We start from the raw sequence: 91,474 nt of genomic DNA, 5'->3' as shown, positions 1-91,474 counted from the left end.
CCGCACGGTCGTTACGGACCATCCGACGAACTCTCCCGCTTCTTCAAAGCGGGAACCGTCCGCTACCTGTTGCCAGAACCCCTGAACAACCTCAGAAACCAAACGACTCGAGAACTTCACCACGGCAATCGACACCCTTCAATAATCAGGTGTTGCGATCACCGCATGATTCGAAGGCCTCAGAACAACCGCTACTGCCAGTCAGTTTGGCCGTTACGATAAACAAACGTCTTCAATGCCGGTACACGCGTGAGAGCCCAGACGAAGATCGGGATGGCAAGAAAGACAATCGCACCGGGTTTCATGTGAATGCCAAACTTCCCATTGAGGCGGAATCCTTCCAAAAGAGGGAGGCCGAATAATGATTGGGCGAACACTTGATTTCCGGTTGCCTCCCGTGCATCGGTGGAAGCCGCAACGAAGGCAAACCCAAGAACAAACAAGCAAGTAACGGTGACGACTGTCGTCACGATGATGGATGCTGCCTTCCAGCGAGGGCGTGAAGACTTCAAAGTTATTCCTTTGGTCTGGGTCTGTGAGACGTCCACTGAGAATCAGCGCCCGTCAACCTTCTGTGACCCACACCCCTATTTCGTGACGCCGTGAAAGACGGCTAACCAACCCAAGTAGGGGACAGCTCCTGCTCCACTGAGTGCTCAGTAGGACGTGTGCTGTCCCCCGGTTGGGTGTGCGGGGCGTTAGAGGGCGTAGATGCTCCACGACGCCGTGTGGCTGGCGCCGGGTTCCAGCCGGACGAGGTCCGTTCCGCTGTTGAAGGCATCGGGTGGGCAGGTCATCGGTTCCACTGCCAGACCGATCCGGCTCGGGATGGGTGCCGGCTTGTCTGCCGTGTGGATCTGCAGCCAGGTGCAGCTTTCGTCCCAGGACATTCCGACGCCGGTGCACGCCGGGTCGCGCACCGACAGCCGCGCCATCCCGCCGTCGAACGCCACGTCCGTGAAGGCGTGGTCGATTTCGGTGGCGCCGATCGCGCGCGGTGAGCGGAAGTCGAACTCGTGTCCTTCAACAGGCGCCAACCGAACGGGAAGAAGCCGGTCCGGAGTGACTTCGAGGAACGTCGCGACGGGAGCGTCAAGGATCCACTCATCCAGGGGCGAGGGTCCGGCCACAAGATACGGATGCGGACACACGCCGTAGGGCGCGGGGACGTCGGCCGCGTTCACGGCCGTGACGAAGGCATGCAGCCCGGCGTCATCCAACACGTACCGAGCCGAGACTTCCAGCACGAACGGGTAGCCCTCCGTAGGCCCCACTGCGCACGTCAAGGTGACCGAACCGGCGTCGTGCTCCTTCATGGTCCAGTCGAGGGGGAAGGCGAGCCCGTGCAGGGCCGTAGTCCGCTCCGGTTCGTTGATGGGCAACTGGTGCTGCACGTCGTCGAACGTGTATTTGCCGTCCGCTATCCGGTTGGGCCACGGCGCCGCGATGATGCCTCGGTAGTCCGGGATGGGGCCGCCTTCGGCGAACGGCACCACGAGATCGCGCCCCTCGAACTGCAGGACACGCAGCGCGGCGGCGTGGGCGGTGACAACAGCCACGTACCCACCCGCTGTCAGCGTGAATTCAGCACTCACAGCCCGCCCGCAAGTTTGTAGTAGGCGGCGTTCCAGGCGAGTTCTTTCTTGAACGTTTTGATGGTGGTGCCTTCGTCGATGGTGAGCAGTTCGGTGCGGGCGATCTCGGCGAAGTCCTCGAACACGTCCAGGCCCACCTGCGTGGACAATACCGTGTGGTGTGCCGCACCGGCGGTGAGCCACGCGGCGGCGGAAGTCGCGAAGTCGGGCTTTGGCTCCCAGAGCGCGCGTGCAACGGGCAGGTTCGGGAGCGGTTGGTCGAGGTCGACGACGTCAACGACGTTCGCGACCAAACGGAACCGGTCGCGCATATCGGACAGCGCGACGACGACCCCCGGGCCGGCGTCGGTATCGAACACCATGCGGACGGGGTCTTCCTTGCCGCCGATGCCCAGCGGGTGGATTTCGACGCGCGGCTTCCTGGCGGTAAGTGACGGGCAGACCTCGAGCATGTGGGCGCCCAGGATCTTCTCGCTCCCGGGTTCCAGGTGATAGGTGTAGTCCTCCATGAGTGACGCCCCGCCGGCCAGTCCGGAGCCCATGACCTTGGCCGCGCGGACCAGGATGGCGGTCTTCCAGTCGCCCTCGGCGCCGAAGCCGTAGCCGTCGGCCATGAGACGCTGCACGGCCATGCCGGGCAGTTGGCGGAGTTCGCCCAGGTCCTCGAAGGACGTGGTGAACGCTGCCGAGCCGTTCGCTTCCAAAAAGCTCCTCAGGCCCAGTTCGATCCTTGCGCTGTAGCGGAGGGATTCGTGGCGGGCACCGCCTGCTTTCAGCTCGTCAACCACCTCGTAAAGGCGTTCGTACTCGGCAACCAAGGCGTCGACGTCGGACTCTTCCGCCCCGTGGACCGCGTCGGCGAGTTCGTTGACGGACCAGGTGTTCACCGAGACGCCGAAGCGGAGCTCGGCCTCGGTCTTGTCGCCCTCGGTGACGGCGACGTTGCGCATGTTGTCACCAAATCGCGTCAACTTCAGCGTCCGGACCGCGGACCACCCCGCTGAGGCACGCTGCCACGCGGCCACCTGGCGGGCGACCTCCGGGTTGGAGACATGCCCGACGACGGTCTTCCGCGGCACGCCGAGGCGGGACTGGATGTACCCGAATTCCCGGTCGCCGTGCGCTGCCTGGTTCAGGTTCATGAAATCGAAGTCGATGTCAGCCCAGGGAAGGTCGCGGTTGGCCTGTGTGTGCAGGTGAAGGAGCGGCTTGCGGAGCGCGTCCAAACCCTGGATCCACATCTTGGCCGGGCTGAACGTGTGCATCCACGCGGTCACGCCGATCACGGAATCGTTCGAGTTGGCTTCCAACGCGGTGCGGCGGATGGCCTCCGAATCGGTGAGGACGGGCTTCCAGACGAGCTTGACCGGAACGCTGGCGTTGAGGGTTTCGGCGATTTCCTGCGATTGTGCGGCGACCTGCTTGAGGACGTCCTCGCCGTAGAGGTGCTGGCTGCCGGTGAGGAACCAGACCTCGTAGTGGTCAAGGGACGTGGTGTTGGCGGAAGGCATGTCGGGCTCCTGAAGTTTGGGGTGTGGCCGTGCTGGGTCCGCGTTCAGCGGCCGTAGACGTTCTGGTAGCGGTCGAAGAGGGACGCGATCTTGGCGTCGTCGATCGGCAAGGGCTCGCCGAGTTGGCGGGACACGTGGACCGTTTTGGCCACTTCCTCGCACATCACCGCGGCCTTGACTGCGGCGCGGGCGTCCTTGCCGATGGTGAACGGACCGTGGCTCTGCATGAGCACCGCGGGGGAGTGGGAGTTCTTGAGCGTCTCCACGATCCCGTGGCCGATCGAGTCGTCACCGATCAACGCGAACGGCCCCACCGGGATGGGCCCGCCGAACTCGTCGCCCATCATGGTCAGCACGCACGGGATTTCCTCGCCGCGGGCCGCCCACGCGGTGGCATACGTAGAGTGCGTGTGGACCACTCCGCCTACTTCGGGCATGTGCCGGTACACGTAGGCGTGGGCCGCGGTGTCCGAGGAGGGGGAGAGATTGGGGTTCTCCCACTGGACTGTTTCGCCGACCTCCGTGGTGATGCTGCTGACAGGGACTCCGTAAAGGTCGGTCACCACCATGAGGTCAGGCGTCAGCTCGTCATAGGAGACACCGGAGGGCTTGATGACCATCAACTCATGGCCGGGGATCCGCCCAGAAACGTTGCCGGCGGTCCACACCACCAGACCGTAGCGGGTCAGTTCCGAATGCAGTTCGCAGACGTCCTTGCGAACCTGCGCGATGGTTTCCAGCAGGGCGCTCATGCCGTGGCTCCTTCCATGGTGTGGGTCGCCGGGGCGTTTGAGGCTTGTGGTGCAGCGTCCGACGGCGTTGCTGCCGCCGCCAGCTGCTTGTCCCTTGCCGCCCGCTGGAGTGACTTGAGGCGGTGCATGACCTCGTTGGCGCCACGGCCGAAGTAGTCGTGCAGGGTCTTGTATTCCTGGAAGAGCGCCTCGTAGGCTGCGACGTTTTCGGGAATGGGGGTGTAGACGGCACCGGGGGCGGCGGCCATGGCAGCTGAGGCTTCCCGAATGTCCTTATATACTCCGGCGGCGACTGCGGCGTGGATTGCCGAGCCGAGGGCTGGGCCCTGTTCGGAGCCGATCGTGGAAAGCTGCAGCCCGGTCGCGTCGGCGTAGATCTGCATCATGAGCTTGTTCTTCAGCAGGCCACCGGCAACGATGAATTCCTTCACCGGAACACCCGAATCGCGGAAGGCGTCCACGATGGTCCGGGTGCCAAAGGCCGTGGCTTCAAGCAGCGCCCGGTAGATGTCCTCCGGCTTGGTGGCCAACGTCTGGCCCACAACCACTCCGGACAGTTCGTGGTCCACCAGCACCGAGCGGTTGCCCGAATGCCAATCCAAGGCGATCAGCCCGTGCTCACCGATTTCCTGCTGTGAGGCGAGCTCGGTCAGGTACTCGTGGACTGTCACGCCTTTTTCGGAGGCGGCCTGGTGGTACTCCGGGGGAACGCCGTTCTTGGTGAACCAGCCGAAGATGTCGCCCACGCCTGACTGTCCGGCTTCGTAACCCCATAGCCCGTCCACGATGCCGCCGTCCACCACACCGCACATGCCCGGGACTTCGCGTAGGACATCGCCGTTCATCACATGGCAGGTGGAGGTGCCCATGATCGCCACGAGCTGGCCGGGCTCCACGGCGTTAGCCGCAGGGGCGGTGACATGCGCATCCACGTTGCCAACAGCCACCGCGATGCCGGCGGGGAGTCCCGTCCATTCGGCCGCTTCTTCGGTAAGGTACCCGGCGGCGTCGCCTAGACGACCGATGGTGTGCTCCAGCTTTTCCGTTACGAAACTCTTGAAATCAGGGTTCAGTGCTTCCAGGAAATCCTCGGACGGGTATTTGCCGTCCTGGAAGATGCCCTTGTAGCCGGCCGTGCACGCGTTCCGCACGTACGTACCGCAAAGCTGCCACACGATCCAGTCCGCCGCTTCTAGCCAGTGATCCATCGCAGCGTAGACCTCGGGGTCTTCCTCGAGCAGCTGCAGGCCCTTGGCAAATTCCCATTCGGAGGAGATCAGGCCACCGTAGCGGGGAAGCCAGGCCTCGCCGCGTTCTTCGGCGAGCTGGTTGATGCGGTCGGCCTGCGGCTGCGCGGCATGGTGGCGCCAGAGCTTCACGAAGGCGTGGGGCCGGTCCGCGAAGCGTTCCAGTTCGTTCAGGGGCGTGCCGTCCGCCGTCGTCGGGACCATGGTGCACGCGGTGAAATCGGTAGCGATACCCACCACGTTCTTTGGGTCTATACCGGCGTGCGCGACGGCGTCTGGTACGGCGTTGCGCAGGACGTCGCGGTAGTCGTTGGGTACCTGCAGGGCCCAGTCCGCCGGCAGCCGTTGGCCGGTGCCGGGAAGGCTTTCCGAGACAACCGCATGCGGGTACTCGAACACGCCGCTGCCAAGTTCCTTGCCGTCCGAAACACGCACGACGACGGCGCGGCCGGACAGAGTGCCGTAGTCCACGCCTATGACGAATTGCTGGTCCAGTGGACGGTTCTCTGAGGTGTTCATTTGCGGTCTCCATCCGGCTGGCCAAGGCCTCATTGCCGGGGTCGGGTGAAGGGGCGGATCAAGCTGCTGATGCAATTGTTAGCGCTAACAAAATGAATGTCAAGACACCAGCCCCCAACTGGGGCGCAGCAGATGCCGTTTTGAAGGCTTCAAACGGCTTCTGCTGCGACTTACATGGGTGGGGCGGCCGTGGTGTCGCGGATGACCATGCGGGGTTTGACCGTAACCGGCGCGCCGGGTTCGCCCGTTTCAAGGCGGTCCAAGAGTAGTCCGATGCAGCGCTGCCCCAATTCCTCGAAGTCCTGGGCCACGGTGGTCAGCGGCGGGATGAAGTAGGCCGACTCCGGTTGATCGTCGAAGCCCACAATGCTGATGTCTTCGGGAACCTGCACCCCCGCCTCATGAAAGGCCCGAAGAACGCCCAGGGCCATTTGGTCGTTGGCCACAAACAACGCCGTCACGGATCGCTCGGCTGCGATCTTCAAACCCTCGCGATAGCCGCATTCAGCGCTCCAATCGCCCTCGATTAACACCGAGGCGTCCAAACCCGCCTCGGCAACAGCGTCCCGCCAACCGTCGATGCGTGCTGCCGCGTCGATCCAGTCGGCGGGTCCGGACAAATGCCCTATGCGTTCATGGCCAAGTTTGGTGAGGTGCTCCACCACCAGTCGGGATCCTTCTTGCTGGTCCACGGTTGCGCCGCTCAGCTGTTTGTCTCCGATGGCCCCGACGGCCACCAGCGGTATGTGGGTGGTGATGTCCTTGAGGACCTCGAAGGTTCCGGGGTGCGGTACCGTCACCACGATGCCGTCCACGCCCTGGTCCATGAAGTGCGCAATGGCGTCCTTAATCGTCTCCGGCGTGACGTCCCGCAGTCCTGCGACGCTGACAAAGTAGCCGGCATCACGGGCAGCCTGCTGGAGACCCAGGAGCGTATGCGATGGGCCGTACTGGGCCAATTCACTGCCGAGCACACCAATGGTCTGGGACCTGCGGGTCACCAGGCTTCGGGCCGCGGTGTTGCGCCGATACCCGAGTTCGGTGATCGCCTGCTCCACGCGCTCCCGGGTTTTCGCGCTCACGTTGGGGTGGTTGTTCAGTACGCGTGAAACGGTCTGGTGGGACACGCCTGCCACGCGCGCAACGTCTTCCATGACGGGCGGACGGTTGGGGGCGGAATGTTCGGTGCTCACCCTGTCACGATAGAGCACCGGTGCCGGAGATCAGCCGATGGCTGCTTTTGCGGCGTAGCGGCGATATCTGGCCAAGAACTCCGGAACCGCTCCTCCAGCGGGGGTGGCCAGGTTGCTTCCTTCAAGGCGCCACTCGGGCAGGGAGCCGGTGAGTACGCCTGCTGCCTGGCGTGCCGCGCCGTCCGCTACGTACTCTCCGGGTTCGGGGACGAACACCGGCACGCCAAACGCGGCTGCGGCCACCCGTTGCACTGCTTCCGATTGGGCGCCGCCGCCCACCAGAATGATCCGGCGGGCCTCCACGCCTTGCGCCTGCAGGGCCGCCAAGCCGTCGGCCAGGGAACAAACCACGCCCTCGACGGCGGCGCGTGCTACGTTTGCGGGGGTGTAGTTGGAGACCGTGATCCCGTGGAGCGAACCCGTGGCGTCGGGAAGGTTGGGTGTCCGTTCGCCTTCGAAGTAGGGGACAAGGGTCAGGCCCTCGGCTCCCTCGGGTGCGCTGATTGCCAAGGAACCCAGCTCGGTGAGGTTCACGCCGAGAAGGGCAGCCGTGGTGTCAAAGATCCGTGTGGCGTTGAGGGTGCAAGCCAGTGGCAGATAGTGTCCGGTGGCGTCAGCGAACCCGGCAACGAGTCCGCTCGCATCCTTTGCCGGAGTCGCTGAGACTGCGAAGACGGTTCCCGACGTGCCGATCGATACAACTACATCCCCGACGGCGGCGCTGACGCCCAGTCCCGCCGCGGCATTGTCGCCGGCTCCGGGTCCAATGAGGGCTCCCGAGGGAGTCTTGCCCGCCACTTCCAATGGACCCACCACGATGGGCAGGACGGGTACGTGGCCGAGGGTGCTGTTGAGTACCTCCGGCAGGTACGTGTCCTGTTCCGCCGCGTAGTATCCGGTGCCCGAGGCATCGGAGCGGTCGGTGCGCAGCTGCTCCAGAGAAGCTGGGCCCGTCCCGGGGCCGTGGCCTGCCAGCCGCCAGGACAACCAGTCGTGTGGCAGGCAGACAGCCGCAACGCGACGGGCGTTTGCGGGCTCGTTCCGGGCGAGCCAGCGAAGCTTGGTGGCCGTGAGCGAAGCCACGGGCACCGTGCCCGTGAGCGAGGCCCAGTGTGCCGCGCCCCCCGAGGAATCTCCGTTGCCGGCCTCAGTGATCAGTTCCTCGGCATCACGCGCCGAACGTGTGTCGTTCCACAACAGGGCCGGCCGCACCACGTCCCCGGACTCGTCGAGGCACACCATGCCGTGCTGCTGTCCGCCAACAGCCAGGGCCTCGACGTCGTCCAATCCGCCCGCCTCGGCGATGGCCTCCTGCAGTGCTGTCCACCAATGGTCCGGATGCACCTCCGTACCCTGGGGGTGGGAGGCGCGTCCCTGGCGTACCAGGGCGCCGGTTTCGGAGTCACGGATGACTACCTTGCAGGACTGGGTGGAGCTGTCGATCCCGGCGACGAGGGGCATGGAACTCTTCCTTCGGGGTGCAGTCGCCGGGTCCGGCGAATAAATGTCCGGACCCGGCGGCGGGCTGTTGTGGTGTTGGTTTAGCGGGCGCCGAGGAGGTGCTCGATGGCCAGCTGGTTCAGCCGAACGAAGGCGAAGGAGCGTTCGGCGGCCTTATCGGCGTCGAAGCTCTCGAACGCGCTGGAGTCGGCAAGCAGGTCCGCAGTGGTTTCACCCGCTGCCAGGGTGGTCTCGCCGAGCTCGAACACGCCCGAGGTGGCCAGCGCTTCCTGGACTTCGGGATCGGCGCGGAACGCGAGGGCGCGTTCCTTCAGGAGCAGGTACATTGCCATGTTCGCCTTGGCGGATTCCCAGACGCCGTCGTAGCCATCGGTGCGCGAGGGCTTGTAGTCGAAGTGGCGGGGGCCATCGTACTTGGGTCCGCCGTTCGGGAAGCCGTTCTCCAGGAGGTCCACGGTGAAGAAAGCGCTGGTGAGGTCGCCATGGCCGAACACCAGGTCTTGGTCGTACTTGATGCCGCGCTGGCCGTTGAGGTCGATGTGGAACAGCTTTCCCGCCCACAGCGCCTGGGCGATGCCATGGGTGAAGTTCAAACCGGCCATCTGCTCGTGGCCCGTCTCCGGGTTCAAGCCAACGATGTCGCCATGCTCCAGTTGGGCAATGAACGCGAGGCCGTGGCCGACGGTGGGAAGGAAGATGTCACCACGGGGTTCGTTCGGCTTGGGCTCCAAGGCGATGCGCAGGCCGTAGCCCTTCTCCTTGATGTAGCCGGCGGCGGTGTCAACGCCCTCCTTCATGCGGTCCAGCGCCGCGGAGAGGTCCTTGGAACCGTCGTACTCGCTGCCTTCCCGGCCGCCCCACATGACGAACGTTTCGGCGCCAAGCTCGGCCGCCAGGTCGATGTTCCGGAGCACCTTGCTCAGGGCGAAGCGGCGGATGGAGCGGTCGTTGGAGGTGAAGCCGCCGTCCTTGAAAACGGGGTGGCTGAACAGGTTGGTGGTGACCATGGGGACCTTGAGTCCTGTTTCGGCAAGTGCTGCCTTGAAGTTCTTCAGGATCAGGTCCCGCTCTGAAGCGGAGGCGTCGAAGGGAACCAGGTCATTGTCGTGGAAGGTGATGCCGTAGGCGCCGAGCTCACTCAACTTGTGCACGGCTTCCACTGGGTCAAGGGCGGCGCGGGTCGCAACGCCGAAGGGATCCGCGCCGGTCCATCCGACGGTCCAGAGGCCAAAGGTGAAACGGTCCTGGGGGGTGGGCTGCGGGGTCATTGTTGCTCCTTTGCAAAGTGCGTCCTGAGGCGCGGAAGGGAAGCACCTCAATTAGTTTTCAATCTGAACTATATGGGCCATAATGGATCATGGTCAATGGAAAGCAGCAAGAAAATCTTCCAAGCCGCGAGGATGGTCCATGTCAGTGAATGAGCAAGCCGCGCCGGGCCGCGTTGGCGACGTCCGCCGTCGTAATCTGTCGCTTGTCCTCGACTCGATCGCCAAGACCGGGGACTCCAAGCCCAGCAGGGCGCAATTGGCTGCAGGTACGGGACTCACCAAAGCCGCAGTTTCCAGCCTCGTTGCGGACCTTGTGTATTCGGGCCTGGTTTCCGAGGTGGGCCTGTACCGCGATGGAGAGCGGGGCCGTCCCGGCCAGGGCCTGGAGCTGAACACCCGCCGCGGCGTGGTCGGCATGGAAATCAACGTGGATTATCTGGCTGTTGGCCTGGTAGACCTCGGCGGAGCGCTGCGATTCACCTCAGCGATCGAATCGCATAACAGGGGACTCGCGCCGGACGCTGTCATGGCCCGGCTGAGTGCGCTCGCGGCGGAAGCCGCGGCAGCTGCGAGCAAAGAGGGCATCGACATCCTGGGCGGGGGGCTGGCGGTCCCTGGGCTGGTTGACGAGCGCCACAACCTGGTCATTTCTGCTCCCAACCTCCATTGGGAGCAGGAATTCCTGGACCCGGGCGCTCTGTTGGAGGGTGCACCGCTGGGAGTCCGGCTCTCCAATGAGGCCAACAGTGCCGCGCTGGGGGAGCTCTGGTACGGCGGCGGTGGGCAGGCCGACTTCCTGTACGTCTCGGGCGAAGTTGGTGTGGGTGGTGGCGTGATCATCGGCTCGGAACTGTTCATGGGGCCGGGTGGATCTGCCGGGGAGCTGGGTCATGTGGTGGTGCATCCCGATGGCCCGCCGTGTTCGTGTGGTGGCGCGGGGTGCCTGGAGACCTTCGCCGGACAGGAAGCCATCTTCCAGGCGGCGCGGATTCCGGAGGGGTCCTTGTCGGAGCGGATGGCGGGACTGGTGGCAGCGCTGGAGTCCAAGGAGCCCGGGGCATGCAAAGCGGTTCACGACGCCGGGCGTTACTTGGGTGTAGCGCTCGCCTCGTCGGCCAGGCTGATGGACCTTGAAGCTGTTGTCCTGGGCGGTCATTTCGCGGAGTTGGGCGACTGGCTCAAGCCGGCCGTGCTGGAGGGGCTGAACCGGCATGCCCCGGGGTTGCTGCAGTCGGATGACCTTCGCGTTTCGGGTTTGAAGCACTCCGGGACCCTCCTGGGTGCGGCGGGCCAGGTGATCCGTTCGGTCATCGAATCGCCCTTTGAATTGATCCTTGCGGGAAAGTTGGCCACGTGAGGCTTCCCGAATAATCATCAGTATGCTTAGTATTGATGGGTCAGTTGTTCGCGTTTTCGATCCCCACGAACAGGTGCCTCATGAGTACGAACAAATCAGCACACACCAGCACCGCCAAGGCCGCCACGGCTCCTGCCCCCGATGATTCCCGCAAGCCCGATAGCCCCGATGACCTGGTCAAACCCACGTGGATGTACATCCTCAAACGTACTTTGCGCGAGTTCAACAAGGACCAGTGTCCGGATGCCGCCGCCGGGCTGACCTATTACGCCGTCCTGTCCCTCTTCCCGGCCCTGCTCGCATTGGTATCGCTCCTGGGTATCTTCGGGGACGCGGGCAAGACCACTTCCGCCCTCCTGGATATTGTCCAGAAGTTTGCCCCCGGACCCGGTGTGGACGCGATGCGGCAGCCAATCGAAGATCTGACTAGGTCCAACTCGGCAGGTTTGGTCCTGGTCTTCGGCATCGTCGTGGGCTTGTGGTCCGCTTCGGGGTACACCACGGCTTTTGGAAGAGCAATGAACCGGGTCTACGAAGTAGATGAAGGACGCGGCTTCATTAAGCTGCGGGGAACCATGCTCGCCGTCACGGTCGTGGCAGTGCTGGGTGCTGGCCTGGCCGCTGCGATGTTGGTCCTGAGCGGCCCTGTAGCAGAGGCTGTGGGCGGTGCCATCGGCATGTCCGGGGCCTTCCTCACGGTATGGAACATCGCAAAGTGGCCAGTGCTGATCGCACTGGTTGTGGTGATCATCGCCGTGCTCTACTACTTCACCCCCAATGTGAAGCAGCCCAAATTCCGCTGGATGAGCCTGGGTTCCTTGATCGCCTTGGTGATCTTCGCCCTCGCGTCCCTTGGCTTCGGCTTCTATGTGGCCAACTTCAGCAACTACAACAAGACCTACGGGGCACTGGCCGGCGTCATCATCATGCTGCTCTGGCTCTGGATCCTCAACATGTCCCTGCTGTTCGGTGCCGAGTTCGACGCCGAAATGGAAAGGGGCCGCCAACTGCAGGCGGGCATCGAAGCCGAAAAGAGCTTGCAATTGCCTCCCCGCGACACGAAACGCAGTGACAAGGCACAGAAACAGGAGGAAGAAGATATCCAGCGCGGCATCGAACTCCGCGAGAGCCAAGGTGATGACAAGAATGAGCGGAAAGTATAAGAAGCTGAAGTCGGTCAAGAACGGTGATTCAGTGGAGATTCGCGGCGAGGTGTTCAGCGTGACATCCGCAGCGCGGGACCAGGATTCGCTCAGCATCCGGCTGGACCTTCAGGATCACGACGGCGGCACGGTCACCTTGATCGGCGTTCCCGGCGCCCAGATCCGCCTCCCGTCGCAACCCGCCTAGCAGTTTCTTCCAGGCTCACGCGTCGCCCGGGAAGCCCTGATCGGCGTCGTGCCACCAGCCTTCCCAGGCGCTGGAGGACAGTCGCTCGTTGGTGAAGTTGTTGGCAGCTTTGTGTTCGTCGCAGGGCCCACCGGTCGGGCCGCCGGGGACCGCGTCGAGGAAAAAGTTGAGGGTCTTCAAAAGCAACATTGTGGTGTCCTTTCAATGGATTCCGGACCTCGTTGTCCGCGTGAAACCAGCGTAGAAGGCGAATGTTTCCGCACATCGACGCAATGTTTCGGCCGTGTACCACTTCCCTCACCTGCCCGGTGGACGACTCATCCGGGACACAAGACGTGCCGTCACCACCTTCTTTGCAACCCGAAGCCGCCGCGACACTCGCAAAATGCGGCATGTCACCGATGGCTGAAGCCAATGTGGGTGGTGGCCGCACCCCCCAGCTGCCAGCCACGCCACAAAGCACGACGACGGCACTCACCCTAGGGGCGGCGCCGGGCCTGTTCGCGGCCCCTCGCCCGGCCGGCCATGGCCTCAAGCGCGGACGAAAAAGCGGGTCCCTGCCGTGACCTTGGCAGGGACCCGCTGTTTTGGATGTGATCCGTCCGGGATTCCCAGCCGGACGGATCACAAGTTTCAGGCGTACGGAAGGACGAGCTCCGCGTAGCGCTGCTTCATGGTTTCCAGGACCGAGTCGCCGTCGGCGTCCCAGATGTCCTGGTTGAAGATTTCAACCTCGATGTCGCCCGTGTATCCGGCATCCCGCACCCAGGTGCCGATGGTCTCGAAGTCGATGACGCCGTCGCCCATCATGCCGCGGGAGAGCAGCGCGTCCGCAGCGATCGGCAGGTTGAAATCGCAGACCTGGTAGGAAGCGATGCGGCTCTCGCGGCCGGCGCGTTCGATCTGCGCCTTCAGTTCCGGATCCCACCACACGTGGAAGGTGTCGACGGCGACGCCGACGGCCTTCGCGTCGTACGGAGCGGCGAGATCGAGTGCCTGGCCAAGCGTTGAGATCAGCGCACGGTCTGCCGCATACATCGGGTGCAGCGGCTCGAGGACCAAGCGGACACCGTTCTCCGAAGCGAACGGGACCAGTTCCTCGAGGCGGTCGGCCACGCGCTGTCGTGCAGCCACCACGTCCTTTTCGCCCGGAGCAAGCCCGCCCACCACCAGGAACAGCTCCTGGGTGTCCAAGGCGACAGCCTCACGGACGGCCTCGAAGTTGTCGGCCAACGCCGCGGCTTGTCCCTCGGCGTCAGCTGCCGTCAGGAACCCGCCACGGCACAAGGAGGAGACGCGGAGTCCGGCGTCCTTGATCAGCTTGGCGGCTTTGTCCAACCCGGCCTCGGCCACGCGGTCGCGCCACGGGCCGATGGCAGGGATGCCGGCGCGGGCGCAACCATCCACGGCTTCGGCCAGCGTCCATTTCTTGGTGGTGGCACTGTTCAATGACAGCCTTGAAAAGTCCGACAGGCGCGAGAAGTCCGCGCTCATGCGCCCACCCCGTTGATGCGCAGGTAGTCGGACATCCGGAAGGCCGCCAGCGACGGATCCTTCAGCAGGCCCGCCTGGTCGGCCAGCTCGAATGTCTTGGCCAGGTGCAGCACGGAACGGCCGGAGTGCAGGCCGCCCACCATCTGGAAGCCGGGCTGCTTGCCGTTGAGCCAGGACATGAACGCAATGCCGGTCTTGTAGTAGAACGTCGGTGCACTGAAGATGTGCTTGCCCAGCTCGCGGGTGGAATCCAGGATGGCGCGCCCTTCGGCGCCGTGGCCGGCGTCGTACTTCTGCAAGGCGACAGAAGCGGCAGGGTAGATGGCCGCGAAGATGCCCAGGAGAGCGTCCGAGTGGTGCGTCTCGTCGCCGTCGATCAATTCCGGGTAGTTGAAGTCATCGCCGGTGTAGAGGCGGACGCCTTCCGGGAGATTGGCGCGCAGGGCGACCTCATGTGAGGCATCCAGCAGCGAAACCTTGACGCCGTCCACCTTGTCCGCGTGTTCGCGGATCAGGCTGAGGAAGGTCTCGGTGGCCACCGAAACATCGTCCGAGCCCCAGTAGCCGGCCAGTGCGGGATCGAACATGGTGCCAAGCCAGTGCAGGATGACGGGCTGGTCCACTTCCTGCAGGAGGGTGGAGTAGACGTGCAGGTAGTCGTCGGCTCCGGAAGCCACCTTGGCGAGTGCGCGGGAGGCCATCAGGATCACCTTGGGGCCGGCTTCGCTGACGACGGCGATTTGCTCGCGGTAGGCGTCGATCACGGCCTGGATGCCAGCTGCGCCGTCAGGGAGGGCGGCGATGTCCAACTGGTCTGTTCCGGCGCCGCAGGACACCAGGTCCTGGACGGACTTACCGGCGATGGCCGCGTTGCCTGCAGCCACGACGGAAGCAGCCTCGGCACCCGTACGCTTGATGAGCTGCTGGGTCGCTGCCCAGTCCAGGCCCATGCCGCGCTGGGCGGTGTCCATGGCGTCGGCAACGCCCAAGCCGTAGGACCAGAGCTCGTGGCGGTAGGCCAAGGTGGCGTCCCAGTCCAGCTGTGCCGGTGCGCCGGGAGTGTTGTCCGCAGCGACTTCCGGGATGACGTGGGCGGCGGCGTAGGCGCGGCGGGCCGTCAACGGAGCCGATGGCTTGGCCCACGAGGTGGCGGGCTTGAGGCGGTACTCGCGGGTGCCGCCGTCGTCGGTGGGAAGGATGAGTGACGTCATTAGAGCGTGATCTCCGGGATATCGATGGTGCGGCGCTCGGCCGAGGACTGGAGGCCGAGCTCGGCCAGCTGGACGCCGCGGGCTGCGGAGAGCAGGCCGAAGCGGTGTTCGCGGCCGGCGACGACGTCGCGCAGGAATTCTTCCCACTGGAGCTTGAAGCCGTTGTCCAGCTCTGCGTTGGCGGGCACTTCCTGCCACTGGCTGCGGAAGGATTCGGTGACGGGCAGGTCCGGGTTCCAAACCGGCTTGGGGGTGTGGGCGCGCTGCTGCGCAACGCACTTGTTCAAACCGGCGACGGCGGAACCGTGCGTGCCGTCGATCTGGAACTCAACCAGTTCGTCGCGGTAGACACGGACGGCCCAGGAGGAGTTGATCTGACCGATGACGTCGTCGCCGCCCGGGGTTTCGAGTTCGAAAATGCCGTAGGAGGCGTCGTCAGCCGTGGCCTTGTATTCCTTGCCGGCCTCGTCCCAGCGCGCCGGGATGTGGGTTGCGGTCTTGGCATTGACGCTCTTGACCTTTCCGATGATGCCCTCGAGCACGTAGTTCCAGTGGCAGAACATGTCCGTGGTCATTCCCCCGCCGTCTTCCTTGCGGTAGTTCCAAGACGGACGCTGGGCAGCCTGGACGTCGCCTTCGAAGACCCAGTAGCCGAATTCGCCGCGGATGGAGAGGATGCGGCCGAAGAAGCCTTCATCCACGAGGCGGCGGAGCTTGACCAGGCCGGGGAGGTACAGCTTGTCATGCACAACGCCTGCGGTAACGCCGGCTTCCTTGCCGATCTGGGCCAGCTCGATGGCTTCTTCCAGGGTTTCGGCCGTGGGCTTCTCGGTGAAGATGTGCTTGCCGGCGCGCATGGCCTTCTTGAGGGTGGCTGCGCGGAGGCTGGTCATCGAGGCGTCGAAGACGATATCGACCGTGGGGTCGTTGATCACGGCGTCCAGGTCAGTGGTCCATTCGGAGACCTTGTGGAGCTCGGCGAGTTCGCGGATTTTGGCTTCGTTGCGGCCCACCAGGATGGGTTCAACCTGGACTTTGGTGCCGTCCTCAAGGGTGAAGCCGCCTGCGTCACGGATGGGCAGGATGGAGCGCAGCAAGTGCTGGCGGTAGCCCATCCGGCCGGTAATGCCGTTCATGGCGATGCGGATCGTCTTTGTTTCGAAGCCCATGTTTTCTCCAGTGCCTTGGTGTGCTGTCCGCGGCGGTGCGGGCAGCTGGTGCGAATAATGTGTGGGAAAGCGCATTCCCATTGCTTCGATGATGCACCACGATTCCGCCACTTGGCAAGCGCTTTCCCAAAACTGGATGAATCCTGACATAATTTCCGTAGCGCCAGCCCCGACGCTTGCAGAAAAGGAGGGCCCTGTGGCCGCCAGCACTCTCAGTGAAGTAGCCCGTTTGGCAGGGGTTTCCCTTGCCACGGCATCAAGGGTCCTCAACGGTTCCTCCAGGAAGCCCGCTGAAGGCATCGCGGAGCGCGTCCGTGAAGCAGCGGACAAGCTCGGCTACGTTCCCAACGCCCAGGCGCAGGCCCTCGCGAAATCCAGCTCCGGCCTGATTGGCTTGATTGTGCACGACATCGCCGATCCCTACTTTTCGGCCATTGCCCGCGGAGTCCAGGAAGCCGCGCGTGAGCAGAACCGCATGGTCCTGCTTGCCAGTACATCCGGCTCGCCGTCCGATGAACGGGAAGCAGTGGCAGCATTCGCCGCACGCCGGGCCGACTCCATCGTCATCGCCGGTTCGCGCTCAGCCCGCCCGGAAGACCAGCAGGGCAACGCTGAACTGGCAGCGGAACTCGACCGCTATTGCCGCAACGGCGGGCACGTGGGAGTAGTGGGGCATTCGATCGTCGGTGCCACCACCGCGGAGGGTTACCACGTGGTGGCGGTCCCCAACGTGGAACTCGCCGCAGGCCTCGCCCGCGAGTTGGCCGATGCCCACGACGGTCCATTCTTGATCGTGGCGGGTCCTGAAGGACTCTTCACTTCCGACGATCGTGTGCGTGGTTTCCAGCGCGGCCTCGCCGATTCCGGCCGGACCGCCGCCGAAGTCATCCGCAGCGGGTTCAACCGTGCGGGCGGCTACGATGCCGGTTTGGCCCTCGCCGAACGGATCAGGGCTTCCAAGGACCGACTGTGCATTTTCGCGGTGAATGACGTCATGGCCATCGGCGTCACCGCGGCGCTGCGCTCGGAGGGCGTCTGGATCCCTCGCGATGCGACGATCGCCGGTTTTGACGACATCGAGACCCTGCGCGACTTCCGTCCCGCACTGTCCACCGTCTACTTGCCATTGGAGGAGATGGGCCGACTCGCTGCCGGCGCTCAAGAAGGCGGCTCGGTGACTGGTTCCGTCAAGCTTCGCCGGAGCACCGAAGTGCCGGCCGACAACCCCGCGTAGCCGTCCATGGACCAAGCAATTCACGACGGCGCCGGGTCGGCTTCCTCTGACGCCCCACCACCGCGAAAGGCGCCTTCCGCACTGACGGTGGTTCCCGCCGTCGGGCATCGCGCGGGACTGGCGCCTGCGGTACTGGTGCTGCCGGGTGGAGGGTATGCCCGGCAAGCCGACCATGAGGCCGAACCCGTGGCGGAGTGGCTCGCCTCGTTGGGCATCCACGCCTTTGTGCTGCGGTACAAGGTGGCGCCGCATCGTCATCCCGAACCCCTGGCGCATGCGAAGGAAGCAATGCTCTGGATCCGCCGTGGAACCCACGGATTGGCGGTGGATCCTTCCCGCGTAGGCGTTCTGGGCTTTTCCGCGGGTGGGCACCTGGCGGGGTCGTTGTCCGTGGGGCTTTGCGCCGGCGATCCGAGGCTGGACCAACCTGACGCCAGGCCGGACTTCAGTATCCTCTGTTATCCCGTGGTCTCGTTCGTGGATTCGGTGCACCAGGGCTCGGTGGACAACTTGGCCGGGGAAGGCGCGGCGCCCGAAATCCTGGATGAGTTGTCGCTGGAACGGCAGGTGGACGGTTCCACGCCGCCCGCTTTCCTGTGGCATACCGCAGACGACGAAGCGGTCCCGGTCAGCCACAGCCTCGCCTACGCAGACGCGCTCGCGGGTGCCGGGATTCCGGTTGAGCTGCACGTCTTCCCACACGGTGTGCATGGCATCGGGCTGGCGCAAGGGACGCCCGGAGCAGACCAGTGGCCGGGGCTATGCGCCGCGTGGCTGTCCAGGATGTGGGCTTAGTCCTCGCCCAGTGTGATGCCGTGCAGGAACTCGGCGTCGCTGAGGACGTTCCCGGGGAGGTCGTCCGCAACGAACTCCATCATGATGTCCAGGTCTTTGCCGTTGCCGCGTAGCACATCGGACACCGTCTGCCACAGCAGCTTCCGCGCGCGCAACGGATGGCGTTCGGCTTCCGGCCCCCACGAGAAGCAATGGACGCCCACGATGTGCGGAAGCACTTGGTGGAGGGAGTCCAGGGCTTGCTGATCGGAAAGCCCGACGGCGGGCTGCCAGTAGGTGCCGACGTTGCCATGCCCGACGCGCTCAAGGAGACGCAGCGTTGTGGCGGGGGAGTCGGTGAGCGTGTTGCCGTGGTACTCGAACGCCAAGGCGATGCCCCGTTCGTCTGCCATCTCCGCGACGCGGCGCGTGTCGCGGACGACTGCGTCCCAATGGTCCTCATTGGCTTCGGCTGAGCCGAGTTGGCCGGCCCAGATCCGGATGCGGGGTGCGCCCAATGCGGAAGCCAGGTCCAGATCCCGTGCAAAGTCTCCAAAGGATCCCGCCCGGTAGTACGAACCCAAGGACAGGACCACGAGGCCCGCTTCTTCGGTGGCCTCCCTGGCATGCGCGGCAGAGGCAGCATCGCTGACATGCACATCAGTGCCCCACTCGATCCCGGCAAGTCCGGCCTCCGAAGCGATACTGACCACCTCATCGATGCCCTTGGCCCGGAGGGTGACAGAACAAATACCGGGCGTGAGGTCCGCCAGCAGGGTGAGGTCGATCATTGGTTCAGGATACCGGGAATGCGCTTACCCGAACAGTCTTGGGGGCCATTCGCACGCATTCGAACGCTACGTGGACTTGTTCAGCGTCCTTCCCATGATCGCCTGCGTCAGGGCATCGATGACTTCGGCGTTGGCCAGCGGGTTTCGAATCAAGGTGAAATCAACATCCCCAACCGGCGGCAGGTCGAAACGCTGCGTGATCACCTTGAGGTCCTCCGGCACCAAGGACGCGGGCATCACGGCCACGCCGATGCCCGCGCGTACCGCTGCCAGGACGCCACTGATCTGCTTGGTGCTGCAGGTGATCCGCCAAGTACGGCCGGCGGCTTCCAACGCGTCGATGGCCAGTTTCCGGCTGAGGCTGGGTGCGGGGTAGGCGATAAGCGGCACGGGTGCGCCCGGCTCGAGGACGGTCTGTTCCAGGCCAACCCAAGCGAAGTTGTCGTGCCGGACTACGGTGCCGTCCTTGGCTCCGGCCACCCACTTCACGAACACCAGGTCCAGCTGACCTGCGTTGAGCCGCTTGTACAACTGGTCGCTTTGGCTCACGGTCAGTTCCAGGTTGATCTGGGGGTACAACTGCCGGAATTCGCGCAGGATCCGGGGGAGGCCCGTAATGGCGAGATCGTCCGCTGTGCCGAAGCGAAGACGTCCGCGCATGGCTGAGCCCGAAAAGTAGCGGGCCGCGGAATCATGGGCCGCGAGGATGCTCCGTGCGAACCCGGCCATGGCGTCCCCGTTGTCAGTGAGCCGGACCTCGCGGGTGTCCCTGGCCACAAGGATCCGCTTCGCAGCGGTCTCGAGCTTGCGGACGTGCTGGCTCACGGTGGGTTGGGCAAGGCCCAGGCGCTCGGCGGCCTTGGTGAAGCTCAGCGTCTCTGCCACGGCCAAAAAGGAGCGGAGCTGGACTGGTTCAAACAACGGAACTCCTCAGGCATTGGGTGGAATTTCGGCGTCGCGTAGAAGGCATTATTGCATTCCGCAATCCTAGTTATCATCCCGATACGCTTCCACAATTGCTGCTGGCAACCATAGCGTTAAGTCCATCCCACCGAAACTCTCGATCCGAGGACTACTTTTGGCACCCCCACCGCCTTCAGCGGCAAACGTCAGCCAGCCCGTCATCGATTCCCTGTCCGCTGGTCCTTCACCGGAGATCAACCAGCCGGACACCGTCACCCAGCCACTCGCCGTCGTGAGCGAAAAGCTGCCCTGGCGGCACACCTTCATCTCATTGAAGGTCCCGAACTTCAGGATCTTCGCAATCGGCCACTTCATTGCCGTGATCGCCATCTGGATGCAGCGCATCGCGCAGGACTGGATGGTGCTCCAACTGTCCGGTTCTGTCACGGCGGTCGGAATTACCGTGGCCCTGCAGTTCATGCCTTCCCTTTTCCTAGGCCCTTGGGGCGGCATGATGGCCGACCGCTTCGCCAAGCGGAAAATCCTCATCATCTGCCAGTCGGCCGCAGCGGTCCTGGCCGCAGCCCTGGCGGCGCTGTCCCTCACTCACACGGTCCAGGTATGGCATGTCTACGTGATCGCGCTGGTGCTGGGCTTCGTCACCGTGCTTGACCAGCCTGCACGCCAGGTCTTCGTTAACGAACTCGTCGGCCCCAAGTACCTGCGCAACGCCATCAGCGTGAACTCCACTACCTTCCAGTTGGGCGGACTCATTGGCCCTGCGCTGGCCGGCTGGCTGCTTACTGCCGTGGGTGCGGGCTGGGCCTTCGCCGCGAACGCAGTAGCCTGCTGCTCCACTGTGACCATGCTGATGATCCTGCGCAAGGACCAACTGCACCTCAGCCAGCCGACGCCGCGGAAGAAGGGTATGCTCCGCGAAGGCCTGCAGTATGCGCTCGGCAAGCCCACCATTTACTGGCCGTGGTTGATGGCCGGATTCGTGGCGGTTTTCGCCATGAGCCTCCCAGTGCTGCTGGCCGCCTTCGCGGACCACGTGTACGACGCCGGTGCCGGAGGCTACGGCCTGCTGAACGCCATGGTTGCGCTCGGTGCGCTGACAGGGGCTGTGGCGTCCACCCGCCGCAGGGAACTGCGGTTGCGCTCGGTGGTGATGTCCGCCGGGCTGTACGGCCTGATGCTGGTGCTTTCCTCGGCCATGCCCTCGATGGTCTGGTTCAGCGTGGCGATGGTCCTGGCGGGATTCTGGTGCCTCATGTTCCTCACCGCTGCCAACCAGATGGTCCAAACGAGTTCCAACATGAGCATCCGGGGACGCGTGATGAGCCTGTACCTGGTGGTCCTCATCGGCGGTCAGGCGATCGGCGGCCCGGTGATGGGCTGGCTTGCCGAACACCTCGGACCCCAGATCGGCATCCTGATCGCGGGAGGCGTGCCGACAGCGGCGGCTGCGGTAGTCGCCGTCGTACTGGCCCGGAAGTCATCGCTGCAACTCAAAGTTGACCTACGGGATCGGCGCCGGGTGCTGCGGATCGTCGCACGGACCCGCACGGCCTGACGCCAGGCCGTGCTGCCCCGTCCAAGCGGTGTTACTGCGAAGCCGCCTGGACGGGAGCCTCCTGGGGACGTCCGTGGGTGACCCGGTGGCTGACGCGGTCTGCTGTGTCATCGGTGCGGACCAAATGTTCCACGGGCTCCATGTAGAAGCGAGCGTTGTTGATGGCGCCCTCCTCCACGCCGAAGATGACCACTCCGGTCAGCTCATGCGGTGTGCCGTCCCGCCAGGAACCCTGCATGTGCAGTTCGGTCCACACCTGTCCCGTGGTCACGCTGTGGGACACCATGCGTACCTTGATGTCCGGGACGCCGGTGAAGAGCTGCTCCCAATTGGTGCGGATGGTCTCCCGGCCAGTGAACCCCCGGGTGGGGTGGGCCGGAGTTTCATTGACGTAACCCGGCGAGAAGCACTCCGCCAGGGTTTCAAGATCGTGCTTGTTCGTGGCTTCCAGCAGGCGGTGGATGACGGCGAGCGGACCCGCCCCAGCATCGTCGGTGAGAGTCATTGGAGGACCTCCCGGATAGGTGATGTACCTACGATTTTAGGCTCGGGGCTCCACAAGAAAAGACCCTTGGCCGTGCGAAGTGGTTCGCATGGCCAAGGGTCTCGCTGGAGCGGGCGACGGGAATCGAACCCGCGTATCGAGCTTGGGAAGCTAGCGCTCTACCATTGAGCTACGCCCGCGTTGCTTCCGCATGAGCCGAAGCGAATCCCAGCTTAGCGCAGTTCCAGGGTTGTCCAGGACAAGGCGCGCTGCTACTTGAAAAGCTTCAGGCTGTTCCAGCCGGAGCCCACTTGGGAGTACGTGGTCCACTGGCCGCGGCCCAGGCCGTAGTTGTAGAGGTTGCCCTCCATGGTCTGGGCGGTTATTCCCCGAGTGCCCGCGCCGGTCAGGCCGAAGCTGGGGAGCAGGTTCCGCATGTACTGCCAGCCCGTTCCCATCGTCGTTGCCGGTCCGTAGAAGCCCGCCCAGCCATCGCCGCGGTAGTTGATGAGCTTGCCGGAACCGGTCCGGGCCAGGATGTCGTTGGCGCCGTCGCCTTCCCAATCAGCCATGGTCAGCTCCATGCCGTTCCAGCCCTTGCCGATGATCTGGGGACCGCTGAGTGCCCCGCCGAAGGTATTGGGGTAATAGCGCAGCACGCCGTCCGGGAAGTACCCAACCACGCTGGGCCGCGGGTGCGCGTGGGACCATTTGCCCACTGTGATGGTCATCTGGTCCCAACCACCGTTGCCCACCACGACCTGCCCGGCGAAGCCCCCACCAGGAAGTCCGCGGTAGACGCCAAGGACGCCGTTGTTCCATTGGGCGAGGATGTCGTAGACGCCATCGATGTCCCAGTCCACCACGAAGCCCTGTTTCAGGCCGGTCCAGCCGGAACCGATCTGGACAGGTGCCGCGTAGTTGCCCACCGCCGTCGCCGGGTAGCGCAGGAGCCTTCCGGCGGAGTCGGCGGCAACCAGGTCCGCACCGGACTTGATGCTCGCGCCGGCCGCCGTGTTGCCGGCGAAGTACTGCTCCATGGTGGGGTAGCCGCGCCGGTTCATATCCGTGGCCAACGCGACGCCAACGTACCGGAGGTGCCACGGCTCGTAACTGTAGCCCGTGGTGCCTGTGTAGCCGTTGGGGTACCGGACAATGAAGCCGTATTTGTGGGCGTTCGCGGCCACCCACTTGCCCGCGGCCGTGTCACCGAAGCAGGTGCTCAGCCCGCAGGAACCGTTCTGGTTGCCCACGTCCACGGCCAAGCCGGTCTGGTGCTCGCTGTAGCCGGGCCGGGCGGAGATGGTGTCTGCGTATGCCTGTCCGTAAATGCTGACGTAGTACGAGTACACCTGCTGCTGCTGGGCGTAGGATCGGTAGCCGCTCACGATCGAAAGGCCGCCCGTACCGGCATCCGCGGCGCCCTGGAAGAGGCCGTTGAGCCACGCAGCGGCTTCAGCGCGCAGGAACTGTCCCGAGCCGCGGGCGTTGATGAGGTCTCCGGGCGCATAGCTGGCCGGGTTCAGTGGCCTGGACTTGTTCACCAGCACCGAGAAGCTGGCGGGATCGCCCACCGGGTCCACACTGGGGAGCGGGTTGACCGTTGTGGGGACGGCGGCTAGGGCGGATAACGACGCCGGAGCGGACTGCGCTGCGACGGCCGCCTTCGCCGGCGCGGACTGCGCTGCGACGGCCGCCTTCGCCGGCGCGGCGACGGCAACACTGCCGGCCACGGCGATGGCGAGGAAAGCCGCCCCGGCAGCCAACCGCCGTCGTACTTTTCCTGCGAAAGTTTGTTGGTCTAAAGCCTGCATTACGCCCCCAAAGTGATTAATAGCAGCCGCAGGAACTCTACCCGGCCTGCGTGCGGCTGTCAGGTAACCATTCGGTCAAGGCTCGTGTGGCCGTGTGTCGCGGGCCAGCGCGGCTGACTATTCTGAAGGTGTTAGCTGCAGTGTATGGGGAACCGGGCTACGACCATTCGACCGTACGCCGAAAGAGGTTTTCCATGGCATTTGCAGCCCATGAAGTGGTGATCAGCAGGGACGCCATGACCGTGTTCGAGTTCCTCATGGACGGCATGAACAACTCTCTGTGGCGTACCGGAATCCGCAGCATCGAACTCCGTTCAGGCGTGCGCGGCGAGAAGGGCGCTGTGTACCAGCAGACCCTCGCCGGACCCGGAGGACGTCCCATCGCCGCCGATTTCGAGATCACCGAAGCCCGGCCGGGCGCGGAAGTGCGCTTCGAAGTGGTGGCCGGACCAGCCAGGCCCCATGGGGGCTACTACCTCAGCACCGAGGGAAAGACCACACGCCTCAGGTTCGCCCTGGAATACCACCCCAAGGGCTTGCAGAAGCTGATGAACGGAATGATCCAGAAGACCATGGAAGCTGAGGTTGCCCAGCTGGAGCAGCTCAAGACCGTGATCGAGTCGGATCCGGCAGCCTGACTGATCCCCCAGCCTGACGGATATCGCAGCCTGGTGGTTGCCGGGACAGATTGAGCCTTACTGGGCCAGTTTGAAACCACTCCAGCCGCCGCCCACGGTGACCGGCGTGGTGAGCCTTCCCGAGGTGAGGTCCCAGTACTCGAGGACGCCGTTGGTACCCAAACCGGCAACACCCGTGGTCCCCGGGCCGCCGACGCCCTGCAGCGCGCGGATGCCGCTGTAGTCAGTCCACGCCGCACCGACGATCGGACGCGCTTCCTGCCGCGGAGTGGCGAGCCCGCTGCCACGGTACAGGCGGAGATTGCCGTTCGCCTCCACCGTGAGCAGGTCCTGGAAGCCGTCCGCGTTGTAATCCACCATGCTCAGGCGCACAGCCGGGTTACCCGTGCCAATGGCTGACTGGCTCCGGATGTAGGACAGCCCCGAGTTCTTGTAGAGCCACAGACCGCCCGAACCATCCATGGCAACAATTTGGGGGAGCCGGTTGTTGGCGCACCACTGGCCCACGGAAATGGTGAGCGACTGCCACCCTTGGCCCAGGACACCCGGCGACCCAAAGCCACCGGAGGCCTTGCCCGGGTACACCAGCAGCTGCCCGTCGTTTCGTTGTGCGATCAAGTCGAAGACGCCGTCACGGTCCCAGTCGGAGACGAACAACTCCTTGAGCCCCGTGAAGCCTGCTGCGATCTTCCGGGCTGCGCCGTATTTCGCGTTGCCCAGGGACTGGTACGAGTACACCGAACCGTCCCCGCCCACCGATACGAGGTCGGCGGCGCTGCGGATGGAAGCGGATTTCAGATCCACCGTGGGTGGCTGGTGCTTGTCGCCCGGTTCGCAGGCACCCACCGGGTCCGTGGGAGGGGTAACCGTTCCACCAGGGCGGGTGGTGGTCCCGGCCGGCAACGTGGTGTAGCCGAAGAAGTTGACCACGCCCCACAAGGTGTAGCGGTTGGGGGTGGTCTGCCAATTGCCGTCCGTGTACGTGATGCCGATGCCCATCACGTTGAAACGCGGATCCCTGAGCAGCGCATCGTGGCCGGGCGAACCCTTCCACCACTCCACGAGTTGCGCGGCATCCCGGTCCCAGCGGACCGCGATGACCTCGCCTGCCCCGTTGTTGGGATTCATGGCGCGCGGGTCCGTCCAGAAATTGGCCCTGTGCTGGATCACTTCACGGCTGGCGATGTTGTTGGACCACTCCTGCGCCAGGTTGGCCACGGTTGCGTGGTACTTCACCGGAGCCAGGCCAAGGGAGGCCCGGTAGCTGTTGATGGCGTTGAAGACTGTGAGGATGGCGGCCGAGTTGTTGTCCGGCAGCAAAGCCAAGGCACCATCGCCCGTGGTGGGATCGCTGCTGGGCGCCTTGCCGGGGAAGGGGGTCTGGCTTGGAACCTGGCTGGGGCTTGGGGCCTGGGTGGCGCTTGGGCCCTGACTGGCGCTTGGGGTCGGCGCGGGAACCGGGCCGGTGGGCGTTGGGGTAGCCGTGGGCGCTGTTGCCGGTGCTGTTGCCGTTGGGGTCGGGGTTGGGGTGGCCGTCAGGGCGGGCGGTGCTGTGGTGCCCGGGCCAGGCGTCGCGCTTGCAGAGGCCGACGGCGTCACCTCCGGCGAGGGTCCAGCGGCCGGGGCGGAGGGCGTCGGGACAGGTGACGGCTCTGGATCAGAGGGTTCCGGGCCTGCGTCTTCGGCGCCGGGTACCTCGGAGGCGGTGGTCTCTGACGACGGGCCGTCCGGACCCCAGGACGGGCCGATGTTCGGAACGGGCGGGGGAGACTCGATGGTCGGTTCGACGGCGACCGGCCGGGTGGGCGCGGAGCCGGGCACCGTTGCAGGACCCGGTTCCACGGTGGGGCCGCTTGGCTCCCCACCGGGGGCGGCGGGTTCAGCCGAAGGTGAGTCGACCGCCGTCGTGCTTGGTTCGGGAGCCTTCAGGCCTGAAGGTGCGCTGCCGGACGGAGTTGTGCCGCCGCCCGGAACCGCCTCTGTTGCCGGCAGGAGTTGGCTGGAACCGGCTACTACCAGTGCCAGTACTCCGGCCACCACAATTGCCGCAGGCGCTGCCAATTTCCCCACAATTACCCCGCGAATGCTCGATGCCCCCAAAGTCCGGGCGCGGCTTAACCTGTCCGGGAACTATAGTCGCACGGGACGGCGAGGACAATGCATGCGGTATTTTTGATGCTGTGCTGATCTCTGACCGCGATATTCGTGCCGAAATTGACTCCCAACGGATTGTCCTTGAACCGTACGACCCCGCGATGGTTCAGCCGTCTTCCGTGGACGTACGGATCGACAGGTTTTTCCGGCTCTTCGACAACCACAAGTACGCCCACATTGACCCTTCAGAGGAGCAGCCTGAGCTGACGCGGCTGGTGGAGGTGGAGGGTGACGAGCCGTTCATCCTGCACCCGGGCGAATTCGTGCTCGGCTCCACGTACGAGACCGTGAGCCTGCCCGACGACATCGCTGCCCGCCTTGAGGGCAAGTCTTCGCTGGGCCGCCTTGGCTTGCTGACGCACTCGACCGCCGGCTTCATTGACCCCGGTTTCTCCGGCCACGTGACCCTGGAGTTGTCCAACGTGGCCACGTTGCCCATCAAGCTGTGGCCCGGCATGAAGATCGGCCAGTTGTGCTTCTTCCGCCTGACATCCTCCGCGGAGCACCCGTACGGCTCCGGTGAATACGGCAACCGCTACCAGGGCCAGCGTGGTCCGACGGCCAGCCGGAGCCACCAGAACTTCCACCGGACGGCTATCTAGGTCTCTGCACCGAGGGGTTGGCTCTCCCGGCTTTGGAACGTCCTTGGAGCCGGGAACTGACTCCTCGTTGGATCCCCGCCAGCACAACTCTCCCTCCACACTGCACGGCGGGGGTTAGGCCGGGGTGCGCTCGGGTGTGCGGGGCGGGGCTTTGGGAGTCTTGCGGAATGCCTTGACCACGGGCTCAACGAACCGGGCGGCCAGCGGGCCCATGACGGCCATGATGAGGACGTAGGCCGTGGCGAGGGCCGCGAGGTCATGCGGCACGGCCCCGGAAGCGACGGCCAGGCCGGCGATGACGATCGAGAACTCGCCGCGTGCGATCAAGGCTGCGCCGGCGCGGAAACGTCCGGGCACTGCGATCCCTGCGCGCTTGGCTGCCCAGAACCCCGTCAGGATCTTGGTGGCCGCGGTGAGGACGGCCAGCAGCAGTGCTACGCCGAGGACTGGCGGAATGGACCGCGGATCCGTGTTGAGGCCGAAGACCACGAAAAAAATCGCTGCGAACAAGTCACGCAGCGGTTCGAGGATTCTGGTGGCGTTGTGGGCCGTGGCACCGGAAATGGCGATGCCCAACATGAACGCACCAACAGCGGCGGAAACCTGCAGCGCCGAGGCGATGCCGGCAACCAACAGCGCAAGGCCCAGGACGTTGAGCAGGAACACCTCGGAGTTCTCGCTGTGGATGGCCTGGGAAACGCGGTGGCCGTGCTTCAACGCGATGACCAGGATGACCGTCACGACGGCGAGTGCGATCCCTACGGTTTGCAGCCCGCCGAGGAAACCAACGCCGGCCAGGATCGCGGTGAGGATGGGCAGGTAGATGGCCATGGCGAGGTCTTCGAAGACCAGGATGGAGAGGATTACCGGCGTTTCGCGGTTACCGATCCGGCCGAGGTCCGTAATCACCTTGGCCGCGATCCCGGACGAGGAAATGTACGTCACGCCGCCCATGACGATCGCTCCCACCAGGCCCCAACCGAGGAGCACGGCAATGCCCGCACCGGGGATGAAGTTCATGATGAAGTCCAGGACGCCGGCTTGCCAGGAACGCCGCAGCCCGGTGACAAGTTCGGATGCCGTGTATTCCAGGCCAAGCATCAACAGCAGCAGGATCACGCCGATTTCGCCGGAAAGGTGCGCGAATTCGTGCATGCCGTCCAGTTTCACCAGCCCGCCGGCGCCGAACGCCAGGCCGCCCACCAGGTAAAGCGGAATGGGTGACATGCCGATCCGGCCAGCCAAACGGGCCAGCAGCCCCAGGCAGAAGACGACGGCGCCCAGTTCCACCAGGGCTAGCGCGAGCGGATCCACGGGTCAGCCGTTGCGGAGGATGCCGGCGGCCGAGTCAAGACCTTCCTGCGTGCCGACAGCTACCAGCAGGTCGCCAAGGTGAAGAACGACGTCGGGTGCCGGCGACGGGACCACCTCGCCTTCGCGCATGATCGCCACGATGGAAACCCCACTGCGGGTGCGGATCTGCGCTTTGCCCATGGGTTGGTTGACGAACGGGGAGTCGGCTGTGATGGAGAACTGGCGGGTCACGATGCCGGGGATTTCCCGGTGTGCCTCGGCCAAGCGCATGGCAACGTGCTGGCCGCTCAGGAGGTTGCCCAGGCAGGACGCTTCGTCCGCGGTCAGCGGAATGGAGGCCTGGCATGTATCGGGATCGTCCCACGTCGAGACGAAAAGCTCGGTTTCGCCCTCGCGGTGCTCAACTACGCCAATACGACGGCCAGAAGCCGTGACGAAATCCTTGCGGACACCAAGGCCCGGGAGTTCGGTCTCTTCCACGTTCATATGTACACCTTAACTCTCTTGCAACCGCCGGGAAGCGGCGTTCGCGCTCAGCTGTAGCCGGGCGTTCAGTTGTCCGGGACCACGGCGATCCTGGTCTTGCTGGGCGGCTTGACCGGCAGGATCACCAGCAGCCCCGCCAACAGGACCACCATGATCCCGAGGATGCCCCATCGTTGGGCTCCACCTTCTTCAACAATCGGAGCAGCAATTGTGATGCACAGCGTGAAGAGACTGGGCGCCAGGAAGCTTACGGCGCGTCCGGTGGTGGCGTAAAGGCCAAAGAGTTCGCCGGATTCTCCGCTGGGAGCAAGCCGGGCCAGGTAGGCGCGCGAGGAGGACTGGGCCGGGCCCACGAACAGGCAGAGCAGGAGTCCGAACACCCAGAAAGTGTTGGTTCCGGGCCACTCGTTGCCGAAGAAGACGTAGCTGCCGTTGCCCAGCACCAGGATGACGGTTCCTGCAACGAGCAGGCCCACCAGCGATATGACGATCACTGCCTTGGGACCGATCCTGTCATCGAGGAAGCCGCCGATGATGGCTCCCACGGCTGCGACCACGTTTCCGAAGATCGCAAAGAAAATGACGTCCTTGAGCTCGAAGCCGAACGTGCCTGCCGCGATCACCCCGCCAAAGGTGAACACAGCGGCCAAACCATCGCGGAAGATTGCGCTGGAAAGAAGGAAGAAGATGGTGTGCGGGCTGGTCCGGTAGATCGCCCCGATGCGCTTGAACAGCAGGCGGTAGGAGGCAAAGAAGCCCAGGGACGCGGCATCCTTCCTGCCAGGGAGTTCGGGTACGGCGAACAGCACCGGCAACGCGAAGATGAAGAACCACAACGCGGAGAAAACGGCCACGAGCCTGATGTTCAGGGAGTCCTGGGTAGAGGAGCCAAACCATTCAAAGGACGGTTGGACGAACAACTGAAGAACCAGCAGCAGTGCCACGATGCCGCCGAGGTACCCCATGCCCCAGCCGAAACCGCTGACCTTGCCGATGTTCCGGGGCGTGGAGATCTGGGCCAGCATGGCGTTGTAGTTCACGCCGGCGAACTCGAAGAACACATTGCCCAAAGCGATCAGGCAGACCCCCAGCAACAGGAACCCCGGCTGGGGAAAGACGAAGAAACACAAAGCCGTGAGCACGGCCGTGGCAGCGGTGTTCACCCCAAGCCACAGTTTCCGCCGCCCGCCGGCGTCCGAGCGCTGGCCGGTCACCGGTGCCAGCAAGGCGATGGCGAGCCCGGCCACCGCCAGGGCGGCACCAAGGGCTGCCGACGCCGTGTCCTCTCCGCCGAACGCGTTCGAGGTCAAATAGACGGTGAAGACGAACGTGGTCATGACGGCGTTGAAGGCTGCCGAGCCCCAGTCCCAGGCCGCCCAGGCGAGGATCTGACCCTTCTTGGAGGCAGCCGGGCCGGAGGCAAGCTCGGACGGGGGAGGGGAAGCTTCGGGAACTGCGGCCGCGTTCATGCCTGAATGCTATCGGGACGCGACGGCGGTCCGTGGTGCGACAGACCGCGGGCTTCACAAGGGCGGAGGTTGTCCACATAGCGCACTTTCCGGCGAAAACGCCCTTAACCCCTTGATAAACTGGAACAACCGAACCCAACGTATGCACCGCTTGCTCCAACTTTTGACAATTCCTTCCTGACTTTGCGGAGACAACATTGATCACAGTTCTCGCCATCACCTTTGTCGCGGCAACTGTGGCGCCTTTGATCTTCAGCAAACTCGGCAGGAACGCGTTCTACGCCCTTGCGGCGGTACCGGCAGGCGCTTTTATCTGGTTGGTCTTCCAATACGCACCTGTCTATTCAGGTAGCGGCCTCGAGGAAGTCCTGCCCTGGATCCCCGACCTGAAGCTTGAATTCGCTTTCAGGATGGACGCCCTGGCATGGGTGATGTCCTTGCTGATCCTGGGCGTCGGCACCTTGGTGCTGGTCTATTGCGCGCGCTACTTCAAGGACAAGGACCCTGGGCTTGGCGGCTTTGGGGCCCAGTTGCTTGCCTTCGCCGGGGCGATGTTCGGTTTGGTGACGTCCGATGACCTGTTGATGTTGTTCATCTTCTGGGAACTCACCACCATCCTCTCCTACCTGCTGATCGGCTACGCCCGCACCCGCCTGGCCGCCCGCCGGTCTGCCTTGCAAGCGCTCATGGTCACCACGGCCGGTGGCCTTGCCATGCTGGTGGGCCTCATCATCCTCGGCCAGGCTGCGGGCACCTACCGTATCTCGGCCATCCTCGACCAAGCCGGGACGCTCATGGCCGGACCCATGCAGGACGCGGTGACTGCCGCCGTCGTGCTGGTCCTGGTGGGTGCCATCACCAAATCCGCGCTTGTCCCGTTCCACTTCTGGCTCCCCGGAGCCATGGCCGCGCCCACTCCCGTAAGTGCCTACCTGCACGCAGCGGCGATGGTGAAGGCGGGTATCTACATCGTTGCCCGCCTGGCGCCGGGCTTCTCCGAATCGGACTTCTGGCTGCCGCTCGTCCTGGGGTTGGGCCTGGCCACCATGCTGATCGGCGGCTACCGGGCACTGCGGCAGACGGACATCAAGCTCATCCTGGCCTACGGCACGGTCAGCCAGCTTGGCTTCCTCACCATGGTGGTGGGGCTTGGCCAACCCGATGCCGCCCTTGCGGGGCTCGCGCTGCTGCTGGCGCACGGGCTGTTCAAGGCCACGTTGTTCCTGGTGGTGGGCATCATCGACCACCAATCCGGCACCCGCGATATCCGCAAGCTGTCCGGCGTTTTCCGTTCTTCGCGCGCGCTCGGCGTGGTGGCTGCCATTGCGGCGGCGTCCATGGCCGGTGTTCCTCCCTTGGCCGGGTTCGTGGCGAAGGAGTCCGTCTTCGAGACGTTCGTCCCCTACGCCACGGGGCACGATGCGCCGGTGTGGGGCATCTGGATCCTGGTTGGGCTGGTGGTCGGATCGATCCTCACCTTCGCCTACAGCGCGCGTTTCATGTGGGGTGCCTTTGCCACCAAAGCTGGTGTGGAGCCCACTCCTTTCAAGCCCATCAAGCCGGCTTTCCTTGCGGCTCCCGCGATTCTGAGCTTCCTGACCATCGCCTACGGACTCTGGCCGGTTCCAGTGGACACGTGGATCCAGCCGTACGCGGCGCTGTTCGCGGACCGTGAAGGAGCGCCCGACGCCGGTCACCTCGCTTTGTGGCATGGCCTCACTCCCGCTTTGGGCCTGACAGCGCTGACGTTCGTGCTGGGCGCGGCCATGTTCTACGGCCGTAACGCAGTGTCCCGCGTCCAGGGCCTGGTTCCCGACTGGATCGATGGCGATCGGTCGTACCAGCACACCATCGGCGCGCTCGATGACATCGCCGTATGGGTCACGGGCCGCACCCAGCGTGGTTCGCTGTACTTCTACCTGACGGTCATCCTTACGGTTGCGTTCGCTGTTCCGCTCGCAGCCTTGATCGCGGCCAACAAGCCCCTTCCGGAAGGCGTGTACTTCGTCGATCCCAACTCTCCGCTGCAAATCATTGTGGGGATCGGGATCATTGTTGGCGCACTCGCGGCCGTCCGGGCCAACAAGCGGTTCCTCGCCGTCCTCATGGTGTCCGTGACGGGCTACGGCATCGCCCTGGTGTTCGCGCTGCAGGGCGCACCGGACCTCGCCCTGACCCAGATGCTGGTGGAAACCATCGTGCTGGTGGCCTTCGTGCTCGCGATGCGCAGCCTGCCCGCCGAACTCCGGGACCGCACCGGCGGACGGCTGCGGGTGATCCGCGTGATCATTGGTGCAGCATTCGGCATCACCATGATCTTCGTGGCGATCTACGCCATGGGTGCCCGCGTGGCTACGCCGATCTCCCTGGACTTCCCGCGGCTGGCCTACGAGGGCGGCGGCGGTTTGAACGTGGTCAATGTGACCCTGGTGGATATCCGTGCGTGGGACACCTTCGGTGAGATCTCGGTGCTGGCCGTCGCCGCCACCGGTGTGGCCAGCCTGATCTTCGTGCGCAGCCGCGGCGACCGCATCAGGACCTCAGCGGCAGTGCCGGAAGGCAGCGTGGGGCGCCGCACCGACGTCGAACGTGACTCCCGGGACAGCGCCACGCTGGCTGTGGCGCGGAAGTTCAGCGACGTTACCCGCGACGCCTGGCTTGTAGCCGGCCGGACCCTGGCTCCCGAGCGCCGCTCGATCATTTTCGAGGTGGTCACCAGGCTCATTTTCCACTCGATGATCGTGTTCTCCATCTATCTCCTCCTGGCCGGCCACAACCTGCCCGGCGGCGGTTTTGCAGGCGGCCTGACGGCAGGCCTGGCACTGACCATCCGCTACCTCGCGGGTGGCCGTTTCGAGTTGAGCGAAGCCGCGACGGTGAGTGCCGGAACGCTGCTGGGAACGGGACTCGCGACGGCGGCTGCCTCCGGTTTGGTGCCGCTCTTCCTGGGCGGACAAGTGTTCCAGAGCGCCATCATCGAGTTCTGGCTGCCCGTGTTCGGGGACATCAAGTTCGTGACCTCAACGATTTTCGACATCGGTGTGTACATCGTGGTGGTGGGGCTGGCGCTGGACGTCCTCCGCAGCCTTGGCGCGGAAATCGATGAGCACTTTGAAGGCAAGGGCGCGCCCATCGCAGAGGATGACGCCGCTGAGACAGCCGCGGCCGGGAAGGGTAAAGCATGAGTATCAACCTGACCTTGCTGATCGTCATGGGCGTCCTGTACGCCTGCGGCATCTACCTCATCCTGGAGCGCAGCCTGACCCGCGTGCTGCTGGGGCTGATGTTGCTTGCCAACGCCACCAACATCCTGATCCTCACCACCGGCGGCTACGCAGGGCTGGCGCCGTTGTTCACCAAGGAGACGGACCCCGGGACGTACAACGATCCGTTGCCGCAGGCCCTGATCCTGACTTCGATCGTGATCTCCTTCGCCGTCACCGCGTTCATGCTTGGCATTATCTACCGGACGTGGGCCCTGGCGCGGCAGGACGAAATCCAGGATGACATCGAAGACCGTCGCGTCGCCCAGACGCCGAGCTTCGATGCCGAAGACGACGCCATTGTGCCGCTGGAAACCTCGGAATTCGCCATCACCCCGTCCACTCCGGAAGAACGGCTGCACCCGGAAGAAACGGAAACCCCCAAAACGGCCCAGAGCCGGGAAGGAGGCAGCGCGTGAACCTCGCAAACCTGTCACCGCTCGCTGTCCTTCTCCCCATCCTCGGTGCCGCACTGGCCTTCGTGCTGATCCGGCACACAGCCGCCCAGCGCGCCGTCAGCATCGGCATCCTGAGCCTGACGCTGCTGCTGGAATCCTTCCTGCTGATTTCTGTGTGGGACGGTGGCACTACCTCAGTGACCCTCGGTGGCTGGTTGCCGCCGTGGGGCGTGGTGTTGGTGGTGGACCAGTTCTCCTCGCTCATGCTCGTGGTGTCTACTGTGGTGAGCCTCGCGGTCCTGATCTACGCCACCGGCCAGGGCATGGCCGATGGCGACCAGGAAGCGCCGGTCTCCATCTTCCACCCGACGTACCTGATCCTGGTGGCAGGTGTTTCCAACGCCTTCCTCACCGGCGACCTCTTCAACCTGTACGTGGGCTTCGAAATCCTGCTGACCGCGAGCTACGTCCTCATGACGCTCGGCGGAACAGGTCCCCGCATCCGGGCCGGCGTGACGTACGTGGTGGTTTCCGTGGTCTCCTCGGTGCTGTTCCTGATCGCAATCGCCATGATCTACGGCGCCACCGGGACCATCACCATGGCGGACCTGGCCATCAAGCTGGCGGAACTGGACCAAGGCACGCAGAACCTCCTGCACGTGATGCTGCTGGTGGCCTTCGGCATCAAGGCCGCTGTGTTCCCGCTGTCCTTCTGGTTGCCCGACTCCTACCCCACGGCACCTGCTCCGGTCACCGCGGTGTTTGCCGGCTTGCTCACCAAAGTTGGTGTTTACGCGATGGTCCGCACCGAAACGCTCCTGTTCCCGGGGGACACACTCAACACGCCCTTGATGATCGTGGCGTTGCTGACCATGGTGGTGGGCATCCTCGGTGCCTTGGCCCAGAGCGACATCAAACGTCTGCTCTCCTTTACCCTGGTCAGCCACATTGGCTACATGGTGTTCGGCTTGGCGATGTCCTCCATCACGGGGCTTGGGGCCGCGGTGTTCTACGTGGCGCACCACATCACCGTCCAGACCAGTTTGTTCCTGGTCACGGGTTTGATTGAGCGGCGCGGAGGTTCGTCCTCAATCGACCGTCTGGGCGGGCTGGCCAAGCTTTCCCCGCTGCTTGCGTTGTTGTTCTTTGTCCCGGCCATGAACCTGGCTGGCATACCGCCGTTCTCCGGGTTCCTCGGAAAGCTCGGCCTCCTGCAGGCAGGCGTCGAGCTTGGCACGCCCCTGGCCATCATCCTGGTGGTGGGCGGCGTCGTCACGAGCCTCCTGACCCTGCTCGCCATCGCCCGCGTGTGGAACAGGGCCTTCTGGCGCAAGCCCGAGGATGCTGAATACCCGGATCCGGTGCTCCTGACGCCCGGCCGTGCCGGTGTCCTTCCCCGGACCATGGTGGGTTCGACGGCCGGACTGGTGGTCTTCGGCGTAGCGCTGACTGTCTTCGCCGGACCGCTTTTCCAGCTGTCCGGCGGTTCAGCCGAGATCATGCTCGACCGTTCGGCCTACATCCACTCCGTCCTGGGTGACAACGCTCCGGTGCCGGCAGCGGTGGAGACAGGCGGTGCCAAATGAGCCGCAAACCGATCTCTTTCCGCACCGAACTCCCACTGCTGATCTGGCTGGTGATTGTGTGGGGCGCCCTGTGGCGGGATTTCAGCCCTGGCAATCTGTTGTTCGGCGCGCTCATCGCCATCGTGGTGGCCAAGCTGTTCTACCTGCCGCCCGTTGAACTGAGCGGCCGCTTCAACATCCTCCGCGCCATTCCCTTCGCCTTCATGTTCCTCGGCAAAGTGGTGGCAGCGAGCTTCCTGGTCCTCTACCTGGCCGTGGTCAAGGGACCCAAGGTGCGCAGCGCCGTCGTCGCTGTTCCGCTGCGGAGCCATGCCGACCTCATGGTGACGGCCACCGGCCACGTCATATCCCTGATCCCGGGCTCGCTGGTGGTGGAAGTGGACCGCTCCACCTCCACGCTCTACCTGCACGCCCTCAACATCTACGGAGAGGAAGATGTGCGGAAGATCCGGCACGAAGTGCAAGACATCGAAGCCGGACTGATCAGGATCATGGGCACCCGCGAGGAAGTGGCAGCCCTCCGGACTGAAGCCACCGGCATGGAAGGAGCATCACTGTGAAAGAACTGGTCCTCATAGTTACCGCTGTGATCCTCAGCCTCGCCGCGGCAGGGGCGATCATCCGGATCGCCGTCGGGCCTTCGTTGCTGGACCGCGTGCTCGCGTCCGACGTGCTCTTGGCTATTCTTGGCGCTGCGCTGGCCGTGGATATGGCCGTCAACCGGCACCTGAACAACCTCATGCTCCTGGTTGCCCTGACGGTGATCGGATTTATCGGATCAGTGACCGTGGCCCGGTTTGTGGCTGAGCGAAGGGGCCAGGCCAATGACTCCTGATGCAAGCGGCGTCGACCTCGTAGTAGATGCCGTCACGGCAGTCTTCCTGGTGGTGGGCGCCCTGATGTCACTGGGTGCGGCCATTGGATTGTTGCGCTTCCCGGACCTCATGAGCCGCATGCACGCGGCTACCAAACCGCAGGTGTTGGGCCTGTTCCTCATGCTCGCCGCGATCGGCCTGCAGATGCGCACCTGGTGGGTGTGGCCCGTGCTGCTGGTGGCTTGGATCTTCCAGTTGCTCACGGCACCCGTTGCTGCCCACATGGTGGGGCGTTCGGCCTACCGTACCAAGCATGGGCACCGCGAATTGCTCACCAAGGACGAACTGGAAGCCGTGGTGCAGCGGGCAGCCGAAGGACGCTCGGAGGACTAGGCCAACGCGGGGTCACTTCCGGCCCATCCCGACGTCCACCATGGGCCGGAAGTGACCCCGCGTTGGTGTTAGACGATGTCTTGGGACTTGGCGAAGCGGGCGATTGCGCGCTGCGTACCCCGGCTGGCCAGGACCTGGATGAGGGTGCTGACAAACGCCGAGATGAGGGCGAACGTCAGTGCTGAGCGGAGGCTCGTTTCCATGTCATCGTTGCCTTTGGGCGGCTTGTTGCCCGTGGCTTTTTCCCATCCCTTGTTGACCAGCTTGGTGCCAAGGAAACCCGCGCCGAGGCTCACGCCTGCGCCCAGAAGCTTGAGGAAGAAGTTCATGCCTTCAGCCTAACCTCACAACCCGGAGGATCCTGCTTAGCCCCGGCTCGCCCTCTCCTTGAGGAAGGCGGCCAGGGAGCCCGGTGGTGCCAGTACGGGAACCACCTTATGATCCGCGGTCCACATGGCATCAACGGAATCGAAACCGGAGATTTCCTTGAGCAGGTAATACGTGGGCGGCATGAGTTGCAGCTTGCCCTCGGCCTCCGCGGACAGGATTCCGTCAACGGGCATCCACAGTGACTGCCAGGCCTCGGTGGTCTGGTGTTGCGGTGCGGTGTCCGGGGCAGGCTTGGCGACGTAAAAGTAGGTATCGAACCGCTTGGGCATGTCCACCGGCGTGATCCAGTTGGCCCACGGCCGCAGGTCGGCCGGATCCAACGTGAGGCCGGCTTCCTCCTGGACCTCGCGGATGGCGGCGGCGAGAACGGTGCCGGCGCTCTTGCCTGCCTGTCCGCCGGTCGTGGGGGAATCGGGTTCTGCTGCGGCGATTGAGCTCAGTCGCCACTCCTTGGCATGCCGTTCCAGAAGCCCGGGTGAGTAGTCCCATCCTGCGGAATCCGCGGCGTCCACGCGGCCACCGGGGAACACCACCATCCCCGCCGCGAAGTCCATGGTGGACACCCGGTGCTGGACGAAGGCCTCCAGCCCAGCAGGCGTATCGCGCAGCAGGATCACGCTGGCCGCAAGGCGGGCTTCGGCCACTGGCTTGGCTGCGTCAGGATGGCTTGGACCGGGAGTTTCCGTCATGCAGCCATTGTCTCAGCTACGTTGCGGGGCCTGTTGTGCGCCCTAAGGTCGGGGAATGGCGCGTAAAGCAGGCCCCGCAACGGATTTATGACCAGCCGCATGACCCCGCAAACCCCTTCAGGTGTAAACTGAACCACGCCCATAAGGGCAGATTGATAACGACAGGGGAGCGCCGCCGTCGAACCTGCAGCGATGCAGGAGACGCGAGGGCGCTGAGAGTGCGGACAGCCGCAGACCCTCGAACCTGATCCGGTTAGTACCGGCGCAAGGGAGTCGAGCTTCTCAGAGTGTCCGGACCAGGGCGGCGTGAGCCGGCCGGGGTATCCGGGGAGCACTTTCCCCTCCTGTAACCTCAGGAGGCAAAGAAATGACCACGGCAAGCGTGAAGAAGACCAGTAACAGCTGGCGTGTTGTAGACATTGTGGTGGCAGCGTTGATCGCCATCGCCGGCGGCGTGATTTTCTGGGCATGGTCCCAGGGCGCCGCAATCGTATCCATCCCCATGAACGCGGCCTACCCGCCCCTTACCGGCCTGATCGCCGGCGGCTGGATGATCCCCGCAGTGCTGGGCATGCTCATCATCCGCAAGCCGGGTGCGGCGCTGTTCTGCGAGGCTGTGGCCGCCACCGGCGAGCTCATCATGGGCTCGCAGTACGGCACCACGGTGCTGATCTCCGGCATCCTGCAGGGCCTCGGCGCCGAGCTGGTGTTCGCTGCGTTCCGTTACAAGAAGTTCAACCTGCCCACCTCGCTCCTGGCGGGTGCCGGTGCTGGACTCTTCTGCGGCCTCAACGACTCGTTCCTCCCGTGGGGCTGGAACATCGCCTACGAGGCCGTGGACAAGCTGGCGTACATCGCATTCTGCACCCTGTCCGGCGCGATCATTGCCGGTGCGTTGTCTTGGGTAGCTACCCGTGGACTCGCTTCCACTGGCGTGCTGAGCGCTTTCGCGTCCCGCAAGGCTGCGTCGGAGCCCGTCTTCAACTGATGGCCGCCACAAACAGCGGCCAGCCTGCCGCCATCTCCGCCGAGGGCTGGGGATGGCGGCACGCCGGGCGGTCCGCCCCTGCCATCCACGGACTGGACCTCCGGATCGAACCCGGGGAGCGCGTGCTCCTGCTGGGTCCCTCCGGAGCCGGCAAATCGACGCTCCTGCACGCCCTTGCCGGGGTGCTGGGCGACGAGGAAGACGACTCGGATGAAACAGGCTCACTGCTGATCGACGGCGCACTGCCGCGCGAACAGCGGGGCCGCGCCGGTTTGATGCAGCAGGACCCGGAAACGCAGGTGGTCCTGTCCCGCGTGGGCGACGACGTAGCGTTTGGTGCCGAGAACCTCGCCGTTCCGAGGGCAGAGATTTGGGCTCGCGTCCATGAAGCGCTCGACGACGTCGGGTTGCGTACCGCTGCAGGTGGCGGCCTGGCACTGGACCACCCGACGGCGGCACTCTCCGGAGGGCAAAAGCAGCGCCTTGCGCTTGCCGGAATTCTGGCGATGCGGCCAGGGCTGCTCCTGCTGGACGAGCCGACAGCCAACCTGGACCCGGCGGGAGTGCTGGAAGTCCGCGACGCCGTTGGCCGCTGCCTGGACAAGACCGGTGCAACCCTGGTGGTGGTGGAGCACCGGGTGTCCGTGTGGAAGGACCTGGTGGACAGGATTGTGGTCCTGCAACCCGGCGGTGGGGTCCTCCTGGACGGGCCGCCGGATCGCGTGCTTTCCGAGGCACGGACCATGCTCATTGATGCCGGCGTGTGGGTTCCCGGCTATGTCCCGCGGACCCGGGGCAGGAAGGCCGACCCTACGGGACCGGCACCGTTGCTTCTGGCGGCACAGGACCTGGCTGTGTCCCGGGAAAAACCCCGTCGCCGGGGATTCAAGAGGATCCCACCCGTGCCTGTCCAAGCCGGGGTTACCGCGCAGGTCAGGGCCGGACAAGCGTTGACCATCACGGGTCCGAACGGTGCGGGCAAGTCAACGTTCGCGCTCACGATGGCGGGCCTCCTGGCGCCGGTTCACGGCAAGGTGTCTGCCGCCGTCGAACTTTCCCAAGGCGCCGGAATCGATCCGTTCAAGTGGAAAGCAGACCAGCTGATCTCCCGCATCGGTACCGTTTTCCAGGAACCGGAGCACCAGTTCGTCACGGGCAAGGTCCTGGATGAGCTCATGTTCGGCCCCAGGCATCTTGGCCACGGCGAGGAACGAGTGGACGAACTGCTTGAGCGGCTGCGGCTGACGCACTTGGTGGACGCGAACCCCTACACCCTTTCCGGCGGCGAGAAACGAAGGCTGTCCGTGGCCACTGTCCTGGCCGCGCATCCCCAAGTGCTGGTGCTCGACGAACCCACGTTTGGCCAGGACGCGAACACGTGGGCCGAGTTGGCCTCGTTCCTGTCGGAGCTGCTGGACCAAGGCACGGCCGTAGTCTCGGTGACCCACGACGAGGAGTTCAGCGCAGTCCTGGGCGGTACGGAATTGCGGCTCACGCCAGCGAACCAGGCCGAAAAACAGGAAGCAGGTGCCGCATGAGGGAGGCACTGAGCCTGGGGAGCAACCATGCGCTCCTGACGCGGGCCAACCCCTTGGCCAAGTTCGTGGCCGTCTTCCTGATTTCCATGGTGCTGGCCCTGTCCATCGACTGGGTCTCGGCGTCGATTGCGCTCGTGGCAGAGCTTGCGCTGTTTCCACTGGCCGGGCTGACGGTGCGGCTTCTGTGGGTCCGTGCGTGGCCCCTCATCATCGCGGCAGCGATCGGCGGCTGGAGCACCGCGATCGTGGCGCCGGACAGCGGCGCTGTATTGCTCGACGTCGGACTTTGGTCCATCAGCGAAGGTTCCCTCCAGCTGGGGCTGGGTTTCATGCTGCGCGGCTTGGCGATCGCCCTGCCGGCGATCTTGCTGATGACCTGCACCGACCCGACGGACCTGGCCGACGCGCTGGCGCAGAAAGCCCGGCTGCCGCACCGCTTTGTCCTGGGATCGCTCGCGGCGATGCGGCTGGTGGGTCTGATGGCGGAAGAATGGCAGACCATCGGCATGGCTCGGCGTGCGCGTGGAGTCGGATCGCAGGGAAGTCCGATGCAACGTTTGAAGGCCACGCTCGGGCAGAGTTTTGGGCTCCTTGTCCAGGCCGTCCGGCGGGCCTCCAGGCTGGCGGTGACCATGGAAGCCCGGGGCTTCGGCGGTGGCAAGCGGACCTGGGCACGCGAATCCACGTACTCGCTGCTGGATGTGTGGGTGTTGCTCGGTGGGGTGCTGATTGCCGTTGCCGCTGTGTTGACGGCCGTGGGGGCAGGGACATGGAGTTTTGTCTGGCGGTAAGCCGAGCGAAGTGCACCTCGTGAGGCTGCGCTTCAACCGCGCGAAGTGCAAGGCATGAGACAACAGAGGGAGCCGTGGACCTAAGCCCGCGGCTCCCTGCTTCGGTGGGGCCTTTTAGCGGTCCGCGTTGTCCGCCTGGATCTCGTCGAAACCGGCACGGGTCAGGAACCCAAGCTGGGCTTCCTTTTCTTCCAGCTGGACGATCGGTCCCAGTTCGAAGCACGTCGCTTCGAGCCGGCGAAGGGCCTTGGCGTTGCGGGCATCCGGTTCCACGATGATCCGGTCCTTGCCCGGCACGGAGAACATGTACTTGATGAGTGAGGTTGCCAGTCGCGGCGTGAAGTGCGGGATGGGACGCGTGGCCGGCGCCAACAGGAGGTGCATTCCGATGTCCCCTTCGCGCGCAGCGTAGACCTCACCCACGGGATCGTGCAGCGGTTCGTAGGTCTGGAACAGGGCCAACGGCTCGCCGTCGAGGACCACCAGGAACGCGTGGTGGGTGTCCAGGGAGTCCAGGAACTCGTAGATGCCCAGGACTTCCTCGCGCGACTTTTCCGTCATGCCCCAGAACTTGGCGCGTGGCTGCGAAACCCACTCGTAGACGAAGTCGATGTCCTCCGCAGGAACCAAGGGGACAATCCGGAGCGAACCCCAGCCCTTAAGCTCTTCGGCGTAGATGGTGGTGCGGACGGCGAAGTCCTGGGTGGTGGTAGTCATGTGCTTCCTTTTGTGTGATGCGATGCGATGCGGTGGTGAAAAGCCGTGGTTGAACCAAGAATCAGGCGTCCTTGGCGAGCCGTTCCCAGTCCGTGACCACGGGTACCAACTCCCCGGTGGACCACAGCGGTAACTGGTCGGCGAAGTGTGGGTGGTCCGGCTTGCCCGCGGCTCCGAAGGGGACGATCCACCGGCTGTTGCTGCGTTCGGACAAGTCCCAGACATAGCGGGCAACGGGCCCGCGGAAGCTTCGATCCTCCACCCCGGGAAGGCTCTCCGTGCAGAGGACGCAGCCCGTGTCTCCACTGAGCCGGGCCGCAGGGGCGGAGTCAGCCCAGGGCCCCGGAAGCTCGTGCACAGGCAGGAGTTGGTGCCTGTCACCCCACATGGCACCGTTCATGAACGACTCCTCCATTGCCACATCCTCAAGGGCCGCGGCAGCTTCAACAGGGATGGTGATACCAAGCTCGGAACCGCGGGCAACAAGCGTTTCAAGGGCGAAACCCACCCGGGAGGCCACGGACAGCCACGGTCCGAACAACGCTGGGTAGCCAGTGGGTTCTGCCAGGCGGGCCAACGCCTGGTGCCTGGCAATGCGCTGCACCAAGGCACCGCGCCAAGCGGCGAACACCGCGGCCGGACGGCTCTCTGCATCCATGTGCCCGTCCCAGACAAGCAACAAGGCGCGCAACGTATGGGCCACAGGGGACAGGTCATCAGGGTCGAGGCCATCCAGGAGCTCCCGGAAAAACGGCCATGGACCAAGAACAGAGTCCGAATGGATAGCCTGCATCCGGTCAACGGAGAGCGGACTCCGGGAAGACTCCAAGAGCTCCCTGATCCGGCGGGCCCTGTGTTCCGGGGCGAACTCGAGGGCCACAGCGTCCCCACCCCCGGCGGCGCGATCGTTGGCACTGACCGCGAACCTGGTGATCTCCGTGCGGGGGAGGGCAACGTACTGGCCGTCCCACGCGTGGCGGGCGGACAGCCCGGGTACGGGAAGCCGACGGTTTGCAGGGTTGCGCTGTGGCACGAGACCGGCGACGAAGTGCCGCACGGACCCGGCGGAGTCTGCCGTGATCACGCTGTTCACCGGCTCCACCCAGGAGTCGAACGCGGCTTCCACATCGGCAACCTGACGGCTCCGCAGCAGCGGAAGGAGGGCCTCGAAACCCAAGCGCCCCTCAACGTACGCGGGGAAGCGCAGACTCAGCGCGCCGCCGTCGGGCGTTTCCGAAATGACCGGACCGCGTGCGGTCTCCAGGATCTCGACCTGGACGGGGCCGGAACCACGGACCGTGATGGTCTCGGAACTGACCCTCACCGGCTCCCAGCCCTCGGCGCCGCGGGCCAGGACCCGTTCACCGTCCGTCCCACGGAGCGGCACCCGGCGGAGGTGCTCCTCGAAAAGGTCCTGGTAATCGGCCATGGCGTTGGTGATGGCCCACGCGGTGTGGCCGGTGTGTCCGAAGTGCGGAAGCCCGGGAACGCCAGGGAAGGCGAAGCCCACGGCATCGAAGTCCGGGCACGCCAGCCTGATCTGCTGGTACACGCCCGGCAATTCCATGAGCCGGTGCGGGTCGCCCGCAACAAGCGGCAGCCCACTGTCCGTCAGGGAACCGTGTGCCGCCCACGCATTGCTGCCGGACCATACGGGAGCCTCGATGCTGAAAAGGCCAACGGCCTGGTCACCGAGCGTCCGGGCGACGTGGGCCCGGAAGAGCTTGTTGGGGAACGTGGAGAACAAGATGTGGTGGACCAGGAAAACACCCAGGGGAGTCCACGGATTCCAGCGCCCAGGGGTGGCGTTGGCTTCTTCGAATTCCGGGCCGCTGCGTAGTCCGTCGGCCAAGGCCTGGTTCACTCCAGCCACGTACTGCCCGCACCAACGCTGCGTGGCTTCATCGAGTCCTTCGAAACAGCGGCGGGCCGTGTCATCCAGGCGGGCCTGACGGGCGAACCGGTCCCACGCTATGGCGGCTTCACCGAGCAGTTCGGCCGTGCGGCCCTCCGACCGCCATCGTTCCAGCTCAATCTGCCACGATCTGTCTGCTGCCGCGTTGTATCCCTGCAGGAAGGCGAGTTCGTCGGCGGAGTCCGCCCACAGATGCGGGATTCCCCACTCATCGCGGTAGGTTCCGGTGCCGCCTGCCGGGGCGGGGTGTTGCGTCGGGGCAGACGTCATAATCGGGGACTGCTTTCGAGCTTAGGTTAGGCTTACTTAAGTTCAAGATAGGTGTTTGTGCCGGGTTCGCAAAATCGGCGGCGTTCGTGAAGGAGTGTTGCGTGAAGCGCAGTTGGGAAGGCGTAGTCCTCAAAGTCATGGGCGCAAAGGACTTCACGCTGGAAGTCACGGGCCGGGAGGAAATCTCACCGGATTTCCTGCGCATCCATGTCCGGGACGGTGGGTTGCTGATCGACAGCGAACCCCACCCCACCATGTGGATCCGCCTCTGGTTCGACGACGCCGGCAAGGGCCACCAGCGTGCTTACACCTTGGTCAATCCTGACGCCCGAGCCGGAACCTTCAGCATGGACTTCGCCATGCATGATGGCATTGCCGCCGATTGGGCCCGTACTGTCCAGCCCGGAGCCACCATCGACGCCACCGTCCAGGGCAGCGCCTTTGACTTCCCGCCGGCCCCGCGGCACCTCTGGGTAGTGGGTGATCCGGCCTCCATCCCGGCGATCAATTCGCTCCTCGACGCACGCCCCGCATCCGGCGTCACGGCGCCCGCGACGCTGTGGCTTGAGTACCAGCACGACGCCGACCCCTCGCTTGAGGTGCGGACGTCCGGTTCCGACGTGGTCACCTGGGTTCCCCGTAAGGGTGACGGTGCGTCCCTGGTTGCTGACGTTTGCTCGGCGGTCACGCACGAAAGTGTCTCGCTCGAGGACGACTTCTTCTGGATTGCGTGCGAAGCTTCCAGCACCCGGGCAATCGTGAAACACCTGCGCAAGGTTTTGGGCGTGGACAAGCGCCGCATCGACGCGTTGGGATACTGGCGGGCCTGACGCTTTGGTGGGTTCCGCCGTCGTGCTTCTATATCGCACAGTTCGGGTACGGTGTGATGTTTGTCCTTGAATCGGCGTTTTGATCGACCCTTATAGATCATTTGTGATATTTCTTGGGTATGACGCAAGCTACGCCAGAACACGTAGGCCTCCTGCTCCGCAACGCCCGCAGCGAAAAGGGCTGGACGCAAGGACAACTCGCTTCTGAGCTGGGAACCAGCCAGAGCGCCATTGCCCGGATGGAACAAGGCAGGCAAAACCTGAGCCTCCGGATGATCGAACGACTGGAAGCAATCTTTGGCCGGTCCATCGTCAAAGTGGGTCGGCCCCAAATGACACACCTCCGGGTCGAAGGAGGCCGCACCCTCTCCGGGGAAGTGGACGTCAACAGCAGCAAGAACGCCGGCGTTGCCCTGCTCTGTGCCAGCCTCATCAACCGCGGCACCACCACGCTCCGGCGCCTGGCCCGGATCGAAGAGGTCAACCGCATCGTCGAGGTGCTGACGTCCATCGGCGTCGAATGCACCTGGCTCAACGGCAGCGACCTCCGCATCCGCCGGCCCGAGGTCCTGGATCTTGGATCGATGGACGTGGATGCGGCCCGCCGCACCCGCAGCGTGATCATGCTCCTCGGCCCGCTCCTGGATGAAACCAGCGAATACCAACTGCCCTACGCCGGCGGTTGCGACCTTGGTACCCGTACGGTTGAACCCCACATGCAGGCCCTCCGCGAGTTCGGCCTGACGGTGGAGGCCAAGTCCGGCTTCTATTCCGTGGCCGCTCCTCCCGCCGACGGGCACCACCGCTCCTTCGTGCTGACCGAGCGTGGCGACACCGTGACGGAAAACGCGATCATGGCCGCCGCGCACCGCGAGGGCACCACCGTGATCCGCAACGCCAGCCCCAACTACATGGTCCAGGACTTGTGCTTCTACCTGCAGGGATTGGGCGTAGGCATCGAGGGCATCGGCACCACCACGCTGCGGATCACCGGCCGTCCCAGCATTGACGTGGACATTGAGTACTTCCCCTCTGAAGACCCCATCGAGGCCATGTCCCTCATCACCGCCGGCATCGTGACCAACTCCGAGGTGACCATCCGCCGCGTGCCGATCGAGTTCATGGAGATCGAACTCGCCACGCTGGAGCAGATGGGCCAAAAGCTGGAAATCTCCGGCGAATACAAGGCCCGCAACGGCCGCACCCGCCTGGTGGATGTGACCACCAAGCCTTCGGAACTCCGGGCTCCGCAGGACAAGATCCACCCCATGCCGTTCCCCGGCCTGAACATCGACAACCTCCCGTTCTTTGCCGTGATCGCGGGCAACGCCGAGGGCCAGACCATGATCCACGACTGGGTCTACGAAAACCGGGCCATCTACCTGACGGAGCTCAACAAGCTCGGCGCCCAGGTGCAGCTCCTGGACCCGCACCGGATCTACGTCAACGGACCCACCAAGTGGCGCGCCGCGGAAATCGGCTGCCCGCCGGCCCTCCGTCCGGCGGCTTGCCTGCTCCTGGCCATGCTCGCGGCCCGGGGAACGTCCGAGCTCCGGAATATCTACGTGATCGAGCGCGGCTACGAGGACCTGGCCGAGCGCTTGAACACCATTGGCGCGAAGGTGGAGTACTTCCAGGACTAGCTTGGCTGGCGCACCCGTTCGCGCCATTCGCTCCCTTTGCATGCCCCCGCCGCGCCGGTTTTCGCCCGGCGCTCCAGGTCTACCTGGTGCGAACGGCGGGAAGGGGTGCGCGGCCGGAGCGCGGAGCGCAAAATAAAGCATGCGGACATTCGGGGTTGAGGAAGAACTGCTCATCGTCGATCCCGTGACGGGCGAACCGTTGGCCCTCGCGGATGCACTGCTCAATGGGAGCCACCCGCAGCAAACAAGCACCGGGCTCAGCTACGAACTCAAACTCGAGCAGCTCGAAACCCAAACACGGCCGTGCCACAGCTACGCAGACCTCCTGCACCAGATCCGGCGCGGCCGTGCCATGGCCAGCGAAGCTGCCCGGAAACACGGCGCCCGGATAGCAGCCCTCGGCACGTCTCCCTTGGCTTCCGCGACGCACACCACGCCCGATCCCCGCTACGCCGAGATGCTGGAGCGGTTCGGGTTGACGGCCCATGAGCAATTGACGTGCGGCTTCCATGTGCACACCTCGGTAGAGTCGCCGGAGGAGGGCGTGGTGGTGCTGGACCATATCCGCGACAAGCTCGCGGTACTCACGGCCCTGAGCGCAAACTCTCCCTACTGGCGCGGCCTTCCCGCGGGCTTTGACAGCTACCGCATCCAGGCGTGGAACAGGTGGCCCACGTCCGGTCCGTGCGCTGTGTTCGGCTCGTTGACGGCCTATCGCCGAATGGTGAACCGCTTGCTGGACACCGGCGTGCTCCTGGACGAAGGCATGATCTACTTCGATGCGCGGATCTCGCGGAACCACCCCACAGTGGAGGTCCGGGTGGCCGACGTCTGCCTTCGATCAGAGGACGCGGCCCTGATTGCGGTATTGGTGCGGGCTTTGGTGGAAACGGCCTCCTTGGAAATGCTCGACGGCGTTGAGCCCTCCTCGGTGCCCACGGCGCTGCTGCGCATGGCCAGTTGGCAGGCCAGCAACGTAGGCCTCCGCGGAGACCTGCTGGACTTCGGGGAGTTCCGTCCCGAACCGGCTGCCGACGTTGTGTGGGCCCTGGTGGACTACCTGAGCCCGGTCCTTGACGATCAGGGCGAACTGGGCCTGGTCAAAGCCGGGATCGCGGACATCCTGGAGCGCGGCAACGGTGCCCACGAGCAACGGGAGGCTGTGACGCGGTTCAACCGCAAACACCAGAGGCACCCGGAGAGCCCGCCAACCCCGGAGGCCCTCGCGGCCGCCGTCGGGCATGCCGCCAGGGTGACCGTGCGCGGAGCGTCAGCCGACGCCCATCGAGATCCCGCGCCCGTCCTCGGCAGGGTCCGGCGGGCCTGACCCGGCCTCATCATCCCAGGCGATCAAGTAGGCCCCCACCAGTCCCTCCGTGACGTAGAAGGCGAACGGCGGAATGTCCTTGGCGGTCAGCAGGATCACGCCGAACAGCGCAGCCGCGCCCGAGGCGGTGAACCCCACCCAGCGCTTCGCCCGGGAACTCAGCAGGCCCACGCCCAGAGCGCCCAGCCCGGCAATGTGGAGCCAAGAGTAGCCCAGGAACGGTGCGTTGGATCCTCGGCGGTAGGCGAAGCGCTCAAGGTCCGAAGCCCGGCGGGACAGGCTGTAGACAAACAGCGGTGCGCCCGCCAGCAAGGCCGCAGCGGACGCACCACCGAAGGATTTGGCCGTTCCCTCGGGGAGCGCCCGGGCGAAGGCGGCGAACCCCATCGGCACGGCAGCGGTTCCTGCGGCAGCCAGGTGGTGCCCCACAATCCAGCCCCGCTCGCCACGCATCAGCAGCCGCAGGCGTTCGGCGGGATCCTGCGTGGTGTAGACCTGCGGAACGGGTGAAATCCCCACCAGCCACACCACGGAACCCGCGACGATGACAGCCCCAGCGCGGCGGTATGGATGCCTCATGGCATGAAGGTTAGACCTGTTTGAGGGCCTTCTCCAGATCCAGGATGAGATCGTCCACGTCCTCAAGGCCTACGGACAACCGGACCACGCCATCGCTCAACCCGATCGCTGCGCGACCCTCCGGTCCCATGGCGCGGTGGGTGGTGGTGGCCGGGTGGGTGATGAGGGACTTGGAGTCGCCCAGGTTGTTGGAGATGTCGATGACGCTCAGCCCGTCCAGAAGCGCGAAAGCAGCTTCCTTGGCTGTGCGTCCACCGGACGGCGAGAGCTCGAACGTGAGCACGGTTCCGCCGGCCTTCATCTGCTTGGTGGCGAGCTCGTACTGCGGGTGCGACTTGAGCAGCGGGTACTTGACCCAGCTGATGGCCGGCTGCTGCTCGAGCCACTCGGCGATCTTCAACGCGGACGCGGAGCTGTGGTTCACGCGCAGTCCGATGGTTTCGAGGCCCTTGGTGAGCACCCAGGCGTTGAAGGAGGACAAGGACGGGCCAGTGTGGCGCATGAGCTTCTTGACCGGGCCATCGATGAATTCCTTGGTTCCCAGGATCGCCCCGCCCATCACTCGCCCTTGGCCGTCGATGTGCTTGGTTCCGGAGTAGACAATCACGTCCGCGCCCAGGTCGCCACAGCGCTGCAGCAGGGGAGTGGCAAAGACATTGTCGACGACGACCGTCGCCCCTGCGGCGTGGGCCAGTTCGCTGACGGCCTGGATGTCCACGATTTCCTGCATCGGGTTGGACGGCGACTCGAAGAAGACGGCCGTCGTTGGTTCGGACAAGGCCGCACGCCACTGCTCCAGATCCGGACCATCAACGAAGACCGTCTCCACACCCCAGCGCGGCAGGATCTCGTTGAGGATCACAAAGCAGGAGCCGAACAGCGAGCGGGCGGCAACCACACGGTCACCGGCACCCAGCAGGGCACCCAAGGCAGTGAAGACCGCGGACATGCCGGACGCCGTCGCAAAGCACGCCTCCGTGCCTTCGAGCAGGCGCAGCCGCTCCTGGAACGTGGCGACGGTCGGGTTGCCGTAGCGCGAGTAGACGAAGCGCTCGTCTTCGCCGGTGAAGGCGCGTTCGGCGGCAGCTGCGGATTCGTAAACGAAGCCTGAGTTCAGGAAGACGGGCTCTGCCGTTTCCTGGAAATTGGTACGGTCAAGGCCACCGCGGACGGCCTGGGTGTCAGGGCTCCAGCCGGCGGCGTCAGGATTGAAAGTCACTTTTAGTCGTTCCCCAGGTTGGTCGGCAGGCCACGATTCTTCCAGCCATTCACGGTGCGTTCGCCGTAACGGTCCGGTTCACCCTCAAAGCCCTCAAGGACGTTGTAGGCCGTGAAGCCGGCCTGCGTGGCGGCGATGGCAGCAGCGATGGAGCGCTGGCCGGAGCGGCAGATGAAAACGAGCTCCACGCCGTCGCCTTCGGGAGCCTGCTGCTGCAGGTCCTCGAGGAAGCGTGAGTTCGGGATGCCACCGGCGAGGTTCCACTGGATGAACAGGGGATCGTTCTCTGTGGCCTTGGTGTCCGGAATGCCGATATGGGCCCATTCGCCTTCGGTGCGCACGTCCACCAAGATGGCGCCGTCTTCAAGTTTTGCCCACGCGTCCTGCGGGGTCAGGTCACCTGCGTAGCTCATGCGTGGCCCTCGAATGCTTCCTCGTAGTTGTCCAACTCGTCCACGGCGCTCGCCACGGCTGCGTCCGCACTGGCCACTGCAGCGGGCAAGATGACGGCCTGTGCAACAATCACGGTTTCGCCGTTGAACGTGGCCGCGGGGCTGCCGTGCAGCACGTAGCCCTCGGCCAAGGCCGCGGAGATCCGTTCGCAGAAGTCACGGGTATCGGGGCCCGTGATCAGGCGGTAGGAGAGTTTTTCTTCAGTGGTTTCAGGCATTCGTGGTGCTCCTCAGTCACGCTTGCAGTTCGAAGTGTCGAATACGCCGAGTAGTCACCTGAGGCACCCCGCCGCGGGAGAGGGTTGCCGACCAGCAAGTCAGGGCTTAACGCTGGTGCTCATTACTCAAGAAAAACGTAACATCCACAGCTGGTCAGCCGCATTTGGCGACTGCACCGTCGTCGTCATGTTGCGTAACCGGTGCCTTCCAGGGGTGGGCCGAACGGGGTCCAAATGTGACCCCGCGGGAGCATAATTGACGCAGTACGACCCCCTGTAACTTCGCATGAAATCAGGTCGCGGTGAACGGACACAGCAGTTCTACACTCAAGCCCATGCTGCATTTTGGATGGTTCGTGGGCCACGGATTCGGAGTCCAGGGCTGGGGGACTCCCGGCTACGGCCTGGGCTACGACTGGAAGAAACCCGCGCTGTACCAGGAGGCCGTGAGGGCGTTTGAGCGATCCGGGCTGGACCTGTTCATCATCGAGGATTCCCTCACCGTCCCGGATACGTACGGGGGCACGGCTGAGGTGTCCTTGGCCCATGCGTCCTTCGCGCCGAAGCACGACCCCCTGGCCCTGGTTCCGTACCTTTTGTCCGCCACGGAACACCTGGGGATAGTCCCCACCGTCAGCGCGTCCTTCTATCCTCCCTTCACCGCGGCCCGCCTCCTCGCCACGCTCCAGCACTTCTCCGAGGGCCAGCTCGGGTGGAATGTTGTTACCTCCGGCAGCGACCTCGCCGCCCAGAACTACGGGCTGGACCAACAGATTGAACACGACTTGCGGTATGAGAAGGCGGAGGAATTCGTCGACGTCGTCAGGCGGCTGTGGCGCAGCTGGGAACCTGGCGCTGTGCTTGAGGACGTCTCCGCTGGTGTCTTCGCCGACCACACCAAGGTGCACCCGATCAACCATCAGGGGGACTTCTTCAGGGTTCGTGGGCCGCTCAACACCGCGCCGTTGCCGGAGGAACCGGTGCTGGTGCAGGCCGGGGCCTCGCCCCGCGGCAAGGCCTTCGCGGGCGGAAACGCGGATGTGGCGATCGCTTTGGCGCGCGGGGTGGACGGCATGAAGGCCTACCGCGATTCCATCCGCGAGGAGGCGTCGAAGGTGGGCAGGAACCCCGACGACGTCAAGGTCCTTTTCGTCCTCAAGCCCACCGTGGTGGGGTCCACGGCCGAGGCGGAGGAACTAAGGGCTCAGCGGCGGGAGCTCACGCAGCGGGACATCGACAGCCAACTCAACTCGATTTCCTACCTCTCGGTGATCGACTTCAAGAAGTTCGACCTCGACGAGCCCCTCCCCACCCTGAGCACCAACAGCAACCAGGGAACACTGGAACACTTCTCCAAGGCAGCCCCTCCAGGGTCCACGTTGCGCCAGATCCTTCAAGCCCGCAGCGGGGGAGCCGGAGACTCGATCATTGGCACTGCTGGGGAGATCGCCGATTACCTCGAAGAGACCGGCACAGCTGTTGGCGGTGACGGCTTCCTCTTCTCCGGGTTTGTGGATCCCGTGACGGTCCACTCCGTGCTGGACAAACTCACCCCGGAGCTTCGGCGCCGCGGGCTGTTGAGGAGCAGTTACGGCAACGGAGGTTTCCGCCAAAACCTCCTGGACTTTTGACATGGCCCCCGAACCCAATGAACTGGTGATCGGGACCGCCGCTGTGCCTCCCGAGCGCTTGGCCCAGGTTGCCGCTGACCCGGCGTTTCACGTGAAACTCAACCATGATGCGTTGACATTGATGGGGCGATCACGGGAAATCGTGGAACGGACGGCCGCGTCCGGGCAACGCGTCTACGGGCTCAACACCCTGCTGGGCTCCGGGCGGGACACCGCTGTGGAGGAGGAGTCCGTCCTCAGCTACCAAGTGCAGGTGGTCCGCTACCACAACAGCGGAGTGGGCCCCTATCTGGACCTTGCCGCCGCCCGGGCCGTCATCCTCGCCCGGCTCATAGGTTTCAGCCGCGGCGGCTCCGGCGTCCGACCCGAAACAGCAGGCTTTTACGCCGAACTCCTGAACCGTGGGGTGCATCCCGCGATCCCGAGCGAGGGCTCAGTGGGTTCTTCCGATCTGACCCAGCTTGCCGCCGTCGCCGCCGTCGCCATCGGTGAAGGTGAAGCCTTCGACGCCGAAGGCACCCTGGTGCCCGGCGCCAAGGCGCTCGCCGACGCCGGGCTGCAGCCACTCACGCTCGCGGCAGGGGAGGCCTTGGCCCTGGTCAGCGCCAACAGCTACTCGACGGGGGCCGGCGCGCTCGCCCTCGTGCGGCTGCAGCAGGTGGCAGGGCTTGCCGACGTCGGGCTGGCGCTGTCCCTGGAAACCACCGCAAGGTACGACGGCGGCGGGAACCTGAGTCCCTTTTCGCCGGCCATCCAGGCGGCCAAGGCGGTGGACGGGCAGCGCGAATCGGCCGCCGCTGTCCGCCGGCTCTTGAGCGGTGGGTGGTTGGAAGACGTCCGTCCCGAGGTCTCCGTGCAGGACGCCCTGTCCTTCAGGGCCGCGCCGCAAACCCACGGCGCGTTCCGGGCCCTGGTTGCGCAGCTTCGCTTCGCGCTCGATGTGGAGTTGAACGGCCGCGGCGACAATCCCTTGGTGGACTTGGAGTCCGGACAGATGGTCTCCGGTGGAAACTTCCAGCCGATGCAGCTTGCCTTGTCCTTCGAAGGCCTGCGCCTGGCCTTGGCACATGTGGGGATCTCCAGCGAACGCCGGATCGCCAAGCTGTACCCGCCGCAGCGTGCCATCCGTGCCAAGCACCTCGCTGCCGCGGCCGCCGGTTCCGGTCTGGCCCAGGAAGAGCTTCCCGGCTTGCTGTGGTACTCCGCGGCCGGTCTGCTGGCCGAACTAAAGTTCCTCGCGGCTCCGGCCACCCTGGGAGCCCCAACCCTGTCCGCCGACGTCGAAGATCATTCGACTCTGGCGCCACTCGCCCTGCAGCAACTCGAAAAATCCCTGGACGCCTTGGAGAAACTCCTGGCTATTGAAGCCCTCACTGCGTCCTACCTGCTGCTCGAAGCGGGAGCCGCGCAACCGCTCGGGAAGGGGACTGCCGCCGTCGTGGGCCGCTTGGCCGATGTGCTGGCGGAGCGGCCGTCGGCCCCCGAACTTGTTGACCGGGCACGGCGTGTGCTGCGCGAGGCAGTGGCGGCGGTATGGGAGGGGCCGAGGCCTGACCAGGTGCGCAGCGTCCGGGCCACGGACGTTGCCGCAGCGGAAGGAGGAGGAACATGGTGACAACGGCAGCCCGCAGGCACGGGGTGCATGCTGCAACGGGGGCGCCCGACGGGCTGGATACCTCCGTACTGGACAAGGTGGGCAACACGCCGCTGGTGAAGTTGGAGAACCTGGGCAGGGGCCTGGGCAGCAGCATCCACGTCAAGCTTGAGTCGGAGAACCCCGGCGGATCCATCAAGGACCGCACCGCGCTGAGCATGGTTCGGGCGGCCGAGAGATCCGGTGAACTGCGGCCCGGCGCCACCATTGTGGAAAGCACGTCCGGCAACACGGGGATTGGCCTGGCGCTGATCGGACACCTGACCGGACATCCCGTGGTGGTGGTTACCGGCGACACCATCTCCGAGGAGAAACTCGCCGCGCTGCATAACTATGGCGCCCGCGTGATCCTGACTGACTGGAACGCGCCCTCGGAATCGCCGGAAAATGCCCGGGCAGTTGCCGCCCGGATCACCGCCGAGACCCCCGGTGCGTGGCGGCCCATGCAGTTCGACAACCCGGCCAACCCGCTGGCGCACTACGAATCCACCGGGCCGGAGATCTGGGAACAGACCGGTGGGCTGATCACACACTTCGTTGCGGGCATCGGGACCGGCGGGACCATCAGCGGCAACGGCCGTTACCTCAAGGAACAAGTGGCGGCCTTCCGCCCGGGTGGCCACGTCGAAGTGGTGGGCGCCGATCCCTATGGTTCCGCTTACAGTGGTGGCCACCCCGAAGAGATCCTGGTTGACGGCGTGGGCAACTCGTGGCCGCAATCGGAGTGGCCCAAAGCGTTCGACCGCTCCATCGTGGACCGGTTCCTGCGCATCCCCAACGACGAGGTCTACACCGTGGTCCACCGGCTCCTCGACGAGGAAGGACTGTCCTTGGGGCCGTCGTCCGGGCTCACCGTAGCTGCCGCTTTGCGTGTGGCCCGTGCGGCTCCACACGGCTCCGTGGTGGTGGCCATAGCCCCCGACGCCGGCACGAACTACCTGAGCAAGGCTTTCAACCCGTCGTGGCTGGCGGAAAACCACATCCGCCTCGCCGCCGACATCCCCACTCCCCGCGACTAGGACCCTCTCTCACCGAATCCCCCCTTTTCGCCGACGCTCTCTCACCTAACCGCCTGTTCCTGCGGACGCTCGCTCACTGCGTTAAGCTCCAAATATGCCCGAACAGGAAACATCGCCGCGCCTTGCCGGTTATCTGGACAAGCAACAACCCGAGCTCTACGCCACTCTCACCCAGTACTCCCAACAATTGGTCGATGAAGCCGACCGTCTTGGCATCCCACGCCGTACCTTGGAACTCATTAATTACCTGTGCTCACAGATCAACGGCTGCGCATTCTGCCTGGACCTGCATCATCGTCGGGCTTTGAAGTACGGCGAAACAGAACAGCGGCTGTCCTTGGTGGCTGTGTACAGAGAAGTCCAATTGTTCGAAGCCAGCGAGGTGGTGGCCATGAAGATTGCCGAGCAGATTACGCGGATGAGCTCATCCCGGCCCAGCGCTGAGCTGTTCGCAGAGGCCCGCCAGCACTATTCGGAGGAGCAGATCAGCGTCATCTGCATGGCAGCCATCGGCATCAATGCCTTCAACCGTCTCTCCATCCTGAGCGAGCACCCCGTGAGGGCGGCCAAGAAGTAGCGGCCGGGCCTGAGGGGTGTGCCGCCACGACCTTCTTTGGGCGCTTTCCGCGGCTGAAGGCAAGGGTTTCCCGGCGTGTTTGGGATTTTCAGCAGCAAAGTGGGTTGTGGCGGTACGCGTTCACTGACATAGTGGCCCTGCTTCAAGGAAGATCAGCCCCTGCACAACCTGGAAAGGTTGCGCAGGGGCTGCTTCGCAGCGATGGAAGCCCAGGCCCGCAGAGCTTGGTTACGTTGGGAGCCTGCTTGGTCCGCTTCCGCAGCCGGCAGGGTCAGGGGCCCAGTTAGTCCTTCGCCGCAGCCTCCAGGTCCCCCTCCGTACCCGCCAGAGCGAGTTTCCGCCGTCGTCCGTATTTGAAGTAGAAGAAGCCGTAACAGGCGCCAACAAAGGGGACGCCGAACAGCAGTGCGGCCACCTGGTTGGGGTCGAATGCGATGCCCACCAAGGACACCACACAAAGCGCGAAGGCCACGATCGGCACCAACGGGAACAGCGGTGCCCGGTAGGCGAGGGTGGAAGGGTCCCCGCCGTTCCGCACGAACGTCCGCCGGTACATGAAATGTGATGCCACGATCGACATCCACACACCCACAGTGGCGAAGCCGGCAATTGACACCAGCACCAAGTACACCGTTGCGGGAGCCACGATGCTGCTGATCAAGGATGCCAGGCCACCGAGCATGCTCACGCAGAGTGCCACGAGCGGGATGCCGCGCTTGGTCAGTTTCCGGAAGGCCTTGGGCGCGTGGCCTTCGTCGGCCAGCGAGAACAGCATCCGCGCGCAGGAGAAGAGGCCGCAGTTGCCCGCGGACAACAAAGCCGTGATGATCACGAAGTTCATGATGTCGGCGGCGAATGGAATGCCCAGCATGGAAAAGACCGTGACGAACGGACTCTCATCCACGCTGACCTTCTCGTAGGGGATGGTGGCGGCAATGACGGTGATGGCGCCGACGAAGAAGATCAGGAGTCGGATGACCGTGGTGCGCATGGCCTTGGGGATGTTCTTGGCGGGGTCGGCCGTTTCGCCGGCAGCGACGCCGATCAGTTCCGAGCCCGAGAAGGCGTAGAACACCGCGAGGCACGTGACGAACACGCCGGTGAAACCGTTGGGGAACAACCCCTGGTCCGTGGAGAAGTTCTCGGTCAGGGACGGATATCCGCCGGCGGCCATCGGGTGGAAGCCAAACAGGGCGGCGCCGCCCAGGATGATCAGGCCGACGACGGCGGCAACCTTGATCAGCGCGAACCAGAACTCCGATTCGCCAAAGACACGCGATGAAATGGCATTCAGTGTGAACAGGACGGTGGCGAACACGAAGCACCAGATCCAGACATCGACGCCGGGGAACCACCGTTGCATCAGGAGCCCGGCGGCGGTGAACTCCGAGCCGAGGGCCACAGCCCAACACAGCCAATAGAGCCAGGCTGTGGCAAAGCCCGTGGCCGGCCCGATGGTCCGGGCAGCGTAGATGTGGAATGCGCCGGAGACGGGGAACGCGACGGCGAGTTCCCCGAGGCAGGCCATGACCAGGTAAACCACCAAGGCGCCAATGAGGAACGCGATCACGGCTCCCAGCGGCCCGGCGGTGGCGATGGTGTAGCCGGAACTGACGAACAGGCCTGATCCGATGACGCCTCCCATGGCAATCATCACCAGGTGCCGGGCCTCCATGGACCGGCGGAGACCTGAGGTGGAGGCGCCTTGTTCCGAGGACACCTCGGTTGCCGATGCTTCGGCGTGTGTGGGGGAGCTGAGTCCCATATTCCCTCCGGGAAGTTGGACGGCAAAGTCTGAAGGCAGTGCCAGGTGGGAGTGACCCAACTAACACGAGAACAAGGTTCATCACATGGGGACGGCCCAGTTCAAGGAGGATAAGGAACACGAATGAACGCATGCGGCAGCCATTGCCGAGCATAAGAGTTCCTCATCAAAAGGTAACGCGAGCGATTACTTTACTTGCTGCCTGCTAAGTTCCAAGCGGGCAGTCTTCACCCGCGGCCTACTCGATGCCGGCGAACAATTCGTTGAGTTCGGCCGTCAGCTGCTTGCGTATGGCCGGCGAGCCGATCTCCTTGCCGTTGATGTGGTTCACGGGCGCGATCAGCCGGATGCTGGAAATCAGCCACACAGCATCCGCGTCGAACAGATCCTGCGGCTCCAGCGGACCATAGCCGAGCTCCCAGCCCGCAGCCTTCGCCGCTGCGAACAGCGCCCCCTGGGAGGTACCCGGCAGGATGCCGCTGTCCAGCTGCGGGGTGATGAGGCGACGGACCGTCCGGACTGAACCGTCGCCGTCGTCGATCTTCTCCACATGGGCCAGCAGCACAGTGGACGTCGGGCCCTCCAGGACGCGACCATCCGTCGAAGTGAAGATGGCATCGTCCGCGCCCTGTTTGTGGGCGTAACGGAGGGCGGCCATGTTCACGGCATAGGACAACGTCTTTGCGCCCAGCAGCAGCCAGGGTGCGCGCTCGCCGGCTTCGGTGTCGAAGCCGCGGTCAAGAAGAACGACGTCGATGCCCGTCTCCCGCTGCCGGCGGCTGCCCGCGGGTGAGGGCGAAGCCTGGACCCAGCAGGTGGGGCTCGTGGCACCCTCCACACCCCGGGTGACCAGCAGCTTGACGACTACCTCGTCCTCTTCCGGCGTCGGAGCAGGGTGCGTGGAACGGAACTCGGTAATCGCCGTCCCGATGGCCTTGCGCCATGATTCCTGGTCGGGAAGGGCCAGGTCCAGTGCGGCTGCGGAACTGCCCAAACGGTTCAGGTGCGCCTGGACTTTGCGCGGACGGCCTTGGACCGCAAGGAGTGATTCAAAGACTCCATCGCCGCGGGTCGCTCCCAGGTCCGTAGCCATGAGCTGGGGTTGGCTGGAATCGGCAATCCGGCCGTTTTCGAAGGCAGGATCAAGGAAAACGAGGACCGTCGGCGCTGGAGAAGTCATGTTCCCAGCTTAGTGGCGCCTTCCCGCGCGGGCGGGCGGATAGGCTGTGGTCAACGTTGGTTGTTGGACCGTGGGGGTTTCTCGAGTGCTTTTTCCGTTTCCGCTTGGCCCTGAGTGGACGTGGCTTCTGGGTGTGTGGGCCATCGCGGAAGTCATCATGCGCATCGTCCTGCTGGGCATCATCCCGGGCAACCGGCGCCCAACAACGGCCATGGCCTGGCTCCTTGCGGTCTTTTTGGTTCCATCCGTCGGCTTTGTCCTCTTCCTGCTGTTCGGCAACTTCAAGTTGTCCAAGCGCAGGCGGGAACAACAGGAGGCCGTCAACCATCGGGTACGTTCGGTCACCTCGGAGCTGGCGGACCCGGCCAGCGTGTACTCCGGCCCGGAATGGGTGAAGTCTGCCAGCGAACTGAACCACCGGCTCGGCTCGTTGCCCATGGTGGACGGCAACAAAGTGGAGCTCATTCCCGGCTACCAGGAATCCATCAAAGCGATGACCGAGGCCATCAAGGGTGCCACGAGCTACGTCAACGCCGAGTTCTACATCATGAGCAGCGACTTCGTGACGGACGGCCTCCTCACGGAACTGGAAAAGGCCGCAGAACGCGGCGTCACTGTCAGGCTGCTCTTCGACCACATCGGCACGCTCCGGATCAAGGGGTACCGCCGCCTGGTACGAAGGCTCAAGGCCAGCAAGATCCAGTGGAGGCCCATGCTGCCGCTGCTGCCCATCCACGGCCAGTGGCGCCGGCCGGACCTGCGTAACCACCGGAAGATCCTGGTGATCGATGGTGTCCTCGCGTTCAGCGGATCCCAGAACCTGATTGAGCCGTCCTACAACAACCCCAAGCACCGCAAGGCAGGACGGAAATGGGTGGAGCTCATGGCCCGCTTGGAAGGCCCGATCGTCCCTACCCTCAACGTGGTGTTCGCTACGGACTGGCTCAGCGAAACCGACGAGTCGTTGGAGGACCAGCTACGGTTGCCCACCGAGCCAAACCCGGGGCACGTCACGGCACAGGTGATCCCCAGTGGCCCCGGGTTCTCAACGGAGAACAACCTGCGCCTGTTCAACACCCTGATCTACTCTGCGCAGCACCGCATTTCCATCTGCAGCCCGTACTTCGTCCCGGACGATTCCCTGCTCTACGCGATCACGACGGCCGCGCAGCGCGGAGTGGACGTGGAGCTGTTCGTGTCCGAGAAGGGCGATCAGTTCCTGGTCCACCACGCCCAGCGCTCCTACTACGAAGCCCTCCTGGACGCCGGTGTCCGCATCTACCTGTACCGTGCCCCGTACGTCCTCCACGCCAAGCACTTCACCATCGACGACGAGGTGGCCGTCCTGGGTTCCAGCAACATGGACATGCGCTCCTTCTCCTTGAACATGGAGGTTTCGGTGATGCTCCTGGGCTCCGAAACCGTGGACCTCATGCGGGCCGTGGAATCCACGTATCGCGAGGTGTCCCGTGAGCTTACCCTCGAGGATTGGGTGCACAGGCCCCCACTGGCCAAGTATGTGGACAACGTCGCGAGGCTGACCGCGACCCTCCAGTAACCGGCCAGGAGTCCTGTATTCCTAGGAAGGGAAGTCTGCACCCAAGGTAGACAGCACGCCAAACGCCTTGGTCCGGATTTCCTCGTACTCGTCGTCCGGCGTCGAATCGGCCGTGATGGCCCCGCCAATGCCCAGGCTCAGCGTGCGTCCGCTACCGCCGTCGGGGTTGACTACCAAGGTGCGGATCACCACCGCGAGGTCCGTCGCGGCGTTCATCGAGAAATAGCCCACGGCGCCCGAGTAGACCCCGCGTGGCCCCGACTCCAGCCGGTCGAGGATGTCCATGGTGCTGATCTTCGGTGCGCCCGTCATGGAACCGGCGGGGAACGCGGCGGCCACTGCTTCGGCGCGGGGAGCTCCGGGCCTCAGCTGTGCGTCGATGGTGCTGACCATCTGGTGCACGGTGGCGTAGCTTTCGATCGCGCACAGCCTGCTCACCGTCACTGAACCAGGCACGGCATAGTGGCTGAGGTCGTTCCGGAGCAGGTCCACGATCATGATGTTCTCCGCCCGGTCCTTGAGCGAGGCCTCCAACTCGTGCCGCAAACGGATGTCTTCGCCGTCATCGGTGGACCGGCGCCGGGTGCCCTTGATCGGCTCGGCGCGCATGCCGCCGTCGGACAGGATCCTCAGGAAGCGTTCGGGAGAGGTACTGGCAATCGCCAGGCCGCCAAACCGCAGGAAGCTGGCGAACGGTGCCGGGTTCCGGCGCCGCAACGCCAGATAGGCCTGCCACGGATCCAGCTCACCGGCCGACGCCTCAAGCGTGGTGGTGAGGCAGATTTCGTACGAGTTGCCCTCGCCTATTTCATGCTGGGCTTCGCCGATCTTGCGCTTGTAGTCGGTGGCGGAGTCGCGGCACTCGAACGCAGAACCCACGACGGCGGCCTGGCCGCCCGGCGTTATCGGGACGCCGGCCGCACGGCGTCCGTGGCCTGGATGGACCGTGGCTGGATGCACACCGCCGCCGTGTCCTGCCGAAGCAGCCGCAACGGCGGTGCGGGCCGCGCTGAACCAGGCATCGGCGTCGGGCGCTTCCAGGGCGAGCAGCCACACGGTGTGCTCCCGATGATCCAGGACCACGGCGCGTCCAGCGAAGAGCAGCGCAGCGTCAGGGGTGTCCGCGCGGACATCGTTGCCGCCCGTTTCCCGTTTGAGTTCGTAGCCGAGATAGCCGAGCCAGCCGAGTGTGAACTGGCCATCGTAGCCCTCGGGGGCACGCACGGCGCGGCGGCCCCAGACCATATCCAGCCACCGGAAGAACGGCCCGGAGGTGCGCACGGTTGCCGAACCGGCGGTCACCAAAGTAGTCCCGGATTGGTGCTGTACCGACTGGCCGAACGTCCCGCCGTCGTCCGCGAGGATGCTGAAACGGCTGCGTGAGGCGGCCTGCGTTCCACCCGTGATGGCCGTCGCCGCGTTGGAGGAGTCCAGCCAGGCGGCGTTGTCCGAGGAACCGTACAACTCGTTGAACAGCGCCTCGGCATCAGGGGACGCCGGGATCATTTCAGATCGGAGCTGGAGGCCGCGCCGGGCGCTCAGCTCCGGGGACAGGAGGCGGGTCAGCGGCGAAAGGTACGTCATGGCCTGCAGGACGTCGGTGGGGGCGCTGCCATCGGCAGAGTTCTGCACGCGAATGTCTGCGGCCTCGGCGACGGGGTCGGTGGTGAGCCAGGCGTCTTCCTGCGCGGCCCACGAGTCCCAATATGGCTCGTAGGTGCCGCCGTCCCGGTCCAACGCCCGACGGCGGCGGTCCTCACCCGGTGATTCCACCCACACAACGGCGTCCAGCATGGGCCGGGCGGCTTCGGCGGCCGCCCCGACGCCTTCCACAATGACGATTTCCGCGGGCAGGGTGACCTGCGCCCGGCCGTCTGCGTGGTTTTCCCAGTCCCAGCTGACCCATTCGGCGGCGTGGCCGTTACGGAGCGGCCCAAGGACGGTATCCACATAACGTTCGATGCCCGTTGCCAGCCCGTTCCATCCCGGGTAGATGTCCTCGAGGTGGAACAGGGATACCTTGTGGTGCTCCCGAAGGCGTGCGGCCAACTCGACGGCGAGCGTTGTTTTGCCTGCGCCGGACCGCCCGTCGACAGCAATGATCACGGGTGCAGGGGTCATGACATAGAGGTTACCTGCTGGTGCTCGCTTCCTTGGTTGGCCAGCGCTGCCTTGACATGGCGCACGATTCCGGGCAGGGCGCCCTTGATGAGCGTCCACGTGTTGTCGAAGTCGGTGTGGCCGCCGTACCAGGGGTCCTCAATGCCCAAATCGAGGGAACTCCGGCCTGCCATGAGGGGGTCGAAGCTGCGCAACATCCGCACCCTTTCCAGTGACTCGTGGTCCGGTGCGCCTTCCTGGAGCCAGCCGAAATGGTCAACGTCCAGCGCAAGGATGAGGTCGCGTTCGGAGAACCATTCGCGCCGCCATTCCCTGGCAACATGGTCCTCGGAGGCTATGTGTTGGGCTGCCAGGACGCGGGCTGCGCGGGGGTCAATGGGGTGTCCCACCTCGTACCCCGTGGTGCCTGCGGAGTCCACTTCAACCAGGTCGCCGAGCCCTTCCGCTTCGAAGGCTTCGGCCAGCATGAGTGCTGCCATGGGTGAGCGGCAGATGTTTCCTGTGCAGACCGTAATGATGCGGTATGGGCTCGTCGTTGAGTACATGGTGCAAGCATGATTCATGGAACCCCTGCTTGGCTAGTGGGTTAGTCCACACGAAAGTCATTTTCAGTGACTGATCTGTCATACGGGGTGACAAGTGGTAGTGGACCCTAGGAAACGGGGGTACTCTCCGCTGCTTCGGCGGCCAGCGCGGAGGCGGCCAGGTAGACGGTCCGTACGACGGCGGCACGCCGCTTTTGTGCCCTGCCCGGGTCATCGCCAACCATCAGGCCGTCCAGCGCGGGCAATACGGGCGCGGAGTCGCAGAGGCTCACGATGGTGATGAGGAGGTCTCCGGCGTCCTCCCTTGAGACCCCCGGAAGGGCGGCTATGGTGCTGTTCACTTTCGACGCACAGTTGGCCATACGCTTGGGCAGTCCCACCACTTCGGTTCCCCGTTCGAGGCCCTCCCAGAACAGGAGGCGTGGGGCGGTCGCGTCCTTTTGGTGATGGTCGAAGAGGCGGCCGGCGTAGTCGGCCATGGCCTCGGGGCCCGCGCCTTCGATGGGGACCTCGTCCATCAGCGTGCTCAGGGCGTTGACGATTACGGCGTCGAAGAGGGCGTTTTTGTTGCCGAAGTACTGGTAGATCCGCTCCTTGTTGACTCCGGCTTCGGTGGCGATCCGATCAATGCGCGCACCGGCCAAGCCGCGCGCGCAGAACTCGGACGTTGCAGCCTCCAGCAGTAGTCCCTTGGTCCGCTCTGTGTCCCACGCCATAGGGTCATATTACCAGTTTCCAACCAGGTGGTTGTAATTGCTTCGATGCCCGGTTATGGTAGTCCCAAGCCAATTGCAACTATCTGGTTGGAGAATCCGATGACCGCCCCTGCCTCACCCGAAACCACTGCCGTACCCGCTGCTGCACCGGCCCGTCCGCCGATGCCTTCGATCCACACCCGCGCCCTCATTACTTGGCTCGCGATCTTCCCGCTGGTTTCGATCGGCATGCTCGCCCTTGGCCCGATCATGGAACCGTGGCACCCCGTGTTCCGCGCCATGCTGTTGACGGCGCTCGTGGTCCCGTTGGCCGTGTACGTGGTGGTCCCGCGGCTCATGGCAGGCCACGGACACCTTTCCCGCAAAGCCGTAGAGCGCGCCGCGCAGCGAGCAGCCCGCAGGTCCGCTTAACCCAAGTAGGGGACAGCACTCGTTCCACTGAAGCCTCAGTGGAACGAGTGCTGTCCCCTACTTGGGTGCCGGGCTGGGACTAAGATCCCCGCAGTTGCTCGACTTCCTCGAGGGTTGCGTACGCCGCTTGGGTACCCTTCTTCGTCGCGGCGAGGGCTGCTGCCACGGAGGCGAAGGACGCGGCATCGGCCAGTGAATCACCCGCGGCCAGGCGTGCGGCCACGGCACCCGTGAAGGCGTCGCCCGCACCGGTGGTGTCGACGGCGGAGACCCGGGTGGGAGCGATCCGCGTGAGTTGATCCTGGGAGCCAACGGCCAGCGAATCCAAAACCACCGAACCCTGCGAGCCCAGTGTTACGAGCACCCGCTGCAGGCCGCGGTCTGCGAACTGGCTGCGCACCGGCTCCCATGCCTCGGCATCCGCGTCAGCGGAGGGGATATCTGCCTCGGAACCAAGGAACAGTGCAGCCTCGTGGGCGTTCACCAGCAGCACGTCGCTCAGGCCCGCCAACAACTCAGGCACCTCAGCGTAGGGCGAGAGGTTCAGCAGGACCGTTGCTCCGGCGTCGTGCCCGGCCTGGGCGGCGGCTACCACCGCATCGATGCCAACCTCCAGGCAAAGGCACACCACGGCAGCGTCGCGGAAGGCGTCAAAATCGATGTCCATCGGTGACAGTGTGCCGTTGGCGCCTGCCGAGATGATGATGCTGTTCTCGCCGTTCGCGTCCACCGAAATGACTGCCACTCCCGTGGAAGTGTCCGAACGCCTGACGCGCGAAACGTCGACGCCGGCACCCGCCGTCGATTCAAGGAGCATGGTGCCGTTGGGGTCATCGCCCACGGCGCCGATCAGGGTCACGTCGCCGCCCAGCTTGCTCGCAGCGACGGCCTGGTTGGCGCTCTTGCCGCCCGGGTTCACGGCGAAGCCGTTGCCGTGGACGGTCTCGCCGGGATGCGGAAGCCGCTCGGTGTAGATGGTCAGGTCCGCATTGAGCGAGCCTACGACGACGATTCCGGACTTGCTCACGCAGCCACCTCTTGGTCTTCGGTCACCTCGGCGTCGACGGGCTTCGGGATCAGCAACGACGCCGCGAACGCAGCGAAGGTGATGGCGAAACCAACGACGACGACGGTCAGGTAGGACGCTTTCGCGTCACCCAACGCTGAGGTCGCTACCAGGACGGCGGGAAGAACCAGGAAGCTCAGGCCTGCGCCGAGGTTGAAGGCACCCGCATTCATGCCGGGCAGGAAGCCGGGGTTGCCCTTGGGCGAGAGGACCACGCCAAGTCCGTTCAGCATGATGTTGACGGTACCGGCGTACATGATGCCCAGCAAGGCCGTGCCAACGATCATCATCGGGAGGTTGCTGAGCCCGAACAACGCGATGATCCCCAAGGCGACGAGGCTGCCGATGAGCCCGATGCGGAGCACCTTGGTGTATCCGAGGACAGGTGCCAGGCGACCGCTGATAGGACCGAAGACCCACCCCAGCAGGGCGTAAGGCGTCAGGATCATGAGGGACATTTCGGTGGGGCCCACGCCGAAGCCGGGATCCGCGGCCTGCACGAACGCCGGAACGATGCCGTTGATCACCGCGAAGATGCCGGTCATGGTCAGGGTGGTGGTCAGCAGGGGAGCCCACGTGGAGCGCTGGCGCAGGTGCACGGTTTCCACCATCGGCTGCTTGGCGCGCTTCTCCACGGCCCAGAACGCGGCGAACGCGGCCACGGCAACGATGGTGAGGCCGACGGCGAGGGCCAGCGTGCCGCCGTCGAACGCCGAGGCGAGCTTGGAGCCCTCGTTCAGGGCGGTGAGCAGGGCACCCACGGCGATGACGATGAAGAACACACCGAGCCAGTCCATGGTGGTGCCCGCGGCAGGCTTGCTCTCGCTGGCCAGGAATGCGATCAGAGCCGTTGCCACAACAGCCAGGGCAACCATCAGCCAGAAGATGCTGCGGAAGCCGAAGTTCTCGGCGAAGTAGCCGCCCACGAAGGAGTCGACGCCGGCCACGCCACCGTTGACCGCCGTGATGAGGCCCATGAGTGCGCCGTACTTGCGCGGGTTGCTCACGGCGGAGCGGAGCATGATGAGGCACAGCGGGACCGTTGGCCCGCTGACGCCCTGGATGATGCGGCCAACGAAGAGCCACGTTACGTCGGGAGCCAAGGCGGCGATGACCGAACCGACGGCCATCAGGATCATCATGCCCAGCAGGATCTTCTTGCGGCCAACAATGTCGCTGAGGCGCGGAAGGAACAGGGAGAACAGGGCCGCGGCCGTGAAGAACCAGGTCTGCGAAAGGCCGATGGTTGCCTGGTCGGTCTGGAGCTCGTTACCCATGGTCACCAGTGCCGGGCTGAGCATGGAGGCGTTGAGCTGGAAGGCCACGCAGGCTGCCAGCAGGGCGACCATGAGGGCGGTGACGTTGCCCTTGGCTGTTGTCTGAGTGCTCATTACTTTGCCTCTTCCGTGACGAGGGCCCCGGCGGTGACCCGCGCACTTGCGGGGGTGTCGCCGTCGAGCGTTGGTTCGCCGATGCGTTCAATCGCGTCGGTGACCAAATCCCAGAACTTCTTGTGGTCCAGGTCCACCGCGACCGAGGTGTGGCAGTCTTCGGGGGCGGGCGCGCGGAAGTCGGCCACCGTCATGCCGAGGGTGAGCTTGCCCTGCAGCTCGATGTCCACGGGGACCTTGCGGGTGGTCATGGCCGTGGGATCGATGACGTAGGCGACGGCGCAGGGATCGTGCACCGGCGGGAAGTCGAAGCCCTGGGCATCCTTGTAGGTCTTCTTGAAGAACTCCATGAGCTCCAGGACGAACTTGGCTGGCTTGGTACCGATCTTCGCGATGTTCGCCACCACCTCGTCCGTGGCCAGCGCCTGGTGCGTGAGGTCCAGGCCCACCATCACCACGGGCCACTTCTCGTTGAACACGATGTGGGCGGCCTCGGGGTCGATGATGATGTTGAACTCTGCCACCGCGCTCCAGTTGCCCACGTGGTAGCCGCCGCCCATGAGGACAACTTCCTTCACGCGCTCCACGATGCGCGGCTCCTTGCGGGCGGCCATCGCGATGTTGGTCAGGCCCGCTGTGGGAACCAGGGTGACCGTGCCCGGCTCATGCGCCATGACGGTTTCGATGATGAGGTCGACGGCGTGGCGCGGGTCCAGCTCGATGGCGGACTCGGGCTGCTCTGGGCCGTCCATGCCGGAGTCGCCGTGGATGCTGGGGGCGGTTTCGATGGTCCGGACCAGGGGGCGGTCGCAACCGGCAGCGAAGGGAACGCCCGTGATGCCCGCGATCGTGGCGACGGAAAGTGCGTTGCGGGTGACCTTCTCGAGGGTTTGGTTGCCCACCACGGTGGTCACGGCCAACAGTTCGATGTCCGGGTTGCCGTGAGCCAGCAGCAATGCCACTGCGTCGTCATGGCCGGGGTCGCAATCAAGAATGATCTTTTTGCGGGTGTTCGTTTCCACGTTCTCTCCACGTCATTGGGGCCTGTCCGGTTTGGGTTTGTTCTGCGGTAGCCCCGGCGCCGGACAGGGCGCTAAGCATTCAGGGGAATCATGGCACTGGTTACCGGGTCACGTCAAACGCTTAACGCGGAGAACGTCAAGCGCTTGATGCCATGTTCTGCGCGAGACGGGTGCAACAACGTTAAGATCGATGCATGGATACCCCGGATCACCTCGGCAAACGCGCGCCACGAGTCACGGCGGCAATGGTTGCCGCGCGGGCAGGGGTTTCGACGGCGACAGTCTCCTTGGTTGCCAACGGCAAGACGCAAGGCAGGGTTTCCGAGGACAACATTTCGCGGGTCCGGACCGCGATCGCCGAACTAGGCTACGTCGTGGATAGCATTGGCAGTTCCTTGGCCCGCGGTGTCAGCTCGATTGTCATCCTGGTAACGCCTGACGTGTCCAACCCCTTCTTCGCCAACGTGATCGCAGGCGTCCGGGAATCCCTGGGCTCCGAGTACCAGCTGCTGCTGTCCGTCACGGATGCCGGCGAGTCACCGCAGGCCGATGACGTGCGGAAACTCCTTGCGCTCCGGCCGGCAGGGCTTCTTGTTGGTGCCCCCAGCGCAGAATTCCTTCAGGACCTGTCTGCGGCAGGACCGCTGGTTCTGCTCGATGCGCCGGGCCTGGAATCCTACGCACCATCGGTCAACCTCGACGTCGCCCAAGGAGCCCGAGAGCTTGCCCGGCATCTGGCTGCCGCCGGGAACATCCGTGCCGCCTACGTGGACGGCATCACGGGAACGGCCACGTTCCAACTTCGGCGCGATGCGTTCCTTGACGAAGCCTTTGCCTGCGGGCTTGCTGTTTCTGAGGAGCACATCATCAGCACATCGATCGACGTCGGAGCTGCCGCGGCTGCCTTTGCCGAAGCGTGGCCTGCTTGGCGGCGTGAGGGGGTGACCGCCGTCGTATGTGGCACCGATACCCACGCCTATGGCGTGCTGCAGGAAGCGCGGGTGGAAGGTGTGCGCATCCCCGGTGAGCTGGCCGTGGCCGGGTTCGACGACCTGCCGTACTCCGCCACGAGCAACCCGGGCTTGACCACCGTACACCTGCCCGCGACGCCGCTGGGCCGCAAGGCAGGGGAACAGCTGAGGGGACTCATTGAAGGGGTGCCGTTGGCTGAGCCCCACGTGACGCTGGAGAGCTCGTTGGTGGTTCGTGGATCGACGGTTTCCGGCTGAGCGCTAGTGGATGACCGCCAGCAGGATGCCCACCAGGACGAACAGGCAGCCGAAGATCCTGTTGAGGATGGTTTGCCCGCGCTGATCGTGGGTAAACCGCTGGAATGACCGGGCGGCGAGGGCGAAGAAGAACCACATCACCATGATGTCGATCGCCAGGACGGTAGCGGTCAGCACCACGTATTGCTGCACCAAGGGCTGGTCCGGGCGGATGAACTGGGGCATGAACGCCAGGAAGAACACGATTGCCTTGGGGTTCAGCAGGTTCACCCAGATACCGCGTTGGAACATGGAGAGTGCCGGCTCGTTCTTCTTGTCCTGGACTTCTTCCTTGTCCAGATCAGGTTTGTGGAGGAACTGCCGGATGCCCAAGTACACGAGGTAGGCCGCGCCCGCGTACCGGATGATGTTGAAGATCAGCGGCGAATTGGAAACAAGGACGCCCACGCCGAGGGCGACGATCACAATGTGGATGACCAAAGCCACCTGTTGGCCAAGGATGCCCCAAATGGAGCGTCGGAACCCCGAATTGAGCGAGTTGCTCATGGTGAAGATTGCACCGGCGCCGGGAGTGAAACTGATCAGGGTGCCGGCGCCAACCAAGGCCAGCCAAAGGGAAAATTGCACCATCTCAGCTTATGCCGGTGAAATGGGTGGTCCGGACGGGGCCTTGGCTGGATTCGTGTACCGCTACCACCCACTTTGCCGCCGCCAGCCAGGGAATGCACCCCAAACAGGTTGATTTCCGCCGCGGAGGAGCCCAAAGAAGGTCGTGAAGGTACAGCCAAGGCAGCCAGCAATGGGGCAGACTAATCCCGTGAGCGGAATCCCGTGGGTCCTGCACGTCGATCTCGACCAGTTCATCGCTGCCGTCGAAATCCTGCGGCGGCCTGAGCTCGCCGGGAAGCCCCTCATTGTGGGTGGTCGGGGAGATCCGACGGAACGGGCAGTAGTTTCAACGGCGTCCTATGAAGCGCGCGCTTTCGGCGTCGGTTCGGGCATGCCGCTTCGCATCGCGGCCCGCAAAGTTCCAGACGCCATCATCCTGCCTGTCGACCATGAGGCGTATCTCGCGGCATCGGAGGTCGTGATGCAAACCCTCCGCGAGCAGCCCGGTGCCACTGTCCAGGTGCTTGGCTGGGACGAAGCCTTCGTGGGGGTCACCACGGAAGACCCGGAGGCCTATGCCAAGCAAATCCAAGCGGCAGTCCTTGAAAACACGCAACTACACTGCAGCGTCGGCATCGGTGACAACCTGGTCCGTGCCAAGAATGCCACGGACTTCGGCAAACCCGCTGGTACCTTCCGCCTGACCAACGAGAACTGGCTCGAAGTCATGGGGGACAAACCGACCATCGGGCTCTGGGGCGTCGGACCCAAGATTTCCAAACGGCTCGCCGCCCACGGCATCACCACGGTCAAAGAACTCGCCGCCATCGACCCGAATGACCTGGTTCAGGAGTTTGGCCCGAAGATGGGGCCTTGGTATGCGCAGCTAGGGCGGGGAGATGGCGCCACGGAGGTGGACGATACCCCGTGGGTTGCCCGCGCCCACGGCCGTGAAACCACCTTTCAGCAGGACCTCACAGAGACAGTCCAAATCGAGGATGCCATCAAGGAACTCACCGCCCGGGTCCTCGAAGACGTTGCTGCCGAGGGGCGCCCGGTGGTTGGGCTGACGCTCAAAGTTCGCTACAAACCGTTCTTCACCAAGACCTATGCGAAGAAGATCCCGGAGACCTTCGACCGGGACGAAGTCCTCACTCAAGCCCTGAACCTCACCGGCAAAATGGAACCGGACCGCCCAATCCGCCTCCTGGGACTCCGCGCCGAAATGGCCATGCCGGACGACGCCCGCCAAGGCCACACTCCCACGCGCAGCGGCTGGTAAGCCAGACGCCGGGAAAGTACGACGTCGGCCAGTTGCCTACCAGCGCGGACTGTGACTCGGGGATAGTGCTCAGAATCTTGGTATCGTCCGCCCCGTGAAGCGTGATGCTAAATAATTCATAAAGATTCTAAAATTCTGCGTCACGATTCTGTGATTCCTGTTTTGAGTCCGCAAAAGATATTCAGCTTATTTTCAACTCTGTCCTCGATGCGACGACGGGGTTGAAGAGGATATTGAATCAATGGTTGAAATATTGTGGCCGATAGTATTATTCTCGACGTGGGGTTCCCGCCATGAAATGGAGGGAAAATGCATGTTGCAATATTGAAAATGAGGGCTGTTCGTCTTCCTGTCTTGGCGTGTTGCGTCGGGTTGCTTCTCATGTTCGTCTCGCCCGCCGGTCAAGCATCTTGGAATTACCGGTATTTCGAGGGCGAAAGCTTTGCCAATAACTACTGGTCCAGTGCGGTCGGAACCGACTCCGGCGGTCGTGTTTACACGGGTATGGGGGCGGCTGGTTACGGATTCAGCAACTATGAATATTCTGCGAGTTATGACGGTGCGACAGGTTACTGGATCTCCGCAGCATCTGGAGACGCGGGCAGTTGGACCAACAACTGGTCGACCTTGCACTACAGCGCATTCCAAGAGTGCTGGTGGAACTCCAATTATTCCAATCCTGGGCAGCCGGTGATGACCTGTGAGCAGTTTCGCGATTGACCACTAGCTAGGACTTCTGAGGAGAAAATAATGAAAAGAGTTTCTAAGGCCCTTTCATTGGCATGCATCCCAGTGGCAGGGATCGTCATTGGCGTTTCGCCGGCCATGGCTCAGCAAGTGACCAGTCTTGACGCTTCCACTCTTGTCCCCGTGCTGGCTTTGCCTCAAGGGCTGCCGGACTTGGAAATTGAGAAGTCTCTTCCAGGGCAAGCTGCCGTTGACTCTGCCAGTGTTCGCCTTCTTGGAGAAGACGCGAACGCCCGGTATTCCGTTGCGCAAGCAGACGTGGGACGACAGATCTGCATCATCGTCCAGTTGCGCAATGCGAGTGCCGTCGGGGGATCCTCGTGCACAACGAAAGAACGGTTTGCGCAATCAGGGGTGAGGGTTGGCGTTCAGGAGAATGGAGGGACCTCTGTTGTTGTCTACCTGCTTCCCGGCGACGTTGACGCAGTTCCTGCTGGGGCCGGGGAGGGGCTCGTCGGTAGATACGTGAGTAACCTTGTCGTGCAATCGGGCGGTACCGGAAGCTCAAAGCCCATTGATCTCGACCGGCGAAATAGTAGTGTCAAGTACAGTTTCAGTGAGCTGCCCTTGGCCTTTAAGTAGCGTCCATGATGCATTTGAAGGTCCGCTCGGCTTCCATGTCAGTCTTGGCACTGCTCGTCGTCCTGGTCGTTGGCTACATTGGTGTCCAATCGGAGGGAATGGTGAACGGGTACCTGTTTGATTTCGGCGGGATTCCGGCGGTGTCAATTACTCGACGTTTCCCGTGGGAGCTTCAGGTAGCCACTATTCTGATAAGTTTTGCGGCGGTCGTGACATACCGCAGGTTTGCGGTAGACCGAAGTACAAAACTGTGGGTGTTGGCCGCGCTCGTCATAGCAGCGGTTCTGTCTGTGATTTTCTATGAGCCCATCCACACAACAAGAACAAGCCTGCTCGCCATGGCGTTCATCAAGGGCGGCGCTTCACCTCTCATATTGGGGATGATCGCCGCTGTTTCAGCCGACATCATCAATAGCAAACGTCAGCTCGCCCACGTCGGGGGATAGGGTAAATGTGGCGGCGCCAGGGACCTGGCGCCGCCACATTTATGCCTACCAGCGCGGGTGGATCGCCTCGCGGAAGTAGCGATCGTAGATCTCGCGTACTCCCGGAGAGAGCCCCGCCCCGACGGAAGACAACGACCCAGCTTCGGCATTGGCAGCGGCCTGCTCAGCCGAACGCGCACCGGGAATGACGGAAGTGACGCCGTCCTGCGCGATGACCCAGGCGAGGGCCGCTTGTGAGGTGGTGATGCCGTCGGGAACCAGTTGGCTGAACTCCTGCGCGGCCTTGACGCCGATGGCGAAGTCCACGCCCGAGAAGGTCTCCCCGACGTCGAAAGCTGCGCCGGTCCGGTTGTAGTTCCGGTGGTCGTTCTCAGCAAACGTTGTCTCGGTGGTGTATTTGCCGGACAACAATCCGGAGGCCAGAGGGACCCGGGCGATGATGCCTACGCCGGCTTCCTTCGCGGCAGGCAGGACCTCGTCGAGCGGCTTCAGGCGGAAGGCGTTGAGGATGATCTGCACGGTTGCGGTGTTGCCCCGTTTGATGGCTTCGAGGGCCTCGTCGGTGCGTTCGACGCTGACGCCGTAGTTGCGGATGGCTCCTTCGCTAACCAGGGTGTCCAAAGCGTCGTAGACCTCGGAGTTGCTGTAAACGGCGGTGGGCGGGCAGTGCAATTGGACCAAGTCAAGGGTGTCCTGCTGCAGGTTCTGCCTCGAGCGGTCGGTCCAGGCGCGGAAGTTGGCCAGGGTGTAGTTTTCGGGAACCTGGTCCACGCGGCGGCCCATCTTGGTGGCCACGGTGATGTCCAGGTCCGGGTTGTCCTGCAGGAAGCGTCCAATGATCTGTTCGCTGCGGCCATCACCGTACACATCGGCGGTGTCGAAGAAGTTGACGCCTGCCTCCACGGAAGCTTCGAGGACCGCCAAGGCGTCTTCTTCGCTCACCGCGCCCCAGTCCGCTCCAAGTTGCCACGTGCCCAGGCCGACGGTGGAGACTGACCGGCCGGTTTTGCCAAGAATGCGCTGTTCCATGGTCTCGACTATATGTTGCCGTCGCTGTTGTTTTGAGCGGCGTCCAAATCCGCCACCTTGCCCATCAAGTACCGTCGCTCCTGCAGGCTGCCGGTTTTCTTCGCGGCTGACAGATACGCAGAACGGGCTTCGACAGGCAGCCCGGCCAGCTCCAGCAAGTGCCCGCGCACGGCGTCCAGGCGGTGCCCGCGACCCAGCGCGGGATCCAAGCCGGATAAGAGCTGCAAAGCCACAACCGGCCCCTCGACGCGCGCCACGGCGACGGCCCGGTTCAACGTCACCACAGGGCTGGGGGCCACGGCTTCCAAGACTGTGTACAGCGCCACGATCTGCGGCCAGTCCGTCTCTGCATCAGAAGCCGCCTCGGCATGGACAGCGGCGATTGCGGCCTGCAGTTGATAGGGACCGGGACGCCCACGGCCCAGGACGGAGGTCAGTAACGCAATGCCCTCCGCGATCTGCCCGCCATTCCAAGTACTCCGGTCCTGCTCCGCCAAGGGCACCGGAGTACCGTCCGGCCGGGCTCGAGCAGCGCGGCGGGAATCCGTGAGCAGCATCAGGGCCAACAGAGCCCCAGCTTCCGGCTCACCCGGCACCGCGGCAACCAGCAGGCGGGTCAACCGGATCGCTTCGGTGGTCAGGTCCTCACGCTGCAGCGACTCACCGGAGCTTGCGGCGTAACCCTCGTTGAAGATCAGGTACAGGACGTGAAGTACGACGCCGAGCCTCGCCTTCCGCTCGGAGGGTGCCGGTTGCTCGAACCGGCCGCCGGCCTTCTGGATCGTTTGTTTCGCGCGGCTGATTCTTTGTCCCATGGTCGCTTCGGGGACCAGGAAAGCGGAGGCGATTTGCGCCGTCGTGAGTCCACCTACTGCGCGGAGCGTCAAGGCGAGCTGCGACGGTGCCGAGAGGGCCGGGTGGCAGCAGAGGAATATGAGGGTGAGGGTGTCGTCGGCAGCTGAAACGGGCACGTCGACTTCCATGGCCGCCACGCGGTCTTCCCGGGCGCGCCGGGCGGAGTCACTGCGCCAGGCGTCGATCAACCTTCGGGACGCGACGGACAACAGCCAGCCCTTGGGGTTATCCGGCATTCCGGACGGCCACTGCATCGCGGCTTCGAGGAGGGCTTCCTGAACGGCGTCCTCGCAGACGTCGAACTGCCCGTGTTTACGGACCAGCACGCCAAGGACCTGCGGCGCGAGTGTGCGCAGCAGGTCCTCGATTCGGGTGTCCCGCGGGGGCTGGGTCAAAGGCTAGACCTCCGGCGGGCCGGCCGGGATGGCTCGGAGCTCCACTACCTGCGAGTACTTCACAATGCTGGAACAGATCTCCACGGCCCGTTCCTCGCTGGCAACGTCCACCACCCAGTACCCCACCAGGGACTCCTTGGCTTCCGCGTAAGGCCCATCGGTGGTGATGACGCCGTCCGGGGTTTGCTTGACGAGCTTCGCGGTGCTGCCATCGGCGAGTCCGGCGTTGAACACGAGCTCTCCGGACTCGGTGAGGTCCTTGTCGATCTGGATCATGAAACCGATCATTTCCTTGACCCACTCCGGATCGGCGGTTTCCATCATGCCCTCGGCCGAACCGAACATCATGATCATGTATTTCATCTCGAACTCCTTGTTGAGGGGCTCCCTGTCTGGGAGCCTTCACTCATAAGTCGGAACCGGGCGGGACATTTCTACATGGCATCGGAAATACTTTTTGGTGGCGCGTACCTTCACCACCAACATTGGTGGCGCAAGAGCGGAAATGCCACCAGAAAGGGTTGATTTGACGCCTGCTGGGCTTCAATCAAGGTAGTGGAGGTACAGCCACTTAGGCCCTCGCAATGACTTCCCCGTTCGGGATGAGGAAGAAGCCATCCTCCGTGGCCCCCCAACGGTGCCAACCGGCGGCGATCCGGGCGAGATCGGCTTCATTGGCGAAGCCATACTCCAAAGCCTGCTCGGCGAAGGCGGAGTGCAGCACCCGTTCGCTCCACACCCGTGACTGCCAAGCGCGCTGCTGTGCCGTGGCGTAGAGCCAGTTGCTGCTGCTCGGGGAAACCTGGGCAAACCCGGCTTGCTGCGCCCACGAAACCAGGCGGCGGCCGGCGTCGGGCTCTGCTCCGTTGCGCCTCGCGATCCTTTGGTAGAGCTCCATCCAGTCGTCGAGCTCGGGGACCTCGGGGTACCAGCTCATGCCGTGGAAATCGGCGTCCCGCACGGCCACGATGGCTCCCGGTTTGGCCACTCTGCGCATTTCCCGCAGGGCCGCTACGGGGTCGGTGAGGTGCTGGAGCACCTGGTGGGCATGGACCAGATCGAACGTTTCGTCCTCGAAGTCGAGATCGTAGATGTTCCCCGTTTGGAAGTCGACGTTCTCCACGCCGCGGTCCTTGGCCAGCTCGGTGGCCTGGGCAATGATGTCCGCCGAGCGGTCCAAACCCGTCACGTGCCCGGGCGAAACCAGCCGCGCGAAATCGCATGTGATGCTGCCAGGTCCACAGCCGACGTCGAGCACTGACGTCCCGGGGGTGAGATGGGGGATAACAAACGCGGCCGAATTCTCGGCTGTCCGTGAGGCGTGGGCCCGGACAACCGACTCGTGGTGCCCGTGGGTATAGACATCTTCAGGCTGCTGCTCGTTCATAGGGAAACGCTACAGCTTGGCCTGTGTGTTTGGGTGGAACGCGTGGGTGGAACGCGGCGCCCAACTGGGGGACAGCACATGTTCCACTGAGCGCTCATTGGGACGTTTGGTGTCCCCTAGTTGGGTTCGGGGCTGGTGGCTTCGTGGCGGGCGTCGATGGTGGCCTCCACCATGTCCGTCATGAAGCGCCGGACCAGGTCCAGTTCCGCTTCACTGTACGCACCCATGGCCTTCCCCATCCGCATGGCCAGGGGAAGGAACATGGCGCTGCCGTCGCGATATGCCTTGGGTGTCATGTGCAGTTGGACTTGGCGGCGGTCCGTGCCAAGGCGCTCGCGGGTGAGGTGCCCGGAGGCGTGCAGGCGATCCACCAACGCGGTGGTTGCGGGGGAGCTAAGCCGCAGTTCGCTGCGCAGCACGCCCGGCGTCACCACGCGGCCGGCAGCCGAGTGGCGCATGACCACTGCCAGCGCATTGAGGTCGGTCCTGTGCATGTCATTGCGGCCGCCCGCCGCGTCTACATAGTGGTTGGCTTCCAGGGTGAAGTCCTGAAGGAGCCGGACAAGGTCTTGGGGAAGGCCCGACGGCGGCCCCGCACCTTCCGGCGCACCACCCACCGAGGCGCGGCCACCGGCATCCGTGGCGGGATCCCTTGGGCGCTCGTCCCACGTATCCGACATCAGCGCCTCCTTATGTCTTTGCTGCCTTCCGGATATTACTCCCCGTCCCCGCCCGGCAGGGCATCGGGGACGAAGTCCGCTTGATTAGTTCCATGATAGAGATACTCTATAGTCTAATAAATGCCCACTCGTGCCTCTGAAAGTAAGGACCCATGAAGACACAGAAAGTGCCGTTCTGGTTGCGGTGGCTGATCCCTGTGGTGCTGGTCATCACCTGGCTGGGAATAGCAGGGGTCGGCGGCCCCACCTTCGGGCGGCTGGAGGAAGTGTCCTCCAACGACCAAGCCTCGTTCCTCCCTGCCGGGGCGGAAGCCACCGAAGCCGGTGATTGGCAGGCCAAGTTCCGCGACTCCGACGAAATCCCCGCGGTGGTCATCGTCGAGAGCGACACCGCATTCACCCCGGCCCAACTGGGCGAAGCAGCCCAGCTGAAAGCCGACATCGAGGCACTCAAGCTGGGGAGCGCCGTCGTCGGGCCCATCCCTTCGCAGGACGCCAAAGCGGTGCAGTACATTGTGCCCATCTCCGAGACTGACGAGATCCGTGACGTGGTCAAGGAACTCCGCGACGTGGTGCAGCCCGGTGCTCCGGATGGCATGCGGGCCTATGTGACGGGCCCTGCTGGGCTGACGGCGGACCTGGTCAACGCATTCGGCGGCATCGACGGCATCCTGCTGCTCGTGGCGCTCGGCGCGGTGTTTGTGATCCTGCTCCTCGTGTACCGTTCGCTCGTGCTGCCGATTGCCGTGCTCCTGACCTCCGTCTTCGCCCTCTGCGCCGCGATTCTGCTGGTCTTCGGCATGGCCAAGCTCGGGTGGATCCAACTGAACGGGCAAAGCCAAGGCATCCTGTCCATCCTGGTGATCGGTGCCGCCACGGACTACGCCCTGCTGTTCGTTGCCCGGTTCCGTGAGGCCCTCACCCACACCACCAACCGGACCCAGGCAGTGCTGACGGCGTGGAAGGCATCTTTCGAGCCGATCCTCGCTTCCGGCGCCACCGTGATCATCGCGCTGCTGTGCTTGCTGTTCTCCGACCTGAACTCCAACAAGGCCCTCGGTCCCGTGGCTGCGGCGGGCATCGTCTGCTCGCTGTTCGCCGCGCTCACCCTGCTTCCGGCGTTCATGGCGCTGCTGGGCCGCGCAGCTTTCTGGCCCTTCCGTCCCAAGCTCCTGCCCGACGACGAACGCGAACCCGAGCTGGTCACCGGCCTTGAGGGGCAAAAGGGTCTGTGGCGGCGTGTGGGTTCCTTGGTTTCGCGGCGACCCCGCGTGGTGTGGATCGTCTCCGTGCTGCTCCTGGTGGTAGCCTCTGCGGGTGTCCTTCAGTTGAAGGCCAACGGTGTTCCGCAGACCGACGTCATCCTGGCCAAGTCCGACGCCGTCGACGGCCAGGACGCGCTGGCGAGGCATTTCGACGCCGGCAGCGGCAGCCCCGTCGTCGTGGTTGCCTCCCAGGACGCCGCGCAGCAGGTGCTGGACAAGGTCAAGGCCGCCAACGGCGTAGGCGACGCCTACCTGTTGGGCGAGGGCAGCGTGCCGATTACCGGCGCACCGGGTGCGCCGGCGGATCCAGCCGTCCGCGATGGCCGTGTGCTCATCAATGCCACGCTCAACAGCGCCGCTGACTCGATCGAAGCCGAAGACACGGTGAAGTCGCTGCGTTCGGCTGTGCGCGACGTTGATTCCGCCGCGTTGGTTGGCGGCGTCACGGCAACTGCCCTGGACACCAACACCACGGCCCAGCGCGACCTGACAGTGATTATCCCGATCGTGCTGGTGGTCATCCTGTTCATCCTGATGCTGTTGCTTCGGTCAGTGGTTGCACCGGTGCTCCTGGTGCTTTCCGTGGTCCTGTCCTACGGCGCGGCCATGGGCGTCTCGGCCTGGGTGTTCAACGGGATCTTCCAGTTCTCCGGTGCCGATGCCACGGTTCCGCTGTTCGGTTTCGTGTTCCTGGTGGCCCTGGGCGTGGATTACAACATCTTCCTGATGAGCCGCGTCCGTGAGGAATCGCTCAAGCATGGAACGAGGCCGGGCATCCTCCGGGGACTCGGCGTGACGGGCGGCGTGATTACCTCCGCCGGAGTGGTCCTCGCGGCGACCTTCGCCGCCCTGGGCGTCATTCCCATCATGTTCCTGGTGCAGTTGGCCTTCATTGTGGCGTTCGGTGTGCTCCTGGATACCGTGCTGGTGCGCTCCCTCCTGGTTCCCGCGTTGGCCTACGACATCGGGGACAAAATCTGGTGGCCGAGCAAGCTGGGGCGTGGTAATTCCTCCGTTTCCGTGAAGGAGCGCGAGGCGTCTCCGGTTCGATAGGCCTTGATTGCCGGGCGGGTACTTGTTGCACTTGAACAAGTACCCGCCCGGCGTCATGCCTGCCCAGCCAAGGAGATTTTCATGAGCAAGGAACAGCTGATCATCATCGGGTCCGGTCCTGCCGGTTATACCGCTGCGATCTACGCCGCACGGGCCGGGCTGGAACCGCTGGTCCTGGCGGGATCGGTGACCGCCGGCGGCGCGCTCATGAACACCACGGAAGTGGAGAACTTCCCCGGCTTCCCTGAGGGGATCCAAGGGCCGGAATTGATGGACGGACTACAGGCCCAGGCGGAAAAGTTCGGCGCCAAAATAGTGTTCGACGACGTCACGTCCGTTTCGCTGCGGGGCCACCTCAAGTCGGTGGTCACCGGGGCGGGTAGGACCCACGAAGCTCCGGCGGTCATCCTGGCTACCGGCTCTGCCTACAAGGAACTCGGCCTGCCGGAAGAGAAAAAGCTCAGCGGACACGGTGTTTCCTGGTGCGCCACGTGTGATGGCTTCTTCTTCCGCGAGCAGGACATCATCGTGGTGGGCGGCGGCGACTCCGCCATGGAGGAAGCAACCTTCTTGACGCGTTTCGGGAAGTCCGTGACCGTCGTCGTGCGAAAGGGTGAGCTGCGCGCCTCCCGGATCATGGCGCAGCGGGCCAAGGACAACCCGAAGATCAGCTTCGCGTGGAACTCTGCGGTCACTGCAATCCATGGTGACGCCAAGGTCACGGGCGTAACGCTGACGGACACCCGTACCGGGGAAACCCAGGAGCAGGCGGCGACGGGCATCTTCGTGGCGATTGGGCACCTGCCCCGCACGGAACTGTTGGGTGGCCAGGTGGATCTCGATGCCGAGGGGTACATCAAGGTGGATTCACCCACCACGTGCACCAACCTGTCGGGCGTCTTCGCCTGCGGCGATGCCGTGGACCACCGCTACCGCCAGGCCATCACTGCAGCGGGTACGGGTTGTTCAGCGGCCTTGGATGCCGAGCGCTACCTCGCGGCGTTGGACGACGCGGACAGCATCGCGACGGCGCTGGTGGAGGAGCCGACGCATTTCTAGATCAATCCACCCGCGCTTTGCCTGAACAGATGCGAAGCGAAGATCGTACTCGCTCTTCTTGGTAGGGCGCTCAACCTTGGAGTCCTTCGCCATGCCTTAGGGACGCTCTACGGGTTCAGATTCTTCAAGCCATTCAATGGGCTCCTTGCCCAGGCCAGCTGCTAGTGCCGTTGCCGATTCACGCCAAGCGGTTAGCTCGGCAATCGCCAAGTGAGGTTGATTTGTAGCGAATGAGGCTCGGGCAGCGGCCAATACCTCGCTGGCGCAAGTTTCCTGGTCATCCTTGCTTAGCGCCAGCATCCACGGGAAGCGGTCGCTCATGCGGCTCGCCAAGGTCCCCTCGGTGCTCGTGGAGACCGCTACGAGTTGGGCGGCCAATTCCAGCAGGGAAGCCCGCGCGCGATCTGCGCTCTCGGACATCAGCACAAGCGCTTCACCGTCACGACGCGTGACCCGGACCGGGTGGTCAGCTGCGGCCGCGAAGACCTCAGAGGAAGACCTGCTGAGCTCAGACGACTGGAACGTAGTCCTTGACGTGGTGGTAGTGCTCATACCTACAGTCTATTCAGAACATGTTCTGAATGGAAGGCGGTCTGAGTCGCTCAGACGTTAACCAGGCTCCGCTCGCGGTAGCCGTCCGCGGCATAGACGCCAAGGACGCGGACCTCCGTGGTGAAGAACTCCAGCTCCTCCAGTGCGCGCCGGAGGCGGGCATCCTCGGGGTGGCCCTCGACGTCGGAGATGAACATTGTGGCCGCGAACTCGTTGCCCACCATGTAGCTCTCAAGGCGGGTCATGTTGAGCCCGTTGGTGGCGAACCCGCCCAGCGCCTTATAGAGGGCCGAGGGGACGTTCCGGACGCGGAACACAAACGTGGTGATCGCGGGACCCGGCAGTTCTTCCTTGGTGGGAAGTGCGCGTTCGCGGGCCAGGACCACGAACCGGGTGGTGTTGGTGGGATCATCCTCGACGCCGGAGGCCAGGACGTCGAGTCCGTACAGGCCGGCCGCCAGCGGTGGAGCGAGTGAGAGCTTGCGGGGATCGTTCCAGTCCCTGACTTCGCGGGCAGACCCTGCGGTATCCCCGGCGATCACGGGCTTCAGGCCTGCTTCGCGGATGATGCGCCGGCACTGGCCCAACGCGTGGATGTGGCTGTGGACCTCGGTAGCGCCCTCGATGGTGCTGCCGGGAATGCCCAGCAGGTCGAAGCGGATGGGAAGGAAGTATTCGCCAACAATCTGCAGGTTCGACTGTGGAAGCAGGACGTGGATGTCCGCCACGCGGCCCGCGATGGAGTTTTCGATCGGGATCATGGCAAGGTCCACTTCCCCGGTGGAGACGAGTTCAAAGGCGTCCTCGAAGCTGGCGCAGGGCACGCTTTCGAGTTCGGGGAACATTTCCTTGCACGCGAGGTCCGAGTTGGCTCCGGGCTCGCCTTGGTACGCGATCTTCTGGGACATGGTGCTCATGGTTTCATGCGGGGTATGGGGCTGCGCAAAAGCGTCCACCGTATGGCCAACGCCGTGGTTGGCACCCAAGTAGGGGACAGATAACGCTGCTACGAGGGCTCGTAGCGACGTTATCTGTCCCCCAGTTGGGTGACGCGGAAGGGGAGGCTAGCCGTTGATGATTTGCGGGACGCCGAGGTGCTTGAGGCCTTCGGCGCCGAATTCGAGGCCGTAGCCGGACTGCTTTGCGCCGCCGAAGGGGACGCGGGGGTCCACGGCGCCGTGTTTGTTGATCCATACCGTACCGGCCTGGATGCGGGCGGCGACTTCGCGGGCGGCGGCCGGGTCGGAGGACCAGACTGAGGCGCCGAGTCCGACGTCGAGCGCGTTCGCTTTGGCGACGGCCTCATCAACAGTGCTGTATTTGATGATCGGCAAGGCGGGGCCGAACTGTTCCTCTGCGACGAGCGGGTTGTCGTTGTCGATATCCGCCACCAAGGTGGTCGGGTAGAAGTTGCCAGGCTGGTCGGTGTCAGGGTTGCCGCCCACGAGGATCCGGGCGCCGGAATCGCGGGCAGCATCCACCAGGCGGGCGACGATGTCGTACTGCTGGCGGTTCTGCAGCGGGCCGAGGACGTTGTTCTCGTCGAGGCCGTTGCCCATGGGCATCGCTGCGGCGACGGCAGTGAGTTCGGTGCAGACGGCCTCGTACTGGGAGTCGTGGACGTAGAGGCGTTTGAGTGCGGCGCAGGTCTGGCCGGTGTTAATGAAGGCGCCCCAGAACAGGCCCTCGGCGATGGCCTTGGGGTCCGAATCGGGCAGGACGATGCCGGCGTCGTTGCCGCCCAGTTCCAGGGTGAGGCGCTTGACCGTGTCCGCGGAGGAACGGATGATCGCCTTGCCCGTGGCGGTGGAGCCGGTGAACATGACCTTGCCGATGGCCTTGTGGGAAGCAAGCGCTTCGCCGACGTCGCGGCCGCCGGACACCACGGACACCAGGCCTTCGGGGAGTTCCTGGTTGATGATGGAGATCAGCGCGAGCACGGACAGCGGGGTGTATTCGGAGGGCTTGACCACCACGGAGTTGCCCATCCGCAGGGCCGGGGCGATCTGCCACACGGTGATCATCATGGGCCAGTTCCACGGGCCGATGGCACCCACGACGCCGATGGGCCGGTAGTGCAGCTCGGCGCGGGTTTCGCCGTCGTCCACTACTACTTCCGGTTCCAGCGGGGTGCCGGCCGTGGCGCGCAGCCAAGCGGCGCAGGCGCCCACTTCGAAGCGGGCGTTCGGGCCGTTCAGCGGTTTGCCCTGCTCGCGGGAGAGCAGTTGGGCGAGTTCTTCGGCGGAGCGTTCGACGGCGTCGGCTGCTTTCAGGAGCGCAGCGGACCGGGCGTCGTGGCCCAAGGCGGCCCACGCGGGTTGAACGGCAGCGGCAGTAGCGATGGCGGCTTCGAGGTCTTCGACCGTGTGGACCGGGGCCTCGCCGACGGCTTCGCCCGTGGCGGGATCGAAAATGGTGCGGCTGTTCTGGCCGGGGGCTGCGGTGATCGAGGCCAGCAGGGCGTCGTAAGTCTCCATTGGTACTCCGCTCGGTAGTAAGTCTTGGCGGCCGGTGAGGCGCGCGGCGATGCTTCCAGTGTGGTTGGCGTCACGTGGGATGGTCTTGTCATTGGACGAACAAGCCTTGACGGCAAGCGAACGCTTTAGGTTCACTTGGCTTTCGCTACCTGCCGGTATGCTCCACAATCGATCTTGTGACTCTCGCTTCCCTCGCTGCATTTGCCGGTCTTTGCCTGGTTCTGTCCGTGACTCCCGGTCCGGACACCTTCCTGGTGCTTCGCATCGCGTTGAACAGACCGTCGGCGGGGATTGCGGCAGCGGCCGGTTCTGCCATCGGTGCCATCGTGTGGGCCGCACTGGTGGGGGTTGGCCTCGCCGCGATCCTGGAGCAGTCTGCGGAGTTGTTCCGCTGGATCAAGATCGCCGGCGGCCTGTATCTGCTGTACCTGGGTGTTTCGTCGTTCATCAAGTCACGCCGCGCAGCCAAGGCCGGTGCTGCTGGGTCTGCCGAAGAGCCGCTGCCCTACAACCGCCTTTCGGCCCTCGGAGCGGGTGCGCTCTCCACGCTCCTCAACCCCAAGGTGGGCCTGTTCTACCTCGCCGTGGTTCCGCAGTTCATCCCGCACGGCGGCGACACCATGGGCACGTCCCTCATCCTGGGCGTCGTAGTCGCCGTGATTGCCTTCGCGTATCTCTCGATGATCGCCGTGGTGGCGTTCAAGGCGATGCGGTGGCTGAAGAAGCCGAAGGTGAGCACCGTCGTCGAACGTACATCCAGCGGAATCATTGCGGGACTGGGTGTTGGAGTGGTGGCGTCGGGGGCTACGAGCTAGGCCGGGCGGCCAGCAACGCCAAATAGTTGTCCAACTGCCCCTCGAGGTTGATGGAAAAGTGTTCCGCCGGGGACAGTGCTGCCACGATCTGGGCTCCAAGCATCATGTTGAGCAGGTGATCGGCGACGGCGGCGTCCCCGATGGGGGTGGCGACCTCGCCGGCCGCGCGGGCTGCTGCGGTATGTGCCGTGATGGTGGTGTGCCATTGGTTCATGGATTCGCTGTGCAGGGCGGCCATGTCAGGGTCGTTGAGGGCCTTCTGCCAGAACGGAATGACGATCCGGGCTTCGTTGACTCGTTCCTCGTCCAGGGGGAGCACCTCGGCGCAGAACGACCGCAGGGCGGCCAGTCCGGAGAGTCCTTCCGTCACCAGGGCGATGCGCTGGTTGGTCCGGTTGAACACGTGCCCAAACGCCGACGTGAGCAGCAGGTCCTTGGTGGGGAAATAGGGCTTCAAGGCGCCGTTGGCAAACCCTGCCTCGATGGCGATTTCCCTCATGGTGGCACCTTCAATGCCCAGTCTGGCGATGATCCGCCATGTCGCGTCCACCAGTTCGAGGCGTCGTTGATCGTGGTCAACAATCTTTGGCACGGAGGGGGCTCCCGGAAAAATAATCGGCGGATAGGTCTTGTGACCCATCTTACGTTTTGGTTATTCTCTACAGCAATAGAAAATAAATCCCGACCCTCCACGGTCCCGGACAAGAGGCAGCCATGACGCCCACAGCAACTCACGTTTCCACCCAATACGGCCTGGCCACAGCCGAAGAGATCACCACTGTGCAAGGCATCCTGCAGGCCTCCGGACACCTCGGGGAGGCCAAGCGGATCGCTTACCTCGGCCTGGTGGATCCATCCCGCGGTGCCTCCGAACCTGACCGCAGGTTCCGTGTGTTCATCCACGACATTTCCGGGGGAGCTCCCACCGACGTCCTCGTTTCCGCCGCCCGCGGAGAGGTGCTGTCCGCCGTCGAGCTTGATACCAAAGTCTCCGGCGAACTGCCGGTCCTTGAGGAGGAGTTCGAGGTTGTGGAGACGCTCCTGGCGACGGATGAGCGGTGGCTGGCCGCCCTTGCTGCCCGCGACCTCGACGTGGCAAAGGTACGCGTTGCCCCGCTGTCCGCAGGCGTTTTCGAGTACGAGGAAGAGCGCGGCCGGCGCATCCTCCGCGGCCTGGCCTTCGTGCAGGACTTCCCGGAAGACAGCGCCTGGGCCCATCCCGTTGACGGCCTGGTGGCCTACGTGGACGTGGTGAATAAGGAAGTCACCCAGGTGATCGACCTTGGCGTGATGCCGATCCCTGCTGAGCACGGCAACTACACCGATCCGGAGCTGACGGGACCCCTCCGCGACACGCAGAAGCCGATCAGCATCACCCAGCCTGAAGGCCCCAGCTTCACCGTTACGGGCGGCAACCACGTGGAGTGGGAAAAGTGGAGCGTGGACGTCGGTTTCGATGTCCGTGAAGGCGTGGTCCTGCACAACCTGGCCTTCAACGACGGAGACCGCAAGCGGCAAATCATCAACCGCGCGTCGATCGCCGAGATGGTGGTTCCCTACGGCGATCCCTCTCCCATCCGGTCGTGGCAGAACTACTTCGACACCGGCGAATACCTCGTGGGCCAGTACGCCAACTCCCTGGAACTGGGCTGCGACTGCCTGGGCGACATCACGTACCTCAGCCCGGTGATCAGTGACGCCTTCGGCAACCCCCGCGAGATCCGCAACGGCATCTGCATGCACGAGGAAGACTGGGGCATCCTCTCCAAGCACTCGGACCTGTGGACGGGAATGAACTACACCCGCCGCAACCGCCGCCTGGTGATCTCCTTCTTCACCACCATCGGCAACTACGACTACGGCTTCTACTGGTACCTCTACCTGGACGGCACCATCGAGTTCGAGGCCAAGGCCACCGGCATCGTGTTCACCTCGGCGTTCCCGGAGGGCGGCTCGGACAACATCTCCCAGCTCGCCCCGGGCCTGGGCGCACCGTTCCACCAGCACCTTTTCAGCGCCCGCCTGGACATGGCCATCGACGGTTTCACCAACCGCGTCGAAGAAGAGGACGTGGTCCGCCAGGCCATGGGGCCGGGCAACGAGCGCGGCAACGCCTTTTCCCGCAAGCGCACCGTCCTCACCAAAGAATCCGAAGCAGTCCGCGAATCCGACGCCAAGGTTGGCCGCACCTGGATCATCTCCAACCCGGAATCGAAGAACCGCCTGGGCGAACCCGTTGGCTACAAACTCCATGCCGAAAACCAGCCCACACTCCTGGCCGACCCCGGTTCCTCGATCGCCCGCCGCGCGGCCTTCGCCACCAAGGATGTCTGGGTCACCCGCTACGCGGACGAGGAACGCTACCCCACCGGCGACTTCGTCAACCAGCACTCCGGCGGGGCAGGACTCCCGGCCTACGTGGCCCAGGACCGCGACATCGACGGCCAGGACATCGTTCTGTGGCACACCTTCGGCCTGACCCACTTCCCGCGCGTCGAGGACTGGCCGATCATGCCCGTGGACACCGTGGGCTTCAAGCTCCGCCCCGAGGGGTTCTTCGACCGCAGCCCCGTGCTGGATGTGCCCGCGAACAGCTCGGGTTCGAGCTGCCCCACGGCCCCTTCCGGTGAGAGTGCTGCTGAGACCGGGCACGGCGAAGCCTCCGGGCACTGCCACTAGCCATGGCGATCACTGCAGGACGGGTCCGCACCAACGGACCCGTCCTCCACTCCCGGATCTGCGCCGCCATCACGGCCGTCTCCTGCCTGACCCACCTCTGGCTCGCCGCTTCAGGACACCACGACGCTTGGATCGGCTTGGTCATGGTTGCCCTGGCTGCGGTCTGCGTCCCGTGCACGGTCCACATCTGGCGCCACAGCAGGGTCGGTGCACTCCACCAAGTCACCGGCGCAGCTCTTGCCATGGTTGCCCTGCACGCCGTGCTGCTGCTCGGAGCCGGCGGTTCCGGACACGCGCACGGCGGCAGGTCGGCGTCGGGCGCTGTTGATACCGCCGGGGCCGCCCAACTGTTGTTGGTGATCGGCCTGGAAATCACGACGGCGCTACTCGCCGCAACGCTCGTGGCCCGGCTTCGGCGTCGGGCAGTGAAAGCAAATTCGGCAGAATATCGACACTGAAAGGCAGTTTCCCTGCTGGATGCCCTGGCCCCGAACACTGTTCACTTGAAATGTGAGTAAAGCTGCCAGTAATTCGGGCTTGGGCCTTTTCCGGGCGACGGGGATCTATGTGGGTGCGATTCTAGGTTCGGGTGTCCTTGTGCTCCCCGCCATCGCAGCCCAAGTCGCAGGTCCGGCGTCGCTGTTGGCGTGGGCGCTCTTGCTGGTCTTCTGCACGCCCGTGGCCTTCAGCTTCGCCGAAATGTCCAGGCAGCAGCCCGACGCCGGTGGGATCGCCACCTTCGTGACCCGCGCTTTCGGACGGCGGGCCTCAGTGGTGGCCGGCTATCTCTTCTACTTCGCCATTCCGTTCGGAGCGCCGGCAACGTCTGTGATCGGCGGGGACTACATCGCCCATGCGCTAGGTGGTGGCCGGGAGACGGCGTTGATCGCAGCGGGGCTGATCCTTGCAGCAGGGTTCGTGAGCAATGCCGTTGGCATACGGGTCTCGAGCAAGCTGCAACTGGGGCTGATGGTCCTGCTGGTGGCTCTCCTGGCCTTGGCCGTGGGAGTTGCGGCTCCGTACGCCAAGGCGGAAAACTTTGTGCCCTTCGCCCCACACGGCTACCTGGCCGTGGGCGGTGCGGCCAGCCTGCTGTTTTTTTGTTTCGCCGGATGGGAAGCGGTGACGCATCTGGCGGGCGAATTCCGCAACCCAGGACGTGATCTGAAGAGGGCAACGTGGCTGACGCTCGTCGTGGTCGGCGTGATCTACATCGGCCTGGTGGCTGCTTGCGTCGCCGTCCTTGGGCCGGGACTCGCAGGGAGCAGCGTTCCTGTGGCCGAGTTGCTGGCCAAGGGACTCGGTCCAGCCGCTGCTCCGGTGACTGCGGTGGCCGCGGCGGTTCTGACGTTCGGGCCGCTCAACACGTTCGTGGCCGGCGCCAGCAAGCTCGGTGCCCGCTTGGCGTCCGACGGCGTGCTGCCGCGTGCTCTGGCGCGCGGCGCCGGGCCGGGGGAGGTTCCCTCGGCAAGCCTCGCGGCCCTGGGTGTGATGGCGGCGATCTCCTTTGCACTCGCAGCTGCCGGGCTGTTGAGCATGGAGTTCCAGATCGGCGCGGCATCCGCGTGCTTCACGGCGGTGACGGCCTTTGGCTTGGCTGCCGGGGTTTTCCTCCTCCGCCGCGGCACGGCTGCGTGGTACGGGGTGATCGTTGCCGCTGTGGTGATGCTTGTGGTGCTGGTGTTCAGCGGATGGGCGCTGCTTGTCCCGGCAGGGCTGGGCGTGGCGGCCCTGTTTGCGGGGCGCTTGTTTTTGAAATCCCCGGTGCCACAATTGAGCCATGGCCGCAGCGTGGTCAATTCGTGAGGGATTCCGTGCCGGGCCGGATCCGGATGCGTTGCGCCGCCCGTTCTTCATTGCCGCCGTCGTTGTCTTCGCCCTGGTAGTCCTGACCGAGGTGGGCATGGCCCTGGTCCTGGGCCAGACCGCCGTCGATCCTGTCTCCCCGGGTGACGCCGACAAGCTGGGTGTCCCGCTGGAGGTGTTCCTCAAAACACAGAAAGCCGATGCCGATCCTCCGGGGGCGGGCATCGGCTTTCTGGCGTTCCTGGACGGGTTGCTGCTGTTCACGGTGGTGATGCTGGGGCTCAGCCTCATGATGAACCTGCGCACGTACGGGCGGGTCCAAGGAATTGCCACGCTGATCGTGACGCTGCTGTGGGTGATCGGGGCGTTCCTCACGGCTTTGCTCGCGTTGGCCAAACTGTTCCTGATGATCGGGCTGTTCGTGGCGACGCCTTTCGGAACCATTGCCTACCTGGCGCTGTGGGGGAGCTTTCCCAAGGGGCAGGCGGCGGCCATCCTCGGGTTGTTGTTGCTGCTGAAGATCGTTTTCGCGGTGCTGCTGATCCTGAGCCAGCCGAAGTTCCTTAAGGTCACCGGCCTGGTGATCCTGCTGGTGGTTTCCGTGTTGTTGCAGGTGGTCCTTGGGCTGATCCACGGGTTCCTGCCCGGGCCACTGGTATCCATCGGGGACCAGTTTTGGGCCTTGGTGACCGTGGTGGTGGCGCTGGTGTGGGCTTTGATCATGCTGATCGGATCCATTCCGGCGATCATCAACGCGCTGCGGGTGAGTGGTTCGGCCGGGGATTAGCTCGGCTACCTGTGCGCCGGGTTCGCGGGAAGCCTGCCTCTTCGTGCGGAAGCTTCCCTACGAATGCGCAGCTTTCCCGCGGTTTCGCGCCAGCTCAGAGCGCAACCCGCGTCAGCTTGTCCGGATTCGAGACCTGCCGCAACCCGCGGATGGTGCCGTCAGAGCCGCCGTCGAGCACTAAGACATCGGCGCGGCCCGAATGCCTCAGCACCAGTGCGGGTCCGCCGTTCACGTCGATGAGGTCCGCTGTGACGGGCTGCGTGGCAGCGGCCTTTCCCAGGATGCCCACGAAGAACCGTGCGATCCTGGCGGCCCCGAACAGCGGGTTCATGGCGCTCTTGACCTTGCCTCCGCCGTCTGCCCACAGCACAGCATCCCGGTCCAGCATCGCGACCACGGTGTCGATTTCGCCGTTCTCGATCGCGAGCACCAACTTCTCCAAGGCGGCGCGGTCCTTGGCCCTAGGGGCGGGCGCGTCGGGGTCGATGTCCAGGCGGCGTTCGGAGCGCGAAATCATCTGCCGTACGGCAGCGGGTGTCTTGTCCAGGATTTCCCCGATCTCCGGGGCGGACATCCCGAAGGCGCGGTGCAGCACCAGGGCCGCCCGCGCCTCGGGCGCCAATTGCTCGGCAAGGTGTAGCAAGGTCAGGGACAACAGCTCGCGGTTGACCAGTGTTTCCTCGGCCAGTGCGGAAGTATCCACCGGTTCGGGCAGCCAGGGCCCGGTGTAGTCCTCACGGATTGCCGCGAGTTGCCGCACCCGGTCAACGGAACGCCGAACGCACACGGTGGTCAGCCAGGCCGGCCACGAGTCCACACTGGAACGCCTTTCCTGCCGGACAGCGTCCATCGCGACCTCCGACACCACATCTTCGGCATGACCGAAATCGCCCAGCATCCGGTACGCGATGCCCAGGAGGCGGTTCCGTTCGCTTTGCCACGCCGCCGTGGCCGAGACTGCAAGAGTCATGGTGCCCACGTTACCGTTCAGACCAGCGGGTTCTTCTCGTCCAGCGGTGGCTCCATCTGCGTGCTGACAGCGATCCGGTTCCAGACGTTGATGGTGGAGATGGCCAGGATCAGGGCACCCATTTGGCCGTCGTCGAAGTGCGTTGCTGCGGCATTCCAGATCTCGTCGGTGACAGTGTCCGGTCCCAGTTGGGTGACAGCATCGGTCAGGGCGAGCACGGCCTGTTCGCGGGCATCGAAGAACACCTTCGAATGCTGCCAGGCTGCGACGGCGTGCAGCTTGCGGGACGGAATGCCGCGCTTGGCACCCTCGGTTGCATGCATGTCCACACAGAATCCGCAGCCGTTCAGGATGGAGGCGCGGAGCTTGATGAGCTCGTAGAGTTCCGGATCGACGGATTTGCGGGCGTAGCCTTCCAAACCGATGACGGCGGCGTAGCCGAGCTTGTTGCTTCGGCCCATGTTGATGCGTGGCATGGTGTTCGTCCTTTCGAAGTGGTTCCTTACATCAGGGATGTCGGATGGGAGGCCGGAAGTGTGACAGAGTCGAATCCGTGCGAGCAGTGATCTTTGACGAAGTCCGTAGCCAGCCCGAGGTGCGGGAGGTTCCGGTTCCGGAGGCCCCGCCCGGTGGCGTGGTGGTGAAGGTTGTGGCCACAGGAATGTGCCGCAGCGATTGGCACGCCTGGGCCGGGCACGACGACATCGCCATGCCACACGTCCCGGGCCACGAACTCGCAGGGGTGATTGCCGCCGTCGGGCCTGGCGTGCAGCGCTGGATCGTCGGCGACCGCGTGACCGTTCCCTTCGTCTGCGGATGCGGAACGTGCGAATGGTGCCTGGCAGGCGAAGCGCAGGTTTGCCCCGACCAGGAGCAGCCGGGCTTCACCCACTGGGGTTCCTTTGCCGAATATGTGGCCCTCCACGCGGCAGACAGCAACCTGGTTGCCATCCCGGACAGCGTTGAATTTACGACGGCGGCCAGCCTCGGCTGCCGCTTCGCCACCGCCTACCGGGCGCTCGCGGCCCGGGCGGAGGTCAAGCCAGATGAATGGGTGACCGTGGTGGGAGCAGGGGGTGTTGGGCTGAGCGCGGTGATGATTGCCAAGGCCATGGGAGCCAGGGTCATCGCGGTGGATCGGAACCCGGAGGCGCTGGCTGTGGCGGCGCAACTGGGAGCGGACCATACTGTGCTGGCGGACGGCACCGACATTCCGGCAGCAGTCAGCGTCCTCTCCGGCGGAGGCAGCCACGTGGCCGTTGACGCCGTCGGAAGTGAACAGACGTGCGCCGACGCGATCCTGAGCCTTCGTAGGCGGGGGCGGCACGTCCAAATCGGCCTGTTGCCGTCCATCAACGGCAACCCGCAAGTGCCCATGGCCCGCGTGATCGGCTGGGAACTCGACCTGCTGGGCAGTCACGGCATGGCCGCAGTGGATTATCCCGGCATGATGGCATTGATCGAGGAGGGTCGGCTCCAGCCGCAACTGCTGATCGAACGGACCATTGGCCTGGCCGAAGCAGCGGCGCTGTTGCCCGGCTTCGACAAGGCAACCGTGGCGGGCATGACGATGATTGACCCGACCCGCTAGCACGCGTGCTCTCCCAACTAATACGAAAGTATTGGTGGGTTAGGCTGCGGTGACCGGGGTGATGGTGACGTTGTAGCCGAGGTTGTTGAGTTGTTTGATGGCGCGGTTAGTGGCTTTGGTCGGGTTGATGCGGGTG

86 protein-coding genes, 1 tRNA gene and 2 riboswitches are annotated in these 91,474 nt (G+C 64.4%); of the genes, 38 read left to right on the top strand and 49 right to left on the bottom strand.

The window, feature by feature from the left end:
• Window positions 1–191 precede the first annotated feature (191 nt).
• From ACH488_RS17010 to xylA, 8 genes are all read right to left on the bottom strand, one after another.
• Complete coding sequence (locus tag ACH488_RS17010) at window positions 192–512, bottom strand: hypothetical protein (RefSeq protein ID WP_397325747.1); 321 nt, start codon at window positions 510–512, stop codon at window positions 192–194.
• Window positions 513–698: 186 nt separating this feature from the next.
• A complete protein-coding gene (locus ACH488_RS17005) occupies window positions 699–1,595 on the bottom strand; it encodes an aldose 1-epimerase family protein (RefSeq protein WP_397325746.1) in 897 nt (298 codons plus the stop codon).
• On the bottom strand, window positions 1,592–3,106 hold the full coding sequence (gene araA, locus ACH488_RS17000) for an L-arabinose isomerase (protein ID WP_397325745.1): 1,515 nt from the start codon (window positions 3,104–3,106) through the stop codon (window positions 1,592–1,594). The genes ACH488_RS17005 and araA overlap by 4 nt, the downstream gene beginning before the upstream one ends.
• Before the next feature lie 44 nt (window positions 3,107–3,150).
• Window positions 3,151–3,858: an L-ribulose-5-phosphate 4-epimerase gene (locus ACH488_RS16995; protein ID WP_397325744.1), complete on the bottom strand. Its 708-nt coding sequence runs from the start codon at window positions 3,856–3,858 to the stop codon at window positions 3,151–3,153.
• Window positions 3,855–5,624 carry a ribulokinase gene (gene araB, locus ACH488_RS16990; RefSeq protein ID WP_397325743.1) on the bottom strand — a complete coding sequence of 590 codons (1,770 nt, stop codon included), beginning with the start codon at window positions 5,622–5,624 and terminating at the stop codon, window positions 3,855–3,857. Before araB ends, ACH488_RS16995 begins: the two co-directional genes overlap by 4 nt.
• Window positions 5,625–5,794: 170 nt before the next feature.
• Window positions 5,795–6,778 carry a LacI family DNA-binding transcriptional regulator gene (locus tag ACH488_RS16985; RefSeq protein ID WP_397325750.1) on the bottom strand — a complete coding sequence of 328 codons (984 nt, stop codon included), beginning with the start codon at window positions 6,776–6,778 and terminating at the stop codon, window positions 5,795–5,797.
• 69 nt (window positions 6,779–6,847) lie between these two features.
• Window positions 6,848–8,278 carry a xylulokinase gene (locus ACH488_RS16980; RefSeq protein WP_397325742.1) on the bottom strand — a complete coding sequence of 477 codons (1,431 nt, stop codon included), beginning with the start codon at window positions 8,276–8,278 and terminating at the stop codon, window positions 6,848–6,850.
• 80 nt (window positions 8,279–8,358) lie between these two features.
• Window positions 8,359–9,546, bottom strand: a complete 1,188-nt coding sequence (gene xylA, locus ACH488_RS16975; protein ID WP_397325741.1) for a xylose isomerase — start codon at window positions 9,544–9,546, stop codon at window positions 8,359–8,361.
• A 139-nt stretch (window positions 9,547–9,685) separates the two neighbouring features.
• On the opposite strand from xylA, the gene ACH488_RS16970 reads away from it, so the two are divergent.
• The 3 genes from ACH488_RS16970 (at window position 9,686) to ACH488_RS16960 (ending at window position 12,253) form a co-directional block, all read left to right on the top strand.
• The gene (locus ACH488_RS16970) at window positions 9,686–10,903 is read left to right on the top strand and encodes an ROK family protein (protein ID WP_397325740.1); all 1,218 of its coding nucleotides are present in this window, start codon (window positions 9,686–9,688) and stop codon (window positions 10,901–10,903) included.
• A gap of 80 nt (window positions 10,904–10,983) precedes the next feature.
• Window positions 10,984–12,066, top strand: coding sequence for a YihY/virulence factor BrkB family protein (locus ACH488_RS16965; RefSeq protein ID WP_397325739.1), 1,083 nt, complete (start codon window positions 10,984–10,986; stop codon window positions 12,064–12,066).
• Window positions 12,050–12,253, top strand: a complete 204-nt coding sequence (locus tag ACH488_RS16960) for a hypothetical protein (RefSeq protein WP_397325738.1) — start codon at window positions 12,050–12,052, stop codon at window positions 12,251–12,253. Before ACH488_RS16965 ends, ACH488_RS16960 begins: the two co-directional genes overlap by 17 nt.
• A gap of 15 nt (window positions 12,254–12,268) precedes the next feature.
• On the opposite strand, the gene ACH488_RS16955 is transcribed toward ACH488_RS16960, so the two are convergent.
• The 4 genes from ACH488_RS16955 to ACH488_RS16940 all read right to left on the bottom strand — a co-directional run bounded on the left by ACH488_RS16955 (window position 12,269) and on the right by ACH488_RS16940 (window position 16,127).
• The gene (locus ACH488_RS16955; protein WP_397325737.1) at window positions 12,269–12,442 is read right to left on the bottom strand and encodes a hypothetical protein; all 174 of its coding nucleotides are present in this window, start codon (window positions 12,440–12,442) and stop codon (window positions 12,269–12,271) included.
• A 444-nt stretch (window positions 12,443–12,886) separates the two neighbouring features.
• The gene (locus ACH488_RS16950; RefSeq protein ID WP_397325736.1) at window positions 12,887–13,747 is read right to left on the bottom strand and encodes a sugar phosphate isomerase/epimerase family protein; all 861 of its coding nucleotides are present in this window, start codon (window positions 13,745–13,747) and stop codon (window positions 12,887–12,889) included.
• Entirely contained in the window at window positions 13,744–14,958 is a 1,215-nt protein-coding gene (locus ACH488_RS16945) for a dihydrodipicolinate synthase family protein (protein WP_397325735.1), read from the bottom strand. The genes ACH488_RS16950 and ACH488_RS16945 overlap by 4 nt, the downstream gene beginning before the upstream one ends.
• A complete protein-coding gene (locus ACH488_RS16940; RefSeq protein WP_397325734.1) occupies window positions 14,958–16,127 on the bottom strand; it encodes a Gfo/Idh/MocA family protein in 1,170 nt (389 codons plus the stop codon). Before ACH488_RS16940 ends, ACH488_RS16945 begins: the two co-directional genes overlap by 1 nt.
• A 196-nt stretch (window positions 16,128–16,323) precedes the next feature.
• Between ACH488_RS16940 and ACH488_RS16935 the strand changes: the two genes are divergently transcribed.
• Together ACH488_RS16935 and ACH488_RS16930 are read left to right on the top strand one after the other, a co-directional pair.
• Window positions 16,324–17,361, top strand: a complete 1,038-nt coding sequence (locus ACH488_RS16935) for a LacI family DNA-binding transcriptional regulator (RefSeq protein ID WP_397325733.1) — start codon at window positions 16,324–16,326, stop codon at window positions 17,359–17,361.
• Between the two features lie 6 nt (window positions 17,362–17,367).
• Window positions 17,368–18,156 carry an alpha/beta hydrolase gene (locus ACH488_RS16930; protein WP_397325732.1) on the top strand — a complete coding sequence of 263 codons (789 nt, stop codon included), beginning with the start codon at window positions 17,368–17,370 and terminating at the stop codon, window positions 18,154–18,156.
• On the opposite strand, the gene ACH488_RS16925 is transcribed toward ACH488_RS16930, so the two are convergent.
• Both ACH488_RS16925 and ACH488_RS16920 read right to left on the bottom strand, forming a co-directional pair.
• A complete protein-coding gene (locus tag ACH488_RS16925; protein ID WP_397325731.1) occupies window positions 18,153–18,926 on the bottom strand; it encodes a sugar phosphate isomerase/epimerase family protein in 774 nt (257 codons plus the stop codon). The genes ACH488_RS16930 and ACH488_RS16925 overlap by 4 nt on opposite strands.
• A gap of 66 nt (window positions 18,927–18,992) precedes the next feature.
• Window positions 18,993–19,847 carry a LysR substrate-binding domain-containing protein gene (locus ACH488_RS16920; protein ID WP_387438184.1) on the bottom strand — a complete coding sequence of 285 codons (855 nt, stop codon included), beginning with the start codon at window positions 19,845–19,847 and terminating at the stop codon, window positions 18,993–18,995.
• Between the two features lie 157 nt (window positions 19,848–20,004).
• Here ACH488_RS16920 and ACH488_RS16915 point away from each other — a divergent pair, with 157 nt between their 5' ends.
• Window positions 20,005–21,405 (top strand): MFS transporter, encoded by a 1,401-nt coding sequence (locus ACH488_RS16915; protein ID WP_397325730.1) that lies wholly within the window; start codon window positions 20,005–20,007, stop codon window positions 21,403–21,405.
• 31 nt (window positions 21,406–21,436) lie between these two features.
• Here the strand turns inward: ACH488_RS16915 and ACH488_RS16910 are convergent, their stop codons facing one another.
• From ACH488_RS16910 to ACH488_RS16900, 3 genes are all read right to left on the bottom strand, one after another.
• Entirely contained in the window at window positions 21,437–21,910 is a 474-nt protein-coding gene (locus ACH488_RS16910; protein ID WP_397325729.1) for a nuclear transport factor 2 family protein, read from the bottom strand.
• Window positions 21,911–22,015: 105 nt separating this feature from the next.
• Window positions 22,016–22,089: transfer RNA gene (locus ACH488_RS16905), tRNA-Gly, on the bottom strand.
• Window positions 22,090–22,161: 72 nt separating this feature from the next.
• Entirely contained in the window at window positions 22,162–23,703 is a 1,542-nt protein-coding gene (locus ACH488_RS16900; RefSeq protein ID WP_397325728.1) for a D-alanyl-D-alanine carboxypeptidase family protein, read from the bottom strand.
• Between the two features lie 194 nt (window positions 23,704–23,897).
• On the opposite strand from ACH488_RS16900, the gene ACH488_RS16895 reads away from it, so the two are divergent.
• On the top strand, window positions 23,898–24,341 hold the full coding sequence (locus ACH488_RS16895; RefSeq protein ID WP_397325727.1) for an SRPBCC family protein: 444 nt from the start codon (window positions 23,898–23,900) through the stop codon (window positions 24,339–24,341).
• A gap of 57 nt (window positions 24,342–24,398) precedes the next feature.
• Here the strand turns inward: ACH488_RS16895 and ACH488_RS16890 are convergent, their stop codons facing one another.
• Window positions 24,399–26,402, bottom strand: coding sequence for a CAP domain-containing protein (locus tag ACH488_RS16890; protein WP_397325726.1), 2,004 nt, complete (start codon window positions 26,400–26,402; stop codon window positions 24,399–24,401).
• A 119-nt stretch (window positions 26,403–26,521) separates the two neighbouring features.
• Between ACH488_RS16890 and dcd the strand changes: the two genes are divergently transcribed.
• Window positions 26,522–27,097, top strand: coding sequence for a dCTP deaminase (gene dcd, locus ACH488_RS16885; RefSeq protein ID WP_397325725.1), 576 nt, complete (start codon window positions 26,522–26,524; stop codon window positions 27,095–27,097).
• Window positions 27,098–27,211: 114 nt separating this feature from the next.
• Here dcd and ACH488_RS16880 read toward each other — a convergent pair whose 3' ends face one another.
• From ACH488_RS16880 to ACH488_RS16870, 3 genes are all read right to left on the bottom strand, one after another.
• Window positions 27,212–28,411, bottom strand: a complete 1,200-nt coding sequence (locus tag ACH488_RS16880) for a cation:proton antiporter (RefSeq protein WP_397325724.1) — start codon at window positions 28,409–28,411, stop codon at window positions 27,212–27,214.
• Window positions 28,412–28,414: 3 nt separating this feature from the next.
• Window positions 28,415–28,897, bottom strand: coding sequence for a cation:proton antiporter regulatory subunit (locus ACH488_RS16875; RefSeq protein ID WP_397325723.1), 483 nt, complete (start codon window positions 28,895–28,897; stop codon window positions 28,415–28,417).
• Between the two features lie 65 nt (window positions 28,898–28,962).
• Window positions 28,963–30,366, bottom strand: coding sequence for an MFS transporter (locus ACH488_RS16870; RefSeq protein ID WP_397325722.1), 1,404 nt, complete (start codon window positions 30,364–30,366; stop codon window positions 28,963–28,965).
• A 197-nt stretch (window positions 30,367–30,563) separates the two neighbouring features.
• On the opposite strand from ACH488_RS16870, the gene ACH488_RS16865 reads away from it, so the two are divergent.
• The 6 genes from ACH488_RS16865 to mnhG are packed head-to-tail and all read left to right on the top strand — an operon-like array spanning window position 30,564 to window position 36,821.
• Window positions 30,564–33,551: a Na+/H+ antiporter subunit A gene (locus ACH488_RS16865; RefSeq protein WP_397325721.1), complete on the top strand. Its 2,988-nt coding sequence runs from the start codon at window positions 30,564–30,566 to the stop codon at window positions 33,549–33,551.
• Window positions 33,548–34,048, top strand: a complete 501-nt coding sequence (locus ACH488_RS16860) for a Na(+)/H(+) antiporter subunit C (RefSeq protein ID WP_397325720.1) — start codon at window positions 33,548–33,550, stop codon at window positions 34,046–34,048. Before ACH488_RS16865 ends, ACH488_RS16860 begins: the two co-directional genes overlap by 4 nt.
• Window positions 34,045–35,613: a Na+/H+ antiporter subunit D gene (locus tag ACH488_RS16855; protein WP_397325718.1), complete on the top strand. Its 1,569-nt coding sequence runs from the start codon at window positions 34,045–34,047 to the stop codon at window positions 35,611–35,613. The genes ACH488_RS16860 and ACH488_RS16855 overlap by 4 nt, the downstream gene beginning before the upstream one ends.
• The gene (locus tag ACH488_RS16850) at window positions 35,610–36,173 is read left to right on the top strand and encodes a Na+/H+ antiporter subunit E (protein ID WP_397325717.1); all 564 of its coding nucleotides are present in this window, start codon (window positions 35,610–35,612) and stop codon (window positions 36,171–36,173) included. The genes ACH488_RS16855 and ACH488_RS16850 overlap by 4 nt, the downstream gene beginning before the upstream one ends.
• Window positions 36,170–36,448: a monovalent cation/H+ antiporter complex subunit F gene (locus tag ACH488_RS16845; RefSeq protein ID WP_397325715.1), complete on the top strand. Its 279-nt coding sequence runs from the start codon at window positions 36,170–36,172 to the stop codon at window positions 36,446–36,448. Before ACH488_RS16850 ends, ACH488_RS16845 begins: the two co-directional genes overlap by 4 nt.
• Window positions 36,438–36,821, top strand: a complete 384-nt coding sequence (gene mnhG, locus ACH488_RS16840) for a monovalent cation/H(+) antiporter subunit G (protein ID WP_397325714.1) — start codon at window positions 36,438–36,440, stop codon at window positions 36,819–36,821. Before ACH488_RS16845 ends, mnhG begins: the two co-directional genes overlap by 11 nt.
• A 68-nt stretch (window positions 36,822–36,889) precedes the next feature.
• Here the strand turns inward: mnhG and ACH488_RS16835 are convergent, their stop codons facing one another.
• A complete protein-coding gene (locus ACH488_RS16835) occupies window positions 36,890–37,150 on the bottom strand; it encodes a DUF4235 domain-containing protein (RefSeq protein WP_387438201.1) in 261 nt (86 codons plus the stop codon).
• A 36-nt stretch (window positions 37,151–37,186) separates the two neighbouring features.
• Complete coding sequence (locus ACH488_RS16830) at window positions 37,187–37,900, bottom strand: NUDIX hydrolase (protein ID WP_397325713.1); 714 nt, start codon at window positions 37,898–37,900, stop codon at window positions 37,187–37,189.
• 153 nt (window positions 37,901–38,053) lie between these two features.
• A riboswitch (TPP riboswitch) is annotated at window positions 38,054–38,189 on the top strand.
• Window positions 38,190–38,267: 78 nt separating this feature from the next.
• On the opposite strand from ACH488_RS16830, the gene ACH488_RS16825 reads away from it, so the two are divergent.
• The 3 genes from ACH488_RS16825 to ACH488_RS16815 are packed head-to-tail and all read left to right on the top strand — an operon-like array spanning window position 38,268 to window position 41,217.
• Window positions 38,268–38,888 (top strand): ECF transporter S component, encoded by a 621-nt coding sequence (locus ACH488_RS16825; RefSeq protein ID WP_397325712.1) that lies wholly within the window; start codon window positions 38,268–38,270, stop codon window positions 38,886–38,888.
• On the top strand, window positions 38,888–40,426 hold the full coding sequence (locus tag ACH488_RS16820) for an ABC transporter ATP-binding protein (protein ID WP_397325711.1): 1,539 nt from the start codon (window positions 38,888–38,890) through the stop codon (window positions 40,424–40,426). Before ACH488_RS16825 ends, ACH488_RS16820 begins: the two co-directional genes overlap by 1 nt.
• Complete coding sequence (locus ACH488_RS16815; RefSeq protein ID WP_397325710.1) at window positions 40,423–41,217, top strand: energy-coupling factor transporter transmembrane component T family protein; 795 nt, start codon at window positions 40,423–40,425, stop codon at window positions 41,215–41,217. The genes ACH488_RS16820 and ACH488_RS16815 overlap by 4 nt, the downstream gene beginning before the upstream one ends.
• A 114-nt stretch (window positions 41,218–41,331) precedes the next feature.
• On the opposite strand, the gene ACH488_RS16810 is transcribed toward ACH488_RS16815, so the two are convergent.
• Entirely contained in the window at window positions 41,332–41,934 is a 603-nt protein-coding gene (locus ACH488_RS16810; RefSeq protein ID WP_397325709.1) for a GNAT family N-acetyltransferase, read from the bottom strand.
• A gap of 61 nt (window positions 41,935–41,995) precedes the next feature.
• Complete coding sequence (locus ACH488_RS16805) at window positions 41,996–44,119, bottom strand: penicillin acylase family protein (protein WP_397325708.1); 2,124 nt, start codon at window positions 44,117–44,119, stop codon at window positions 41,996–41,998.
• A gap of 101 nt (window positions 44,120–44,220) precedes the next feature.
• Here ACH488_RS16805 and ACH488_RS16800 point away from each other — a divergent pair, with 101 nt between their 5' ends.
• From ACH488_RS16800 to ACH488_RS16790, 3 genes are all read left to right on the top strand, one after another.
• The gene (locus ACH488_RS16800) at window positions 44,221–44,949 is read left to right on the top strand and encodes a siderophore-interacting protein (RefSeq protein ID WP_397325707.1); all 729 of its coding nucleotides are present in this window, start codon (window positions 44,221–44,223) and stop codon (window positions 44,947–44,949) included.
• Between the two features lie 119 nt (window positions 44,950–45,068).
• Entirely contained in the window at window positions 45,069–46,592 is a 1,524-nt protein-coding gene (locus ACH488_RS16795; protein WP_397325706.1) for a UDP-N-acetylglucosamine 1-carboxyvinyltransferase, read from the top strand.
• A 139-nt stretch (window positions 46,593–46,731) separates the two neighbouring features.
• Window positions 46,732–47,919, top strand: a complete 1,188-nt coding sequence (locus tag ACH488_RS16790; protein WP_397325705.1) for a glutamate--cysteine ligase — start codon at window positions 46,732–46,734, stop codon at window positions 47,917–47,919.
• Here the strand turns inward: ACH488_RS16790 and ACH488_RS16785 are convergent.
• From ACH488_RS16785 to ACH488_RS16770, 4 genes are read right to left on the bottom strand one after another with little or no spacing between them, the layout of a single operon-like run.
• Window positions 47,863–48,498, bottom strand: a complete 636-nt coding sequence (locus ACH488_RS16785; protein WP_397325704.1) for a hypothetical protein — start codon at window positions 48,496–48,498, stop codon at window positions 47,863–47,865. The genes ACH488_RS16790 and ACH488_RS16785 overlap by 57 nt on opposite strands.
• Window positions 48,499–48,508: 10 nt before the next feature.
• The gene (locus ACH488_RS16780) at window positions 48,509–49,717 is read right to left on the bottom strand and encodes an O-succinylhomoserine sulfhydrylase (RefSeq protein WP_397325703.1); all 1,209 of its coding nucleotides are present in this window, start codon (window positions 49,715–49,717) and stop codon (window positions 48,509–48,511) included.
• A 2-nt stretch (window positions 49,718–49,719) separates the two neighbouring features.
• Window positions 49,720–50,130, bottom strand: coding sequence for a rhodanese-like domain-containing protein (locus tag ACH488_RS16775; protein WP_397325702.1), 411 nt, complete (start codon window positions 50,128–50,130; stop codon window positions 49,720–49,722).
• A complete protein-coding gene (locus ACH488_RS16770) occupies window positions 50,127–50,387 on the bottom strand; it encodes a DUF1737 domain-containing protein (protein ID WP_397325701.1) in 261 nt (86 codons plus the stop codon). The genes ACH488_RS16775 and ACH488_RS16770 overlap by 4 nt, the downstream gene beginning before the upstream one ends.
• 13 nt (window positions 50,388–50,400) lie before the next feature.
• A riboswitch (SAM riboswitch) is annotated at window positions 50,401–50,514 on the bottom strand.
• Window positions 50,515–50,689: 175 nt separating this feature from the next.
• Between ACH488_RS16770 and ACH488_RS16765 the strand changes: the two genes are divergently transcribed.
• The 4 genes from ACH488_RS16765 to ACH488_RS16750 all read left to right on the top strand — a co-directional run bounded on the left by ACH488_RS16765 (window position 50,690) and on the right by ACH488_RS16750 (window position 55,268).
• The gene (locus ACH488_RS16765) at window positions 50,690–52,018 is read left to right on the top strand and encodes an NtaA/DmoA family FMN-dependent monooxygenase (RefSeq protein WP_397325700.1); all 1,329 of its coding nucleotides are present in this window, start codon (window positions 50,690–50,692) and stop codon (window positions 52,016–52,018) included.
• A 1-nt stretch (window position 52,019) separates the two neighbouring features.
• Complete coding sequence (locus tag ACH488_RS16760) at window positions 52,020–53,633, top strand: aromatic amino acid ammonia-lyase (RefSeq protein ID WP_397325699.1); 1,614 nt, start codon at window positions 52,020–52,022, stop codon at window positions 53,631–53,633.
• Complete coding sequence (locus ACH488_RS16755) at window positions 53,627–54,691, top strand: PLP-dependent cysteine synthase family protein (protein WP_397325698.1); 1,065 nt, start codon at window positions 53,627–53,629, stop codon at window positions 54,689–54,691. Before ACH488_RS16760 ends, ACH488_RS16755 begins: the two co-directional genes overlap by 7 nt.
• A gap of 94 nt (window positions 54,692–54,785) precedes the next feature.
• Complete coding sequence (locus ACH488_RS16750) at window positions 54,786–55,268, top strand: carboxymuconolactone decarboxylase family protein (RefSeq protein WP_397325697.1); 483 nt, start codon at window positions 54,786–54,788, stop codon at window positions 55,266–55,268.
• 283 nt (window positions 55,269–55,551) lie between these two features.
• Here the strand turns inward: ACH488_RS16750 and ACH488_RS16745 are convergent, their stop codons facing one another.
• Entirely contained in the window at window positions 55,552–57,033 is a 1,482-nt protein-coding gene (locus ACH488_RS16745) for an amino acid permease (RefSeq protein WP_397325696.1), read from the bottom strand.
• 238 nt (window positions 57,034–57,271) lie between these two features.
• Window positions 57,272–58,213: an aminodeoxychorismate lyase gene (locus ACH488_RS16740; protein WP_397325695.1), complete on the bottom strand. Its 942-nt coding sequence runs from the start codon at window positions 58,211–58,213 to the stop codon at window positions 57,272–57,274.
• A gap of 85 nt (window positions 58,214–58,298) precedes the next feature.
• Here ACH488_RS16740 and cls point away from each other — a divergent pair, with 85 nt between their 5' ends.
• Entirely contained in the window at window positions 58,299–59,771 is a 1,473-nt protein-coding gene (gene cls / locus ACH488_RS16735) for a cardiolipin synthase (RefSeq protein ID WP_397325694.1), read from the top strand.
• A gap of 21 nt (window positions 59,772–59,792) precedes the next feature.
• Here the strand turns inward: cls and pabB are convergent, their stop codons facing one another.
• The 3 genes from pabB to ACH488_RS16720 form a co-directional block, all read right to left on the bottom strand.
• The gene (gene pabB / locus ACH488_RS16730) at window positions 59,793–61,892 is read right to left on the bottom strand and encodes an aminodeoxychorismate synthase component I (protein WP_397325692.1); all 2,100 of its coding nucleotides are present in this window, start codon (window positions 61,890–61,892) and stop codon (window positions 59,793–59,795) included.
• The gene (locus ACH488_RS16725) at window positions 61,889–62,437 is read right to left on the bottom strand and encodes a low molecular weight protein-tyrosine-phosphatase (RefSeq protein WP_397325691.1); all 549 of its coding nucleotides are present in this window, start codon (window positions 62,435–62,437) and stop codon (window positions 61,889–61,891) included. Before ACH488_RS16725 ends, pabB begins: the two co-directional genes overlap by 4 nt.
• Before the next feature lie 107 nt (window positions 62,438–62,544).
• Window positions 62,545–63,153 (bottom strand): TetR/AcrR family transcriptional regulator, encoded by a 609-nt coding sequence (locus ACH488_RS16720; RefSeq protein WP_397325690.1) that lies wholly within the window; start codon window positions 63,151–63,153, stop codon window positions 62,545–62,547.
• 99 nt (window positions 63,154–63,252) lie between these two features.
• On the opposite strand from ACH488_RS16720, the gene ACH488_RS16715 reads away from it, so the two are divergent.
• Window positions 63,253–63,564: a hypothetical protein gene (locus ACH488_RS16715; protein WP_397325689.1), complete on the top strand. Its 312-nt coding sequence runs from the start codon at window positions 63,253–63,255 to the stop codon at window positions 63,562–63,564.
• 79 nt (window positions 63,565–63,643) lie between these two features.
• On the opposite strand, the gene ACH488_RS16710 is transcribed toward ACH488_RS16715, so the two are convergent.
• Genes ACH488_RS16710 through ACH488_RS16700 form a run of 3 tightly spaced genes read right to left on the bottom strand, consistent with a single transcriptional unit; the run spans window position 63,644 to window position 67,043 of the window.
• A complete protein-coding gene (locus tag ACH488_RS16710) occupies window positions 63,644–64,591 on the bottom strand; it encodes a ribokinase (RefSeq protein WP_397325688.1) in 948 nt (315 codons plus the stop codon).
• The gene (locus ACH488_RS16705; RefSeq protein ID WP_397325687.1) at window positions 64,588–66,021 is read right to left on the bottom strand and encodes an MFS transporter; all 1,434 of its coding nucleotides are present in this window, start codon (window positions 66,019–66,021) and stop codon (window positions 64,588–64,590) included. Before ACH488_RS16705 ends, ACH488_RS16710 begins: the two co-directional genes overlap by 4 nt.
• Entirely contained in the window at window positions 66,021–67,043 is a 1,023-nt protein-coding gene (locus ACH488_RS16700) for a nucleoside hydrolase (protein ID WP_397325686.1), read from the bottom strand. The genes ACH488_RS16705 and ACH488_RS16700 overlap by 1 nt, the downstream gene beginning before the upstream one ends.
• A gap of 245 nt (window positions 67,044–67,288) precedes the next feature.
• Here ACH488_RS16700 and ACH488_RS16695 point away from each other — a divergent pair, with 245 nt between their 5' ends.
• Window positions 67,289–68,272 carry a LacI family DNA-binding transcriptional regulator gene (locus ACH488_RS16695; protein ID WP_397325749.1) on the top strand — a complete coding sequence of 328 codons (984 nt, stop codon included), beginning with the start codon at window positions 67,289–67,291 and terminating at the stop codon, window positions 68,270–68,272.
• A gap of 3 nt (window positions 68,273–68,275) precedes the next feature.
• Here ACH488_RS16695 and ACH488_RS16690 read toward each other — a convergent pair whose 3' ends face one another.
• Window positions 68,276–68,902, bottom strand: coding sequence for a LysE family transporter (locus tag ACH488_RS16690; RefSeq protein ID WP_397325685.1), 627 nt, complete (start codon window positions 68,900–68,902; stop codon window positions 68,276–68,278).
• Window positions 68,903–69,071: 169 nt separating this feature from the next.
• On the opposite strand from ACH488_RS16690, the gene ACH488_RS16685 reads away from it, so the two are divergent.
• The 3 genes from ACH488_RS16685 to ACH488_RS16675 all read left to right on the top strand — a co-directional run bounded on the left by ACH488_RS16685 (window position 69,072) and on the right by ACH488_RS16675 (window position 71,938).
• Window positions 69,072–70,163 carry a DNA polymerase IV gene (locus ACH488_RS16685; RefSeq protein ID WP_397325684.1) on the top strand — a complete coding sequence of 364 codons (1,092 nt, stop codon included), beginning with the start codon at window positions 69,072–69,074 and terminating at the stop codon, window positions 70,161–70,163.
• A 309-nt stretch (window positions 70,164–70,472) separates the two neighbouring features.
• Complete coding sequence (locus tag ACH488_RS16680; RefSeq protein WP_397325683.1) at window positions 70,473–70,883, top strand: hypothetical protein; 411 nt, start codon at window positions 70,473–70,475, stop codon at window positions 70,881–70,883.
• A gap of 614 nt (window positions 70,884–71,497) precedes the next feature.
• The gene (locus ACH488_RS16675) at window positions 71,498–71,938 is read left to right on the top strand and encodes a hypothetical protein (RefSeq protein ID WP_397325682.1); all 441 of its coding nucleotides are present in this window, start codon (window positions 71,498–71,500) and stop codon (window positions 71,936–71,938) included.
• A gap of 45 nt (window positions 71,939–71,983) precedes the next feature.
• Here the strand turns inward: ACH488_RS16675 and ACH488_RS16670 are convergent, their stop codons facing one another.
• From ACH488_RS16670 to ACH488_RS16650, 5 genes are all read right to left on the bottom strand, one after another.
• Complete coding sequence (locus tag ACH488_RS16670) at window positions 71,984–72,967, bottom strand: aldo/keto reductase (RefSeq protein WP_397325681.1); 984 nt, start codon at window positions 72,965–72,967, stop codon at window positions 71,984–71,986.
• Between the two features lie 8 nt (window positions 72,968–72,975).
• Entirely contained in the window at window positions 72,976–74,217 is a 1,242-nt protein-coding gene (locus tag ACH488_RS16665) for an RNA polymerase sigma factor (RefSeq protein WP_397325680.1), read from the bottom strand.
• Window positions 74,218–74,220: 3 nt separating this feature from the next.
• Window positions 74,221–74,580: a YciI family protein gene (locus ACH488_RS16660; protein WP_397325679.1), complete on the bottom strand. Its 360-nt coding sequence runs from the start codon at window positions 74,578–74,580 to the stop codon at window positions 74,221–74,223.
• Window positions 74,581–74,788: 208 nt separating this feature from the next.
• Window positions 74,789–75,604: a class I SAM-dependent methyltransferase gene (locus ACH488_RS16655; protein WP_397325678.1), complete on the bottom strand. Its 816-nt coding sequence runs from the start codon at window positions 75,602–75,604 to the stop codon at window positions 74,789–74,791.
• Between the two features lie 116 nt (window positions 75,605–75,720).
• Complete coding sequence (locus tag ACH488_RS16650; protein WP_397325677.1) at window positions 75,721–76,284, bottom strand: MarR family winged helix-turn-helix transcriptional regulator; 564 nt, start codon at window positions 76,282–76,284, stop codon at window positions 75,721–75,723.
• A gap of 152 nt (window positions 76,285–76,436) precedes the next feature.
• On the opposite strand from ACH488_RS16650, the gene ACH488_RS16645 reads away from it, so the two are divergent.
• Window positions 76,437–78,602 (top strand): MMPL family transporter, encoded by a 2,166-nt coding sequence (locus tag ACH488_RS16645; RefSeq protein WP_397325676.1) that lies wholly within the window; start codon window positions 76,437–76,439, stop codon window positions 78,600–78,602.
• A gap of 81 nt (window positions 78,603–78,683) precedes the next feature.
• A complete protein-coding gene (gene trxB, locus ACH488_RS16640; protein WP_397325674.1) occupies window positions 78,684–79,661 on the top strand; it encodes a thioredoxin-disulfide reductase in 978 nt (325 codons plus the stop codon).
• 96 nt (window positions 79,662–79,757) lie between these two features.
• On the opposite strand, the gene ACH488_RS16635 is transcribed toward trxB, so the two are convergent.
• The 3 genes from ACH488_RS16635 to ACH488_RS16625 form a co-directional block, all read right to left on the bottom strand.
• On the bottom strand, window positions 79,758–80,213 hold the full coding sequence (locus tag ACH488_RS16635; RefSeq protein ID WP_397325673.1) for a prevent-host-death protein: 456 nt from the start codon (window positions 80,211–80,213) through the stop codon (window positions 79,758–79,760).
• 50 nt (window positions 80,214–80,263) lie between these two features.
• The gene (locus ACH488_RS16630) at window positions 80,264–81,121 is read right to left on the bottom strand and encodes a prephenate dehydratase (RefSeq protein WP_397325748.1); all 858 of its coding nucleotides are present in this window, start codon (window positions 81,119–81,121) and stop codon (window positions 80,264–80,266) included.
• 156 nt (window positions 81,122–81,277) lie between these two features.
• On the bottom strand, window positions 81,278–82,690 hold the full coding sequence (locus tag ACH488_RS16625; RefSeq protein ID WP_397325672.1) for an aldehyde dehydrogenase family protein: 1,413 nt from the start codon (window positions 82,688–82,690) through the stop codon (window positions 81,278–81,280).
• A 176-nt stretch (window positions 82,691–82,866) separates the two neighbouring features.
• On the opposite strand from ACH488_RS16625, the gene ACH488_RS16620 reads away from it, so the two are divergent.
• Window positions 82,867–83,505 carry a LysE family translocator gene (locus ACH488_RS16620; RefSeq protein ID WP_397325671.1) on the top strand — a complete coding sequence of 213 codons (639 nt, stop codon included), beginning with the start codon at window positions 82,867–82,869 and terminating at the stop codon, window positions 83,503–83,505.
• Here the strand turns inward: ACH488_RS16620 and ACH488_RS16615 are convergent.
• Window positions 83,495–84,097: a TetR/AcrR family transcriptional regulator gene (locus ACH488_RS16615; protein WP_397325670.1), complete on the bottom strand. Its 603-nt coding sequence runs from the start codon at window positions 84,095–84,097 to the stop codon at window positions 83,495–83,497. The genes ACH488_RS16620 and ACH488_RS16615 overlap by 11 nt on opposite strands.
• 122 nt (window positions 84,098–84,219) lie before the next feature.
• On the opposite strand from ACH488_RS16615, the gene ACH488_RS16610 reads away from it, so the two are divergent.
• Genes ACH488_RS16610 through ACH488_RS16595 form a run of 4 tightly spaced genes read left to right on the top strand, consistent with a single transcriptional unit; the run spans window position 84,220 to window position 88,777 of the window.
• Entirely contained in the window at window positions 84,220–86,184 is a 1,965-nt protein-coding gene (locus tag ACH488_RS16610) for a primary-amine oxidase (protein ID WP_397325669.1), read from the top strand.
• A 2-nt stretch (window positions 86,185–86,186) separates the two neighbouring features.
• The gene (locus ACH488_RS16605; RefSeq protein WP_397325668.1) at window positions 86,187–86,642 is read left to right on the top strand and encodes a hypothetical protein; all 456 of its coding nucleotides are present in this window, start codon (window positions 86,187–86,189) and stop codon (window positions 86,640–86,642) included.
• A gap of 52 nt (window positions 86,643–86,694) precedes the next feature.
• Window positions 86,695–87,990 carry an APC family permease gene (locus ACH488_RS16600; protein WP_397325667.1) on the top strand — a complete coding sequence of 432 codons (1,296 nt, stop codon included), beginning with the start codon at window positions 86,695–86,697 and terminating at the stop codon, window positions 87,988–87,990.
• Entirely contained in the window at window positions 87,965–88,777 is an 813-nt protein-coding gene (locus ACH488_RS16595; RefSeq protein WP_397325666.1) for a hypothetical protein, read from the top strand. Before ACH488_RS16600 ends, ACH488_RS16595 begins: the two co-directional genes overlap by 26 nt.
• A 94-nt stretch (window positions 88,778–88,871) precedes the next feature.
• On the opposite strand, the gene ACH488_RS16590 is transcribed toward ACH488_RS16595, so the two are convergent.
• On the bottom strand, window positions 88,872–89,747 hold the full coding sequence (locus tag ACH488_RS16590; RefSeq protein ID WP_397325665.1) for a sigma factor-like helix-turn-helix DNA-binding protein: 876 nt from the start codon (window positions 89,745–89,747) through the stop codon (window positions 88,872–88,874).
• Window positions 89,748–89,764: 17 nt separating this feature from the next.
• On the bottom strand, window positions 89,765–90,223 hold the full coding sequence (locus tag ACH488_RS16585) for a carboxymuconolactone decarboxylase family protein (RefSeq protein ID WP_397325664.1): 459 nt from the start codon (window positions 90,221–90,223) through the stop codon (window positions 89,765–89,767).
• A 77-nt stretch (window positions 90,224–90,300) separates the two neighbouring features.
• Between ACH488_RS16585 and ACH488_RS16580 the strand changes: the two genes are divergently transcribed.
• Complete coding sequence (locus tag ACH488_RS16580; RefSeq protein WP_397325663.1) at window positions 90,301–91,338, top strand: zinc-dependent alcohol dehydrogenase family protein; 1,038 nt, start codon at window positions 90,301–90,303, stop codon at window positions 91,336–91,338.
• Window positions 91,339–91,474 lie beyond the last annotated feature (136 nt).

This window comes from Paenarthrobacter sp. NPDC018779 (genome assembly GCF_044391085.1).
In the GTDB taxonomy this organism is placed as follows: domain Bacteria; phylum Actinomycetota; class Actinomycetes; order Actinomycetales; family Micrococcaceae; genus Arthrobacter.
The sequence above is the reverse complement of the archived record's forward strand: the minus strand, read 5'-3'. Positions and strand labels throughout refer to the sequence as shown.

What these genes read in the sequence shown, in the direction of transcription:
- araA (WP_397325745.1), bottom strand. Translation starts at nt 3,106, where the DNA reads ATGCCTTCCGCCAACACCACGTCCCTTGACCACTACGAGGTCTGGTTC.
- ACH488_RS16995 (WP_397325744.1), bottom strand. Translation starts at nt 3,858, where the DNA reads ATGAGCGCCCTGCTGGAAACCATCGCGCAGGTTCGCAAGGACGTCTGC.
- araB (WP_397325743.1), bottom strand. Translation starts at nt 5,624, where the DNA reads ATGAACACCTCAGAGAACCGTCCACTGGACCAGCAATTCGTCATAGGC.
- ACH488_RS16985 (WP_397325750.1), bottom strand. Translation starts at nt 6,778, where the DNA reads ATGGAAGACGTTGCGCGCGTGGCAGGCGTGTCCCACCAGACCGTTTCA.
- ACH488_RS16980 (WP_397325742.1), bottom strand. Translation starts at nt 8,278, where the DNA reads ATGCCCCTCGTCGCCGGGATCGACAGCTCCACCCAGTCCTGCAAGGTA.
- xylA (WP_397325741.1), bottom strand. Translation starts at nt 9,546, where the DNA reads ATGACCCCGCAGCCCACCCCCCAGGACCGTTTCACCTTTGGCCTCTGG.
- ACH488_RS16970 (WP_397325740.1), top strand. Translation starts at nt 9,686, where the DNA reads ATGTCAGTGAATGAGCAAGCCGCGCCGGGCCGCGTTGGCGACGTCCGC.
- ACH488_RS16965 (WP_397325739.1), top strand. Translation starts at nt 10,984, where the DNA reads ATGAGTACGAACAAATCAGCACACACCAGCACCGCCAAGGCCGCCACG.
- ACH488_RS16960 (WP_397325738.1), top strand. Translation starts at nt 12,050, where the DNA reads ATGAGCGGAAAGTATAAGAAGCTGAAGTCGGTCAAGAACGGTGATTCA.
- ACH488_RS16955 (WP_397325737.1), bottom strand. Translation starts at nt 12,442, where the DNA reads ATGTTGCTTTTGAAGACCCTCAACTTTTTCCTCGACGCGGTCCCCGGC.
- ACH488_RS16950 (WP_397325736.1), bottom strand. Translation starts at nt 13,747, where the DNA reads ATGAGCGCGGACTTCTCGCGCCTGTCGGACTTTTCAAGGCTGTCATTG.
- ACH488_RS16945 (WP_397325735.1), bottom strand. Translation starts at nt 14,958, where the DNA reads ATGACGTCACTCATCCTTCCCACCGACGACGGCGGCACCCGCGAGTAC.
- ACH488_RS16940 (WP_397325734.1), bottom strand. Translation starts at nt 16,127, where the DNA reads ATGGGCTTCGAAACAAAGACGATCCGCATCGCCATGAACGGCATTACC.
- ACH488_RS16930 (WP_397325732.1), top strand. Translation starts at nt 17,368, where the DNA reads ATGGACCAAGCAATTCACGACGGCGCCGGGTCGGCTTCCTCTGACGCC.
- ACH488_RS16925 (WP_397325731.1), bottom strand. Translation starts at nt 18,926, where the DNA reads ATGATCGACCTCACCCTGCTGGCGGACCTCACGCCCGGTATTTGTTCT.
- ACH488_RS16910 (WP_397325729.1), bottom strand. Translation starts at nt 21,910, where the DNA reads ATGACTCTCACCGACGATGCTGGGGCGGGTCCGCTCGCCGTCATCCAC.
- ACH488_RS16900 (WP_397325728.1), bottom strand. Translation starts at nt 23,703, where the DNA reads ATGCAGGCTTTAGACCAACAAACTTTCGCAGGAAAAGTACGACGGCGG.
- ACH488_RS16895 (WP_397325727.1), top strand. Translation starts at nt 23,898, where the DNA reads ATGGCATTTGCAGCCCATGAAGTGGTGATCAGCAGGGACGCCATGACC.
- ACH488_RS16875 (WP_397325723.1), bottom strand. Translation starts at nt 28,897, where the DNA reads ATGAACGTGGAAGAGACCGAACTCCCGGGCCTTGGTGTCCGCAAGGAT.
- ACH488_RS16870 (WP_397325722.1), bottom strand. Translation starts at nt 30,366, where the DNA reads ATGAACGCGGCCGCAGTTCCCGAAGCTTCCCCTCCCCCGTCCGAGCTT.
- ACH488_RS16860 (WP_397325720.1), top strand. Translation starts at nt 33,548, where the DNA reads ATGAGTATCAACCTGACCTTGCTGATCGTCATGGGCGTCCTGTACGCC.
- ACH488_RS16850 (WP_397325717.1), top strand. Translation starts at nt 35,610, where the DNA reads ATGAGCCGCAAACCGATCTCTTTCCGCACCGAACTCCCACTGCTGATC.
- mnhG (WP_397325714.1), top strand. Translation starts at nt 36,438, where the DNA reads ATGACTCCTGATGCAAGCGGCGTCGACCTCGTAGTAGATGCCGTCACG.
- ACH488_RS16835 (WP_387438201.1), bottom strand. Translation starts at nt 37,150, where the DNA reads ATGAACTTCTTCCTCAAGCTTCTGGGCGCAGGCGTGAGCCTCGGCGCG.
- ACH488_RS16830 (WP_397325713.1), bottom strand. Translation starts at nt 37,900, where the DNA reads ATGACGGAAACTCCCGGTCCAAGCCATCCTGACGCAGCCAAGCCAGTG.
- ACH488_RS16825 (WP_397325712.1), top strand. Translation starts at nt 38,268, where the DNA reads ATGACCACGGCAAGCGTGAAGAAGACCAGTAACAGCTGGCGTGTTGTA.
- ACH488_RS16820 (WP_397325711.1), top strand. Translation starts at nt 38,888, where the DNA reads ATGGCCGCCACAAACAGCGGCCAGCCTGCCGCCATCTCCGCCGAGGGC.
- ACH488_RS16815 (WP_397325710.1), top strand. Translation starts at nt 40,423, where the DNA reads ATGAGGGAGGCACTGAGCCTGGGGAGCAACCATGCGCTCCTGACGCGG.
- ACH488_RS16810 (WP_397325709.1), bottom strand. Translation starts at nt 41,934, where the DNA reads ATGACTACCACCACCCAGGACTTCGCCGTCCGCACCACCATCTACGCC.
- ACH488_RS16805 (WP_397325708.1), bottom strand. Translation starts at nt 44,119, where the DNA reads ATGACGTCTGCCCCGACGCAACACCCCGCCCCGGCAGGCGGCACCGGA.
- ACH488_RS16795 (WP_397325706.1), top strand. Translation starts at nt 45,069, where the DNA reads ATGACGCAAGCTACGCCAGAACACGTAGGCCTCCTGCTCCGCAACGCC.
- ACH488_RS16790 (WP_397325705.1), top strand. Translation starts at nt 46,732, where the DNA reads ATGCGGACATTCGGGGTTGAGGAAGAACTGCTCATCGTCGATCCCGTG.
- ACH488_RS16785 (WP_397325704.1), bottom strand. Translation starts at nt 48,498, where the DNA reads ATGAGGCATCCATACCGCCGCGCTGGGGCTGTCATCGTCGCGGGTTCC.
- ACH488_RS16775 (WP_397325702.1), bottom strand. Translation starts at nt 50,130, where the DNA reads ATGAGCTACGCAGGTGACCTGACCCCGCAGGACGCGTGGGCAAAACTT.
- ACH488_RS16770 (WP_397325701.1), bottom strand. Translation starts at nt 50,387, where the DNA reads ATGCCTGAAACCACTGAAGAAAAACTCTCCTACCGCCTGATCACGGGC.
- ACH488_RS16760 (WP_397325699.1), top strand. Translation starts at nt 52,020, where the DNA reads ATGGCCCCCGAACCCAATGAACTGGTGATCGGGACCGCCGCTGTGCCT.
- ACH488_RS16755 (WP_397325698.1), top strand. Translation starts at nt 53,627, where the DNA reads ATGGTGACAACGGCAGCCCGCAGGCACGGGGTGCATGCTGCAACGGGG.
- ACH488_RS16750 (WP_397325697.1), top strand. Translation starts at nt 54,786, where the DNA reads ATGCCCGAACAGGAAACATCGCCGCGCCTTGCCGGTTATCTGGACAAG.
- ACH488_RS16745 (WP_397325696.1), bottom strand. Translation starts at nt 57,033, where the DNA reads ATGGGACTCAGCTCCCCCACACACGCCGAAGCATCGGCAACCGAGGTG.
- ACH488_RS16740 (WP_397325695.1), bottom strand. Translation starts at nt 58,213, where the DNA reads ATGACTTCTCCAGCGCCGACGGTCCTCGTTTTCCTTGATCCTGCCTTC.
- pabB (WP_397325692.1), bottom strand. Translation starts at nt 61,892, where the DNA reads ATGACCCCTGCACCCGTGATCATTGCTGTCGACGGGCGGTCCGGCGCA.
- ACH488_RS16725 (WP_397325691.1), bottom strand. Translation starts at nt 62,437, where the DNA reads ATGTACTCAACGACGAGCCCATACCGCATCATTACGGTCTGCACAGGA.
- ACH488_RS16720 (WP_397325690.1), bottom strand. Translation starts at nt 63,153, where the DNA reads ATGGCGTGGGACACAGAGCGGACCAAGGGACTACTGCTGGAGGCTGCA.
- ACH488_RS16715 (WP_397325689.1), top strand. Translation starts at nt 63,253, where the DNA reads ATGACCGCCCCTGCCTCACCCGAAACCACTGCCGTACCCGCTGCTGCA.
- ACH488_RS16705 (WP_397325687.1), bottom strand. Translation starts at nt 66,021, where the DNA reads ATGAGCACTCAGACAACAGCCAAGGGCAACGTCACCGCCCTCATGGTC.
- ACH488_RS16695 (WP_397325749.1), top strand. Translation starts at nt 67,289, where the DNA reads ATGGTTGCCGCGCGGGCAGGGGTTTCGACGGCGACAGTCTCCTTGGTT.
- ACH488_RS16690 (WP_397325685.1), bottom strand. Translation starts at nt 68,902, where the DNA reads ATGGTGCAATTTTCCCTTTGGCTGGCCTTGGTTGGCGCCGGCACCCTG.
- ACH488_RS16685 (WP_397325684.1), top strand. Translation starts at nt 69,072, where the DNA reads ATGGGGCAGACTAATCCCGTGAGCGGAATCCCGTGGGTCCTGCACGTC.
- ACH488_RS16680 (WP_397325683.1), top strand. Translation starts at nt 70,473, where the DNA reads ATGCATGTTGCAATATTGAAAATGAGGGCTGTTCGTCTTCCTGTCTTG.
- ACH488_RS16675 (WP_397325682.1), top strand. Translation starts at nt 71,498, where the DNA reads ATGATGCATTTGAAGGTCCGCTCGGCTTCCATGTCAGTCTTGGCACTG.
- ACH488_RS16670 (WP_397325681.1), bottom strand. Translation starts at nt 72,967, where the DNA reads ATGGAACAGCGCATTCTTGGCAAAACCGGCCGGTCAGTCTCCACCGTC.
- ACH488_RS16660 (WP_397325679.1), bottom strand. Translation starts at nt 74,580, where the DNA reads ATGAAATACATGATCATGATGTTCGGTTCGGCCGAGGGCATGATGGAA.
- ACH488_RS16655 (WP_397325678.1), bottom strand. Translation starts at nt 75,604, where the DNA reads ATGAACGAGCAGCAGCCTGAAGATGTCTATACCCACGGGCACCACGAG.
- ACH488_RS16650 (WP_397325677.1), bottom strand. Translation starts at nt 76,284, where the DNA reads ATGTCGGATACGTGGGACGAGCGCCCAAGGGATCCCGCCACGGATGCC.
- ACH488_RS16645 (WP_397325676.1), top strand. Translation starts at nt 76,437, where the DNA reads ATGAAGACACAGAAAGTGCCGTTCTGGTTGCGGTGGCTGATCCCTGTG.
- trxB (WP_397325674.1), top strand. Translation starts at nt 78,684, where the DNA reads ATGAGCAAGGAACAGCTGATCATCATCGGGTCCGGTCCTGCCGGTTAT.
- ACH488_RS16635 (WP_397325673.1), bottom strand. Translation starts at nt 80,213, where the DNA reads ATGAGCACTACCACCACGTCAAGGACTACGTTCCAGTCGTCTGAGCTC.
- ACH488_RS16630 (WP_397325748.1), bottom strand. Translation starts at nt 81,121, where the DNA reads ATGTCCCAGAAGATCGCGTACCAAGGCGAGCCCGGAGCCAACTCGGAC.
- ACH488_RS16625 (WP_397325672.1), bottom strand. Translation starts at nt 82,690, where the DNA reads ATGGAGACTTACGACGCCCTGCTGGCCTCGATCACCGCAGCCCCCGGC.
- ACH488_RS16610 (WP_397325669.1), top strand. Translation starts at nt 84,220, where the DNA reads ATGACGCCCACAGCAACTCACGTTTCCACCCAATACGGCCTGGCCACA.
- ACH488_RS16605 (WP_397325668.1), top strand. Translation starts at nt 86,187, where the DNA reads ATGGCGATCACTGCAGGACGGGTCCGCACCAACGGACCCGTCCTCCAC.
- ACH488_RS16595 (WP_397325666.1), top strand. Translation starts at nt 87,965, where the DNA reads ATGGCCGCAGCGTGGTCAATTCGTGAGGGATTCCGTGCCGGGCCGGAT.
- ACH488_RS16590 (WP_397325665.1), bottom strand. Translation starts at nt 89,747, where the DNA reads ATGACTCTTGCAGTCTCGGCCACGGCGGCGTGGCAAAGCGAACGGAAC.
- ACH488_RS16585 (WP_397325664.1), bottom strand. Translation starts at nt 90,223, where the DNA reads ATGCCACGCATCAACATGGGCCGAAGCAACAAGCTCGGCTACGCCGCC.